The 115,343-nt window shown below is 50.0% G+C and carries 113 protein-coding genes and 1 tRNA gene (1 of these 114 only partly in view); 39 read left to right on the top strand and 75 right to left on the bottom strand.

The window, feature by feature from the left end:
* Together EOE65_RS02410 and EOE65_RS02405 are read left to right on the top strand one after the other, a co-directional pair.
* Positions 1-1,445 carry the 3' portion of an NAD-dependent succinate-semialdehyde dehydrogenase gene (locus EOE65_RS02410; RefSeq protein ID WP_127692693.1) on the top strand. 4 nt of this gene lie to the left of the window's left edge, so the window shows 1,445 of its 1,449 coding nt (coding positions 5-1,449); its start codon lies off the left edge, out of view; its stop codon occupies positions 1,443-1,445.
* Positions 1,446-1,468: 23 nt separating this feature from the next.
* Positions 1,469-2,419: a PDR/VanB family oxidoreductase gene (locus EOE65_RS02405; protein ID WP_127692692.1), complete on the top strand. Its 951-nt coding sequence runs from the start codon at positions 1,469-1,471 to the stop codon at positions 2,417-2,419.
* Here EOE65_RS02405 and EOE65_RS02400 read toward each other — a convergent pair whose 3' ends face one another.
* Both EOE65_RS02400 and EOE65_RS02395 read right to left on the bottom strand, forming a co-directional pair.
* On the bottom strand, positions 2,420-3,307 hold the full coding sequence (locus EOE65_RS02400; RefSeq protein WP_127692691.1) for a helix-turn-helix domain-containing protein: 888 nt from the start codon (positions 3,305-3,307) through the stop codon (positions 2,420-2,422).
* Between the two features lie 13 nt (positions 3,308-3,320).
* Positions 3,321-4,232, bottom strand: a complete 912-nt coding sequence (locus tag EOE65_RS02395) for a LysR substrate-binding domain-containing protein (protein ID WP_127692690.1) — start codon at positions 4,230-4,232, stop codon at positions 3,321-3,323.
* A gap of 99 nt (positions 4,233-4,331) precedes the next feature.
* On the opposite strand from EOE65_RS02395, the gene EOE65_RS02390 reads away from it, so the two are divergent.
* Positions 4,332-5,399 carry a tartrate dehydrogenase gene (locus EOE65_RS02390; protein WP_127692689.1) on the top strand — a complete coding sequence of 356 codons (1,068 nt, stop codon included), beginning with the start codon at positions 4,332-4,334 and terminating at the stop codon, positions 5,397-5,399.
* Between the two features lie 44 nt (positions 5,400-5,443).
* On the opposite strand, the gene kdsB is transcribed toward EOE65_RS02390, so the two are convergent.
* Genes kdsB through EOE65_RS02360 form a run of 6 tightly spaced genes read right to left on the bottom strand, consistent with a single transcriptional unit; the run spans position 5,444 to position 10,750 of the window.
* Positions 5,444-6,202 carry a 3-deoxy-manno-octulosonate cytidylyltransferase gene (gene kdsB / locus EOE65_RS02385; RefSeq protein ID WP_127692688.1) on the bottom strand — a complete coding sequence of 253 codons (759 nt, stop codon included), beginning with the start codon at positions 6,200-6,202 and terminating at the stop codon, positions 5,444-5,446.
* A gap of 1 nt (position 6,203) precedes the next feature.
* Positions 6,204-6,401: a Trm112 family protein gene (locus EOE65_RS02380; protein ID WP_127692687.1), complete on the bottom strand. Its 198-nt coding sequence runs from the start codon at positions 6,399-6,401 to the stop codon at positions 6,204-6,206.
* Entirely contained in the window at positions 6,394-7,395 is a 1,002-nt protein-coding gene (gene lpxK, locus EOE65_RS02375) for a tetraacyldisaccharide 4'-kinase (RefSeq protein WP_127692686.1), read from the bottom strand. Before lpxK ends, EOE65_RS02380 begins: the two co-directional genes overlap by 8 nt.
* 3 nt (positions 7,396-7,398) lie before the next feature.
* Entirely contained in the window at positions 7,399-7,821 is a 423-nt protein-coding gene (locus EOE65_RS02370) for an ExbD/TolR family protein (protein WP_127692685.1), read from the bottom strand.
* Positions 7,822-7,833: 12 nt separating this feature from the next.
* On the bottom strand, positions 7,834-8,457 hold the full coding sequence (locus tag EOE65_RS02365; protein ID WP_127692684.1) for a MotA/TolQ/ExbB proton channel family protein: 624 nt from the start codon (positions 8,455-8,457) through the stop codon (positions 7,834-7,836).
* Between the two features lie 58 nt (positions 8,458-8,515).
* Positions 8,516-10,750: a DNA internalization-related competence protein ComEC/Rec2 gene (locus EOE65_RS02360; RefSeq protein WP_127692683.1), complete on the bottom strand. Its 2,235-nt coding sequence runs from the start codon at positions 10,748-10,750 to the stop codon at positions 8,516-8,518.
* Between the two features lie 73 nt (positions 10,751-10,823).
* Here EOE65_RS02360 and EOE65_RS02355 point away from each other — a divergent pair, with 73 nt between their 5' ends.
* A complete protein-coding gene (locus tag EOE65_RS02355; protein ID WP_127692682.1) occupies positions 10,824-11,327 on the top strand; it encodes a DUF2062 domain-containing protein in 504 nt (167 codons plus the stop codon).
* A gap of 2 nt (positions 11,328-11,329) precedes the next feature.
* On the opposite strand, the gene lolD is transcribed toward EOE65_RS02355, so the two are convergent.
* Together lolD and EOE65_RS02345 are read right to left on the bottom strand one after the other, a co-directional pair.
* Complete coding sequence (lolD, locus tag EOE65_RS02350; protein ID WP_127692681.1) at positions 11,330-12,016, bottom strand: lipoprotein-releasing ABC transporter ATP-binding protein LolD; 687 nt, start codon at positions 12,014-12,016, stop codon at positions 11,330-11,332.
* Entirely contained in the window at positions 12,009-13,253 is a 1,245-nt protein-coding gene (locus EOE65_RS02345) for a lipoprotein-releasing ABC transporter permease subunit (protein ID WP_127692680.1), read from the bottom strand. Before EOE65_RS02345 ends, lolD begins: the two co-directional genes overlap by 8 nt.
* 228 nt (positions 13,254-13,481) lie before the next feature.
* On the opposite strand from EOE65_RS02345, the gene EOE65_RS02340 reads away from it, so the two are divergent.
* Entirely contained in the window at positions 13,482-14,315 is an 834-nt protein-coding gene (locus tag EOE65_RS02340; RefSeq protein WP_127692679.1) for a DNA replication terminus site-binding protein, read from the top strand.
* Positions 14,316-14,347: 32 nt separating this feature from the next.
* Positions 14,348-14,626, top strand: coding sequence for a hypothetical protein (locus EOE65_RS02335; RefSeq protein ID WP_127692678.1), 279 nt, complete (start codon positions 14,348-14,350; stop codon positions 14,624-14,626).
* A 56-nt stretch (positions 14,627-14,682) separates the two neighbouring features.
* On the opposite strand, the gene sthA is transcribed toward EOE65_RS02335, so the two are convergent.
* The 10 genes from sthA to EOE65_RS02285 form a co-directional block, all read right to left on the bottom strand.
* Positions 14,683-16,083, bottom strand: a complete 1,401-nt coding sequence (gene sthA, locus EOE65_RS02330; protein ID WP_127692677.1) for a Si-specific NAD(P)(+) transhydrogenase — start codon at positions 16,081-16,083, stop codon at positions 14,683-14,685.
* Positions 16,084-16,141: 58 nt separating this feature from the next.
* Positions 16,142-16,381 (bottom strand): (Na+)-NQR maturation NqrM, encoded by a 240-nt coding sequence (nqrM, locus tag EOE65_RS02325; protein WP_127692676.1) that lies wholly within the window; start codon positions 16,379-16,381, stop codon positions 16,142-16,144.
* Positions 16,382-16,388: 7 nt separating this feature from the next.
* Positions 16,389-17,414, bottom strand: a complete 1,026-nt coding sequence (locus tag EOE65_RS02320; RefSeq protein WP_127692675.1) for an FAD:protein FMN transferase — start codon at positions 17,412-17,414, stop codon at positions 16,389-16,391.
* 6 nt (positions 17,415-17,420) lie between these two features.
* The gene (nqrF, locus tag EOE65_RS02315; protein WP_127692674.1) at positions 17,421-18,647 is read right to left on the bottom strand and encodes an NADH:ubiquinone reductase (Na(+)-transporting) subunit F; all 1,227 of its coding nucleotides are present in this window, start codon (positions 18,645-18,647) and stop codon (positions 17,421-17,423) included.
* A 35-nt stretch (positions 18,648-18,682) separates the two neighbouring features.
* Complete coding sequence (gene nqrE / locus EOE65_RS02310) at positions 18,683-19,291, bottom strand: NADH:ubiquinone reductase (Na(+)-transporting) subunit E (RefSeq protein ID WP_127692673.1); 609 nt, start codon at positions 19,289-19,291, stop codon at positions 18,683-18,685.
* Positions 19,291-19,950 (bottom strand): NADH:ubiquinone reductase (Na(+)-transporting) subunit D, encoded by a 660-nt coding sequence (locus EOE65_RS02305; RefSeq protein ID WP_127692672.1) that lies wholly within the window; start codon positions 19,948-19,950, stop codon positions 19,291-19,293. Before EOE65_RS02305 ends, nqrE begins: the two co-directional genes overlap by 1 nt.
* Positions 19,951-19,952: 2 nt before the next feature.
* The gene (locus tag EOE65_RS02300) at positions 19,953-20,732 is read right to left on the bottom strand and encodes a Na(+)-translocating NADH-quinone reductase subunit C (protein ID WP_127692671.1); all 780 of its coding nucleotides are present in this window, start codon (positions 20,730-20,732) and stop codon (positions 19,953-19,955) included.
* Positions 20,722-21,930, bottom strand: a complete 1,209-nt coding sequence (locus tag EOE65_RS02295) for an NADH:ubiquinone reductase (Na(+)-transporting) subunit B (RefSeq protein ID WP_127692670.1) — start codon at positions 21,928-21,930, stop codon at positions 20,722-20,724. The genes EOE65_RS02300 and EOE65_RS02295 overlap by 11 nt, the downstream gene beginning before the upstream one ends.
* Before the next feature lie 10 nt (positions 21,931-21,940).
* On the bottom strand, positions 21,941-23,284 hold the full coding sequence (locus EOE65_RS02290) for a Na(+)-translocating NADH-quinone reductase subunit A (RefSeq protein ID WP_127692669.1): 1,344 nt from the start codon (positions 23,282-23,284) through the stop codon (positions 21,941-21,943).
* A 333-nt stretch (positions 23,285-23,617) separates the two neighbouring features.
* Complete coding sequence (locus tag EOE65_RS02285; RefSeq protein WP_127692668.1) at positions 23,618-25,060, bottom strand: glyceraldehyde-3-phosphate dehydrogenase; 1,443 nt, start codon at positions 25,058-25,060, stop codon at positions 23,618-23,620.
* A gap of 178 nt (positions 25,061-25,238) precedes the next feature.
* On the opposite strand from EOE65_RS02285, the gene mfd reads away from it, so the two are divergent.
* Entirely contained in the window at positions 25,239-28,694 is a 3,456-nt protein-coding gene (gene mfd / locus EOE65_RS02280) for a transcription-repair coupling factor (protein WP_127692667.1), read from the top strand.
* Entirely contained in the window at positions 28,691-29,257 is a 567-nt protein-coding gene (locus EOE65_RS02275) for a CsiV family protein (RefSeq protein ID WP_127692666.1), read from the top strand. The genes mfd and EOE65_RS02275 overlap by 4 nt, the downstream gene beginning before the upstream one ends.
* 47 nt (positions 29,258-29,304) lie before the next feature.
* On the opposite strand, the gene EOE65_RS02270 is transcribed toward EOE65_RS02275, so the two are convergent.
* From EOE65_RS02270 to sohB, 5 genes are all read right to left on the bottom strand, one after another.
* Positions 29,305-30,453, bottom strand: a complete 1,149-nt coding sequence (locus EOE65_RS02270) for a mechanosensitive ion channel family protein (RefSeq protein ID WP_127692665.1) — start codon at positions 30,451-30,453, stop codon at positions 29,305-29,307.
* A 33-nt stretch (positions 30,454-30,486) separates the two neighbouring features.
* Positions 30,487-31,497, bottom strand: coding sequence for a beta-N-acetylhexosaminidase (gene nagZ, locus EOE65_RS02265; RefSeq protein ID WP_127692664.1), 1,011 nt, complete (start codon positions 31,495-31,497; stop codon positions 30,487-30,489).
* 2 nt (positions 31,498-31,499) lie between these two features.
* Entirely contained in the window at positions 31,500-31,976 is a 477-nt protein-coding gene (locus tag EOE65_RS02260; RefSeq protein ID WP_127692663.1) for a L,D-transpeptidase, read from the bottom strand.
* Entirely contained in the window at positions 31,976-32,635 is a 660-nt protein-coding gene (locus EOE65_RS02255) for a TetR/AcrR family transcriptional regulator (protein ID WP_127692662.1), read from the bottom strand. The genes EOE65_RS02260 and EOE65_RS02255 overlap by 1 nt, the downstream gene beginning before the upstream one ends.
* A 95-nt stretch (positions 32,636-32,730) precedes the next feature.
* A complete protein-coding gene (gene sohB / locus EOE65_RS02250; RefSeq protein WP_127692661.1) occupies positions 32,731-33,801 on the bottom strand; it encodes a protease SohB in 1,071 nt (356 codons plus the stop codon).
* Positions 33,802-33,893: 92 nt separating this feature from the next.
* Here sohB and EOE65_RS02245 point away from each other — a divergent pair, with 92 nt between their 5' ends.
* Positions 33,894-34,214 (top strand): SCP2 sterol-binding domain-containing protein, encoded by a 321-nt coding sequence (locus EOE65_RS02245; protein ID WP_206052587.1) that lies wholly within the window; start codon positions 33,894-33,896, stop codon positions 34,212-34,214.
* A 1-nt stretch (position 34,215) separates the two neighbouring features.
* On the opposite strand, the gene nudC is transcribed toward EOE65_RS02245, so the two are convergent.
* On the bottom strand, positions 34,216-34,971 hold the full coding sequence (gene nudC, locus EOE65_RS02240; protein ID WP_127692660.1) for an NAD(+) diphosphatase: 756 nt from the start codon (positions 34,969-34,971) through the stop codon (positions 34,216-34,218).
* A gap of 238 nt (positions 34,972-35,209) precedes the next feature.
* Between nudC and nhaB the strand changes: the two genes are divergently transcribed.
* Positions 35,210-36,718, top strand: a complete 1,509-nt coding sequence (gene nhaB, locus EOE65_RS02235) for a sodium/proton antiporter NhaB (protein ID WP_127692659.1) — start codon at positions 35,210-35,212, stop codon at positions 36,716-36,718.
* 68 nt (positions 36,719-36,786) lie between these two features.
* Here nhaB and EOE65_RS02230 read toward each other — a convergent pair whose 3' ends face one another.
* The 5 genes from EOE65_RS02230 to EOE65_RS02210 all read right to left on the bottom strand — a co-directional run bounded on the left by EOE65_RS02230 (position 36,787) and on the right by EOE65_RS02210 (position 41,958).
* Positions 36,787-37,578 (bottom strand): TIGR00266 family protein, encoded by a 792-nt coding sequence (locus EOE65_RS02230; protein ID WP_127692658.1) that lies wholly within the window; start codon positions 37,576-37,578, stop codon positions 36,787-36,789.
* 42 nt (positions 37,579-37,620) lie between these two features.
* Positions 37,621-38,085 carry an outer membrane lipoprotein gene (locus EOE65_RS02225; RefSeq protein ID WP_127692657.1) on the bottom strand — a complete coding sequence of 155 codons (465 nt, stop codon included), beginning with the start codon at positions 38,083-38,085 and terminating at the stop codon, positions 37,621-37,623.
* 51 nt (positions 38,086-38,136) lie between these two features.
* Entirely contained in the window at positions 38,137-39,924 is a 1,788-nt protein-coding gene (locus tag EOE65_RS02220; protein WP_127692656.1) for an ABC transporter ATP-binding protein, read from the bottom strand.
* Between the two features lie 120 nt (positions 39,925-40,044).
* Positions 40,045-40,287, bottom strand: a complete 243-nt coding sequence (locus tag EOE65_RS02215) for an HP1242/YdcH family protein (RefSeq protein ID WP_127692655.1) — start codon at positions 40,285-40,287, stop codon at positions 40,045-40,047.
* Between the two features lie 114 nt (positions 40,288-40,401).
* Entirely contained in the window at positions 40,402-41,958 is a 1,557-nt protein-coding gene (locus tag EOE65_RS02210) for a methyl-accepting chemotaxis protein (RefSeq protein WP_127692654.1), read from the bottom strand.
* A 246-nt stretch (positions 41,959-42,204) separates the two neighbouring features.
* On the opposite strand from EOE65_RS02210, the gene aroA reads away from it, so the two are divergent.
* A complete protein-coding gene (gene aroA / locus EOE65_RS02205) occupies positions 42,205-43,488 on the top strand; it encodes a 3-phosphoshikimate 1-carboxyvinyltransferase (protein ID WP_127692653.1) in 1,284 nt (427 codons plus the stop codon).
* A gap of 109 nt (positions 43,489-43,597) precedes the next feature.
* Here the strand turns inward: aroA and EOE65_RS02200 are convergent, their stop codons facing one another.
* Positions 43,598-44,617 carry a YeiH family protein gene (locus tag EOE65_RS02200; protein ID WP_127692652.1) on the bottom strand — a complete coding sequence of 340 codons (1,020 nt, stop codon included), beginning with the start codon at positions 44,615-44,617 and terminating at the stop codon, positions 43,598-43,600.
* 113 nt (positions 44,618-44,730) lie between these two features.
* Here EOE65_RS02200 and EOE65_RS02195 point away from each other — a divergent pair, with 113 nt between their 5' ends.
* Entirely contained in the window at positions 44,731-45,615 is an 885-nt protein-coding gene (locus tag EOE65_RS02195) for a LysR family transcriptional regulator (RefSeq protein WP_127692651.1), read from the top strand.
* Between the two features lie 65 nt (positions 45,616-45,680).
* Here EOE65_RS02195 and EOE65_RS02190 read toward each other — a convergent pair whose 3' ends face one another.
* The 3 genes from EOE65_RS02190 to EOE65_RS02180 are packed head-to-tail and all read right to left on the bottom strand — an operon-like array spanning position 45,681 to position 47,728.
* On the bottom strand, positions 45,681-45,998 hold the full coding sequence (locus tag EOE65_RS02190) for a BolA family protein (protein ID WP_127692650.1): 318 nt from the start codon (positions 45,996-45,998) through the stop codon (positions 45,681-45,683).
* Positions 45,995-47,344 carry a DUF3422 family protein gene (locus EOE65_RS02185; RefSeq protein WP_127692649.1) on the bottom strand — a complete coding sequence of 450 codons (1,350 nt, stop codon included), beginning with the start codon at positions 47,342-47,344 and terminating at the stop codon, positions 45,995-45,997. Before EOE65_RS02185 ends, EOE65_RS02190 begins: the two co-directional genes overlap by 4 nt.
* 15 nt (positions 47,345-47,359) lie before the next feature.
* Positions 47,360-47,728 (bottom strand): hypothetical protein, encoded by a 369-nt coding sequence (locus EOE65_RS02180; RefSeq protein WP_127692648.1) that lies wholly within the window; start codon positions 47,726-47,728, stop codon positions 47,360-47,362.
* Positions 47,729-47,872: 144 nt separating this feature from the next.
* Here EOE65_RS02180 and EOE65_RS02175 point away from each other — a divergent pair, with 144 nt between their 5' ends.
* Both EOE65_RS02175 and EOE65_RS02170 read left to right on the top strand, forming a co-directional pair.
* On the top strand, positions 47,873-48,436 hold the full coding sequence (locus EOE65_RS02175) for a hypothetical protein (protein WP_127692647.1): 564 nt from the start codon (positions 47,873-47,875) through the stop codon (positions 48,434-48,436).
* A 369-nt stretch (positions 48,437-48,805) separates the two neighbouring features.
* A complete protein-coding gene (locus EOE65_RS02170; RefSeq protein ID WP_127692646.1) occupies positions 48,806-49,420 on the top strand; it encodes a hypothetical protein in 615 nt (204 codons plus the stop codon).
* Between the two features lie 86 nt (positions 49,421-49,506).
* Here EOE65_RS02170 and EOE65_RS02165 read toward each other — a convergent pair whose 3' ends face one another.
* The 5 genes from EOE65_RS02165 to rlmKL all read right to left on the bottom strand — a co-directional run bounded on the left by EOE65_RS02165 (position 49,507) and on the right by rlmKL (position 58,796).
* A complete protein-coding gene (locus EOE65_RS02165) occupies positions 49,507-52,938 on the bottom strand; it encodes an SbcC/MukB-like Walker B domain-containing protein (protein WP_127692645.1) in 3,432 nt (1,143 codons plus the stop codon).
* A complete protein-coding gene (locus tag EOE65_RS02160; protein ID WP_127692644.1) occupies positions 52,925-53,578 on the bottom strand; it encodes a DUF4194 domain-containing protein in 654 nt (217 codons plus the stop codon). The genes EOE65_RS02165 and EOE65_RS02160 overlap by 14 nt, the downstream gene beginning before the upstream one ends.
* Positions 53,578-54,966, bottom strand: a complete 1,389-nt coding sequence (locus tag EOE65_RS02155) for a Wadjet anti-phage system protein JetA family protein (protein ID WP_127692643.1) — start codon at positions 54,964-54,966, stop codon at positions 53,578-53,580. The genes EOE65_RS02160 and EOE65_RS02155 overlap by 1 nt, the downstream gene beginning before the upstream one ends.
* A gap of 203 nt (positions 54,967-55,169) precedes the next feature.
* Positions 55,170-56,378: an ammonium transporter gene (locus EOE65_RS02150; protein WP_127692642.1), complete on the bottom strand. Its 1,209-nt coding sequence runs from the start codon at positions 56,376-56,378 to the stop codon at positions 55,170-55,172.
* A 279-nt stretch (positions 56,379-56,657) separates the two neighbouring features.
* On the bottom strand, positions 56,658-58,796 hold the full coding sequence (rlmKL, locus tag EOE65_RS02145; RefSeq protein WP_127692641.1) for a bifunctional 23S rRNA (guanine(2069)-N(7))-methyltransferase RlmK/23S rRNA (guanine(2445)-N(2))-methyltransferase RlmL: 2,139 nt from the start codon (positions 58,794-58,796) through the stop codon (positions 56,658-56,660).
* Between the two features lie 338 nt (positions 58,797-59,134).
* On the opposite strand from rlmKL, the gene rmf reads away from it, so the two are divergent.
* Entirely contained in the window at positions 59,135-59,341 is a 207-nt protein-coding gene (gene rmf / locus EOE65_RS02140) for a ribosome modulation factor (RefSeq protein ID WP_127692640.1), read from the top strand.
* A 53-nt stretch (positions 59,342-59,394) separates the two neighbouring features.
* Here the strand turns inward: rmf and EOE65_RS02135 are convergent, their stop codons facing one another.
* The gene (locus EOE65_RS02135; RefSeq protein ID WP_127692639.1) at positions 59,395-60,420 is read right to left on the bottom strand and encodes a quinone-dependent dihydroorotate dehydrogenase; all 1,026 of its coding nucleotides are present in this window, start codon (positions 60,418-60,420) and stop codon (positions 59,395-59,397) included.
* Positions 60,421-60,499: 79 nt separating this feature from the next.
* The gene (locus EOE65_RS02130) at positions 60,500-60,721 is read right to left on the bottom strand and encodes a DUF2835 domain-containing protein (protein ID WP_127692638.1); all 222 of its coding nucleotides are present in this window, start codon (positions 60,719-60,721) and stop codon (positions 60,500-60,502) included.
* A 165-nt stretch (positions 60,722-60,886) separates the two neighbouring features.
* Between EOE65_RS02130 and EOE65_RS02125 the strand changes: the two genes are divergently transcribed.
* A complete protein-coding gene (locus EOE65_RS02125) occupies positions 60,887-62,632 on the top strand; it encodes a BatD family protein (RefSeq protein ID WP_127692637.1) in 1,746 nt (581 codons plus the stop codon).
* Positions 62,629-63,450, top strand: a complete 822-nt coding sequence (locus EOE65_RS02120) for an ion channel (RefSeq protein WP_127692636.1) — start codon at positions 62,629-62,631, stop codon at positions 63,448-63,450. Before EOE65_RS02125 ends, EOE65_RS02120 begins: the two co-directional genes overlap by 4 nt.
* A gap of 13 nt (positions 63,451-63,463) precedes the next feature.
* Here EOE65_RS02120 and EOE65_RS02115 read toward each other — a convergent pair whose 3' ends face one another.
* Positions 63,464-64,363 carry a TIGR01777 family oxidoreductase gene (locus EOE65_RS02115; RefSeq protein WP_127692635.1) on the bottom strand — a complete coding sequence of 300 codons (900 nt, stop codon included), beginning with the start codon at positions 64,361-64,363 and terminating at the stop codon, positions 63,464-63,466.
* An 89-nt stretch (positions 64,364-64,452) separates the two neighbouring features.
* On the opposite strand from EOE65_RS02115, the gene EOE65_RS02110 reads away from it, so the two are divergent.
* The 3 genes from EOE65_RS02110 to EOE65_RS02100 all read left to right on the top strand — a co-directional run bounded on the left by EOE65_RS02110 (position 64,453) and on the right by EOE65_RS02100 (position 67,166).
* Positions 64,453-65,073 (top strand): riboflavin synthase subunit alpha, encoded by a 621-nt coding sequence (locus EOE65_RS02110; protein ID WP_127692634.1) that lies wholly within the window; start codon positions 64,453-64,455, stop codon positions 65,071-65,073.
* Positions 65,074-65,091: 18 nt separating this feature from the next.
* Positions 65,092-65,817, top strand: coding sequence for a YciC family protein (locus EOE65_RS02105; protein ID WP_127692633.1), 726 nt, complete (start codon positions 65,092-65,094; stop codon positions 65,815-65,817).
* Positions 65,818-65,900: 83 nt separating this feature from the next.
* The gene (locus tag EOE65_RS02100) at positions 65,901-67,166 is read left to right on the top strand and encodes an HDOD domain-containing protein (RefSeq protein ID WP_127692632.1); all 1,266 of its coding nucleotides are present in this window, start codon (positions 65,901-65,903) and stop codon (positions 67,164-67,166) included.
* 37 nt (positions 67,167-67,203) lie between these two features.
* Here the strand turns inward: EOE65_RS02100 and ypfJ are convergent, their stop codons facing one another.
* Entirely contained in the window at positions 67,204-68,112 is a 909-nt protein-coding gene (gene ypfJ / locus EOE65_RS02095) for a KPN_02809 family neutral zinc metallopeptidase (RefSeq protein WP_127692631.1), read from the bottom strand.
* 193 nt (positions 68,113-68,305) lie between these two features.
* Between ypfJ and olsF the strand changes: the two genes are divergently transcribed.
* Together olsF and EOE65_RS02085 are read left to right on the top strand one after the other, a co-directional pair.
* The gene (gene olsF / locus EOE65_RS02090) at positions 68,306-70,051 is read left to right on the top strand and encodes a bifunctional ornithine lipid synthase OlsF (protein WP_127692630.1); all 1,746 of its coding nucleotides are present in this window, start codon (positions 68,306-68,308) and stop codon (positions 70,049-70,051) included.
* A gap of 58 nt (positions 70,052-70,109) precedes the next feature.
* Positions 70,110-70,574 (top strand): J domain-containing protein, encoded by a 465-nt coding sequence (locus EOE65_RS02085; protein WP_127692629.1) that lies wholly within the window; start codon positions 70,110-70,112, stop codon positions 70,572-70,574.
* A 6-nt stretch (positions 70,575-70,580) separates the two neighbouring features.
* Here the strand turns inward: EOE65_RS02085 and EOE65_RS02080 are convergent, their stop codons facing one another.
* A complete protein-coding gene (locus EOE65_RS02080; RefSeq protein WP_127692628.1) occupies positions 70,581-71,468 on the bottom strand; it encodes a hypothetical protein in 888 nt (295 codons plus the stop codon).
* Positions 71,469-71,603: 135 nt separating this feature from the next.
* Between EOE65_RS02080 and EOE65_RS02075 the strand changes: the two genes are divergently transcribed.
* The 5 genes from EOE65_RS02075 (at position 71,604) to EOE65_RS02055 (ending at position 76,032) form a co-directional block, all read left to right on the top strand.
* On the top strand, positions 71,604-72,218 hold the full coding sequence (locus EOE65_RS02075; RefSeq protein WP_127692627.1) for a TetR/AcrR family transcriptional regulator: 615 nt from the start codon (positions 71,604-71,606) through the stop codon (positions 72,216-72,218).
* A 184-nt stretch (positions 72,219-72,402) separates the two neighbouring features.
* Positions 72,403-72,714 (top strand): EF-hand domain-containing protein, encoded by a 312-nt coding sequence (locus EOE65_RS02070; RefSeq protein ID WP_127692626.1) that lies wholly within the window; start codon positions 72,403-72,405, stop codon positions 72,712-72,714.
* A 67-nt stretch (positions 72,715-72,781) separates the two neighbouring features.
* Positions 72,782-74,164: a sensor histidine kinase gene (locus EOE65_RS02065; RefSeq protein WP_127692625.1), complete on the top strand. Its 1,383-nt coding sequence runs from the start codon at positions 72,782-72,784 to the stop codon at positions 74,162-74,164.
* Positions 74,161-74,667 (top strand): hypothetical protein, encoded by a 507-nt coding sequence (locus EOE65_RS02060; protein ID WP_127692624.1) that lies wholly within the window; start codon positions 74,161-74,163, stop codon positions 74,665-74,667. The genes EOE65_RS02065 and EOE65_RS02060 overlap by 4 nt, the downstream gene beginning before the upstream one ends.
* Positions 74,668-74,670: 3 nt before the next feature.
* Positions 74,671-76,032 (top strand): sigma 54-interacting transcriptional regulator, encoded by a 1,362-nt coding sequence (locus EOE65_RS02055; RefSeq protein ID WP_127692623.1) that lies wholly within the window; start codon positions 74,671-74,673, stop codon positions 76,030-76,032.
* A 50-nt stretch (positions 76,033-76,082) separates the two neighbouring features.
* Here the strand turns inward: EOE65_RS02055 and ybaK are convergent, their stop codons facing one another.
* Positions 76,083-76,559, bottom strand: a complete 477-nt coding sequence (gene ybaK, locus EOE65_RS02050; RefSeq protein ID WP_127692622.1) for a Cys-tRNA(Pro) deacylase — start codon at positions 76,557-76,559, stop codon at positions 76,083-76,085.
* 2 nt (positions 76,560-76,561) lie between these two features.
* On the bottom strand, positions 76,562-76,789 hold the full coding sequence (locus EOE65_RS02045; RefSeq protein ID WP_127692621.1) for a DUF3820 family protein: 228 nt from the start codon (positions 76,787-76,789) through the stop codon (positions 76,562-76,564).
* 63 nt (positions 76,790-76,852) lie between these two features.
* Between EOE65_RS02045 and EOE65_RS02040 the strand changes: the two genes are divergently transcribed.
* On the top strand, positions 76,853-78,229 hold the full coding sequence (locus EOE65_RS02040; RefSeq protein WP_127692620.1) for a tetratricopeptide repeat protein: 1,377 nt from the start codon (positions 76,853-76,855) through the stop codon (positions 78,227-78,229).
* On the opposite strand, the gene EOE65_RS02035 is transcribed toward EOE65_RS02040, so the two are convergent.
* From EOE65_RS02035 to smrA, 4 genes are all read right to left on the bottom strand, one after another.
* Positions 78,204-80,309, bottom strand: coding sequence for a tRNA(Met) cytidine acetyltransferase TmcA (locus tag EOE65_RS02035; protein ID WP_127692619.1), 2,106 nt, complete (start codon positions 80,307-80,309; stop codon positions 78,204-78,206). The two genes, EOE65_RS02040 and EOE65_RS02035, sit on opposite strands and share 26 nt — an antisense overlap.
* 2 nt (positions 80,310-80,311) lie before the next feature.
* On the bottom strand, positions 80,312-81,016 hold the full coding sequence (locus tag EOE65_RS02030) for a GGDEF domain-containing protein (RefSeq protein ID WP_127692618.1): 705 nt from the start codon (positions 81,014-81,016) through the stop codon (positions 80,312-80,314).
* A 100-nt stretch (positions 81,017-81,116) separates the two neighbouring features.
* Positions 81,117-81,722 carry a DUF924 family protein gene (locus EOE65_RS02025; RefSeq protein ID WP_127692617.1) on the bottom strand — a complete coding sequence of 202 codons (606 nt, stop codon included), beginning with the start codon at positions 81,720-81,722 and terminating at the stop codon, positions 81,117-81,119.
* Between the two features lie 37 nt (positions 81,723-81,759).
* Complete coding sequence (gene smrA, locus EOE65_RS02020; protein WP_127692616.1) at positions 81,760-82,335, bottom strand: DNA endonuclease SmrA; 576 nt, start codon at positions 82,333-82,335, stop codon at positions 81,760-81,762.
* Positions 82,336-82,441: 106 nt separating this feature from the next.
* On the opposite strand from smrA, the gene EOE65_RS02015 reads away from it, so the two are divergent.
* From EOE65_RS02015 to EOE65_RS02005, 3 genes are read left to right on the top strand one after another with little or no spacing between them, the layout of a single operon-like run.
* Positions 82,442-83,323: a hypothetical protein gene (locus EOE65_RS02015; protein WP_127692615.1), complete on the top strand. Its 882-nt coding sequence runs from the start codon at positions 82,442-82,444 to the stop codon at positions 83,321-83,323.
* Position 83,324: 1 nt separating this feature from the next.
* A complete protein-coding gene (locus EOE65_RS02010; RefSeq protein ID WP_127692614.1) occupies positions 83,325-83,945 on the top strand; it encodes a glutathione S-transferase N-terminal domain-containing protein in 621 nt (206 codons plus the stop codon).
* A 10-nt stretch (positions 83,946-83,955) separates the two neighbouring features.
* Complete coding sequence (locus EOE65_RS02005; protein WP_127692613.1) at positions 83,956-84,405, top strand: YaiI/YqxD family protein; 450 nt, start codon at positions 83,956-83,958, stop codon at positions 84,403-84,405.
* On the opposite strand, the gene EOE65_RS02000 is transcribed toward EOE65_RS02005, so the two are convergent.
* Positions 84,395-84,970, bottom strand: coding sequence for a DUF1285 domain-containing protein (locus tag EOE65_RS02000; protein WP_127692612.1), 576 nt, complete (start codon positions 84,968-84,970; stop codon positions 84,395-84,397). The two genes, EOE65_RS02005 and EOE65_RS02000, sit on opposite strands and share 11 nt — an antisense overlap.
* A gap of 152 nt (positions 84,971-85,122) precedes the next feature.
* Between EOE65_RS02000 and EOE65_RS01995 the strand changes: the two genes are divergently transcribed.
* Entirely contained in the window at positions 85,123-86,085 is a 963-nt protein-coding gene (locus tag EOE65_RS01995; protein WP_127692611.1) for a methylenetetrahydrofolate reductase, read from the top strand.
* A 67-nt stretch (positions 86,086-86,152) separates the two neighbouring features.
* On the opposite strand, the gene EOE65_RS01990 is transcribed toward EOE65_RS01995, so the two are convergent.
* From EOE65_RS01990 to EOE65_RS01965, 6 genes are all read right to left on the bottom strand, one after another.
* Complete coding sequence (locus tag EOE65_RS01990; RefSeq protein ID WP_127692610.1) at positions 86,153-86,932, bottom strand: retropepsin-like aspartic protease family protein; 780 nt, start codon at positions 86,930-86,932, stop codon at positions 86,153-86,155.
* An 8-nt stretch (positions 86,933-86,940) separates the two neighbouring features.
* Positions 86,941-87,315, bottom strand: a complete 375-nt coding sequence (locus EOE65_RS01985) for a translation initiation factor Sui1 (protein ID WP_127692609.1) — start codon at positions 87,313-87,315, stop codon at positions 86,941-86,943.
* On the bottom strand, positions 87,316-88,656 hold the full coding sequence (locus EOE65_RS01980; RefSeq protein ID WP_206052586.1) for a deoxyguanosinetriphosphate triphosphohydrolase: 1,341 nt from the start codon (positions 88,654-88,656) through the stop codon (positions 87,316-87,318). It abuts the gene before it with no gap.
* Between the two features lie 94 nt (positions 88,657-88,750).
* A complete protein-coding gene (locus EOE65_RS01975) occupies positions 88,751-90,439 on the bottom strand; it encodes a methyl-accepting chemotaxis protein (protein WP_127692607.1) in 1,689 nt (562 codons plus the stop codon).
* A 408-nt stretch (positions 90,440-90,847) separates the two neighbouring features.
* Positions 90,848-91,252: a phnA protein gene (locus EOE65_RS01970; protein ID WP_127692606.1), complete on the bottom strand. Its 405-nt coding sequence runs from the start codon at positions 91,250-91,252 to the stop codon at positions 90,848-90,850.
* Between the two features lie 311 nt (positions 91,253-91,563).
* Complete coding sequence (locus tag EOE65_RS01965; protein WP_127692605.1) at positions 91,564-91,767, bottom strand: bacterioferritin-associated ferredoxin; 204 nt, start codon at positions 91,765-91,767, stop codon at positions 91,564-91,566.
* 170 nt (positions 91,768-91,937) lie between these two features.
* Here EOE65_RS01965 and bfr (EOE65_RS01960) point away from each other — a divergent pair, with 170 nt between their 5' ends.
* Both bfr (EOE65_RS01960) and bfr (EOE65_RS01955) read left to right on the top strand, forming a co-directional pair.
* On the top strand, positions 91,938-92,402 hold the full coding sequence (gene bfr, locus EOE65_RS01960) for a bacterioferritin (RefSeq protein WP_127692604.1): 465 nt from the start codon (positions 91,938-91,940) through the stop codon (positions 92,400-92,402).
* Between the two features lie 14 nt (positions 92,403-92,416).
* The gene (gene bfr / locus EOE65_RS01955) at positions 92,417-92,884 is read left to right on the top strand and encodes a bacterioferritin (protein ID WP_127692603.1); all 468 of its coding nucleotides are present in this window, start codon (positions 92,417-92,419) and stop codon (positions 92,882-92,884) included.
* Positions 92,885-92,931: 47 nt separating this feature from the next.
* On the opposite strand, the gene pyrC is transcribed toward bfr (EOE65_RS01955), so the two are convergent.
* Positions 92,932-93,966 carry a dihydroorotase gene (gene pyrC / locus EOE65_RS01950; protein ID WP_127692602.1) on the bottom strand — a complete coding sequence of 345 codons (1,035 nt, stop codon included), beginning with the start codon at positions 93,964-93,966 and terminating at the stop codon, positions 92,932-92,934.
* 223 nt (positions 93,967-94,189) lie between these two features.
* On the opposite strand from pyrC, the gene EOE65_RS01945 reads away from it, so the two are divergent.
* Positions 94,190-95,290, top strand: a complete 1,101-nt coding sequence (locus tag EOE65_RS01945; protein WP_127692601.1) for an HD-GYP domain-containing protein — start codon at positions 94,190-94,192, stop codon at positions 95,288-95,290.
* A gap of 230 nt (positions 95,291-95,520) precedes the next feature.
* Positions 95,521-97,743, top strand: a complete 2,223-nt coding sequence (locus tag EOE65_RS01940) for an NADP-dependent isocitrate dehydrogenase (RefSeq protein ID WP_127692600.1) — start codon at positions 95,521-95,523, stop codon at positions 97,741-97,743.
* A 92-nt stretch (positions 97,744-97,835) separates the two neighbouring features.
* Here EOE65_RS01940 and EOE65_RS01935 read toward each other — a convergent pair whose 3' ends face one another.
* From EOE65_RS01935 to EOE65_RS01920, 4 genes are all read right to left on the bottom strand, one after another.
* The gene (locus EOE65_RS01935; protein WP_127692599.1) at positions 97,836-99,020 is read right to left on the bottom strand and encodes a M20 aminoacylase family protein; all 1,185 of its coding nucleotides are present in this window, start codon (positions 99,018-99,020) and stop codon (positions 97,836-97,838) included.
* An 8-nt stretch (positions 99,021-99,028) separates the two neighbouring features.
* A complete protein-coding gene (locus EOE65_RS01930) occupies positions 99,029-99,643 on the bottom strand; it encodes a flavin reductase family protein (RefSeq protein ID WP_127692598.1) in 615 nt (204 codons plus the stop codon).
* A gap of 143 nt (positions 99,644-99,786) precedes the next feature.
* Positions 99,787-100,716 carry an electron transfer flavoprotein subunit alpha/FixB family protein gene (locus EOE65_RS01925; RefSeq protein WP_127692597.1) on the bottom strand — a complete coding sequence of 310 codons (930 nt, stop codon included), beginning with the start codon at positions 100,714-100,716 and terminating at the stop codon, positions 99,787-99,789.
* Positions 100,716-101,465, bottom strand: a complete 750-nt coding sequence (locus tag EOE65_RS01920; RefSeq protein ID WP_127692596.1) for an electron transfer flavoprotein subunit beta/FixA family protein — start codon at positions 101,463-101,465, stop codon at positions 100,716-100,718. Before EOE65_RS01920 ends, EOE65_RS01925 begins: the two co-directional genes overlap by 1 nt.
* Before the next feature lie 287 nt (positions 101,466-101,752).
* On the opposite strand from EOE65_RS01920, the gene EOE65_RS01915 reads away from it, so the two are divergent.
* From EOE65_RS01915 to EOE65_RS01905, 3 genes are all read left to right on the top strand, one after another.
* Positions 101,753-103,390, top strand: a complete 1,638-nt coding sequence (locus tag EOE65_RS01915) for an electron transfer flavoprotein-ubiquinone oxidoreductase (protein WP_206052611.1) — start codon at positions 101,753-101,755, stop codon at positions 103,388-103,390.
* Positions 103,391-103,483: 93 nt separating this feature from the next.
* On the top strand, positions 103,484-103,840 hold the full coding sequence (locus tag EOE65_RS01910; RefSeq protein WP_240656898.1) for an MGMT family protein: 357 nt from the start codon (positions 103,484-103,486) through the stop codon (positions 103,838-103,840).
* 52 nt (positions 103,841-103,892) lie between these two features.
* Positions 103,893-104,999, top strand: a complete 1,107-nt coding sequence (locus tag EOE65_RS01905) for a GGDEF domain-containing protein (protein WP_127692594.1) — start codon at positions 103,893-103,895, stop codon at positions 104,997-104,999.
* On the opposite strand, the gene EOE65_RS01900 is transcribed toward EOE65_RS01905, so the two are convergent.
* The 12 genes from EOE65_RS01900 to EOE65_RS01845 form a co-directional block, all read right to left on the bottom strand.
* Positions 104,996-105,550 (bottom strand): hemerythrin domain-containing protein, encoded by a 555-nt coding sequence (locus EOE65_RS01900; RefSeq protein ID WP_127692593.1) that lies wholly within the window; start codon positions 105,548-105,550, stop codon positions 104,996-104,998. The two genes, EOE65_RS01905 and EOE65_RS01900, sit on opposite strands and share 4 nt — an antisense overlap.
* Before the next feature lie 105 nt (positions 105,551-105,655).
* Positions 105,656-106,258 carry an HAD family hydrolase gene (locus EOE65_RS01895; protein ID WP_127692592.1) on the bottom strand — a complete coding sequence of 201 codons (603 nt, stop codon included), beginning with the start codon at positions 106,256-106,258 and terminating at the stop codon, positions 105,656-105,658.
* Positions 106,255-107,058: an AlbA family DNA-binding domain-containing protein gene (locus EOE65_RS01890; protein WP_240656897.1), complete on the bottom strand. Its 804-nt coding sequence runs from the start codon at positions 107,056-107,058 to the stop codon at positions 106,255-106,257. The genes EOE65_RS01895 and EOE65_RS01890 overlap by 4 nt, the downstream gene beginning before the upstream one ends.
* Positions 107,059-107,190: 132 nt before the next feature.
* Positions 107,191-107,577, bottom strand: a complete 387-nt coding sequence (locus tag EOE65_RS01885; RefSeq protein ID WP_127692591.1) for a hypothetical protein — start codon at positions 107,575-107,577, stop codon at positions 107,191-107,193.
* An 86-nt stretch (positions 107,578-107,663) separates the two neighbouring features.
* Positions 107,664-110,291: an aminopeptidase N gene (gene pepN, locus EOE65_RS01880; protein ID WP_127692590.1), complete on the bottom strand. Its 2,628-nt coding sequence runs from the start codon at positions 110,289-110,291 to the stop codon at positions 107,664-107,666.
* Positions 110,292-110,303: 12 nt separating this feature from the next.
* The gene (locus EOE65_RS01875) at positions 110,304-111,134 is read right to left on the bottom strand and encodes a DUF2797 domain-containing protein (protein WP_127692589.1); all 831 of its coding nucleotides are present in this window, start codon (positions 111,132-111,134) and stop codon (positions 110,304-110,306) included.
* A gap of 9 nt (positions 111,135-111,143) precedes the next feature.
* The gene (locus EOE65_RS01870; protein ID WP_127692588.1) at positions 111,144-111,410 is read right to left on the bottom strand and encodes a YeaC family protein; all 267 of its coding nucleotides are present in this window, start codon (positions 111,408-111,410) and stop codon (positions 111,144-111,146) included.
* 46 nt (positions 111,411-111,456) lie between these two features.
* Positions 111,457-112,296 carry a rhomboid family intramembrane serine protease gene (locus EOE65_RS01865; RefSeq protein WP_127692587.1) on the bottom strand — a complete coding sequence of 280 codons (840 nt, stop codon included), beginning with the start codon at positions 112,294-112,296 and terminating at the stop codon, positions 111,457-111,459.
* Between the two features lie 18 nt (positions 112,297-112,314).
* Positions 112,315-113,298 carry a metallophosphoesterase gene (locus EOE65_RS01860; RefSeq protein WP_127692586.1) on the bottom strand — a complete coding sequence of 328 codons (984 nt, stop codon included), beginning with the start codon at positions 113,296-113,298 and terminating at the stop codon, positions 112,315-112,317.
* A gap of 1 nt (position 113,299) precedes the next feature.
* Positions 113,300-114,181, bottom strand: a complete 882-nt coding sequence (locus tag EOE65_RS01855; protein WP_127692585.1) for an NAD(+) kinase — start codon at positions 114,179-114,181, stop codon at positions 113,300-113,302.
* A gap of 63 nt (positions 114,182-114,244) precedes the next feature.
* Positions 114,245-115,144: a 1-aminocyclopropane-1-carboxylate deaminase/D-cysteine desulfhydrase gene (locus EOE65_RS01850; protein WP_164846991.1), complete on the bottom strand. Its 900-nt coding sequence runs from the start codon at positions 115,142-115,144 to the stop codon at positions 114,245-114,247.
* 95 nt (positions 115,145-115,239) lie between these two features.
* Positions 115,240-115,315, bottom strand: a tRNA-Val gene (locus EOE65_RS01845).
* Positions 115,316-115,343 lie beyond the last annotated feature (28 nt).

The following is a 115,343-nucleotide window of genomic DNA, read 5'->3' as shown; positions in this document are numbered from 1 at the left end:
ATCAATTGAAATCCCCCTCCCTCTTTCGTCAGTCTTGCTATATAAACGGCCAATGGGTCTCTGCCGAGGAGACCATCAATGTTGCCAATCCGGCAAATCAAGCCGTGTTAGGACAGATTCCGGCACTGCCGACAGATGCAGTTAATTTAGCCGTCGAACACGCTCACGATGCGATGGATGCATGGCGCGCACAAACCGGTAAGCAGCGTGCTGCCATACTGCGCCGCTGGTTTAACTTAATTGAAGAAAATGCCGATGATCTAGCGCTAATCATGACCCTAGAGCAAGGCAAGCCGCTACATGAAGCCAAAGGCGAGATCCTATATGCAGCGTCTTTCATCGAGTGGTTTGCTGAAGAAGGTAAGCGTATTTACGGTGATACTATCCCGCAAACGGTAGCAAGCACGCGGATCACAACGCTTAAACAGCCAATCGGTGTATGTAGTGCGATCACACCATGGAACTTCCCTGCGGCCATGATCACACGAAAAGCGGCACCGGCACTAGCAGCAGGCTGCACCATTGTGGTCAAACCTGCCACTGAAACGCCATTCACAGCACTCGCGCTGGCTGAGCTTGCCGATCAAGCGGGTATTCCTGCCGGTGTATTTAACGTGGTAACGGGTGATTCCCGTGCCATTGGTGGAGTACTAACCTCCCACCCGCTCATCAGCAAATTCTCATTCACAGGTTCCACACCCGTGGGACGTTTACTTGCCGAGCAGTGCGCTTCCACCATCAAGAAAACCTCGCTTGAGCTGGGCGGTAACGCACCTTTCATCGTCTTTGATGATGCTGATGTCGACAAGGCAGTTGCTAGCGGTATCGCAGCAAAGTTTCGTAACGGTGGCCAAACATGCGTATGCGTAAACCGCTTCTATATTCACAGCGATGTTTACGATGAGTTCTTAACAAAGTTCACTGCCAAAGTCGCGCAACTTAACGTTGGTAATGGTGCAGAAGCGGGCACCGATATTGGCCCGATGATCACATCAAAAGCGGTTCAGGATATGCAAGCGCTAGTCGATGACGCACTCGAGCGCGGCGCCAAGCAGATCCCCCTTGGTAACGAGATTGAGGAACACGGCAACTTCTTCAATCCCAAGGTGTTGGTTGACGTTGATCACTCGATGCGTATCGCAAACGAGGAGATCTTTGGCCCCGTAGCGACGCTGATCCGGTTCGATAGCGAAGAGGAAGTGCTCAAGATGGCTAACGACACGATCTACGGCTTGGCATCTTACTTCTTCTCGAACGATATTCGTCGCGTGACACGGGTTGCGGAACGTATTGAGAGCGGCATGGTGGGTATCAACACGGGCATCATCTCCAACGAGGTTGCACCCTTTGGTGGCGTCAAGCAATCAGGCCTTGGGAGAGAAGGCTCTAAATACGGTATCGAAGACTACCTAGAACTGAAGTATCTCTGTCTCGACGTAGACTGAGCGCAATAAAGAGGACACCTGCAATGTCACACAAAAAAGTGGCCGTCGAAGTTAGTCGCATCGAGCAACTTACCCCGACCATCAAGTTGTTTGAGTTCACGCCCATTGGCGCTGAGCCACTACCTCCGTTTAGTGCAGGTAGTCATATTACAGTGGATATGAGCGACGAGCTTAGCCGTTCATATTCACTGATCAATGCGCCCATGTCGCCTAAGACTTACGAGATCGCTGTGCTTCTTGATGTGCAGTCGAAAGGTGGCTCCGCTTATATGCATAGTGGGATCACCGTGGGAACACAGCTAACCGTCTCAGAGGCAGCTAACTTTTTCCCGCTAGCACAAGAGCAGGACAGCAAGCATATCCTGATCGCAGGCGGCATCGGTATCACACCATTCATGTCTTACCTCTATGAGTTGGAGTTGCTTGGTGCCGATTTCGAGCTGCATTACTGTTTTCGTGATGCAGCCAATGCAGCCTTCATTGATGAACTAAAAGCACGAATTGGCGATAAGCTCTTTACATACGAACAGTCGGCTGACCAACGTTTGGATGTTGCGGGCCTGATTGCTAAAAACGCTGGCAATAGCCACGTCTATGTGTGCGGCCCACAGCCATTGATCGATGATGTGGTTGCCAACGGCAATAATGTTCTGGGTGAAGAACGTACTCACTACGAGCTGTTTGGCGAAGCACAGAGTAGCGGCGGTGCTTTCGAAGTGCACTTCCAACGCTCCGGCTTTAGTTTGGACGTTGGCGAAAACATGTCGATACTGCAAGCGATTGAGGCGGACAGCCGCATCAAAGTCGAGTGCCTATGCCGCAATGGCGTCTGCGGCACTTGCGAGACAACCATCTTAGAAGGTGAAGCGGACCACCGTGATAGCTATCTCGATGACGAGGAGCAGGAGGCGCAAGAGACGATGATGGTTTGCGTATCTCGCGCCAAAGGCAAGCGTATTGTGCTTGATCTGTAGTTAATCGATTTCGAGCATAAGATAGGACTTTCCATCGTCATGCATATGGCGATGGATCGTCATCTCAATCCCTTCAAACGACAGCATCGCAGGCTGCTGCGCGGTTTCACCAAACAGATCGGGATACTGCATCACCGCTTTGTAGATCAGTGACTGTAGCTCTAAAAACGAGAACGTTTGGTGGCTATCTGCTAAGTTAGTCTCGATGATCTCTCCGGCTTGATCCGTGAATAGCACCAGCGAAGACATCCGCGACAACAGCAGCTTTAAGAAACCACGATCACGCTTGAGTGCTAATTCAGCGAGCTTACGCTCCGTATTGTCGATGCTAATACCCACAAGGCGAGTAATCTTTCCGTTCTCACCTTTTACGCCAGCAGCACGCGAGGTAATCCAGCGGCGTTGCCCACCCACTTGCAGCGCAAAGTCCATTTCATGAGCACCTCCCTCTTGAATGATCTTCTGGTATCCGGCGTTAAGCTTCTCTCTAGCTTGCTCGCCCATCAGTTGCCAATAGTCTTGGTTACTGTCGATGCGAATTCCGTATACGCGCTCAACATTATCGGAGTAAACCACACGATCAGTCAGTAGATCCCACTCCCAAAAAACGATCTCTGCCGAATCTTGAAGGTGCACTTCATTTATGCCTTCATGACTTGCTGAAAATACAGGAGTGTTACTCTCTTGCTGGCCATACTTTAGCCAGATCATATCCACGTCGAGAAACTCAGCCAGCCGCTCCAGATTGGTATCATCAATCATACCGCCCTTGGTCCACTTATTGACGGCTGTGCGCGATAACCCCAATTCGCTAGCAACACGTGTTTGGCTAATTTTTTTCTTTTTAATCAGTTTAAGCAGGCGATCACTAAAGCCTGTATCTTGCATATATCCTCCCTGGTTAGGAACGTTGACACGGTAGACGCTGCTGCAGGAACGTCGCTAAGCTCTCGATAATCAGCTTGAGTCCAGTATTGGCTCTCGCTTCATTGGCATACACCGCAAAAATATCAGCCGGCTGCGACCACTCTGGCATTACCTGCACCAGCTCACCCTGCTGGAGCTCCTCAAACACATTCCAAATAGAACGAAGCATGACCCCTTCACCACTGAGGCACCACTCTTTTGCAACGTAACCATGGTTAACAACGAGTTTACCGCTGGGCTCTACGGCAACTACCTCATCACCGCGGTGAAGCTCCCAAACCACACGGCTATGCTGGCGTTCACGAATCGCAATGCAGGTATGGGCAGCCTCAAGCTCTTTAGGTGACTGCGGCAAACCGTGCGAAGAGATATAACTCGGGGCCGCGCACAAAACTCGTGTGTTTACGCCAATCCGCCGCGCGATATGGTTATCCGGCAAAGGGCCACCGATGGCGATATCGAGATCGATGCCTTCAGTAACGATATCTATGGCCCGATCGATCAAGACCAGATCAATACTCAGATTGGGGTATTGTTCCCGCAGCGCTAGTACAAACTGGTTGAGATAAGTCATGCCGAATCCGCTGCTACAACTGATTCGATATCTACCCTCGGGTGCCACTTCATTCACCGCACCTTGCATAGCGAGCGCAGTATCGAGCAGCGCTTCGGCATGAACGACTGCAGCTCTCCCCTCTCGCGTTAGGCTTACAGCACGCGCTGCACGATGAAAAAGATGGCAGTCTAGCTGCTCTTCGAGCACCTTAATCCGCTTTGAGATATAAGCTGGGGACACTTCCAGTAGATCCGCCGCTTTTTTAAAGCTCAGTTGACGAGCACACACCGTAAACACACGTATGTCCTCAAGAGCAGGCAATCGATTCACGATTCGTAAACTCTGAGATTACACTTAGAGTCTCCATCATAACAGACGGATAATTAAACTAAAGCACATCACATAGTGGCATCGACAAAAGGATCAAAAATGCGCGAGTTCAATATTGCTGTGATACCGGGTGACGGTATTGGCAAAGAGGTTATCCCTGAGGGAATTAAAGCACTTGAAGCAGCCACCGCTGCCTTTGGTATCCAGCTAACCTTCACATGGTTCGACTGGTCTTGCGAAACCTATCACCAGACCGGCAAGATGATGCCAGACAATGGCTTGGAAATTCTCAAAACCTTCGATGCGATCTACTTAGGGGCAGTAGGTTTCCCCGGCGTTCCAGACCACATCTCGCTATGGGGACTACTCTTACCGATACGTCGCGAGTTTGATCAGTACGTTAATTTACGCCCCGTACGCTTATTCGAAGGTCTTGCATCGCCACTGGCCAATAAAGCGCCTGGAGATATCGACTTCTATGTTGTGCGCGAAAATGTTGAGGGAGAGTATTCCAATATTGGCGGCGTACAGTACCCGGGAAGCGACAATGAAGTTGTGGTTCAGCAGAGTGTTTTCACTCGTAAGGGGACTGACCGTATCATCAAGTACGCATTCGAGCTTGCCCAACAGCGTGATAAGCATTTGAGCTCCGCTACAAAATCGAATGGTTTGTATCACTCAATGCCTTACTGGGATAGCCGCGTGGAAGCCATCTCTGCCGACTACCCTGAGGTAAATGTTGATCATTTTCATATTGATATCTTTTGTGCCAACCTCGTACGTATGCCAGAGTTCTACGATGTCATTGTTGGCTCAAATCTGTTTGGGGATATCCTCTCTGACCTTGGGCCCGCGTGCACCGGAACCATCGCAATCGCGCCCTCGGCCAACATCAACCCAGATAAAACGTTCCCATCTATGTTCGAGCCGGTGCACGGTTCCGCGCCCGACATTGCAGGGCAAAATATCGCAAACCCAATCGGTACCGTTTGGGCTGGCGCAATGATGCTGCAACATCTCGGTTGCGATGATGTGCACGATGTAATGATGGCAGCCATCGAGGAAGTGATTCAGCGCCAAGAGTCTCTCACCAGAGACATGGGTGGCATAGCCTCTACGCAAGAGCTAGGTGACGCCATCGTAGCGGCCATCGGAAATCATCGCTAAGCCCAGGCAGATATCAAAAAAAACGCCCGATAACGGGCGTTTTTCTATTTTTTCAGCAGCGCTCGTAAACGCTCTAAATCCTCCGGAGTGTCCACTCCCGGCGGCGGCAATTCATCAGCCACAGCAACATGAATACGCTGACCGTTCCACATAGCGCGCAATTGCTCTAGTGACTCGGTGGTCTCAATGGGAGCGGGCTGCCAACGCACAAACTCGTTTAGCATTTTCACACGATATGCATAGATTCCGATGTGACGCTGCCAGTTAAAGCCATCCGGCATTTCGGTCTTAGACTGGGCAAACGCATCACGCGGCCACGGGATCGGCGCGCGACTAAAATAGAGCGCCATACCGCGCGCATCCGCGACGACTTTCACCACATTCGGATTCAACAGCGTATCAATATCTTCGATCGGCTCTGACAGCGTTGCTATCGATGCCTCGGGTTCAGCTTTCAAGTTGTGGGCAACTTGGTTAATAACCCGTGGCGGGATCAGTGGCTCATCGCCCTGCACATTCACTACAATATCATCAGCATAGTAGCCAAGCTTCGCGACCACCTCCTGAAGGCGGTCCGTACCAGAGGGGTGACCCTCTCGAGTCATGCACACTTCAGCGCCAAAACTATCGGCAACGTCTGCAATACGCTGATCATCGGTCGCGACAATCACCCTTTCCGCTTCGCTTTGGCACGCGCGATTATAAACGTGCTGAATCATAGGTTGACCGTTAATATCCGCGAGCGGCTTACCCGGAAAACGCGTGGACGCGAAACGTGCAGGAATAATGACACTGAAGCCCATATTAGCTTTCCTTATCTTCTTTTAAGCGCTCTTCCGTCGTTAAAGTACGCGCTTCAGACTCCAACATAACAGGGATATCATCACGAATGGGGTATGCCAGACCACTGGTGCGGCAAATCAACTCATTTGTCTGTGCATTATATTCCACTGGTGCTTTAGACACCGGGCAAGCCAGTATATCTAATAGCTTTTTATCCATGGTTTGCTCTCTCGCTTATCTTCTGTGTTAGCCGTTTAAGCAGATGCGCTTCAAAGCCGTTATCAAACTGCGCATCCACTGGCAAATAGTAGGTCGACTCGGGTAGTTTAAGCGCCCGACACTTGACCGCATCTTTTTCTGTCATGATAACAGGAAGTCCATCATTAAACGCTATATCTTCATCGCGGTAAGGGTGATGATCAGGGAAGCTATGGCGGATAACTTTCAACCCAAGCGCCTCAAGAGCCAAAAAAAAGCGCTCTGGATTACCGATCCCGGCAACGCCATGTACCGACTTTCCCGCCCACTCAGCAACACTAACAGGTAACAGCTCTGCTTGGAGCGGAGCGAGCTTTGAAGCCACGAGCACCATACGGGCAGCCTCAGGATAGTTAAAAGCTCCCTGTCCATTAATGATGATAAAGTCACACTCCGCTAACCGCTGTGCAGGCTCACGCAGTGGGCCAACGGGCAGACAGTGCTGATTACCAAGCCCGCGCTGGCTATCGACAACAGCAATCTCAATATCACGCTGCAACGCGTAATGCTGGAGTCCATCATCACTGATGATCACATCGCACTGAGCTGACTCTAACAGTGCGCGGCACGCAGCGGGACGATCAGGGTCGATAATAAGGGGAACATCGGTGCGCTGGACAATCATAGTAGGCTCATCGCCCCCGACTTGTGCTGTGCAATCGGCTGTGACCCGATAGGGGACATACGGAGGTTTCGCACCATAACCCCGGCTGACAACGCCAGGGTTATAACCGGCTTGGCGCAGCATTGTAATCAGCGCAACCACAACAGGGGTTTTGCCAGTACCGCCCACCGAAATGTTACCCACAACGATCACTGGAACAGGCGCTTGCCAAGCCTTAGCCTGCTTCTTAGCGCGCTGACGCTTGGCCAGCGTAACAAAGAGGTACTCAAGCGGAAGTAACACCCGCGGCCAGCATGCTCCGCTGTACCACGCGCGCTCTAAAACCCGCATCGCTTACTCGCTCGCTTGTGTCGTGGTGATACTGAGCTTTTCAAAACCAAGCTGGCCAGAAATATCCATTGCAGTCACCACTGACTGGTGAGGCGTTTTAGCATCCGCAGTAATAACAAGCGGTGGTAACTCACCCTCGGTGGTAATGAACTCTTTAATCGCCAGTCGTAGGGTCTCTGCTTGCGTATTCACTAACGGCTTTTCATTGACGCTGTAGTTACCATCGGCGCTAATGACCACCTCGATCGTCTGCGGCTCGACTTCTGTAGAGGGCTCTTCCGAGGATTCAGGCAGGTCTATCTCAAGATGGCTCTCTTTAGTAAAGGTGGTCGAAACCATAAAGAAGATCAGTAGCAAAAACACCACATCAATTAGGGGAGTGAGGTTAACACTAACCTCTTCGCGGCGCTGTCTTTGGAACTTCACAGGCGCTCTCCGCTACTTGCCATTATCAACTTCGCGCTCACCATGCACAGCTTCCACCAGCTTAACGGCTTGCTGCTCCATCTCAACCACAAGAGAGTCAACACGGCGAGAAAAGTGGCGGTGAAAAATCAGCGTTGGTATCGCGACAGCTAACCCGGAAGCGGTGGTAATCAACGCCTCTGAGATACCACCCGCTAAAACCGAAGCGTTACCGGTACCTTGGATCATGATTTCAGTAAAAACTTTAATCATCCCTATGACGGTTCCGAGCAAGCCAAGCAGCGGTGTAATCGCAGCAATCGTACCTAGGGCTGTTAGAAAGCGCTCCATTTCATGGATAACTTGAGTGGCGGCTTCTTGGATACTCTCTTTCATAACCTCGCGGCCATGGCGAGCGTTAGCAAGCCCTGCAGCGATAATGCGGCCGAGTGGGCTACCATCTTTGACTTCACGCAGCTTCTCAGGCGTCATGGCACCGCTCTTCAACAGCGTCCAAACTTCTTTGGTAAGGTGGGGCGGAGTAATATTCTTAGCCCGTAACTCCCATAGGCGCTCCATGCATATCGCTAACGACAAAACCGAACAGCCGATAATTGGAAACATCAGCCAGCCACCAGAGACAATCAACTCAAACACGTTCTAACCTCCCTTCAAGATGCGTAACTTTAGCACAGCAAGTGGAATAGTGAAGGAATTAGAATGAGATAGACCAATAACGTGGCCAGCTCTCACGCCAACTGCTGGCAAGACACCCATCAACACCGTTATCACGCAGAGTAATCATGCCGTGGTGATCCGTTCGCCATACCTGAATCTCACGCTGTGTCACTCGCTGCATCACCGATGGATGTGGATGATGATAGGGGTTCATATATCCCGCACTGACGATCGCTGCCACGGGCTTGAGCTGATCTAGTAACGCATTGCTCGTGGAGGTTTTACTGCCATGATGCCCGAGGAGCAACCAATCGGAGGGATAGAGCTCGTTTATCAATGAACGCTCGACCGCTTGACCCGCATCCCCGGTCAATAATAGCGAGCAGGTGTCACTGCGCACTTCCAAAATACAAGACCGATCATTGTTATTATCTAGCGAAGCACTAGACACCAGATAGCGAAACTGCACCCCATTCCATTGCCATGGTTGAACATGATGGCAAGACACAGCCGCCACACCAATATCGCCTGGCATACCACTCTCGATTTTCGCGACAGAGATACTATCGAGAACATGCTGCGCGCCACCGGCATGATCATTATCCGCATGACTAATAACCAACTTATCAAGTGATTGCGTGCCACCGGCTTGTAGCCCGGGTAATACCGCGCGCAAGAAGGCCGAACTGCCACTCTTGTAACTACGTCCGGTGTCATACAATAAAGCATGGTCTGATGTTGTGATGAGAACTGATGTGCCCTGCCCCACATCGAAGACCTTTGCTGTGAAGCGCTCAACGGGAGCAGGTTTGCTTGGCTGCAGTGCTAAAAACCAGAAGATCACACCGATAAACCGCGTCTGCGAGGCAAGCGGGAGCAGCAATAAGGCGGACCCAAACAGCGCTAATGCCACATCGAATTTAGACAGGTAAATCCCTTCAAACTGCAGTTTTTCGCCCTGTATTGCAGCCCAGTGAAGCGCTTGCCAAAACAATCCCAGCCCACTCGCTACAAAATCCAGAGGCGATGGAAAATCGGCAATTAGCGCTAAAAAGGTACTTAGAAAGAGAGCAGGGAGAAGCAGCATCATAAAAGGAATGGCCGCTAAGTTAACAATAGGGCTCAGTAACGTAAGAGCCCCAAATAGGTGCAGTAGAAACGGAGTGATCACAAGAAAAATAGCGACTTGACTTCTCCATGCCATCGCAAGCCATCGAGAACGACTTTCGTAACGCTGCTCGGATAGATAGATCAATATTGCGACAGCGGAAAACGATAGCCAAAAACCTGCTTCCCAAAAGGCTAACGGCTGTATCGAGAGCACCACCGCCATAGATGCCCAAAAACGCCGCCAAAGTGTCGAGCCCCAACTTAACAGCCATCCTCCTAGAAAAACGGCTGCCATTGCCCATGCCCTTATCGTTGGAATGCTGAAGCCTGCCAAAGCGACATAAAGGCCACTAACCAAAAGCGCTGTAACAGCCGGCAGTTTATAAAAGCGCCGCACCCCCAGCACAATAAGCAGACTCTGCACTGCTCGGCCCAACCACCACCCGACTGCAACACAGATCCCGATATGCAAACCACTCACGACAACGAGATGCACGGTGCCAGTTGCTCGCATCACTTGCCAAGTGGCCTCATTGAAATACTGTTTATCGCCAATGAGTAGGGCTATAACCGTTGCCGAGACCTGTGAAGCCTCTCCATAGCGCTGCTGCAGCAAACCGGTGATCGCTTGACGAATCCAGACCAAAGGCGCTGCTTGTTGTTCTATGACCGAATCGACATTGCGTAGATAGCCGACGCCATCAATACCGTTGACTAGCGCCCACCGCTCGAAATCAAACCCACCCGGATTTGCAAAGCCATGCGGCGGCTTGATGGACACTTCCCCTGCTATGATGTCGTTTTGAGTAATCGACCTATCTGGCTGATACCAGCTCAGCATCAATTTGCGGCTCGCTAAGCTAGGCGTGCTATGTGACCGCAAGACCTCTAGGTTAAAGCGAACCACACCGGCTTTATTCACCACAGGTGAAGACACCTTCCCCATCACGTGATGCTTACCCGCCTCTAACTCTGTAATACGGCTATCCAGCTGCGTATTTCCAAACCACACAGCAACCGCAATCCCCAGCAATAGCGGCAGGAGTTTAGGATAGTAGTTCCAGATAAGGTATGAGGCAGGCAGAAGTAAAAGAAGCGTCGCGGTCGGTACCAGAGTCGGCATTAACCCAACCAGAAAAATCCCTACAATATATGCGATCATCCTTGATCCTATGTTGGCTATCTAACTGGCGGTGTGCATAATACCCCTATTAATTTTTCCAAAGTATGGAATCATGCCCCGCAAGCTTATAAAAAAGTACCTGCCGGATGAGTCTTCTCTCCGTGAAAACAAGCATCTCAGCTGGTTAGGTTCTAGTCTGCACGACCCTAGCCTTTGGCATTTGACACGCAAGTCAGTTTCGCGCGCTTTTTTGGTGGGCATCTTTTGTGCGTTTCTACCCGTACCTTTCCAAATGATTATTGCTGCAGTCTTGGCACTGGTGATAAGGAGCAATATTCCGATCTCAGTCGGACTCGTGTGGCTAACAAATCCCCTAACAATGCCACCTATCTTTTACTTTACCTATTTGGTGGGCTCATATCTCCTGAATACCCCCCCCATGAATATCGACTTTGATTTGGAGAAGTTGCACCACATACTTGAGCAGATCTGGTGGCCACTTCTGACAGGTTCCGTGTTTTGTGGCGTCGTGTTTGGCGTTATCAGCTACTTTGTCACCAGCTATTTTTGGGTCTGGCATGTGCGGCGCACTTGGTCGCGCCGACGCCTGAAATAGCGTTATTGCGGCGAAAATAGCCCGCCATCTCGCAACTCTAATGTCTTATCCATCGTTTTAGCTAACTCTAAGTCATGCGTCACAATGATGAACGAGATGCCTCTCTCAGCATTCAGCTGTTTAATCAACGCTTGTATATCTTGAGCGGTATGGCGATCAAGGTTTCCTGTGGGCTCATCCATCAACACACAAGCAGGCTGTGTAACTAGTGCTCGTGCTATGGCCACACGCTGGCGCTCTCCGCCGCTAAGCTGTGCAGGCTTATGTTTTACCCGCTCGCTTAACCCAACGGCATTCAGGATTTCGCGCGCAGCGCCTTCTACATCAGTTAAGCCTGTCTGGCGCAGCAGCAAGGGCATGGCAACATTCTCAAGCGCTGTGAATTCAGGTAGCAGATGATGGAACTGATAAACGAATCCTAGCTGCCGATTACGAATACGGGCTCGCTCATGCTCATTCGTTGTGTAGAGGTCTTCGCCACCTACCGTAACGCGTCCTGTAGTGGGGGCTTCTAAACCACCCAAGATATTCAGAAAGGTACTCTTTCCCGCTCCTGAGCTACCGATAATAGCGATGCGCTGCCCTTTTTCGACCGAGAACTCGATATTCGCCAGAACTTCCAGTGAAGTACCGGCGTCATGATAGGTTTTACCCACCGCCGAACACGTTAAAACCGGTGAATTACTCATAACGTAGCGCCTCCGCAGGTTGAGTCTTTGAGGCTCGCCACGCAGGATAGAGCGTTGCCACGAAACTAATGATTAACGCCGCCGATGCGATCATACCCACATCCGGCCAGTTGAGCTGAGACGGCAGATAGTTGATGAAGTACACATCAGCCGACAGAAACTCGATGCCCAAAAGCTGTTCGACCCATGCAACTAAGTCACTCACGGTCAGTGCAAGCACCACACCCAATAGCGTACCGAGCAATGTGCCGATAAGACCTATCAAAATACCTTGCACCATAAAAATGCGCATAATCAAACCGGGTGTCGCGCCCAATGTGCGCAGAATAGCAATATCAGATTTCTTATCGGTCACCACCATCACCAACGTAGAAACGATATTAAAAGCGGCCACGAAGACGATCAAAAATAGCAGTAAGCCGATCATCTTCTTCTCCATCTGAATCGCTTGGAATAGGTTCCCATGGGTTCGAGTCCAGTCGGAGATCAGGTAGTAGCCATCAAGGTTTTGTGCAATCTCGCGCACCGCGTGGGGCGCATCGAATAGATTCTCAAAGGAGACGCGAATCCCCTCAACGCCCGCGGGAATTCTTTTCAAACGCGCCGCATCTTTGATGTTGATATAACCAATCGAAGCGTCGAGCTCAGCACCAACGGAGAAAAGCCCAACCACCGTAAAACGCTTTAAACGCGGGTTCACGCCCGCCACACTCACTGATGCTTCGGGCAAAACTAGGGTGACTTTATCTCCGACCTGTACGCCTAAAAAGCGAGCTAACAGATCCCCCATCACGATGCCAAAACGCTGCTCCCCTAGTGCCTCCCAGCTACCTACCACCATATTCTCGGCAACGATGGAGATGTTGGCCTCTGCTTGCGGGTCTACCCCCTGAACGAGCACACCACGCACCTGCCCCGCGTGCGTCAGCATCCCCTGTGCATGAATAAACGGCGCCGTACCGATGACTCGGCCATCTTGTTTGACGCGCTCAGAAGCGGTCTGCCAATCCTCTATCGGCTCGTTGTAGCCGGTAATGGTTGCATGAGGCACCATGCCGAGTATGCGGCCACGCAGTTCACGATCAAAACCATTCATCACTGAAAGCACCACGATTAAGGCGGCTACACCTAGCATCAAACCCAGTGTTGATACGAGAGAGATAAATGAGATGAAGTTGTTGCTTCGCTTGGCAGCGGTATAGCGTAAACCAACGAATAAAGAAAATGGTTTGAACATAATGTGAGGGCTTAAGTAGGCACCTGAGGTTCGCTCTATCAATTACCCCGAAACAACCTCGGAATTTCTCGGGCAACGTAAGTGGATCGCAGCTTAATGACAACCAGTATAACGTCTGCTGAACCAAACAGAAAACAACTCTGTAGAGATTAGCTTACCCATGGATTGAGTATTAAAAAGCGAAATGGTTCAATGAAGTCAATAGGATAGCGATCTTGGGCAAACTTCATGTATAGCGATGTTATTGAGTCTTGCGAGCGCATGACGAGCGACCTACAGCGCTTCGCAAGCGCATTTAACACTGAAAAACCTGTCACCAAACTGCTTTGGGAGCCCGTCGCACCTCCTAAAATCGCACTCACCGCCTATACCAACCTATGGCACGAGGCGCACGGCGATGGCAGAGCAACGGAGCGCCTATATGGTGTCGTTGGGTGCTCACCGGACTTACTAGCACTAGCAAAGCAGGTAAACATGTCCAAGACCTTGTTTCAGCAATCCGTCAAAGCCACACGAGAGCAACAACGCGCCGAAGTGCTCGGCCACTTGAGCGCCATCGAGAATCCCATTCGCACGGCGCTCAACTACAACGGGCTGGGACGCCTGCATTTAAAACAGTGCTATCGCTTGCTCCCTATTCTCGATGAGCGACCAGACTCCATTCGCTTTAGTTGGTACACGAGCGGGCGCAGCATCAAAAAGATCACCGCAACCCAATGCTTGGAGCTGCTGTGCCGCTTTGATCAGAGCCAACCACACATCCAACGGCAACTTGATCTGCTTAAAGCGCTCAGCGACAGTGACGACCTGGCACAAGTGCAGGAACAAAAGCCATTAGTGAGGGCAAACTTCGCATGGCGAGTGTCAGAAAACACGTGGCGCCGATCAGCACGCAATTGCCCTCTGCCTATTTTATTACCGCTAGACCACGGCCAGGCGCTCCCAGAGCTGAAAGAGCCAACGCCTGAACCACCCGAGAGAAGCCGCTCGGTCCGCTCTGACCGAATCATCGAGGATACTGCATTCCTGCCAAGTATACGCGTGCACCGCTATATCGGTTAGACTCTCTCCAGCACATACCTTGGAGAAACAACATGAAACATCAAAAACTCCTACACCATGTCGCCACGGGTGCAGGTTTCGCTTTTCTAATTGGCTGGTTTTACGTAGGCAAACTACTCGGCTTTTTAGACTGGTGCATAACGCTCGCACCCGCCGAGTATGAGGGCGCAGCTCTGATGGTAGGTATCTGTGCACTAATGGCACCGGGATTCTTTATTTGGAATGCATATACCCGTCTTATCGAACGCAAACTCGATATCAAAGGGCAGTATTACGAAGACGCATACTACAACTCAGACGAGAAGAAGTAGCTAGAGCGTAGAAGAGAGGCCGCTGTATTGATAACCAACGGCCTTATAATCCAGTGTTACAGATTAGAGATACGGTTTAATCCTGCAATAGCAGCAACACGATAAGCTTCAGCCATTGTCGGGTAGTTAAACGTTGTGTTCACAAAATACTCGATCGTATTTGCGCTACCCTCTTGGCGCATAATCGCCTGTCCAATGTGCACAATCTCAGATGCTTGGTCACCAAAGCAGTGGATGCCCAGAATCTGCAGAGTTTCACGATGGAACAGCAGCTTCAACATACCCACTGGCTGGCCAGAAATTTGCGCACGCGCCGTATCTTTGAAGAACGCCTGTCCTACTTCATAGGGCACACATTCCCGCGTTAGCTCCTCTTCCGTCTTACCGATAGAGCTAATCTCAGGGATCGTATAGATGCCTGTTGGTACCTCATTGATATAACGGAATGTAGGCGATTTCACTAAATCCGCTGCAGCGGAGCGGCCTTGATCGAGTGCCGCTGACGCCAAACTTGGCCATCCAATCACGTCACCTACCGCGTAGATATGGTCAACTTCGGTCTTGTACGTTTGATCGACTGCCAACTGGCCCCGTCCGTTTGGCGTAAGACCAGAGGCCTCAATATTCAAGTTATCCGTGTTACCGGTACGGCCATTACACCAAAGGAAAGCATCCGCGCGAATGCGCTTACCAGACTTCAGGTTCAGTACTACGCCGTGATCATCGCCCACGACACTTTCGTACTCTTCGTTGTGGCGAATCTTAACAGCGGTATTACGCAGGTGATAGCTCAATGCATCTGAGATTTCACCATCAAGGAAAGAGAGCAAACGGCTTTGCGTATCGATAAGATCAACTTTCACGCCAAGACCACTGAAGATCGAGCAGTACTCACTACCGATAACACCCGCCCCGTAAATAATGAGTGTTCGCGGGGTATGGTTAAGCTTCAGAATCGTATCTGAGTTGTAGATGCGAGGGTGAGAGAAATCGATATCAGCCGGACAGTATGGTCGGGAACCTGTTGCGACTACAATGTTTTCCGCACGCAGAACTTCCTCACCATTTGATGTACCTGATACCACAATCGTTTTCGGGTCCTGGAACTTTGCATTGCCGAAGTAAACATCAACGCGGTTGCGTGCATAGAAGTTCGTACGCAGCATCACCTGATTCGACATCACCTTTTCAGCACGTTTTAGTACTTTAGGGAAAGAGAACCAGCGCGGCTCGCCGATATCTCGGAACATCGGGTTCGTATTGAACTCAATAATCTGCTTGACCGAATGCCTCAGCGCCTTAGAGGGGATCGTGCCTTTATGAGTACAGTTACCGCCAACGGTATCTTGCTCTTCCACAACGGCGACTCGTTTCCCATGCTTCACCGCATTCATAGCGGCACCTTCTCCAGCTGGTCCAGAGCCTATTACAACGACATCATAGTCATAAACAGCCATTCATTTCCCCTTATGTGAGCACTAAATTTTTCTTATATCGTGTTACTGCAAACGCCTATTACTTCAGCTCGTAGCTGAGCTCGTCGGCTTTTTTTATCTCTTCAATACGACGCGCTTTCTCATCTTCATCGTCGCAAATAGTCTTATCACCGCCACAAATATCACAGGCTGTGTCCATTCCGAGCGATGCCATACCGCCGCATGAGCCAGCAATCGGCTTACGCCCCATCAAAACACCAACAGACATCGCGACAATAATCAGAAGTAGAAAAGCGAAAACTAGAACAAAGGTTTCCATAAATACCTCACTGTGCCAGACGCGCTTTGAAGCCTGGCGTCATTAACTCTTCAAAACCGGAGTCGGTTTTGGCAATAAAATATGCGTCTATATCATTAGCAAGAGCGAACGCGTAAGCGCGCTGCTCCCCCATCACCGAAAATGCAGTAGCTAAAGCATCCGCTTCTGCGCATGTTGGCCTCAGAACTGTGACCGATGCCAGCTTGTGGTTAATGGGCTTACCTGTCGCCGGATCAATAGTGTGAGAGTATCTCACACCCGCCTCTTCAAAGTAATTGCGGTAGTCCCCCGATGTGGCGATCGCTACATCGGTGGCCATCAAGATCTGCTGCACTTGGCGCGAACCCGCCGTAGGGCTTTCGACGGCAACTTTCCAAGGAACATTGTTCGGCTTCATACCTTTTGCACGAAGCTCTCCCCCTATCTCAACTAGATAGCTAGCAACGCCTTTTTTATCGAGCAACTCTGCTACTTTATCGACTGCATAACCTTTCGCAATTGCCGAAAGGTCAACATATAGGCCACTTTCCTTGCGAATAGCACCTTCTAATATCTGGAGCTTTTGGTAGCCTATATTCGCACGCAACGCTGATATTGCTTCATCAGATGGTGCAGAGATAACACGCCCGTCGGGGCCGAACCCCCAAAGATTAACCAACGGTCCAACGGTAACATCGAAAGCCCCATCCGTTCGTGAGCTAATATCCTGCGCCAGCTTAAGCACATCTAAAAGAGCATTGGATACCGGAACGGGCTCATCTTGCTCGAAACGGTTAAACCGCGATAACTCAGAGTCCGCAATGTAGGTAGACATCGCCTGATTAATATCGATGAGCAATTGATCCACTTCACTCTGTAGCTGAGCGGCTTGATTCGCATCATACGCTAACCACTTAACCGAGTATGTGGTGCCCATCGTCGGGCCTGCGATAGACTGAATAGATTCTTTTGTCTCGCTTGAGCAGCCAAACAGAAACAAAAAGGCCAGCAGCAAAGCTGCCGGCCGATTTGGGATACGCAAAAAAGCATCCATCAGCGATTAACCACCGAAGTCATCCAAGAAGATGTTTTCACGCTCAACACCAAGGTCGAGCAACATCTGGATTACCGCGGCGTTCATCATTGGCGGTCCACACATGTAATACTCACAATCTTCGGGCGCTTCGTGGTCCTTCAGATACTGCTCGTACAATACATTGTGGATAAAGCCTGTTAGACCATCCCAGTTATCTTCTGGTTGAGGGTCTGAAAGCGCTAAATGCCACTGGAAGTTATCATTCTCATCCGCCAACATATCGTACTCGTCATTGTAGAAGCACTCACGCAGGGAGCGGGCACCATACCAGAACGAGATCTTACGCTTAGACTTAAGACGCTTAAGCTGATCAAAGATGTGAGAACGCATTGGCGCCATACCAGCACCACCACCGATAAATACCATCTCATTATCCGTATCTTTAGCGAAGAACTCACCAAACGGACCGTAAACGGTAATCGTGTCGCCTGGTTTCAGGTTAAACACGTATGAAGACATTTGACCCGGAGGCAGGTCATCTTTACCTGGAGGCGGAGAAGCAATACGGATATTGAATTTAACAATACCCTTCTCTTCAGGGTAGTTTGCCATTGAGTATGCTCGGATAACCGGCTCATCAACTTTGGATACAAACTTCCAAAGATCGAACTTATCCCAGTCGCCACGGTACTCTTCTTCGATATCGAAGTCTTTATAGTTAACGACGTGCGCTGGGGCTTCTAGTTGAACATAACCACCTGCACGGAAGTCAACGTTCTCGCCTTCTGGCAAGCGTAGTGTCAGCTCTTTAATGAAAGTAGCAACGTTAGGGTTAGACTCAACCGTACATTCCCACTTCTTAACACCAAAGATCTCTTCTTCAAGCTCGATATTCATGTCCTGCTTTACAGCAACTTGACATGATAAACGCCAGCCTTCTTTCGCTTCACGCATTGTGAAGTGGGACTCTTCTGTTGGCAGCATTGAACCACCACCATCAAGTACCTGACACTTACACTGTGCACAAGTACCGCCACCACCACATGCAGAGGGTACGAAGATACCTGCGCCAGCCAGTGTCTGAAGCAACTTACCACCAGCAGGTACTGTGATCGCTTTCTCAGGATCATCATTAATGCTGATCGTCACCTCACCTGAGCTGACCAGCTTAGAACGAGCCGCCAAAATTACTGCTACCAGTGCAAGCACCACCACAGTAAACATGACAACTCCAAGAATGATCGTATTCATATTATCAATCCTTCCTTTAAACCATCATGTTTGGCTTACAGCTGTACGCCAGAGAATGACATGAAACCAAGAGACATCAGACCAACAGTAATGAAGGTAATGCCTAGGCCACGCAAACCCGCTGGCACATCGCTGTACTTGAGTTTTTCACGGATACCCGCCAACGCAGCAATTGCAAGCGCCCAACCGAATCCAGCACCCACGCCATATACGACGCTCTCGCCAAATGTGTAGTCACGCTCAACCATAAATAGTGCTGCCCCCATAATTGCACAGTTAACTGTGATCAAAGGCAGGAATACACCCAGTGCGTTGTAAAGTGCTGGAAAGAACTTATCCAAGACCATCTCTAGAATCTGCACAATCGCTGCGATTACACCGATATAAGAGATATAACCTAGGAAGCTCAGATCTGCTTCAGGGAAGCCAGCCCAAGCCAGTGCGCCTTCGCGCAACAAACCGTTATAGATCAGGTTGTTGACCGGTGTAGTGATCGCCAAAACGACAATAACAGCGATACCCAAACCGATAGCGGTTTGTACTTTTTTGGAGATTGCCAAAAATGTGCACATTCCCAAGAAGAATGCCAACGCCATGTTTTCGACAAAAATCGCCTTAATAGCAAGACTGATATACTGTTCCATTACACAGCCTCCTTCTTGGTATTTGGAGCCATTTCGAACTCAGGTGCTTCCACCTGCTTTTTATCGTAAGTACGGATAATCCAGATGAAGATACCGATCAAGAAGAACGCACTTGGCGGTAGCAACATCAGGCCGTTAGCAGGATACCAGCCGCCATCTGTAATCAGTGGCAGTATTTCGTAACCAAACAGTTTTCCAGAGCCGAAAAGTTCGCGGAAGAATCCAACAAAGATCAAAACCGCACCATAACCCAGACCATTACCAAGACCGTCCATGAAGGAGATACCTGGAGGGTTCTTCATCGCAAACGCTTCGGCACGGCCCATAACGATACAGTTAGTAATGATCAAACCTACGAATACAGAAAGCTGTTTCGAAACGTCATACGCTACCGCTTTCAATATCTGGTCAACAACAATTACCAACGACGCGATAATCGTCATCTGACAGATGATTCGAATGTTGTTTGGAATATGGTTGCGAATCAAAGATACGAACATGTTAGAAAACGCAGTAACGGCCATTACCGCAAGTGTCATAACAAGTGCTGTATTCAGGTTCGACGTAACCGCTAGCGCCGAGCAGACACCAAGGATCTGCAAGGCGATCGGGTTATTTTTTACAACCGGTGTGGTTAAAACTTCTTTAGCTGCAGACATGATTACACCCCTCCTGCCTTCAGATTAGCTAGGAACGGAGCATAGCCGTTCTCGCCCATCCAAAACTCGATCAGACGTGTAACACCATTACTCGTCAGCGTAGCGCCAGCTAGACCATCGATCTGATGCTCAGCGTTCGGCGAACTAGGATCAACCTTGCCTTTCACAAGACCAAGTACAGGCGCGGTAGAGCCTTCATCATAGACTTTCTTACCCGGCCACTGAGCCTTCCAGATAGGATTATCTACTTCACCACCTAGTCCCGGTGTTTCAGCATGTGAATAGAAGCCTAAACCAACAACTGTGTTCAAGTCGCCCTCTAGTGCTAGGAAGCCATAAAGCGTAGACCACAGACCGTAACCATGAACAGGAAGGATAACCTTCTCGATTTTCCCTTCTTTTTCAACAAGATAAACAGTTTGGTAGTTCGCTTGGCGCTTGATAGATGCGATATCTTTGTCACGTGGTAGTGCTTCAGATAGCTGCGGATCTTTTGCAGCTTTACGCGCATCATATGTTTGAGGATCAACAGCATCCGTGTACTTGCCTGTCTCGAGATCAACTACCTTGGTAGTGATCTGTTCGAAAGACTCATCAACAGACTTGCTCGGATCCAGCAGACCAGCCGCAGCCAAAATATTGGTGCGCTTGTCTAATAGTTTGTTCGCCTCTTGTTGTGGCTTTAACAGCACAGCAGCCGCAGATACGACAACGGAGCAGATCACACACAAAAGGACAGTAACGGTAATCGTTTTACCGATAGTATCGTTATTAGCCGACATTTCGTGCCATCCTCCGCTTGATATTTGCCTGTACGACAAAATTATCGATCAACGGTGCGAATAGGTTTGCGAACAGAATCGCTAGCATCATACCTTCAGGGAAGGCAGGGTTAACTACACGAATCAATACAACCATTACACCAATCAGCGCACCGAAGTACCACTTACCCTTGTTCGTCATCGAAGCTGACACAGGGTCAGTCGCCATGAAGAACATGCCGAATGCGAAACCACCAAGCACTAAGTGCCAGTAGAACGGCATTGCGAACATTGGGTTAGTATCAGAGCCGATAATATTGAACAGCACACTGGTTGCGACCATGCCTAAGAAGACACCTGCAACGATGCGCCAAGCAGCAATCTTAGCGATTAACAGCACTGCACCACCGATAGCGATAGCAAGGGTAGACACTTCACCAACGGAACCTTGGATCGTACCGACAAAGGCATCCATCCACGTCAAGTTCTGCGCGAGGATTGCATCGATACCGCCAGCAGCTGCCAGACCAAGTGGTGTCGCACCCGCGAAGCCATCCACCGCAGTCCAGATTGCGTCACCAGACATCTGCGCAGGGTAAGCGAAGAACAGGAACGCACGGCCAGTCAAAGCTGGGTTGAGGAAGTTCTTACCTGTACCACCGAATACCTCTTTACCAATAACAACACCGAAGCTGATACCTAGTGCTACCTGCCATAGAGGAATCGTTGGCGGAAGGATCAATGAAAACAGGATAGAGGTTACGAAGAAACCTTCGTTAACTTCGTGACCACGCTTCATCGCAAAAAGCACTTCCCAGAAGCCACCCACTACGAATGTTACTGCGTAGATAGGTAACCAGTAGGTCGCGCCATGGATGAAGTTATCCCAAATACTGGATGCATCATAACCTGCTAATGCAGTGATGATAGCACCACGCCAGCCTTCAGCTTCTGCCAAGCCCATCTGAGCCATAGCAGTATTTGCTTGAAAACCAACGTTATACAAACCCGCGAAAACAGCTGGGAACGTACACATCCACACCATGATCATCATGCGCTTGAGGTCGATACCGTCACGCACGTGTGCAGACGCTTTTGTCACGCTGCCAGGTGTATAGAAAATGGTATCAACCGCTTCGTAAAGCGCATACCAATTTTCGTACTTGCCGCCTTTGTGGAAATGCGGCTCCATCTTGTCAAGAATATTTCTGATGCTCATATGGCGCCTCTTAGGCCTCTTTTTCGATGCGCGTCAGATTGTCACGAAGGATCGGACCGTACTCGTACTTGCCTGGGCAAGCGAACGTGCAAAGTGCCAGATCTTCTTCATCCAACTCCAAACAACCCAGTTGCATCGCAGTGACGATATCGCCAGTAACTAGCGCGCGCAGCAATTGAGTTGGCAGAATGTCTAGCGGCATGACCTCTTCAAACTGACCCACCGGTACCATCGCACGCTCAGATCCGTTGGTTGTCGTTGTGAAGTTAAATGTCTTGCTAGATGACATAGACGACGTAAAGATATTGAGGATCGAGAACTTGTTGGCGCCAGGTGTCAACCAACCCATAAATTCGCGCTTATCACCCTCTTCCAACACAGACACCTGTGTTGAATAACGGCCTAGGTACGCTAATGCACCCGCCGCTTTACGACCATTCCAAACGGATCCGCTGATAACACGGTTGTTATCACCTTTCAATAAACCACTGGTAAGATCATCTAAACTCGCACCTAAACGAGTTTTTAAGATAGCTGGCTTATCTACTTGCGGGCCGGCAACAGCAACAAAGCGTTCAGTAAAGATACGACCTTCTGTGAACAGCTTGCCGAACGCTACAACATCTTGGTAACCAATTGTCCAAACAGTCTTAGCTTGAGACACTGGATCCAAGTAATGAATGTGCGTTCCAGCGTTACCTGCAGGGTGCTTACCCTCAAACTCCTCAACTGTCACACCTTCAACAGAAGGGATATCAGCATTTGGTGCTTTACACAGGTAAACAGCCTTATCTGTCAACTTAGTCAGTAACCGCAGACCATTCTTAAAGTCTTCAGAATACGCAGCAACAAATAGTGCTGGATCACCCGCTAGAGGGTTTGTATCAATAGCAGTTACAAAAATAGAAGACGGCGTGTTATCGGTAGCAGGCACTCTGCTAAAAGGACGCGTACGTAACGCTGCCCACAGGCCTGACTCGCTAAGTTGTGCTACAACCTGCTCGCGCTCTAAAGCGTCCAGCTGCGCTGCATCCACTTTAGCAAACTCAACAGCCTCTTCCTCTGCGTCCAGTTCAATAACAACGGACAGCAGACGACGACGTTCGCCACGATTAATTTCTTTGACAATACCAGCGCCCGGTGCCGTATAGTGAACACCTTCGGTTTTCTTGTCGGAAAAGATCACTTGACCGAGTTTTACTCGATCACCCACCTTAACGGCCATTGTCGGCTTACAGCCAACATAGTCTGGTCCGCATACGGCAACCGATCGAACTACCGAAGTTGCAGCAGAAACCGCTTGCTCCGGAGCACCCGTTATCGGTAGATCCAGACCTTTTTTGATCTTGATCATACACCTCACCCAATCACGATTAAACTTGTTCGAGATTTGGTTCTCACCACCACCAGATTATGGATCACAGGAACACTGTGCCTGCCACCCTTCTGATTTTGTTATTCGGAAAACCTTAAACCCCACCAAAAAACTTTGTAAGTATACCTGAGCCGCAAGCCTCGAATCCACTCAGTGTTACCTTAAAATTGTTGCGACATTGTGATTAGCGCGCTTTTTTTATTTTTTTGGGGAAGTATCAGCTTCGTACTTGATGAGAATATGACCAATAGCCTAGAGATAGCCCACAAAAAAGGGCTGCATTATGCAGCCCTTTTCTTTTAAAACAGCAAGTTAGCCATTCTTTTTCGCTTTCGGGAACGCCGGTAGAGTCACGTTCGCCATTTTTTGCGCCATGCGAATAACCTGGCAGCTATAACCGAACTCGTTATCGTACCAAACGTACAATACACAACGATTTCCGTTCACGATTGTTGCTAGCGCATCAACAACACCTGCTGCACGCGAACCAACGAAATCAGAAGAAACTGCTTCTGGAGAGTTGCTGTAGTCGATCTGCTTTTGCAATGGAGAGTGTAGGGCAACTTCGCGCAGGTACTCGTTTAGCTCTTCTTTGTTTGTCTCTTTTTCAAGATTCAGGTTAAGAATCGCCATAGAAACGTTTGGCGTTGGTACACGGATTGCGTTACCCGTCAGTTTACCTTCCATTGCTGGAAGTGCTTTAGAAACCGCCTTCGCAGCACCCGTTTCCGTCAGAACCATGTTCAAGCCAGCAGCACGACCACGGCGATCACCTTTATGGTAGTTATCGATCAAGTTCTGGTCGTTAGTGTATGCGTGAACGGTCTCAACGTGGCCGTTAGCCACACCAAAACGCTCATTGACTGCCTTAAGAACCGGCGTAATTGCGTTTGTTGTGCAAGAAGCGGCAGATAGCACGCGATCTTCATCATCGAAATCGTGATGGTTTACGCCCATAACGATATTCTTCATACCCTTACCAGGAGCTGTCAGCAATGCGCGCGCAACACCCTTAGATTTCAGGTGAAGAGACAAGCCTTCTTGGTCACGCCAGATACCCGTGTTATCGATGACGAGCGCGTTGGAGATACCGTATGCTTCGTAGTCAACCTGATCAGGACCATCAGAGAAGATAACCTGAATTGGGTTGCCGTTTACGATCAGCAAATTACGCTCTTCATCGACTTGGATAGTACCCTTGAAAGAACCGTGCACTGAATCACGACGCAGCAAGCTAGCACGCTTCTCAAGATCGTTCGCCGCTTTACCCTTACGTACTACGATAGCACGCAGACGCAATGACTGACCGCCACCTGTACGTTCGATCAACAAACGCGCCAGCAAGCGACCGATGCGACCGAAACCGTAAAGTACAACATCAGTACCTTCACGAGAGCCTGTACCAATAACTGGAGCCAACTCTTCAGCCAAAAACTCTTCCATTGAGCGGCCATTCGCCTCTTTGGAATATTTAACAGCTAATTTACCGATATCAACGTGAGCTGTGTTTACGTCTAGCTTCTGCAGCGCTTCAAGAACTGGGTAAGTATCTTTTACAGTCAGCTCTTGTGCTTCAACTTGACGCGCAAAGCGGTGTGCTTTTAGTACGTCAATAACAGAACGCTTAACGATGAGCCTACCGTAAACGGATGTCTCAATATTGCGGTCACGGTAAAGGCTGCCGATCATAGGAATCATTGCTTCAGCGGTTGCTTCGCGGTCTTTCCAATCAGCGAATACTTGGTCTTGGCTCACGGTTATCTCCAACATTTACGTCAGTATAAAAAACTGCGGCGTATTATCCTCTTTTCTGACTCTCCGGGCAAATCGGGGCCTTCTAGACTTTAGCAGTGTCAGAAATCAGCGACTTATATCTCTTTGACGCCACAACAGGTAACATACGCAGCCGCTGATAACTGTGATGAAAAGGAGTATGTCCGTGACGCAACTCAACTTTCCCTTACCGCAAAAAGCAGGGGATACGAAATGGGTCGGTCAAGTTCACGATAGCGCCATAGGCTTATTGGTCGCGCAAGCTACAAGCGAGCACGCCGCCCCGACGCTGGTAATCACACAAAATAGTGAATCAGCCGCGTTGCTAGAGGCCGAGATCCGCTTCTACGCTGGGGAATCGCTTGAAATTCTGCCCTTCCCCGACTGGGAAACGCTGCCATACGACACCTTCTCCCCACACCAAGACATCACATCGGCTCGCATTAGCACTCTGCATCGATTACAGCAGCTCAAGCAGGGCATAGTTATTGTCCCAGTGAGCACCCTGCTGCACCGCATCGCGCCCAGCGAGTTTCTGGCTGGCCACACACTCATGCTGGATACTGGCCAGCAACTAGACATAGAAGCACTACGAACTTCGTTAAGCAACGCCGGCTACCGCGCCGTAGAGACTGTTTTCGAGCACGGCGAATTCGCGATCCGCGGCTCGATCATCGACCTTTTCCCGATGGGTTCAGAGACGCCCTATCGTATCGACCTATTTGATGATGAGATCGATACACTGCGCACCTTCGACCCTGAATCGCAGCGCTCGATAGACAAGATAGACAACATCCGCTTACTGCCTGCGCGTGAGTTTCCGCTGACACCTGCCGCGATCTCTCGCTTTAAACAAGCTTGGCGCGAGGCGTTTGATGTGGATCATCGCCGCTGCCCAACATACAGCGATGTCAACAACGGCTTTGCTCCTCCGGGTATCGAATACTACCTGCCGCTTTTCTTCAGCAGCACTGCAACACTCTTCGACTATTTACCGAACAATAGTCTTGTGATTAGCGAAGGCAACTTAGAAACATCACTGAAGACATTTTGGGCGGATGCCGAGAGCCGATATGAAGACCGCCGTCACGATATCGAGCGCCCAATACTGGCACCACTGGAGATCTTCTTACCACAAGAGGAGTTTTTCAGTGCACTGAAGCAGTTTTTCCGCCTACAAACATTTCAAGACGCACAACCGGACACTGCCGGACACACCAACCTCGCCTGCAAGAAGTCGGAAGAGCTGTCAGTTAATGCACAATCCGCCACGCCACTGGCGGCATTGGAGGCAAACCTTAAGCACAATCAAGGCGAGAAAGTGATTTTCTGCGCCGAGTCCGCCGGGCGCCGGGAAGCGTTGCTTGAGCTACTCAAGCGCGCTGATATCACACCGACCGTGTGCGAGTCATGGCAAGCGTGCCAAGAGAGCGACCAATCGCCGCTTCTAACTGTTTTCCCTCTCAGCCGGGGGCTACACCTGCCGGGTATCGTGCAGGTGATTGTCGAACCCCAGCTATTCGGTCAGCAAGTCTTCCAAAGCCGCCGCCGAACCCGAGAAAAAGACCAATCAGATCTGGTTGTTCGTAACCTTGCCGAACTTGCAGTTGGCGCGCCGGTAGTCCACGTCGATCACGGTGTTGGGCGTTACATCGGCTTACAAACGATCGAGCTAGACGGCCAAGCTAACGAGTTTGTTGCACTCTCTTATGCGAATGATTCGAAACTTTATGTACCGGTTTCGTCACTACACCTTATCAGCCGCTACTCGGGCGCAACGGACGAGCTTGCACCGCTACACAAACTTGGCACTGAGCAATGGAGCAAAGCTCGCCAAAAAGCGGCTGAGAAGATTCGTGATACGGCAGCCGAACTGCTCGACATCTATGCTCGCCGAGCTGCGCGAAAGGGCTTCAGCTTTGCTGATCCAGACCAAAGTTATGCCCAGTTTGCGGCTGGCTTCCCGTTCGAAGAAACACCGGATCAAGACCTTGCCATTCAAGCCGTATTACGCGACATGACCTCTGCACAGCCGATGGATCGCCTTGTCTGTGGCGATGTCGGTTTCGGCAAAACCGAAGTGGCAATGCGTGCAGCGTTTATGGCGGCAGCCTCCAATAAACAAGTAGCTGTGCTTGTTCCAACAACACTGCTTGCCCAGCAACATTTCGAGAACTTCCGCGACCGCTTTGCTGATTGGCCCGTAAACGTTGAGCTTATTTCACGCTTTAGAACCGCTAAGCAGCAAGATGCCGTTATCCAAAAACTGCATGATGGTCAGATCGACATTATTGTGGGCACCCACAAGCTACTCCAATCGAGCGTCCAGTTTAAAAACCTGGGCTTAGTGATCATTGATGAGGAACACCGATTTGGTGTCCAACAGAAGGAGCGCTTAAAGTCGCTGCGCTCGGAGGTTGATATCCTCACAATGACCGCCACCCCTATCCCACGCACGCTAAACATGGCCATGTCTGGTATGCGCGATCTCTCGATTATCGCCACACCGCCTGCCCGACGCTTAGCCGTTAAGACGTTTGTCCGCGAGAGCGACCCCGCCATCGTGAAAGAAGCCATCTTGCGTGAACTGCTGCGCGGCGGGCAGGTTTACTACCTTCACAACGAGGTCAAATCGATCGAGAAAACCGCTGAAACCCTGCGTGAGCTTGTCCCCGAAGCGCGCATTGGCGTTGGTCACGGCCAGATGCGTGAGCGCGAGCTTGAACAAGTGATGTCAGACTTCTATCACAAGCGGCACAATATTTTATTGTGCACCACGATCATTGAAACCGGGATCGATGTCCCTAACGCCAACACCATTATCATTGATCGCGCCGACAAGTTTGGCTTAGCACAACTGCATCAGCTGCGCGGCCGCGTGGGGCGCTCCCACCACCAAGCCTATGCTTACATGCTGACACCACACCCGAAAAGTATCTCCAGCGATGCAAAAAAACGCCTTGAAGCGATCGCACAAGCAGAAGATCTCGGTGCAGGCTTCACACTGGCAACACATGACCTTGAGATCCGCGGCGCAGGCGAACTGCTTGGTGAAGAGCAAAGCGGCCAGATTCAAGGCATCGGCTTTACGCTTTACATGGAGATGCTAGAGGACGCCATCCAGTCGATCAAAGAGGGCAAAACACCCAATATGGATAAGCCTCTGCAGCATGGCTCAGAGGTTAATTTACAACTTCCGGCATTGATTCCCGACGATTATCTCCCGGATGTTCACAACCGCCTAATCATGTATAAACGGATCGCCAGCGCAGCAACCGATGCTGAGCTGAAAGAGCTACAGATCGAGATGATCGACCGCTTTGGAATGCTCCCTAATGCAACTAAGAACCTGTTCAGGCTAACTTCGTTAAAACTCTTGGCGGATGCATTGGGCATCATTAAACTGGAAGCTGGCTCAAAGAGCGGCAGAATCGAGTTCGACAGTGACCCCAAAGTGGATCCGTTCACGCTCGTCACTCTGGTGCAAAAACAACCACAAAAATATAAGCTCGAAGGCGCTAGCCAACTGCGCTTCTCGCTCGATATGGATGACTCAGAACAGCGCTTCGCAGCCGTTGAGTCGTTACTTAAGGAACTCGGCAAGGTAAACGGATGAGAACTCTAATTCACAGCATTACGGTTGCACTACTTCTCTTAGCTAGCGCAACCGCCAGCGCGGCAACATACTACGGCATTGAAGTGATCATTTTCAGCCGCGACAGTAGCATGACTGATGAGCTGTGGCCGGCACCACAGCAAACACCTGCGTCGGGATTTAGTCTTGCAGAGAGCGGCTACCGCGAGCGCTCACCTGCTAGCTTCTTTCTAAAATCCACCAGTCGACGTATCGAAAACGCTGCCGGGCATCGCATCCTGTACCACGGTTCATGGTCTCAACCGGTGCTTAAAAGCCGCAACTCCAAGCCGGTTGCCATTCGAGCAGGCTCGGTAATGCCAGATGGATTCTATGAAGTAGAAGGCGCTATCACTGTGGATCGCGGCCGCTATCTTCACTTCAAACCTAACCTTCAACTGCGTCGAAATGTTGTGATGGCAGATGGGTCAACACAAATGATCACGACCACGTTAGATCTTCCGCGTCGTATGCGCTCCAAAGAAGCCCACTATATCGATCACCCGTTATTTGGCATGGTTGTATACGCCGTACCGCTAAACTGAGTTGAACATCAGACACAAAAAAGCCAGCGAATTCGCTGGCTTTTTTATTACTGCTGGATATCAGCCCGCTCTAACGATAATGCCTGAGCCTGCGAAATCCCCTCAACATGTAGCGTTTGTGTTGGGAATGCAACTTCAGCGTCGTGCCCTTCAACAATCGCCATAATTTGTAACAGTACATCCTGCTTTACCTCGTGGTACTTCACCCAGTTTGTGGTTTTCGTGAACGTGTAAACGAAGAAGTCCAGTGATGAAGGGGAAAACTGATTGAGGTTGACGATCAGAGTCTGGCGCGTATCGATCTCGGGATGGTTCTGTAACATCGTCTTTACATCAGACACGATGGCCTGAATCCGCGTAACATCACAATAGCGCACGCCAACTGTCTCGTAGATGCGGCGGTTTTTCATTCGCGATGGGTTTTCCACAGAGATACTTGTGAAGGTAGCGTTAGGCACATAGAGCGGCCGCTGATCAAAGGTTCTGATTCGTGTGAGGCGCCAACCAATATCTTCAACGGTACCCTCGATATTTTGGTCGGGCGAACGCACCCAGTCTCCTACTTTGAATGGCCGATCGAGATAGATCATCAAACCGCCAAAGAAGTTTGCCAGCAGATCCTTTGCTGCAAAACCTACCGCCAAACCGCCAATACCACCAAATGCCAAGACGCCAGAAATACTATATCCGAAGCTCTGCAACACCACTAATGCGATTGTGACCACCAGCGCCAGGCGAATAAGCTTACCAATCGCGGAAACCGTGGTTTCATCCATCGAGGTATCGATACCCTGAGGGTCAATCAATGCAGTTTCTGCGCGCTTAACGAAACGCACCAAGAACCAGCCGATCAGTACGATAACCGCCACTTTACGTAGCGGGTCGATAATATCGAGCAGTACCGTACCCGTTTTAGCATCGATGATATCAATGGCCCAGCTACCGCCTAACACCCAGATCAACGTCACTGCAGGGCGGCGTGCAGCCTCCACTAGCAAGTCATCCCACACATTGCGGGTTCTCAGGAGTTGTTGGGCAAGCTTAAAGAAGAACTTTTTAACAAAGAGCGCGACAATCGCCGTGGTCAAAATGACGACAAACACACTCAAAACCCAACTATTTTCCTGTCCAAGCGCTAGGTTATCGACTAACCAAGTGGTCACAGTGTTCAGTATCGCTTTTGCATCAGCATCCATGTTTCACTCCTTTGCAAACAGAAAATCTCGCGATCAACCCAATAGGCTTGCCGCTATCGCCTTGGCGCGTCTATAACGGCTCTCATCTTTTACTGCCAACGCAGGCTGGTAACGCATACGAGCAATACGGCTGGCAGGGCTAGCGTCTGGGTTGTCCTGCAGGTAATCAAGCACCTCGACTGCAGCTTCCGGGTTGTTACATACCAATACCATGTCACAACCCGCCTCTAGTGCAGCTTTGGCACGGGATGGATAATCACCAGCAACGCGCGCGCCCTCCATTGTGAGATCATCGCTGAAGATCACACCATCAAAACCCATCTCACCCCTGAGCACCTCTTGCAGCCAAAACTGCGAGAATCCAGCAGTGTTCTGATCTACCTGCTCGTAGATCACATGAGCAGGCATGACAGCTTCCATACCTGCATCCACTAATGCACCAAACGGAATAAGATCGGCACCGCGCAACTGCTCGAGTGAGCGTTCATCGCGCGGGATATCTAAATGCGAGTCGGCCACAACCCAGCCATGTCCCGGGAAATGCTTGCCTGTAGAAGCCATACCCGCTTCCTTCATACCCGCTATAAACGCAGTAGTTAACGCAATGACCTGCTCAGGGTTATCACCAAACGCGCGATCACCAATAATTTCACTGCGCCCCCAATCCAGATCAAGCACTGGCGCAAAGCTGATATCGATATCAAGCTGGGTTAGTTCAATCGCCATCAGCCAAGCCAGCTCTTTTGCGGCGGCACACCCTGCCGCTTGATCTTGCTGCCATAAGCGCGCGATAGCAGCCATTGGCGGAATCCGCACAAATCCGTCGCGAAAACGCTGCACGCGCCCACCTTCATGGTCAACCGCGATCAATATATCGGGAGCAATGCTGCGGATGTCATCAACCAAAGCCTTAAGCTGCGCTTGGCTCGAATAGTTACGCGTAAACAGAATTAAGCCGCCGACTTCGGGGTGAGCTAAGAGCTCACGTTCGCGGGGTGCGATCTCTGTACCAACGAGATCCAACATTAAACGTCCGGCAGGCATAGTTACTCCTCAATAAAGACTTCAGTACCTACGGGCACCAAGTCAAAAAGTGTGATGATATCGGCGTTGCGCATCCTAATACAGCCATGAGATAGCGGCACACCCATCGGCTCGCTGTCTGGCGTGCCATGCAGGTATATGTAACGGCGCATCGTGTCGCAGTTTTGCAAACGGTTGAAGCCAACCTCGGTGCCACTTAGCCATAAAATCCGCGTTAGAATCCAATCTCGCTTTGGGAACTGCTCAGCCAGCGCGTCAGAATACACCTCTTCGGTAAAACGGCGACCTACGAAAACCGCTCCCTCTGGCATTTGCGCACCGATTTTAGCCCGAATAATGTGTGCGCCGCGCGGCGTGCAACCACTACCATTTTGCTCGCCTGCACCATTTAGGGCCGTCGAGACAGGAAACGTTAAAACCGAACGCTCATCTTGCACCAGCGTTAGCGTTTGGGTAGGGATCGAAATTCGGATATACATTAGATACGACTAACAAACGTGCTCTCTGGCCGCGCGAGGAATCCAGCCGTTAAGACAGGGATCATACGATGTAAGACGCGTTCAACTTCAATGTCTTCATCATCTTTTGAGCCACCGAGGCCGGCTAAAACTCGGTAGTTATTCAAAGTAAAGATCATGGAGCCTAATAAGAAGTGGATCCGCCAGAAGAACTCGTCATCATGCATCGGTGCGGCGTCTTGGCGAAGCAGTAGAATAAAGTCGTCCAAGCTCTCGCGGTACTTTGAGGTAAGAAACACTCGAAACTCATCCTGACCAGGCACATAGGAAAGGTCAAGCAGCCTAGAGAAGATAGCTAAGGCATGGCCGTTAGTTTGGTGCACTTTGAGCAGCGCACGCATGAGCATCTCGAGCAGCTCTTCAGTAGCAACCGTGGTGCCTTGGTGGGTGTAGCGCGTTGTGCAAACAGCGTCTTGCAAGTGACCCACAAACGGCGCCACGTATTTATCAGCCACCGACTCGATCAACCCCTGCTTTGAGCCAAAGTGGTAGTTCACAGCTGCCAAATTTACTTTCGCAGCTGTGGTGATCTGCCGCATTGTTGTTTCACTGAACCCCTGTTCGGCAAATAATGCTTCTGCGGCCTTCTGTATTTGCCGAGCCGTTTTCGATTGCTGCAACCCTCGCCTCCTTTCGAACGTGTTTGAAACATCACTATTAGAAAGGAATTAATCCAAGCAAGCAACTATTAATAGATTTCCTGTGAATTCAATAGCTAGCGAGAGATAAAACGACTGTTAGCAAGACGCGACAATGCTTTAGTAAAAAGACCGTCTGCTGTTTTAATCGTCATGTCACTGATGCGCTCTTGCAACGTCTTTTTGACCTCGTAACGTACACGGTATACATCAGATTCTTCGCACGCTTTCATCAGGTAATCGTCACTCGTTGTTAGCTCATCCACCAACTGCTCAGCCAGAGCACGCTTGCCAAACCACACTTCACCCGTGGCGACTTTTTCGATATCTAGTTGCGGACGGTACTGGCTTACAAACTCTTTAAACAGCGCGTGCGTATCTTCAAGCTCTTCGATGAACTTTTCTTTGCCCTTTTCGGTGTTTTCACCAAACATCGTGACTGTGCGCTTGTACTCACCTGCAGTGAACATCTCATAGTCAACATCATGTTTTTGTAATAGACGGTGGAAATTAGGTAGCTGCGCCACAACGCCAATCGAGCCGACAATGGCAAACGGAGCCGCCAGCAGCTTATCTGCCAAGCACGCCATCATATAGCCACCACTAGCTGCAACCTCATCAACACAAACAGTCAGTGGAATGTTACGCGCTTTAATGCGCTCTAACTGGGATGCAGCCAAGCCATAGGTGTGCACCAAGCCACCGCCACTTTCAAGGCGAATCACCACTTCATCTTCAGGGCGCGCAAACGTTAGCACCGCCGAAATCTCCTCACGCAGCGGATCCACTTCAGATGCTTTGATGTCACCATCAAAATCCAAAACATAAACACGCTTACGCTCCGCCGACTCAGGCATACTGCCTTGCTTCAGCGTCTTTTTACGTTTCTTGCTCTCTTCTTTATCCTTCTTTTTCTGCTCTTTGGCGAGCTGCTTGTAAGCCTCACGATCAAGCACGGCAGCTTCGATGGCGTCCTTCATATCATCAAACTGATCGTTCAATGATGTCAGCTCTACCTCACCTTCTGATGCATCGCGCTTATTACGACCACCCAGCACGCCAACACCTACAACGATCAGCAGAATAGTGATTAGAACAGTGATCGCCTTCGCTAAAAAAAGGCCATATTCAAAGAAAAAGTCGGACAAGTTATTTCTCCAGAAAGAGTTCTCAGCTTGAAGCGAGCTAATGTAACATAATACGCCTACTCAGCAACCGCCTAAGGACCCCAAGAGACCCCATGAGCGATATCACTGTAGATAAAGTCATCGAGAAGTTGCCGCATCGCTTTCAAGCCGATGCAGCTCAAGATCTAGAGACTGTTTTTCAATTTATGCTGGATGACAGCACCGACTTTTATATCGAGATAGGAGATGGTCAGTGCCGCACAGAAAAAGGCGAGCATCCTGACCCAAACGTTACCTTGATTACGGACGCAGACACTTTTATTCGCGTTGTAAACGGTGAGCAAGACGGTATGGGTGCCTTTTTGAAAGGCCAGCTTCGTGCCGAGGGCAATGTTATGTTAGCCACGAAGCTTGGCAAACTATTCCGGCGCTAGGCTACACCTCTCCTTTGATGAACCGCTCGATCAGTTTATACGAGATAGCGAATGAAGGAGGCAGGTCAGGTAGCGTTTCACGCGTGAACCAATGCGCCTCCTCAATTTCGACACCATCCGGCGCCAACTCACCTGAATCGTAGTCAGCGATAAAGCCGAGCATCAGTGAGTGTGGAAACGGCCAAGATTGGCTTTCCATGTAGCGGACATTCTTAACTTCAATCCCAACCTCTTCTCGCACTTCACGGTGTACCGCCGCTTCAGCCGATTCACCAGCTTCAATAAAACCTGCCAGTGTACTTAAACGCCCCGGCGGAAAGTGCGGAGAGCGGGCCAGCAAGCACCGCTCACCATCAACCACTAATACGATAATGCATGGCGAAATACGCGGGTAATGGACGAGTTTACAAACAGGGCAATGCTTCGCGAGATCCTTCACATGGTGCTCAGTCTTGGTGCCGCAGCGTCCACAGAATTGATGGTGACTATGCCAAGTGACTAACTGCACAGCCCTCGAGAGCAACATGTACTCTGTCTGATCCTGAGCTTGTGCTAATACTTGACGCATCTGAATGGGTTGATAAGCCTCAGGTAAAGGGTCGCTAACAATAGCGAGAGTGACCGCAACTCCATCGCGTCCACCAACCGGATAGCTCGCTTCAATTTGCTGATTGGCCAAGCCACTATCATCAAGATAAGGCCGGTTTTCAATACCGATAAGTGCACCACGATAACCAACCAGCACGAAATTTTTCACACAATTCCCCTACAAAAGATACTATAATAAGTTTTCAGAAATTAATGAAACTACCTACTTTAGAGCAAAAACTTAGTAAAATAGACCATACAAAGCACACAAATCATCACTTATTGTTTATTATGCTGCCGAAAACAACGCTTAATAATAAAATTTCGTTTTCCCGCATTTTGCATTATCCACTGCTGAGTACCCTGACCCCATAAGCGAGGGGAGGTCAGATAAAGGAATACAACCAATGACAATCTCTTTCCCGCAGGCAATTATGCAGAATTTCCTCGGAAATTCTCCTGTTTGGTATAAGCAGGCCATAATTGGCTTCCTCATCCTCAACCCTATCTTGCTGTTTGTTGCAGGCCCAGCTGTTACCGGCTGGATTCTCATTTTTGAGTTTATCTTCACCCTCGCTTTGGCACTCAAGTGCTACCCTCTGCAACCTGGTGGCCTACTCGCCATCGAGGCCGTAGCGATCGGCCTTGCATCACCTGAGTCGGTTTATCATGAAGTCAGCGGCAACCTCGAGGTTCTTCTGCTCCTGATGTTTATGGTAGCAGGCATCTACTTTATGAAGAGCATGCTGCTTTGGATTTTTACTAAGATCCTACTCAAAGTTCGCTCCAAGTCGTTACTATCTTTGCTCTTTTCACTATCTGCGGCGGTTTTATCAGCTTTCTTAGATGCGCTAACTGTGACCGCGGTTCTTATTAGTGTTTGCGTCGGTTTTTATGCGGTATACCACCGAGTAGCCTCAGGCAAAAAGAATAGCTCCGAACACGACCATGCGAATGACGATGGCGTCGAGGTTGATAAACGCAAAGACTTAGAGGACTTTCGCGCGTTCCTACGCAGCTTGCTGATGCACGGTGCTGTCGGTACTGCGTTGGGTGGTGTGTGTACACTCGTAGGAGAGCCACAGAACCTGTTGATCGCACAAAAAGCGGGCTGGGATTTCGTCGAGTTCTTTGTCTTGATGGCACCCATTACAATGCCTGTATTGGTGGCAGGCTTAGTGACGTGCTTTATGCTCGAGAAGCTGAAGCTTTTCGGCTACGGTTCTCAACTTCCTGATAGCGTGCGCTATATCCTCGAAGACTTCGCAGCAGAGGAAGATCGTAAGCGCAGTACGCGTGATAAGGCTCAGTTAGCTGTGCAAGTTGTCGTTGCGGTGTTTCTTGTTGTCGCGTTGGCGATGCACCTCGCGGCTGTTGGTTTGATCGGGCTTGTCATTATCGTGTTTTTAACGGCTTTCAACGGTATTGTTGAGGAGCATCAAATCGGTAAAGCCTTTGAAGAGGCCCTGCCTTTCACAGCGCTACTAGTTGTATTCTTCGCGGTGGTATCGGTGATCCACGAGCAGCACCTTTTCCAGCCTATTATTGCGGCGGTCTTAGCGATGGACGAAGCGTCTCAGCCAGGTCTCTTCTTCGTGGCAAATGGTGTGCTATCAGCCATCAGTGACAACGTATTCGTAGCAACGGTCTATATCAATGAGGTTGTTGATGCGCTAAACGCAGGCACAATCACGCGTGAACACTTTGACGCTCTTGCTATTGCGATCAATACAGGAACAAATATCCCAAGCGTCGCAACACCTAACGGGCAAGCGGCATTCTTGTTCTTGTTAACGTCGGCTCTGGCACCGCTTATTCGCCTCTCCTATGGGCGTATGGTCATTATGGCATTCCCATATACCATCGTGATGAGTCTAGTCGGCTACGTTTGCGTCAACTTAGCTTTAGGTGGCTAAAAAGTAGCGCTCAACAAAAAAACCTCGCCTAGGCGAGGTTTTTTATTATTAAAGCGGCAAGATAGCGCTTATCGGTCGCCATCAAGCATACGGCCAATCCCGCCTAATACCGAGCCTTCACCTTGGCTGCTACCACCTGCTGATGGTGCATGAGCCAAGATACGGTCCGCCATGCGTGAGAATGGCAAGCTTTGCAACCACACAGTACCTGTACCAGACAATGTCGCCAAGAAAAGGCCTTCACCACCGAACACCATTGACTTGAGGCTACCGGCACGCTCGATGTCATAATCAATTTGGCCGGAAAAGCCCACCAAACAGCCTGTATCTACACGCAATGTCTCGTTATTTAGCTCTTTACGAATCACGGTGCCGCCTGCTTGGATAAACGCCATGCCATCGCCTTCGAGCGTTTGCAAAATAAAGCCCTCACCACCAAATAGACCACTTCCCAAACGGCGGTTGAAAGTGATGTCTATCTTAGTCCCTAGCGCTGCGCACAAGAACGCATCTTTTTGGCAAGTGACACGGCCCCCGATCTGCGCCATATCGAGCGGCACAATGTTGCCGGGGTAGGGCGCAGAGAAGGATACCCGGCGCTTTCCTACACCATTATTGGTAAAGTGCGTCGTAAAGACAGATTCGCCTGTTACCATACGCTTACCCGCTGAAAACAGCTTACCCATTAAGCCTTGATCAGGCTCCGAGCCATCACCCATACGGGTTTCAAAACCAATGCCCTCTTCCATGTAAGTCATTGCCCCCGCTTCGGCAACAACCGTTTCACCCGGATCTAGTTCAACCTCAACCAGTTGCATCTCCGCACCAAGTATCTCGTAATCAACCTCATGACAACGCATGAAATCTTCTCCCTCTGTCTGACTGCTTAAACCTTAACAATACTAATATACAACACGGCTGACACTGCCGCGTTTTAGTATGCGGACGTTATCGCCCGAGCGGAAATAACCGCTCTCACCCACCTCTTGAACAACAGACACAACATCACCGCTACGCAAGCGTAACGTGATCTCTTGTCCTTGCTTGCGAGTCGCATCCTTCTGCACTTTTTCGCCGATGATACCACCTGCCACCGATCCAATAACCGTTGCCAAAGCTCGACCACTACCACCACCGACGGTGCTACCTGCAATACCACCCACAGCAGCACCCGTTAAAGTGCCTACTGCCCCCTCTTTACCTTCAATCACAACCGGCGTTACCGACATCACCGTAGCATAGCGTACCCGCTGCTCGCGCTGAGCTTCGCCATAGCTGTAGGTATCTCCTGTCAAACGTTGCGAGGAACAACCCGTTGCAACCACCAGCACCGAGACTGCGAGTAATACCGCTTTTATTTGCTTCATCTTCTTATCCACCCATCTAATACCTGCAGATTAAGACTACTAAACCACCGTTTAAATTCCCTGATGCTGACCATAAAGTCGCGCATAAAGACCATCCGAGTCGATCAACTCATCGTGCCCACCCTCTTCTGCGATGAGTCCGTCCTCAAACACATACACATGATCAGCCTGCTTCACGGCACTCAATCGATGGGCAACGATAATCGTGGTTCTACCGGCTAAAAATGCCTCTAGTGCTTTATGTAATGCACGCTCGGTTTCGGTATCAAGTGCCGATGTCGCCTCATCCAAGATCACGAGCTTTGGATCCGACAGCACCATACGAGCAATCGCCAAGCGCTGGCGCTGACCTCCGGACAGACGCACCCCTTGACGCCCAACTACCGCGTCCAGTCCGCCATCAAGCCCATCGATAAATTCAGCCAACTGCGCAACGGTTAGTGCCTCCCAAAGCTGGGTATCAGTGTAACTTTCACCCATGCACAGATTGCTGCGCACCGTACCGTTAAATAAGGCAGGGTGCTGCAAAACGGTGGCTACGTTATCGCGAATGAGCGGCAGACCAATCTCTTGCGTTGCGACACCATTAAATTGGATCTCACCACGAGTTGGCGTATACAGCCCCAACAACACTTGCACCAACGTCGACTTACCACCGCCACTTGCTCCCACCAACGCTATTTTCTGGCCCGCAGCGATGGAGAGGTTGATACCACGCAGTACTTCAGTGCCATCTCCATAGCTGAAGTGGACATCCCGCATGGAGACCCCAACAGTCGGCTGATCTGTGAACGGGTTGGTGGTTGCGGGGTAATCTGGCTCTTGACCAAGCTCGATTAAGCGGTTTAAACGCGTTAGCGCGGCTTTTGCACCATAGAAGGAATACTGAATCCCGAGTACCTCTTGGACGGGCCCCATCATAAACCATAGGTAGCCGAAGACCGCCATCATCTCGCCAACCGACAGGTCAGAGAAGACCACCATCAGCATCGATACCGCACGGAACAGATCAAATCCAACCAAGAAAACCAAGAAGCTAAAACGGCTCGCTGCATCGCTTTTCCACTCAAACGCACAGGAATCATCGCGCACTTGGCGTGCTTTACTCACCAGACCCGTTAGATAATGTCGCTCGCGATTACCGGCACGAATCTGCTGGATCGCATCCAATGTCTCGGTTAAAGCCCCCTGAAAAACCTCGTAAGCTTTGTTTTCATGCTTCTTGAGCTCTTTAACGCGCTTCCCGATCACCGTTGTAAAGTAGATAACTACCGGGTTCAAAAACATGATGAAGAGCGCTAGCTGCCAATGCATCCATAGCAAGATGATCGCGGTACCAAGAATAGATAAAGTGGCTACCAACAAGCGGCTAACCGAACTTCCGACAAAGCGGTCGACGGTATCCAAGTCAGTCACAAAATGGGAACTGACGGCACCACTGCCCAGCGTTTCGTACTCCGACATTGAGATACGGCCCAAACGCTTCAGCAAAGTGCTGCGCATACGGAAAATAATATCTTTCGAGATAATGGTGAACTGTCGCCCCTGCCATACGTTAAGCGCCAGTGCGATCACCCTTAGAACGACCGTGATAAAGAAGATGGCAAAGATATATAAAATCGGGCCGTGCCAACTTTCTGGGAACCATGGATTAATTGTGGCAATCAAGGTTCCGGGCGTATCAAGCAACACTTCATCAACAAGCAGAGGCATTAGCAACGGAAGTGGTACCGAAAAAATCGTCGCTAATATCGCAACAAGGTTGGCATAAGCCAGCTCACGCTTGTGTTGTTTTGCAATAGAAAAAATATACTGCCAACTGAACTTTGGGCTTTGCATAACACCTCATAAATCATAATGAGAAACATTCCCAAAAATACCATATATACGGCCCATTTGTCTGGACTGAAAACAAAAACACCCGCATTTAGCGGGTGTTTGATCTCGTGTATTTAAAGGCTATTTTGCGGCACGTAACATCGCGTAAAGCTGATCTTTCAAGTGCAAGCGTTTCACCTTGAGCTCTTCCTCTACCTTCGTTGCTACAGGCTCGATCTCCGCTTCCATTTTCTCAACCTGTTTAGTCACGACATGGTACTCGTCGAACAGCTTAGAGAAGTGAGCATCGCTCATTTTTAGTTGGTGAATCTCTTCGCGAAACTCAGGTAGCTCATGAACTAGATCGTGATGTTCGATAGACATATTGTGTTCCTTCTCGGTAACGGACTCTTAATTTCTTTAGTTTCAGTATCTACCTGAGTCCGATAAGAGACATTGATACTTATCAACTAATTAACCGGGAATCGTAAGAATCGATCAGACGTTCACACTCTGAATCAGCTCTTTTGATGTATCCGCCAACTCTTGGCTGGCAGCCCCGGCTTCTCTGGCCGCAGCCAACGCCACGTCAGCCGACGCCTTAGCCCGGTTGATCTCTGTATTTAACGACTCAGCAGAGCTACTTTGTTGCTCAAATACACCCGCGATCGACGTATTCAGCTCCGCTATATTTGACACACTGTGCGCAATTGCCTCTAGAGCGCTGCCCGCATTATGGGCCTGCTCCACACAAGCTTGCGCTTGCTCGCCACCCTGCTTCATTTTGCTGATGGCTTGCGAAGATTCGGACCCAAGGCGTTTGATCGCCGCATCGATATCACGGGTGGATTGCTGCGTGCGTTGTGCTAACGCTCTTACCTCGTCTGCTACCACTGCAAAGCCCCGGCCCTGCTCACCCGCACGCGCCGCTTCAATCGCCGCATTCAAAGCCAACAAGTTAGTTTGATCAGCAATATCGCTAATCACCTCAGTGGCGTTAGTGATATCTTGAGTGGCGGCTTGTAGGTTATCTAGCTGCTCAGATGCCGCCGACACCTGCTGCGCCATATCTCCAATCGCATCGATCGTATCCGCAACCGCTGCCTGCCCAAAACATGCTTTCTCTAACGCATCGTGGGTGTTCTCTGAAGCATTACGCGCAGAGCTTGCCGCTTCCTCGATTGAGCTAGACAACATACCCACACGCCCAACAATCGCATCGAGTTCAGCAACTTGCTCAGTAATCGCTTGCTCGGCAGAACGCGCGATTCCAATCGTATGGTGGCCTTTTTGCTCTAGGGTAGCGGCTGAATCGCCAACCCTAACGTTAGCCGAGCGTATACGTGCTTTGTTGGTGAGTGCGGCTAGATAAATCGCTCCGGCTTCAGAGCGCGAGTTTCCGTATACCTCTTCCAGTAGCTTACTTTTGATCACCTTATGGGAGCGCTGCTCAAGCATCTTGATCGGTTTAAAGCTGTAAGCGGCTAACCAGCTGAAAAACACCGCAGACACCAAAGCAGAAGCAATGATCCACGTTGCCGACCACCCAGTCACTGCGCCAATTAACAGAGGAACTATTGCGCTTAAAGCGGGTATCAACGCTGTTTTCTTGGCAATTTGGATATCGTGAAACGACATACGCTTTCGCCCATTATTGATGCGCGTAAATACATCTTCCGCGCGGGCAACCTGCGCTTTAGTTGGGCGCGTACGTACAGACTGATAACCAATCGTCGTACCGTTATCTAAGATTGGCGTGACATACGCATTCACCCAATAGTAGCCGCCATCTTTACAACGGTTTTTAACCACCCCAATCCACGGTTTGTTCGCTTTTAATTTTTCCCACATATCGCCGAACGCAGCTGCTGGCATGTCAGGGTGACGCACAAGGTTGTGAGGCTTGCCGATCAGCTCTTCTTGCGTAAAGCCAGAGATTTCGATAAATGCATCATTCACGGAAGTAATAATGCCTTTAAGGTCAGTCGTAGAAACTAACGGGGTGTTCTCGCTAAACGTTCGTTCAGTGTTGTTTACGGGCAGGTTCTTCTTCATTAAAACATCCGTCCCTACTGCAATTTATTATTGTCTTCAGCCCTAAGATTTGAGGTGTTTATTACGTTTTTAATAACCACTTAAACACTAAGTTTATAACAAGATTTAATCAGCGGATGTGAATATATAAAAAAGAGCAAAATTTAATCAAAAGGGATAGATTTTTCGCGGATAACTCGACCTGAGCAGCAACTCAGGCTACCTTATAGCCCCCGCATTCATAAGCTGATATTGAGTACGTAATTGATGGATAGTTTAACGCTGCAACCGATCCACTCTGTTGCTGGAGAAGTACAGATTCCAGGCTCCAAAAGCCTGTCAAATCGCATTCTACTGCTAGCTGCGCTGGCTGAAGGTACCACGACAATCACGAACCTTCTCGACAGTGATGACGTTCGCCATATGCTGGCGGCGCTCAGCAAGCTAGGAATCCGCTATGAACTATCCGACGACAAACGTACCTGCAAAGTCACTGGCGCAGCCGGCGCGTTAGGCACCAGCGATCTGCCGCTTTTCTTAGGCAATGCTGGCACCGCTATGCGCCCATTAACTGCGGCCCTATGTCTCGGCCAAGGCGAATACGAACTCACCGGTGAGCCGCGTATGTACGAACGCCCCATCGGCGACCTTGTCGATGCGCTGCGTGCGCTGGGTGCTGACATCGAATATCTCGGCGATGAGAACTACCCACCACTCAAGATACGCGCAAATGGCTTGGGCGGCGGTGCTGTGAAGATCAAGGGCAACATCTCAAGCCAGTTTCTGACAGCACTACTCATGGCAGCACCACTGGCAAAAGAAGACCTCACTATCACAGTGGATGGTGAGCTGGTCTCCAAGCCCTACATCGATATCACACTGCATGTGATGTCGCTATTTGGCGTTGATGTTAAAAATAATGATTACCAAAGCTTTGAGATCGCCGGACAACAAACCTACCAGAGCCCAGACAGCATTATGGTTGAGGGCGATGCTTCGTCAGCATCTTACTTCTTAGCATCCGCCGCGATTGCAGGAGGTACAGTCCGCGTTTATGGCGTTGGCGCAGATAGCGTACAAGGCGACAAGCGTTTTGCCGAAGTCTTGGAAAAAATGGGCGCGCAGGTAACCTATGGCCCCACCTATATTGAGGTCACCCGCGGCGAGCAACCCCTAAAAGCGGTGGATCTTGATCTTAACCATATCCCCGATGCTGCGATGACCATTGCCACAACCGCATTGTTCGCCGAAGGCACAACCGCGATCCGCAATATCTACAACTGGCGAGTAAAAGAGACCGACCGCCTAAGCGCGATGGCAACAGAGCTGCGCAAAGTGGGGGCCGATGTTGTTGAGGGCGAAGACTTTATCAAAGTCACGCCACCACAACAGCTGCAACACGCCGCAATCGATACCTATGATGACCACCGCATGGCAATGTGCTTCTCATTGGTAGCCCTGAGCGATACGCCCGTAACAATTAACGACCCGGGCTGTACGGCAAAAACGTTCCCCGAGTACTTTGATCTGTTCGCCACAATCGCGAAGTAACAGCCCTATAGACCCAAACCACAGCACCTCGTGGTTTGGGATGACTCTTGGTTTCACGCACAAAAAAAAGCGCCGACAGGCGCTTTTTTATTTCAGGTTGATTGAAGCGTTAGCCGCCAATCAGCCAAATATTCAAGAAGTAGCCACCGAAGATCAGCAGTATGAACAGAATCAGTGCAAGTAGGATTGGCTTAACACCGGCTTGTCGCATTGTCTTCCATTGGGTTTGCGTGCCTAAAGCTGCCATCGCGATGGCCAGTAGTAGCTGGCTTGCAAGTTGAAGGCCGGTCAGCGTAACCTCAGGAATCGCAATAACACTGTTGATCCCTGCCGCAGCCAAGAAGCCAAACACGAACCAAGGGATCGTAATTTTACCCTTCTCCGCATCACCCGTTGCTAAGCGCATCATTGCGGCACTCAAGATCACGATAAAGGGCGCCAGCATCATCACGCGGATAAGCTTCACCACAACAGCGTTCTCAAGAGCGGTAATGCCCGTGGTATCGCCTGAAGCTAACGCTTGCTGTGCCACGGTATCACCAGCAGCCACCGCTTGAGCCACCTCATGAACCGTACTACCGATATAGATACCGAAGGCTTCTGGTGACATGCTAGAAAGCTGGAAGATAAACGGGTAGCTGAACATCGCGATAGTGCCGAATAACACCACGGTACCCACGGCTATCGTGACGCTTTGCTGGCGTGCTTTTAGCGCTGATTCAGTTGCAAGTACGGCAGCTGCGCCACAAATCGCACTCCCTGCAGATGTCAGGATGGCCACTTCGCGGTCAAGCTTGAACACCTTGATACCTAAGTATGCGCCAACGCAGAACACCGTTGTGATAACAATCGCATCCAAGATTACCGCTTCCCAGCCGACTGCTAAAATCTGCTGAAAGCTTAAGCTAAAGCCAAAGAGGATGATCCCGCCGCGCAGCAACTTCTGCTGACAGAACTTAGTGAACTTCATCTCTTTGTCTGTCGCGGTGCGACGCGAGATATGTCCCCAAGTGATACCGATAATAATTGCTAGCGGCAGCGCGCTAAGGCCAACTTGAGCGATCTCTGGCACACGCGAAAGGAGCAGAGCCGAGATTGCGATAATAGGTAGTGCGATGATAAGAGACATGATTGCCCCCGAAGTTTCTTATTAGTTAATGAATGGGCCTATGATCTTCTCCTACCATTTGTTAGTAAAATGGATTATTTTTAAGTAAAACATAAGTAAAACCGAACAATAAAATGAGCTTAAATCTACGCCAGTTAAAACTCTTTGAAGCCACAGCGCGGCTTGGCCGCCTGACCCATGCAGCAGATGAGCAAGCGATCAGCCAATCTGCAGCTAGCCAAGCGATTAAGGAGCTTGAATCACACCTCGGTTACCCGCTCTTTCAGCGTGTAGGTCGCGAGCTGAATATGACGCCCGCCGCGCATGACGTATTGCCGCGTGTGATTCAGATCATCGAGTTAACAGATAGCCTCAAAGCACCCGAGGCCAAAAGCTTGTCAGGCATCCTGCGCATCGCAGCCAGTGTGACGATCGCCAACTACCTGCTGCCAGAGCTGGTTGCAGAGTTCCTAGCAGATCATCCGCTCGTGACGCCCGACATCGCCATTGCTAACACCTATGGCGTGATTGAAGCCGTAGAGCGCGGGCAAGCGCATCTGGGCTTAATTGAAGGCCCAGCGCTGCATCGTCAACTCGCCATTACCCATTGGCGTGATGACGCCTTACAGGTGTTTTGCACCCCTGATCACCCGCTGGCATCACAAGGCCGCATCGATGCCGATGAGGTGGCCACACAGCGCTGGATTCTGCGCGAAGACGGCTCGGGCACACGGTTGATTTTTGATGCTGCGGTACAGCAGATTAAACAACAGGTAAAAGTGGCTTTTGCACTCAACCGCCAAGAGGCGATTAAACGCTCGGTGCGCGCGGGCTTGGGAATTGGTTGTTTATCGCGGTTATCAATTGCCGAAGAGGTTGAGCGCGGTGAACTGGTAGTGATAGAAACGCCGCTTGAGCTATCACGGCGCCTCTCGATTGTCGCGCAGCCTAGCGCCTCGACTAACCCATTGGTGGAAACCTTCGAGGCGTTTATTCAGCGCAGCAGCTCAGATCTGTAAAAGCCTAGCTCTAGACAAGCTCAGTACGTTAAAAACGTAGATCTGTGCAAACGTAGCAAAAAGAGTTACTGGTCGGCTTTCGAGCCGCCCAAACAGTTAGGCGATGGCATCACTTCAGCATTGCGCGCTTGCCACTCCTCTGCGGTGTAAAGGTGCATCGCTAACGCGTGTACTGGCCCTGCCAACTCATCGGCAAGCACACGGTAGATAAGCTGATGGCGCTGCACCAACCGCTTGCCCGCAAAACCTTCTGACACCACCACCAATTTGAAGTGGCTGTCGGTTGCAGGGCCAGAGTGCATATGGCTTTCGTTCTCGAGTTGTAGATGCGCCACCGCCAACTCCGCACGCAATTTATTTTCGATTGTTTCCGCAATTGTCATTTTTTCTTCGCCTTATTACGCGCCATCTCGTCTGCTAAATCGGCGCTACGTTGCTCTTTCGCCAATGCGAGAAAGTGCTTATGGATCTTACGTGTTGCTAACCACACACCGGCGATCACCACCGGTACCGAGATGCCCACCGCAAGATTTTTATCAAATTCAACGCCCGCATCATACAGGGCTTCAAGGACAAGTTTAATCAGGCCAACACTGTAGTAACTGATCGCCGCGACTGAGAGGCCCTCCACAGTGTGCTGCATCATCAGTTGTATTTTCGAGCGCCGATCCATTGAGGCCAATAGCTGCTGGTTTTGCGCCTGAATCGACAGCTCTACCCGCGTACGCATCATATCCGAGACACGGTCGATACGCTTCGACATATCTTCCAAACGCTCACCCACCGACTGACAGGTTCGAACAGCCGGTGTTAAGCGGCGCGTAAGAAATTCGGTGAGGGTTAAGTGGCCTGAAACCTCATCTTCGCGCAGCTCTGCTAAGCGCTTCAATACAAGATCATGATAGGCGCGTGTGGCTGAAAATCGGAACGTGGTGTGCGCCCGATAGTCTTCAACACGAGCCGCCATATCGGTTAATTCTGCAAGGATCGCCGGCTCATCCAAGCCCCCGCCTTTAGAGAGGCGTGCAGTTAGGTCTGCCAGTTGCCCATCCATCTCGCTAAGCGCCGGTGCGCAGTGTTTCGCATCTGGTAGCGCGATCAGCGCCATTAAACGGTAGGTCTCGATCTCCATTAAACGCTGGCACAAGCGGCCAATCTGGCTATCACTCATGCGGCGATTACAGATCAGAAAACGTCCAAAGCCATCATCGTGCAGCTGGAATGAGGTCCAAACCCGTGCATCGCCCTGTTGCGGGCTACTGCCGACTAAACGCATCCCCTCGAAGTGGCGTTTAACTTCGGGGATCATAAGTTCATCGGATTCATCACTGCGCTTGACCGAGAGGTGGATCGCCGTAACGAGCTGCCCCGGCAAACCGCGTAGCCACCCATCTGGCAGCGGTGTGACTCCCGTGGTTGCAAACGGGTTTTCGTCGTCTGTTGCTGAAAAGTCGATGAAGGTATAGGTCGTAAACTCAAGGTGCTTTTCGCGGCGCACTCGAAAACTGCCAATGTCCTCTTGGATACAGACATCATCGATCACCGGCGGAGCCACGCCCAACGCCGTAAACAACTGCTGAAAATGATGGAACTGCTCATCGTGCCCGCCAGAGCTATTCAACACACTGATATGGCTGATACGAGCAGGGCTGGTGATCACCTGAAACGGCCGCGAGTGCATCTCTTGATAAAGTGCATCGCGTAACGGGTGGAAAGCTAACTGCGTCATGGATTACCTCAACACTTAAAGCGCATCCGACAGCGGTGCAACCAGCAATGTATCGTCGGCTAAATCGAATGCCATAAGCTGAGGCTTCACCTCAAACCACTCGGCAAACAGTTCGGCGCTTAGTGGGCTGGGCCAGGCATCACCAAATTCATCCCACGCCGCAAGCTCGTTCTCAAAGATCGTTTGCCAACGCTGACCAATCGCTGCTGTTAGGTCTGCTTCATCCTCAACTTCATCGATAAGATAAACATTACCCTCTGCGAGTAAGCTCTCTCGCGACACAGGGCCTAGTGGCGCGTCTTCATCTGCGGGCAGCTGGAGCACCCAGTCAGCGAAAGGCGCTTTGGCGTGAATGGCCAGCGCGGAACGATTCAAGAGTTTCATGATACGGGCTCAACCTTTATACTCGGGTGAAATTTACTTCATACTATAATGATGCATATTCCCGTTATAAATCAATTAGAAACACGTGAGGAATGGGTGCGTTTTCTGCGCCGAGAGCGCTCTTACGCGTATATTAGCGCGCCTTTGTGTCTAATAGATTTACAAACGACCTACCTACAGATCACCCTACTAGACGAAACCATGCTCGATGGCCGCCAAGCGATTAAGTACAGCTTGGGATCCAGTGAAACGCTAGAACCAGCATGGCAGCTGATCAAAGGGTGTGAATGGCGCTTATCGCGCATTATTGCAGGCCTTGAAACACTAGACTTCAACACAAACGCACGCGATAACGACTTCGCGAATCAACTAAGCGCCCTATCGGTGCGTAAGTTCTATGCCAAAGATAAACGCCTACTGGCCCCCTCTTTGATCGGCGGCTTAGCGCCACTCACCAAGGTACCTGAGCAGTGGAGTATTACCGCAGCTATTGCCTTGTTAAGTAATGAGCAGTTTGAGCAGCCCCACTACCTAGCTCGGCCCGATAAACGCGCCCCCACTGAGCAACTCCTGCTGCAGATGCTTGACTCGCCGGAAGGGTGGGATATCACCGCAAACGGCGAAACCATCACCCTGTTCTACCACCAAAGCCCGGTGTTTAGTTGCCGCATAAAGCTGGACAACTACACGCCAAGGTTAAAGCGCTAGTGGTTTGGTGTGTTTAGGCAATAGAAAAGCAGTCGCCAGACTCTTATTAGATGAATACAAACCATTGATACCAAAACCCGCTCTTAATCAGCACACTATTAGATCAGAGAAAGCTTTGACCTCGTGTATATAAATAGCGTCTAGCTCAGAACAAACTGGTGAAGCTACATCTAGCCTTTTACTGCTTGAAGGAAAACTAAGAATAGTTCTGAGATAGTCGTATTTGATGGCTTGTATGAAACAACTTTGCATAGAAAAGCAAAACCAGTTCCCATATTCTCTGTCACGTCAATTGAAGATCAAAACCAACAAGTGGTTTATGTTGTTATTTTCAGGGCAAGATGCTCTATTCACTGTCAAGGAGGCTACGTGCAAGACTTCAGGTCAATTATCTATCTAGATAAAGAGTTCATTTCAGAGCAGTATGCGTACTCAAAAGATGTTTTTCCACAAACTAAAATAACAAAATCAGAGAGTATAAACACAGGTATCAAAGCCTTATTCGTCAGTGCAGGTACAAGCTCAATAGAAAGTAAGACTTTTGAACACACTACGACCCAGATGTTACATGAGCTAAGTAATGAACTCGCCGATTATGACGCCTTTAACAGCAAATTACATCAAGTAGGTTCAAGCTCAAAGTATGCTTGGGTTGACGGAGGCATGTTTCCCAGCGTTGTAACCGTCACGCGCAAGAAAAGCACAATACTCGGTAAGGCTCCTGCACTAAACTCCGAAGATCAGGAAAAACTGATTGCAGAAGAACCATATTTCTCCATACACGATCAAAATAGTAATAAGTTTGCGCTTATCACTAGCAGTGACTATTTTTCTTCTGGTATCGAGCCGTTACTCACTCTGCGAGAGTCAGTTGTAGGCGAGGTTGAGCTTAAAGTTAGAGCTCTACTTCGAGTCCTGCCAGCTAAGAGCTCGTTTAATGAGTGGTTGGCTATACCTCTTGTGGTTCTAGAACAAAGCGACTAACAAGCAGCTCGCACTGCTCTAGATAAAAAAGCCCCGATCTCTCGATCAGGGCTTTTTAGCGGTCTTTATGTTATCACACAGTTACTTTACACCAGCGCTTCCATATCCGCTTCTTCAAGACCGGCTTCCGCCATTAGCTTGCGCGGGTTATCGGAGTTAAGCAGCTCTTTGCCCTTTTCTGTGGGGAACTCCACATCAATATCCACCACACGGCCGTCGCGGCATACGTTGATAATGGTGTCCATACAGGATGAGAGGAGCGAGTACTTCTCGTCCGGTGCAGCGATGATGGTTTGCAGGCCAAGATCGGTCATAAAACCGAGCGATGTCACGGTGTTTTCAGAATCCAGCTTGTTAAACGCCTCATCAAAGACTGACAAGCTCATTCCACCCACCGGTTTGCCATCGACGCCCTCTTTCAAGCGGTATGCCGCACCCATCGCTGCCGCCATAGCAACATAGAAAGGCACTTGGTGCTCACCACCAGAACCGGTCTTAATCCGCTGAGACAGCGTGGTTTTACGGTTGCCGTTTAGGTCTTTCACCACCAGCTCAAAGTTGTAGAAGTTACGGTAGTCCTGCAGCAGGCTGCTCTCGCCTTCATCTTTGAGTACATCGTGAATCTTCGCCAATGCGTCTTGGTGCGGACGGTTTTCGTCATACTTCATATCGAATAACGACCCCACATTCGCTTGGTCTAGGCGTGTGTAGGCTTCTACCAGTTCCAGAATATCTTTCAGCTCTGGGTTTGGCATCATCTCAAAGGCGTACATTTCCCGATGGAATGGACGATGTTTGAGGTGGTTGTTCAGCTCGCGAATAAGATCTTTGATCTTGTTGATCTGATCATTCAGGTGCGCGACAAAGTCCGAACGGAACGCGGTTTCCGCCTCTAAACGGGCGCGTTCAGCTTTCTGCGTGTACTCCGCAAGCTCTGAATCACGCAGTGCTTGGAGCGTCTCATGTACGTACTGTTCCAGCTGATCGTGGCTTGAGTCTGGGCCAATACGGTCTAGCTCTTGATGGCTCAAACCACCGCCGTGGAATTTCGCTTTGTAGTTGGCAACGGCATCACGCACGGAGTATTTCTTCTTCTCGTGTAGCGATAGCTCAGACTGCGCTTTTTTAGCCGCTTCAAAGATGATGCGCTCTAGCTCACCGGCGCAGCTTTCATCAAGATAGTCACGCTTCTCTTGAGCTGATTGAGCATCAAATACGGCGTTATCTTCGCACTTGGCACGCGCTTGAGCGTGCTCTGCCATCTCTTGCGTCAACACTTCTAGCGCTGCGTTATCTTTGATCATGTTGGTACGCGCGCGCTGTAGCTTATCCATCAAGACGCGGTTTTTCTCTTCAGCCGCTTTTTGCTGCTCGGCCAACTCAGCAATGCGCTGCTGAATACCTGTGTCGTCGTGGTTGCGTAGATCGGTGATCGCTTGGCGATAACCGTCAATCTCGGTATTTAGCTGTGTACGCTGGTGCGATAATTCAAAGACGCTCTCAGTCGCGCCCGCTAGGCTCGTGGTTAGGTTGATCAAGTTGTCGCGCAGCTTTTCGAGCGCTTCATGGCGTTTACCCAACTCGGTAAACTCAGCCATCATCTCGTCCACTTGCTTGCCTTTGCTGGCCAACTGATCATCACGGCGGCGGATGCCCATAATCGGCGATTGTTCGTTAATCGCGGTGGTGGAGCCTTCCGATTGCAACATGCAGTCGTAAGTCAACGCACGCTCTTGGCGCAGTAGCTCGGCTTCAGTTTCCACGGCAATAACGCCGCCCAATGCACGGTTCATGTAACCTAGCGCATGGCGATCATCTGTTTCGATAAACTGCGCCAGTGAGTTGTGTTTCGCACGGTCGATCCAGTCACTGGTGCGCGCCGTGTTGACGATACGGCAGCCTTTCAGGTGGCGGCCTTTGCGGCGATACAGAGTGACCGCCTCTTTCACACGGTCTGGGTCAACAATCAATGCTTCACGGCGGGCGCCAAGGAAGGATTCAATCGCGATACGCCATTTGTCATCATTGATATCCACCAGCTCACAGATCGGTGTGGACTCGATGCCATAATCAGCAAGCAGCTCCATCAACTCACGAGTATTGTGGCGCACTGGCGCGCGGCCTTGCTTGAGCTGCTCCACCGCGCCTTTATGGCTCTGGATATTGGTGCGCAGCTCGTTGATACGAATCACCGACTCTTCAAACTTGCGGCCAATATCACGGCGTACAGAGTCCACACTCTCTTTAAGCTCATCCAGCGTGTTGTCTACCTCAACCGGCTCAGGCGGCCATACATCCGCCATCATATCTTCACCGGTACGCCATAGATCAACCGACTTTTTCACCAGCGGCACAAAGGTGTCTGGCAGTAGGTTTTCATAATGAGAAAAGCCCACGGTGGTGCGGAATAGGTTATAAACGTTTTGGATCTTATCTTTTACAACGCTCTCTTCATGCTGTTTGCCCGCAATCGAGTTTTCTAGCGCTTTGATTTGGTGAGCCGTATCGGAGTTATTCAACTGTGCCCGCGCATCGGCCAACGCTTGCATGACGCCGCTCATCTCAGTGGCGTGTGCTTCAATCGCGGTTTGTACCTCGTGCTCTTTTTCGCGGTTGGTTTCTAGGCGCTCTTGGGCATCTTCTTTCTTGAGGTCTGCGTTTTCAAAGCGTGTCTCGTGTACCACCCACTCATATTCGGCGGCGTTTTTCACATTACGATGGATCCCTTTACAGAGATCTTCAATACGCTCTAGCTCCTCAATACGATGCGAAACCTCCTGCATTTTGGTTTCCATCGCGCGGTATTCATCAAGCGATTTACGAAACGCACCCACGTGAACGATATTCTCGTCGAGTACAAAGTCACGTACGAACTTAGTTGGGCTATCAATGGGTACAAAACGCAGAGCATTCTTGAAGTTTTTAATAAACTTCTCATCGTCATTTGGCATTTGCGGGTCGTGGCTGAGCGTCGTCACAACCTCGCGCACAAAGCGTGCTGCCCGCTTTTCTAGCAGCATATCGGGGCACTGCTGCATCAGTTCAGCGCGCACCGTGTTCCAAGGCTTGGGTAGACGGCCATCGCCTTCACGTACCGAGAAGTCATCTAACCCAACGGAGAAATTAGGCAGAATAAAGCGCCCTAGCACCTCCTCATCAGGGGATGCTGTTGAGGCAGCAATCGCTACGCCAATACAGGTTTCCTGTGCTGTTTCGGTATCAAAGAAGCTCAAGGCCATATAGCTGATGCTATCTTCACGCGCCGTGGCTTTCTTCGCGCCATCATCCAAGTAACCTAAGCAGTAGGTACGCAACGAGCGCTCGCTCTTTTGCCCTGCCGAGGCATTGAAGCTCAAGTGGCGTTTGTGGCCACCCATTAATACGGTTTGGATGGCGTCCAATAACGATGATTTACCCGAGCCGTTCGGGCCTACAATGGCAACATTGCCCTTAATTGGCACCTCAACAGCGCCCAGTACGTACCAGTTAACCAGAACGATGCGGTTAAGCTGTTTCATTGTCTGTCTCCTGCTCCTCGGCTTGCTCTTCTGTTTCGTTCAGCGCATCTCGGCTATTTTCGGTATCACACAGCGCTTCTAGCTGGCCGATATAGTCCTCTACAACGACCTGACGGATCGTTGGCAAAATCGCGAACAGGATATTTTTCGGTTCCGTCTCATTTGGCTTCCCGCGCTCAATCACTCCGTGGCGGGCAAACAACGCCAAAATCTCTTTAAGACGCGTCTCGTTGGGAATCTCTTTGCCGGTTAGGTTCTCGTATAACGAGAGCAGCGCATTACTCGAGGTGAATGCACGGCCACTATCAACCTCAAAGTTTTCCAGCTTCTCTTCATATTGTTGGCGCAAACAGAGCAGCAACAAGGATTCGTCAAGGCGCAGTTTCAAGTTGCGCTCTTCACCTTGCGGCAAGATGCCAAGGTAGGCTTCATCAGGCTGATAGATCACCGACCAGCCAATCGCCTCAAAGAGGTTTTTGAAGTAATCGATATGCGATGCGATCAGAAAATAGCTATCGCGATGCGAAGGCCGATCTGCATGCAGGAACTGGTGAGTCAGCAGCAGGTTAGCCGCGTGTGTGAAATCACCAGCAGCGTATTTGTCACTGCGGCTTATAATTTTTTGCAGGTCCCCAAGCATTAGCTTTTCCTATAAATCACAAAGTCTCGACACTCAACCATTTCGGCGACTTGAGTGTACTCATCGTTAAACTGAATATTGAACTGCTGCGCCGTTTTTTTCGCTTGCTTACCCAGCGATGCCAAGTGGCGAATGTAACTAAAGCAGATGTAGTCCTCGATTGTTTCGATAGAGAACTCACTGGCTTTTACTTCGTCGCGGCCCTCAAAGTGACGATTTAAGTATGCATCGATCCGGTCAATTTTAACCTCACGACGCTCCTTAAACTCTTTGAATAGCTCGCGCATCTGGATAACACGCGGGTCGATCACTTGTTGGCGAATCACCTTCGGCTCTGCTTGAATACGGCGTCTGACCGGCGAACGAATACTCGATGGCGAGATAAAGCCCACCTCCTCAAGAGAGTCTGGTAGCGGCAAGTCATCACGCTGGGCCACCTCAGCGATCACCCGTGACAGGCGTGATGCCAGCCCCGGCGTGGTTTTATCCATGTAACGCACGGTATCGGCAACGCGCTTCTCAAGGCGATAACGGAAATCGTCGATAATATCTAAGCGCTGATCCACCGACTCAAAGATGCGGATAATACGGTTAATGTGGGTATGCACCATCGCTTCGGCATCTTCATAACTGCACTCAAACTGCTCTTGATAGTGCTTTATCAAGCTATCGAGCTTGACGGTGTCGAACTGAAGATCACGCAGCAAGCTGAGTATCTGGCGACGGAAACGGAACGGGTTATTTTTGGTTTTGAGCGTTTTGTAATCAGATACCAAGATATGCTCAACAAAACGATCAAAGAACCCTCTTACCACCTCTTGCGGGCTGCTCGACTTTGCCAAGCTGATCTTCAGCTCACGCAAGCCAAGCATCATATCGGTTAGGTGGGCACTGAATTCTGCCGCCGTCGTTGCAGCCTCCGATAGCGTAATGCCACGCCCCACAGGATCATTGACCGCCGACTCTAACGAGCTCAGCACGTTAAGCACCGCGCCACCGTAGGAGCGCTTCTCCAGATTCGAAATCGATACTAACGAGCGCAGCAGAAAGCTGATCGAAGGCGAGATCAACACGAAGGTTCGGTAGATCCGCTGCTCCTCTTCCAACCAGCCCGTCACGACTAAACGTCGATAGATACGGTTGGTATATTCAGCCGCTGAGCGCGGTGCATCTTCTTCGCCCTCCTCTTCGGGCTCCCAACGGCGTACACCTAAGCGCACCACCGCCTCTTCAATGGAAGAGCGCACCAAATCTTTAGGTACGAAAGGGTCGATAAGGTCTTCATCGAAGAAGAGATCTGCTAGTTTCAGCAGAACGGCTTGGTAGATATGGCGGTTCTTTCCCGATAGGGGTAAGAAGAGATCATCCGGTAGCTTATTGAAAAGCATTAAACACCCAGTCCTAGCCTGTGCCGCCCCGTCTCGTGCGGCGAGCAGTTAGTGAAGTAAACGATGAATTTTAGCCTAGCTAGACAGAGGGATAAAGGCAGGATGCAGCTAACTTGTATTTAGCGTGCAATTGTTTGTTTTTACAGCACGTTTAACGCAAAACGGGGAGTCTAGCTCCCCGTTGTTCGGTATGACTGGCGCGTTTAGTCGATAGACGTTGATTCGATTTTATGGATACTCAAATCAGCACCGTTAAACTCTTCCTCTTCATCGAGGCGAATACCACTAATGGCTCGGATACCACCATAAACAATACCCGCACCCACGACAGCAATCACAATACCCGCAACCGTGCCAATAAGCTGAGCCATGAACGATACGCCACCCAAGCCACCCAGCGCTTCAGAGCCGAAAATACCCGCAGCAAGACCGCCCCAAACACCACACAAACCGTGTAAAGGCCACACACCTAGCACATCATCGATACGCCATTTGTTTTGCGCCAACGTAAAGACGTAAACGAAGATGGCACCCGCAATACCGCCAATAAACAATGCACCGATCGGGTGCACCACATCAGAGCCTGCACAGATCGCAACTAAGCCTGCCAACGGGCCGTTATGGATAAAGCCTGGGTCATTTTTACCAAAAATAAGCGCGGTAATAATGCCGCCAACCATCGCCATCAAAGAGTTCACAGCCACCAGACCAGAGATGCCATCAAGTGTTTGCGCACTCATGACATTAAAACCGAACCAGCCGATACACAGAATCCACGCACCTAACGCCAGAAACGGAATGTTCGAAGGCGGGAAAGCCATCAAACGACCATTACGATAGCGACCTTTACGTACACCTAGCAGCAACACCGCAACCAAGCCGATCCAACCGCCCACGCCGTGCACAACAACAGAGCCCGCGAAATCGTGGAAGCCCGCACCAAACGTGGTCTCAAGCCAGCTCTGGAAACCAAAGTTACCATTCCAGATAATGCCCTCGAACAATGGATATACCAGCGCCACACACAAAGAGGATGCAACCAAAATGGGCCAAAACTTGGCGCGCTCGGCAATACCACCTGAAACAATCGCTGGGATTGCCGCAGCAAAGGTCATTAAGAAGAAGAACTTAACCAGCTCATAACCGTTGCCTTCGGCCAGCGTCGCCGCATCGCTAAAGAAGGTGATGTCGTACGCCACCCAGTACCCGATAAAGAAGTATGCCACGGCTGAAAAGCCAAAGTCGGTCATAATCTTAACCAGCGCATTCACTTGGTTTTTATGCCGTACGGTACCGACTTCGAGGAAGGCGAAGCCTGCATGCATAGCGAACACCATAATGGCGCCCATCAGAATAAAAAGGGTATTCGAGCTTTGAATCAGTGTTTCAACGGCACTGTTAACTGTATCCACGCAGTGGTCCTCCCCTGGTGCGACGCAAGATCGCACTTGTTTGGTGCATTTTTGTAGTTATTGGAACCAAGTCGGTGCGCAAAAAGCGCGGCACCGAAACAGTGCGAAGGCTATCTCATAGCAAAAATATCGTAAGCTATTGATATCAATGAAATAGTTTTTAGCACTCTTGGAAATACCTCGAATCGATCTATCAAAAAACCAATTCACTCACCAAAGAGAAGCACAGGACGTGCCAAAGTAGTGCCACGCACTACTTTGGTGTAACAGAGAGGAAAATTAAGGCCAGCGCACCTCAAATGCACTGTGGATTCGCGTGTTACGTTTAAAGTCTGGATCAATTGTCTGGGCGGAGATTTCGGTCACATCAAACATCGCCAGCGCCTCATAATCCATCTTGAAACGGCGATAGTTATTGGAAAAGATCAACTTACCTTCTGGGCGCAGCAGACGCATCGCTAACCGGATCAGCTCAACATGATCACGCTGAACATCGAGTACATCTTGCATACGTTTAGAGTTCGAGAAGGTCGGCGGATCCATAAAGATCAGATCGAACTGCGGCTTACGCTGCTTTTTCAACCAAACGAGACAGTCAGACTGAATAAAGTGCTGATGCTTATCACTAAAGCCATTGGCCGCCATATTCTTCATCGCCCACTGCAAATAGGTCGCCGACATATCCACGCTAGTGGTGGTTTTGGCTCCACCAACGGCTGCATGGACACTCGCGGTCGCGGTGTAACAGAACAGGTTGAGAAAATCCTTACCTGCCGCTTCCTGCTGGATCATGCGGCGAACAGGGCGGTGATCAAGGAAAACTCCGGTATCCAAGTAGTCGTGCAGATTGACGCGTAAACGACAGCCCGCCTCCCCTACTTCAAAAAACTTGCCCTTAGCACCCTGTTTCTCATACTGATTGGTGCCTGTTTGGCGCTTGCGCTGCTTCAAGACAACGCGGCTAAGGGGAACCTCCAGTACCTCAGGAATGGCCGCCATCACATCTTTAATGCGGTCAAATGCACGCACTTTGTCGACCGATTTTGGCGGTGCGTACTCCTGAACGTGCACCCAGTCCCCATAAAGATCAACCGCTACAGCGAACTCAGGAATATCGGCGTCGTATAGGCGATAGCAATCGATATCGTTCTGCTTCACCCATTTACGCATCGCCTTTAAGTTCTTCTTTAAACGGTTCGCGAACATCTGGGCTTGTTCCGATAGCTCTTGGCTCTCTGATTCTTCAGCTTGCGCCAACTGCTCAGCGCTTTTGCGGTACAGCGTATACAGGAACAGCTGGCTATCGATGGGGCCGTTCTTCAGCTTATAAACACGATCTGTTTTGAGGCCAACCGCTTGGCAAAGGTCGGGGTTACCGGTAAAAATTGCCGCACGCCAGCCGCCAAAGCGCGACTTGAGCGCATCACCGATGCCACGATAAAGAAACATCAGTGCCGACGATTCACCTAAACGTTCGCCGTATGGCGGGTTCGTAACCAATAAGCCACCTGCCTCGTTAGGCGGTGCCATATCCTTCACATCACGACGCTCAAAGGTAATGAACGCACTTAAACCCGCTCGCTCCGCGTTAGCACGAGCCATGTTCAATACTTTCGTGTCGATGTCCGAACCAAAAAACACCGGCTCTAACGAAGCTAATCCCGCCTCTCTGCGCTGCTGTGCATTATCGAGCAGAGTTTGCCAAAGCTGCGCATCATGTTGCTTCCAGCGCTCAAAACCGTGTTCAGACCGCAACAGCCCCGGTGCAACATCAGCCTTCATCAACGCAGCTTCTATCAAAATTGTGCCCGAGCCGCACATAGGGTCCAGTACCGAGGGGTATTCAGTTGCGCATTTGGGCCACTGAGCACGATACAACAGCGCCGCAGCTAGGTTCTCTTTAATCGGTGCCGCACCAGATTCAGTACGATAGTCACGTCGGTGCAGACTCTCGCCCGATAGATCAATAGACACCACCAAGCGACCACGATAGATATGCGCATGAACACGTAAGTCCGGCTGGTCACGGTCCACACTCGGGCGGCAGTTAAAACGATCACGGAACTGGTCAACAATCGCATCCTTAACTTTGAGCGACGCAAAATGTGTATGGTTGATCGATTTTGTCGAGCCGGTGAAGTTAACGCTGAGCGAGCCTGACTGATCCAGATGCTCTGACCAATCCACCTCTTGCACCGCCGCATATAGCTGCTCTGCCGTTTCTACTACTGCCTCAGTCACCGGCATCAGCACGCGGTTTGCCAAGCGCGACCACAAACAAGCGGCATATGCGCTTTCAAGCGAACCGCTAAACTCAGCGCCCGATGCGGTTTGCTTCACCTCTTCTGCACCAAGTGCCGTTAACTCATCGACTAGGAGAGGTTCAAGCCCTTTTGGGCAGGTCGCAAGAAATTTCATTGAGAGTCCACATTAAATTAGCTGTTATAAGGTGAGAGCATAGCCGACTCACCGTTCGATAGCGAAACTGCACTTCTTTACCATTCTATGAAATTATTTCACACAGCCTTTTCACTTGAAGAAGCAAGGATAACTACATGAAAAATTCATCTTTTTGCATCCGCTAACAATTAAAAGTTAAAGTTTGATTACTTTTTTAAATTACAAACTCTATTTTTTTTTCGATATGAATGGGGTCTGTGATGAGCCACAAGGACGAGTCACAGCATTCTTGGAGAATATCCGGTCTCAGATATTCACTCACGTCTTTAAACCAACGTACGAGAGGCGATTTTTTTATGAAGAGACAGAAACGAGATAAAGCTTCAACTCTTTTCAATCGCGGATTCCAAGCAGGTATCGATGGCAAATCGCGCGACACATGCCCAGTTACCGTCACGGAGCTGCGCAGCCACTGGATGAGTGGCTGGCGCCAAGGACGAGAAGCCCATTGGGGCGGTATGACCGGCGTGTCTGCGATTCAGGCTCATCCGGCATTACACTAGAACGTGTTCCCCTTTTTACAACAATCCATGCTCCCCACTTCGTGGGGAGTTTTTTATTTTGGCAGTGCCTGAATCGCGCGAACTGAATCAGTTACCAGCGATGGGCCGCGGTAGATGAAACCCGAATAAACTTGTACCAAGCTTGCACCCGCCTCGATTTTCTCAGCGGCGTCAAAGCCCTCGGTAATCCCGCCTACACCGATAATAGGTAGCGCGCCATCCAAGGCTTGCGAAAGGGTGCGAATCACTTTAGTTGACTTATTACGCACCGGCGCACCGCTTAAGCCACCCGCTTCATCTTTGAGAGGAGAGCTCTCTACCCCTTCACGAGACAGCGTTGTATTCGTTGCGATCACACCATCCATCTCGTAAGTTTTGAGAGCATTGGCAACCATATAGGTCTCTTCTTCGTTCATATCTGGCGCGATCTTCACCGCGATAGGTACGTAACGGTCGTGCAGATGAACCTGCTTAGCCTGCTCATTTTTGAGCGCCTCTAGCAAGGTATTGAGAGATTCACCGAACTGCAATGTCCGTAGCCCTGGCGTGTTTGGTGACGATACATTCACCGTGATGTAGCTCGCACGTGAGTAAACTTTACGCAGGCAGTAGATGTAGTCATCATTCGCTTGCTCGTTCGGCGTATCTTTGTTCTTACCAATATTGATACCCAAAACACCGTTGAAACGCGCTTTATCAACATTGGCTAGCAAGGCGTCTACACCCGCATTATTGAAACCCATACGGTTGATAATAGCGTTGTGCTCAGGGATACGGAAAAGACGCGGTTTCGGGTTACCCGCTTGCGGGCGTGGTGTTACGGTGCCGACTTCGATAAAGCCAAAGCCCATCGCCGCCAAACCGTCGATAGCTGAGCCATTTTTATCAAGGCCAGCCGCCAAACCCACACGGTTGGGGAAACGAATCCCCATCACCTCGACCGGATCTTCTAGTGTTTGCGCCCCCATCAAGCTCGGCAAGCCCAACGCGGCCGCTGCATTCATGCCACCTAATGCAAGATTGTGAGAACGCTCTGCGTCCATTTGAAACATCAAAGATCGAGCGAGATTGTAAAACATAGGTGGCTCCTGCTAAAAAGTTGCGGGCATTATATCCACCTGCTCACTTTTTTACAGCCAGTATCTGCACCGCTCCTGTCTATACAACGCGCCGAATGCCGGAAAACTTACCCGCAGCATCAAACTCAATACAAAAGGTGCCACGAATACCACTATGTAACAGAAAGGGTTTGAGGATATTGGCAGGAAACTGCACCCGGCGACCATCTCGCGCACGCGTGTTCACCACACAACCGGGACGTTGGTATTGGCGAACGTACTGATCAGGAGAGATATTTAAGTCAATTAGGATTTTGTTCATTCTTAACACACTGTAAAAACCACCACTGCCGCACCCGACCACACCGAAAACACATGCATCAGCAGCGCTTACTAAAACTCATGCGCCTTGCTCGACAAGTCGTTGATATCAATAGTAGCTTGCTCAATAATGTGCTGACTAGTCTGTCCCTTTACAGGAAATGGAATGCGCTCCTATTTGTTCTTGCTGATTAGCCTATTGGCGCCACTTTGCCACGCAGAGGTAAACACTTACCTAAGCCGGTACACCATTGCACAGCAAGAAACAGTCCGCCTCACCATTGAAGTTACGCATCAAGAAGCGATCTCTCGTCCGGACCTAAGCGGTCTTGGCAATGATTTTGTCGTGGTGGGTAGTAAGAAAGTCACTATCTCCAACCGCCTGCGCAGCGGCAGCCAAGCCACAACTCGCTGGCAAATTCTCTTGCGACCACGTAAAAGCGGCGAGATCACCATCGCTCCAATCGCCGTGCACGGAGAGTCATCTCTGCCGCTCACACTCAAGGTGATTGGCCCAAGAGTTAGTATTCGCCGTAACAGCTCGCTGCCTGCACCCGAACCTGAGCAAACTGCACCTGCGGCACTGATGCAAACCGAGGTGGAGCACCGCCAAGGGTATGAGGGCAGCGAGTTTCATTATATCGCCAAGTTTTTGCATCAAGCGCCTCTTTCAAACGATCAACTGCTGCGCGCGCCCTATCTCGATAAGGCTCTCATCCTCGAAAATGGTACACCGCAAGAGGAGCAGGTGATCTACCGTGGCCAGCCCTACTACCAAACTCTCTATCGCTATCTGATCTACCCAGATAGCGCAGAGGAGAACCGTATTGAGCCTCCGCGCTTCACCGGAACGTCCACCGACGGTACATTTTACGATGCCCGTGGCGAGACCATTAAGTTAGATGTGCTACCACGGCCACAGAACAACTCCCGTGGTTACTGGTTGCCCGCAGATCGCTTAGAGCTATCCGATTCGTTTCAGCAACCCGAACGCTTAGAGCCGGGCAGCACGCTTATTCGCACACTCACCTTGCAAGCCTTTGGCCTTCCCGCGGAGCGGCTGCCTTCACTGGCACCGTTGCAAAACGAACTTGCCGAACTCACTCTGTTGGATACCGACCTATCAGAGACATTTACGCCAGAGGGGCTTATCAGCACCCGTGTCGAACGCGTACAAATTACGGTGAAAGAGCGCGGTGAAGTCACACTTCCGCCCATCGATATCTACTGGTGGGATACGTATGAAGACCGTGGAAAAGTTGCCTCACTGGCGCCTGTAATTCTGCGTGTAGCGCCATCCTCAGGTGACGCACCGCCACAGGTCTCGTCTACGTTGACCAATACGAACTCGGAAGCAATAGCGACCGGTACATCAAGTACAACTGCTCCTCAAAGCGCACCAGCGCCCGAGAGCGCTGATACAGAGGCCAACACAAGCGAAGATCGTTCCAGCTTAATGCCGTTGGTCAGTATTTTGGTATTGATCAGTATTATCTCCTCTTTAGGCTGGCTCTATACCTTCAACCGCCTTAAAAATCGCGCACCTAAGACAGATGACGAGCACTCACCGCGCCCTGCGCCTGAAGAAACCCGCCGCCGCTCGCTCAAGCTCGCTGAGCACAATGCCTATAGCGCTCTGGCGCAAGCGTGCCAAAACAACCAAGTGGACTTAGCTAAAATCCGCTTGATCGACTGGGCCCAACGTTTTTGGCCAGAAGCTCAGATCAATAATTGCGAAGGCATTAGCAAAGCAGCTAAGAACCAAACGCTGGACTTTCTTATCATCGACCTTGAGCAACACTTTTACCGTGATGATAAAACCCAGTGGCAAGGTGACCTGCTGTTGCAAGCGATCGAAACGCTAAGACGCCGACGCAAGCGCCAAATGGATACGGGCGAGGAGCGCGTATGACAAGTCCAGCCATAGACAGGCACTCCGCGTTTTTAAGCCGCATCGGCTTGGGTGGGGTGGCCGATGACGAGAACAAGCGAGCCAAAAAGTGTGCGCGCCTGCTGGAAGTGCCCATGATACTGGTGGCGCTGTGGATCATCATCGACTGGTATCTTGAGGCAAAGGGCTACCCGGTTGACGCGCTTGAAGGTCTCACCGATTGGATCACGTGGCTCAGTTTTACCGCCGAGGCGGCGCTACTGCTTACCCTCGTTGATGACCGTTGGCGCTATATCAAGCAGAACTGGCTCAACTTGATGATCGTAGCGATGGGGCTACCGATCATTTGGGGCGTTGAAGTGTTCTATGCCGCGGGCCTGCGTACGCTACGCATGTTCATTATGCTGAGCATTTTCGTCCGACTCTCAACCGATGTGCGGCGCGTATTATCCAAGCACCACCTCGGCCTTACCTTGTTTATCTGCTTCTGGATCATGGTCTTTTCAGGGCTGCTTATCTCCGGTATCGACCCGGCTTTCGAGAGCGCCTCTGATGGTATTTGGTGGGCGTGGGTAACGGTCACTACCGTAGGTTATGGGGATCTTGTTCCCAGTACACCGGAGGGCCGCATCTTTGGCGCGCTGCTTATCTTGATGGGTATCGGCCTGTTCTCAATGCTCACAGCAAGCTTCTCGGTGCTGTTTATCACTCAAGATGAGAAAAAACTACACAAAGAGCAGCTGAATAGCATCCGCCGCGTTGCCGATATCGAAAAGCGTCTCGAACGCATCGAACAAAAACTTGAACAGACACTCGATAGGCTCGACAGAGGGCCCTAGCTCAGTTTATCAACTAAACCGATGCAGCCAGCGCCTCTTTGAGCTCAGGGTATTTAAAGGTAAAGCCCGCTTCCAACAAACGGGCCGGGAAGACTCGTTGTCCTTGGGTTAACAGCTCACTGGCTTCACCCAGCATTAACTCCATCACTACCGCGGGCATCCGCAGTTTGGCAGGACGATTCACGGCGCGCCCCAGTGCGTGACTGAAGGTCTCATTGGTCACCGCACCCGGTGCGGTCAGATTGAATGGCCCTTGCAGCGTGTCATGCGCCACCAAGAACTGAATGGCAGCCACCTCGTCGTCAAGATGAACCCACGACATCCATTGCAAGCCATGCCCTATTGGGCCACCCAGCCCAAGCTTAAAAGGCGTTATCATTTTCTTGAGTGCACCGCCATTAGGCCCGACAACAACACCCGTTCTGAGCGTACACACTCGGCTGCCCAGTTTGGTCTGCGCGTTTTGCGCAGCATTTTCCCAGTCACGACACAAGTCATGAGTAAACCCCGGTGCAACCGAGCCCTGTTCATCCAAGGGCGAGCCGCCCGAGTGGCTGCCGTAGAAACCGATTGCCGAGCCACTAATAAAACAGTTTGGCTGTGCACCAATCGATTCTAAATCGTTGATAAGCTGCTCTGTAAAGGCGATTCGGCTATCACGCAACAGCGCTTTGCGGTGCTCACTCCAGCGCTTGTCAACGATCGGAGCCCCGGCCAAATTAACAACAACATCGATGTTTGCATCGAGCTCTTTGATATCGTCTGGGCTAACAGCGTGTACCTGCTGGCCCAGCAGCTTAGCCACCTTGTGAGGTTGTCGAGAAACAACGGTCACAGTGTTCCCTGATTTAATCAGCTCTTTAACAAGCTGCTGTCCAATAAACCCTGTTCCACCGGTCACCAGATAGTTCATCTTCACTCCTCGAGATGTGAGTATTTTTTCGTTTTATACGTTATCCTTTGCGCTTCAGATTTAAAGCGTTGGAGATAGAAAGACTGCCTATGTTTACAGGTATAGTGCAAGGTAAGGCGGAAGTCACTGCAATTGAGCACCGCGAGCAGTTTATGACGTTGCAAGTTAAACTCCCGATGGAGGCAGCGAACAACCTCCAGACCGGTGCGAGTATCGCTATTAACGGCACCTGCCTGACAATCACGGCGTTCAAAGACACGTTAGTCTCGTTTGATGTGATCTCAGAGACCCTTAGAGTCACCAACCTTGGCAAGCTGCAACTCAATGACGTGGTGAACTTTGAGCGCGCTGCGAAATTCGGTGACGAGATTGGTGGACATCTTCTGTCTGGACATGTCTCTGACCAAGCGGAGATCACAGCGATCGATCGGGATGACAATAACTGTATTCTGTGGCTAAAACCTGCCGCGGCTATGTTGCCTTATATATTGCCTAAAGGGTTTGTTGCTTTGAACGGCTGTAGCCTGACCATTGGCGAGGTTCGTGATCAGCAGTTCAATATCTATCTCATCCCTGAAACGCTGGCCGTTACAACGTTTGGAGAGGTAAAAGTTGGTGATAGGATCAACCTAGAGGTTGATCCCCAGACCCAAGCCGTTGTCGATACGGTTAATCGCTACCTTGAAGCCAATCCAATAGGATCCAAATAAAGGGACTCTCTCGATACTATGTCAGCGCTAAATACCCTTGACCTGCTCAAACAAACGTTCTTTTTCTTCCGCCGTAACCTAGCGGCGATAGCGGCGATCCAGTTGCCATTTTTGATCGCTTTGAACCTGCTCGCCTCTTGGATCGAGAGCAATGCGGGTGAATCAACCGACCTCAGCCAACAAATGGCCTATCTTGCCCTGCTGCGGCTAACACTTTTACCGATCTTCTGGGGCGCCACTATTCTCTACATTCAGTCTAAGGTCGATGGTAATGATTACTCGCCATCGCAAGCCGTGTTCGCAAGCTTGCGATTCTGGCGCAGCTTATTGCTCGTGTTCCTTCTCTCTGGCATGGCTATTTTTACTGGCTTGATGTTCTTCATCATCCCTGGCATCTACATCGGCGTGCGCCTAGCGTTTGCTGACTTCATCTGCGTCGTAGAGAGAAAACCCGTATTTGAGAGCCTAAAACAGAGCTGGGAAGACACCAAAGATTACTTTTGGCTGCTGCTACAAGGTTTACTTATTCTGTATCCGGGTTTGCAAATCGCCGAACTGTACTTTGCGCAAACCTTTGCTGGCGATGGCGGCTCCAATTGGCTGCTGGAACTGGTCATCTTTGTGACATTAGACCTATTGAGTGTGCTAGCGCTTATTTACGGTTTCCGGGTTTACTGCGTCATGCGTGATGAACAGCGGCCAGAAGACCGTATCAGCAACCCTGATAATGACTCAAATCAGTAACAGTTAGCATTGCCCGGCGCCATCAAAACATTTTATAGTGCGCGCACTATAATGTAAGCAGTACCCAATTTTCGGGAATATTGATGTCGAAAATAGCCTCACTTGGTAGCCGGGCCACAAAGATGATCCTGTTTGATCCTGAATCAGCACAGGTAAACTGGCCGCAAATGATCACCCGTGTCGGTAAAGCATGGGAGATCTCGCGCATCGACCATGTTGATCTGTTAATTGAACAGGTTGCGCACTCACAGGTCGATGCAGTGTTTGTATGTAAGTCTTTGAAGGGGTTGATCGAGATTGACCTTTTTCGCCGCCTTCAGGAGATCAGCCCGACCACTCTGAGATTCCAGCTGGGTACATCAATCGAGTCGCCGCGCTCACTCGCGCAAAAGCTTGAGTTGACTCACCGAATCTTTGAGCGTCCAGACGACGTGAGCCAAGTGGTCGGCACTGTCAACTATCTGCTCAAAATCAGCCGCTTAACAAGCCGCAGCAAGCTACGCCAGTTTCTGAGCAAAGAAAATGATATCGCATCGGCTCCCAAGGTATACCACGACCTGAATATTGAGCTGAACGCGGAGGCTACACATGCATCGCGTATCGCTGCGATTATCGAACAAGACCCCGCGCTAACTGCCAAAATTATCAAGGTCGCCAACTCGCCTTTCTTTGGATTGCCGCGCCCTATTAGCCAGATTCCCGAGGCGATCTCCATCATTGGTATTCGCAAGCTAAGAGCGTTAGTGGTTTCGAGCTATATCTATGGGCACTTTCCACCGCACCCAAAATGGGGCCACTTCTCGTTCGAGGATATGAACGCTCGCGCAATACTCGTTGCACGCTTAGCGATGGATATTGCCAAAGAAGCCCGAGCGCCAAAAATCATCGCCGAGCAAGCGTATCTGGCAGGGTTGCTGCACAATATTGGTATTATCATCATGGCTTCTCAAGCACCTGGGCTGTACCAGAAAGCCTTGCAGTTAGCGGCCCACGAAAACATGCCCTTACATGCTGCCGAACGCAAAGTTGCGGGGTTCTATCATGGTGAGATTGGCGCGACATTGATGGCTATGTGGAATATTCCACCACGTGCGGTTGAAGCGATATTGTTACATTCAATACCAAAGCTATCTGAGGAGCGCGGCTTCCAACCGCTCACTGCAGTACATGTCGCTGATGCGCTTATTCCCGCTAAAATGGGCAACACCAACCTGCCCATCAACTCCCAACTGTCAGAGGCGTATTTAGAACAAGCAGGTGTTAGACAAGATCTACACAGGTGGCGCCTGATGGCTGCTGACTACCGGCAAAAGATCCATACAGCAACCAGTGATCAGACCAACAGATAAACAGGGGCCCAATGGCCCCTGTTTTATGGACGGCTAATTAAATCGGTTGCTGAAAAGTATCGCAGGCAGCCATGTTGCCCTTCTCGAAACCACGCTTGAACCATTTAACGCGCTGCGCCGATGAGCCATGCGTGAAAGAGTCTGGGGTCACATAACCACGTGACTGTTTTTGTAATGTGTCGTCGCCAATAGCGCTTGCCGCTCTCAGGCCCTCTTCAAGGTCGCCAGGCTCAAGCATCTTACGCTCATGGTGAGCTTTGTTCGCCCACACACCGGCTAAGCAGTCTGCTTGTAGCTCTTGGCGCACAGAGAGCTGGTTAGCACGTGCTTTGTCGACACCGCGTTTCGCTTCATGAACCTTCGCTGAGATCCCTAGCAGCGTTTGAATATGATGGCCCACCTCATGCGCTAACACGTATGCTTGCGCAAAGTCACCTGGTGCTTTGAAGCGCTGGCTCAGCTCGGTATAAAAGCCAAGGTCGATATAGATCTGTTGATCGGCGGGGCAATAGAAAGGCCCGACGGCTGACTGCGCCGTACCGCAAGCCGACTTCACTGCATTGCGAAATAGTACTAAGCGCGGCTCTTTGTATTGCCGCCCACTCGCGGTAAAAATCTGCCCCCACGTATCTTCAGTATCCGCCAAAATAACCGATATAAACTCCGCGAGCTCTTGCTCCTGAGCAGTCTGCTGAACCGACTGAGGAGCGCTTTGCTGAGGCATCGGTTGCCCAGTCAAAACCGATAAAATCGTGCCAAGGTTGCCCGTCATCAAGCCATAGCCGCCAACAACAACAGCTAAAACAAGCGTCCCCTTAACACCTAAAAATTTAATAAGCATCGGTAGCAGCCTTAACGCGCCACCACCGCCAACCCCCATAGAGGGTGGTTGATCCCCTCGTCTATCCTCAACGTTTTCACTTGATCGATTGCCACGCCAGCGCATCACAGTGTCCTTTTTATCGGTTAGAGATAGTTAGCATACGCCTAACGCGCCAAATATTAACTGAATTATCACCACGCGCCACACCGCGCCCCAACCGACTTGATACGTCACAAAAGCGTCATCATTTGGTCAACTAGTGGTCATGTGATCGCCATACTCTGAAGTCTTATCTGTTTGTGAGTAGGTAATATTCGTGATCAACGTCGAAAAAGTGATAACCAGTAAATACCCTTCTTTCACCGCAAAGCCCACACCGGTCAAAAAATCAGCACTCTACTTCCTGCGCAAGCTTGTTCATGAAGATGAGATCAACAGCTTTTTGGAAAAGCATGATGGTGTATCAGGTTTTGAGTTTGTTGATCGCGTCCTCGAGTATTTCAATTTCAGCTACAGCCTCAGCCATAACGATCGGATGAACATTCCATCGTCTGGACGCGTTGTGATGGTCGCTAATCATCCTCTCGGTGCGCTCGATGGTCTCGCACTGCTCAAAATGGTGGGAGAGGTACGCCGCGATGTAAAAATCATCGCTAACGACGTGCTGAGCCATTTTGATCAGTTAGAGGGGCTCTTCCTGCCTGTCGACAACCTCGGTAAAAGTACGCGCAAGCGCGATATCGCCCGCATTGTTTCTGCACTCCAGAATGAAGCAGCCATTATCGTATTCCCCGCCGGTGAGGTCTCCCGCGCGGGCATGACCGGCATTAAAGACGGCAAGTGGAACTCAGGCTTTTTGCGCTTTGCAAAAAAAGCAAACGCTCCCATTTTGCCCATTTACGTCGGCGGTAAGAACTCATCGCTGTTTTATGGGTTGTCCTACCTGAATAAATCAGCTTCGGCGTTATTGCTTCCGCGCGAAATGTTTAATAAGCACTCTATCACATTGCCGATACGGGTAGGCGAAGCGATCCCTTTCAGCCATATCGATAACCTCCCTATCTCCACCGCAGAGAAAACCAAGCTGCTGCGCAAACACCTGTACCGAATCGCTAAACGCAAAAGTCCGCTCTTCGTTACCGAAAAAACCATCGCGCACCCGCAAGATCGCCGCGACCTCAAACAAGAGCTAAAAGCGGCTGAGTTACTTGGCGAAACAGGCGATGGTAAGAAAATCTATCTCTTCGATGCTAGTCCAAATTCGGCTGTGATGCAGGAGGTTGGGCGCCTGCGCGAAGTTTCGTTTCGTTGCGTCGGTGAGGGCACCGGTGAGAAGAAAGATCTCGATAAATATGACCAGTATTATCGTCATCTCATTCTTTGGGATGATGAGGATCTAGAGATCGCTGGCGCTTACCGACTAGCGGAAGTCCATAAGTTAATTCATGACCCCGATAGCCCTATCTACAGCAGTACACTATTTCAATTTTCAGCCAATATGCAAAGTTACTTCGCGCAAAGTATCGAACTCGGGCGAAGCTTCGTGCAGCCGCGCTATTGGGGTAAGCGCAGCCTCGATTACCTTTGGTATGGTATCGGCGCTTACTTACGTAAACACCCGGAAGTACGCTACATGTTCGGCCCCGTCAGCTTAAGCAATACCTACCCAGCACCTGCGAAAGATATGCTGGTTTGGTTCTACTCACACTATTTCAAAGATGAGCAAGCCAGAGCTGTCGCCAATGCTCCTTATAAGATATCTGTACAAAGCGAGTCACACCTGCGCCAAATATTCAGCGGCGACGACTACAAAGGCGACTTCCGCATCTTGAAAGAGCAGTTAGATTACATGGGCGTTTCCGTACCGACACTCTATAAGCAGTACAGCGAGCTTTGCCACCCTGGCGGTGTGCAGTTCCTAGACTTCGGCGTCGATGCTGATTTTAACTACTGTGTCGATGGGCTCGTTGTGGTAGACCTTGACTATGTAAAAGAGAAAAAATACCAACGCTACATGGGCATCGAAAAGCCGTTACGAGCAGCAGCGCCACTTAATAGTTAACCCCTTGGGGGGTTTTTGGGTACACTAGAACGCTGAAACGATTGTTTTCTGGAGTGCTATGAGCCCTTTTCTTCTTATCGTATTGGGTGCGTTGGTCATCGCCGGTTTTCTATGGTTCAACTCACAGCCTGCGGCGCGCAAAGGCGCCGCAGCCTTCAAACTGATCTTTCTCGCCGTTGTGGTCACACTCGTCGTCTTGACCGTTTCTGGACGTATCCATTGGTTAGGCGGCGCATTTGCCGCGCTGCTTATCCTGTTTAAAAAATATGGGTTTCTGATGCGCTTCGTGCCGGTGCTTAATCGTCTGTTTAAGGCTCGCAAAAGCCCACCAAGCAATACCACAGAGATGTCTCGCACCCAAGCGTTAGACATTCTTGGGCTTAAAGAACCCTGCAGTCGTGATGATATTATTCAGGCGCATCGCAAGCTGATGCAGCGTTTACATCCTGACCAAGGTGGAAATACTTACCTCGCTGCACAACTCAACGCCGCACGCGACTGCCTGTTAGAGGATCAAAGCTAGCTGCCCCTATTCAGAGCGGCTTAAACGCAGACTATCCCGGCCAAAGATGTCAGAGTAACCCGCCTGTACAAACTGCCCGCTGCGCCCGCGCTTAAGAATCAGAATCGCTTGCTCTGGCTGCTGATCGCGTTCTGAAAAGAATAGGTGCAAACGTCCATTGCCTTTTAGCTCCCAGCGGCCTTTCATCACACTAAGTGGTTCTCCGTTACGGTAATCCAGTAGCATTTGTACACGGCTGTCAGGCAACAAATCCATAACCACAAAGGTCATCGCATCGTCCAACTCATTTGAATAGCGGCCCTGTAAAGCCCGCTGCGACACATCACCTGCTCGTGCGCAGCCAGAAAACACTTCACCATCCAATGTCATTGTTGCACGCCACGGCGACCAAATGCCTTGCTCATCCGTACACCCCTGTGAGAGCAAGCTCAGTTGCAGGGAATGGCTTGCATCTGCGCCAGCCATGCGGCTATCCCACTCAAGCTGGATGCCATCCAACTGATCGATTGGAAACTTTAGAGTTTTTCGCTCTTTGGGGTAGCTCACCGTTATCTGCTCTTCACCAATATCTGCCAACCAGCGCGGCGACCACCCTTGCGCGCGATAGTGCACATGACGCAGGGCACGATCACAGGCATTGACGGTATCGCCAGCCAGCATAACTTTGGAGACTTGCCAGCTTAAATCAGACTGCGGTGCTCCCATAAGCTCCATATAGATAGGCAAACCGGGGGCGGGAGTATGCTCAAGATAACGAGCCTTTAGCGCGGAACTTGATCGCAGTTCACGCTGCTCTTTGCTAAAACAAGGCACCAGATAAAAGCGATCACCTTCACTGCGCACCGTGCCACGCATAAACTCCTCAGCTCCCGCATTCTCGCGCTGAACCGGCATACATCCAGCTATGAGAAAAGTCACTAGAAGCGTAACAAAACCTGACTTGAAACAGTGCCGCATAGTTGACGGAAAACCTCTTATGTACCATAACTAATTGATAAATAATGGCAGTGTCAGAGAGAGGATACAAGCATGGCCCGTCCTGCAGAATTTGACCGAAACGATGTACTAGACAAAGCCATGGCAGTCTTTTGGCGTACCGGATACTCCGCGACTTCCGTGACCGACTTAGTACGCGCAACCAACCTAAAACCGGGGTCTCTTTACGGTGCTTTCAATAGTAAGCGCGGACTCTTTATGGAGGTTATAGATACCTACGCGGAGCGTAGCTTAGCGCGCATTAACGATTGCATCGCAGAGGCGGAGTCACCACTTGAAGCGGTACATCGTTTTGTTTGGCGAATCGCCACCGAGGTGGGTAAGGATGAGATAGGCAAAGGTTGCTTAATGGTTAACACCCTGCTTGAGCTTGCCACAGAAGATGAAGAGATCCGTATCGTGGTGACCAGTTATCTGGCCAAAATCGAGGAGCGGTTGCGGCAGACGATCTGCCTAGCTCAAGAGAACGGTGAACTATGCGATGACGCCGATAGTGCAGCGCTCGCAAAACTTCTGATGACCGGTATCTGGGGACTGCGCGTAATGAGCACCACACGCCCAGACCCTGCCATCTATCCAAGTATTGTCACTCATATGCTTAGCGCCCTGCCGCAAACGTCGCAAAAAACATACACTCTAGGTCATTGATTTTATTTGTTTTGTACGTTTTCTAAAGACTCTTGTCCCCATTCAGTCTCACTTTGCTGACATGGGGACACTGAGTAAGATTCACGACTCAACAAAAAAACCATAACTACTTTATTTTTATATAAATTTTAAAAAATGAAACACTTTTTGCTCTAAGTACTCCCTCTGACATATGGAATGCTTTATGGCAACGCTAACTCAAAACCTCATCACGCTTTCAATCCTTACACCACTGACTCTCAGCGCAGCAACCGAGCTACCCGAACACTGGCATAGCCGGATGCCCGAGATCGTACTCGCCGCTCTAGATAAAAATGAAGACCAACTGATTAGCTTTTCTGAAGCGCTCAAACACCCTAGGCTCTCCGGGCGCTTTCTCGAGATCGATACAGATGGTGATGGATTTATCGCTCCAGATGAGCTCCATAAAGCGAAGTTATCTAATCCCGCTTTGCTACAAAATCTAATGTCTTTAGCACAGCTAAAATCAATCTAAGGTTTACCCGCTCACACAACTTGGGCCAGAATGAACTATCCAAAAGTATGAGAATCAACGTCCCGTGATGGCTACTCGCATCGGCTCCCTCAAGCAGCTTGTCTTCATTGCCTTCCTGCTCATCATCTCACCTATTGGTTTTCTGCTTTATAAAACCAGCGCCGTGCTAGATGAGCAGCTAAAACGCAGTTACGAGCAGACACAAACGGCCATCGAACTTGGCCAGCAGAACAACATTCTTGAGCGAATGGCAGAGGATATTGTGCGTACCGCTCAGCAGTATCGTATTGTCCAAAACTCGGCCATTTTAGAGCGGCTGCAAGATAACATTAACACCTACCGAAACCGTCTTGCGGTACATAAGTTCTTGGCCGAAACCAAACCGGACCATAACGTTATCAATGACTTGCTAACCATTATTGAGCGTGACCCAAAGGGTGCCGAGCTTTCGCCTCTACCCTTGCTAACCTACCAACTCACAAACCGCAGCCACGCTCAAATGCTCGCCGCTCTGGAAGAGCTGCAAAAAGAGGCTCGCGCCACCCGTACAGCACTATGGCAACAAGCGGCGTTGTTAATTGTTGCCACAGCCGTTTTAATGCTGCTGATGACCACACTCATATCACGCCCCATCGGACAGTTAGTGCGTCGTATTCGCAGTGTGGGTAAACGTGAGCCACTCTCTCATAAACCGCTGCGCGGCCCGCGAGAAATTGTGCAACTTCAGGATCAGATTATCTGGTTAGATGAGCACTTAAGTGAACTGGAGTCAGTGAAGGCTGAATTCTTTCGCCATATCTCACACGAGCTGAAAACACCACTCACCACACTACGAGAGGGAGCCGACCTGCTTGCAGAAGAGGTGCCGGGTCCGCTCAATGATCGCCAACACCACGTCGTTTCATTGATTCAAAACGGCAGCATCAGCCTGCAAAAATTGATCGAGCAGCTACTCGATTACAACCGCGTACAACAAGTACATCTGCTCTCTCTTGAGCCCGTTAATCTGGATGCCATTATCAGCGAAACCACTCATACGCACCAACTTCAGATCATTGAAAAATCACTCGAGATAACAACACCGAAAGAAAGCATGTCTGTAAAAACAGACATTGAAATGTTGAAGCGGGTGTTAAACAACCTGATCTCAAATGCCGTCTGCTACAGCGATACAGGAGGCGCCATTACGATAACAACAAAACGTACTAACCAGATGATGACAATCGACGTTAGCAATACTGGCTCAGCGATACCGGAGAACGAAGTCGGTAAAATATTCGAGCCTTTCTTCCAAGGTACGCGCAAACGTCATGGCCCGCTCAAAGGGTCGGGTATTGGCCTCAGTATTGCTCTTGAAGCCGCGTTGGCGCTCAATGGAAACCTCTGTATAGCCGAGAACATACAGGATAAAATAACGTTCCGCTTTATTATTCCCTTGGATCCATCATGAAAAAAATAGCAGGTATTATTGCTCTCGCCCTCTTCACATACGGCTGCCAACCCATGACGAAGCCTTCAATCGAGGTCGAACCTCTACCTCAGGATGAGCCTGCTTGTTTTCTAGACAACGATCTCTTACATCAACTCATGGCCGACGAGCACCTTTTCATCACGCTCAGTGAGGCAGATCAAAAGTTGATGCTTGAGAGAGTTCAAGAACCCACTCGACTTGCAAATTTACTCAGCATTTCAGGCAGTGATAAGGCAGCATTAAGCAAGGCCAAAGAGCTCTTTACTCAGCTATCACTCTTCCCTGAATCGCGCTGTCCGAGCGATCAATATCTTTATCTAAGGTTCAGACATGCTCAGGCAAACTTGGCGGCACTTAACAAGTTGGGATCAACCCAACAGGCAGTTCAAGAGCGCGACAGAACCATCGAAACTTTGCGGCAGCAGATTGAGGCGCTCACTCAAATTGAGCCTGCTATTACCCGTCAAAGAGAGGAACAGTAGACCATGACGCAGTACCCCCGAATTCTTCTAGTCGACGATGACGATAGCGTTTTGTCGTTGCTTTCGATGCGACTCGAGGCGTCCGGATACGAAGTGGTGACGGCATCCAGCGGACCGGAAGCGTTGAACGTTCTAAATAGCAACACAACGGACTTGGTGCTCACAGACCTGTGTATGGACGAAATGGACGGCATGGCGCTTTTTAAGCAGATTCAGCAAAGCTGGCCAGGCCTTCCCGTTGTTATTATCACGGCACACGGCACCATCCCAGAAGCCGTTGCAGCTACTCAACAAGGTGTATTTGGTTTCCTAACCAAACCAATCGACAAGGTACAGCTACTCGATACCGTAAGAGCAGCATTGGTTTCAGCTGAGCGTCGCCAAGATTCTGCATGGCGCGACGATATTATTACCAGCAGCCCGATTATGCAGCAGATGCTTGATCAAGCACACCGAGTAGCGGCATCCGATGTTAGTGTACTTATCACAGGCCCTAGCGGCAGTGGTAAAGAGCTGATGGCTAAGGCTATTCACCGTGCGAGCCGCCGTGCCGACAAGAAGTTCGTTGCGATAAACTGCGGCGCATTGCCAGAGCAGTTGCTCGAGTCAGAACTGTTTGGGCATATCAAAGGGTCGTTCACGGGCGCTACAGCCAACCACCAAGGCCTTTTCCAAGCAGCCGATGGCGGCACACTCTTCCTTGATGAGATAGGCGATATGCCGATGACTCTACAAGTGAAGCTGTTACGCGTCCTGCAAGAAAAAGTTGTACGCCCAGTGGGCTCAGTGGAAAGCAAGCCTGTTGATGTGCGTGTTATTTCAGCGACGCACCGCAACCTTGATCAAGCGATGCTCAGCGAAGAGTTCCGTGAAGATCTTTACTACCGATTAAACGTAGTAAACTTCGAACTTCCAGCACTGCGCGAACGAGCAGAGGATATACCACTGCTGGCACGCCACTTCCTAACTTCGGCCTCAAGACAACATAATCGCAAGGTGCGAAATATTTCGCCAGGAGCCCTGCACCTGCTTGCTCAAGCCGCATGGCCTGGCAATGTGCGCCAGTTACAAAACGTCATTGAGAAGGTGGTAGCACTGAGTACAAGCCCCGTAATTTCAGAGGGTTTGGTAGCGAATGCGTTATCTAATCAAGAGCTAGTCATTCCTTCGTTTAGCAATGCTCGTGCAGATTTCGAGAAACGCTATCTCATTAAGCTTATGCAGGTAACAGAAGGAAATGTGACTCATGCAGCCCGTATTGCTCAACGTAACCGCACTGACTTCTATAAGCTACTTAACAAACATGGCTTAGAGGCGTCTGAATATAAAGCACGCAAAGGCAGCGGCAAACTCAAGTCAGCATAATACTAAAATGACATAAGGGGCTTTAAGCCCCTTTTTATTGGATTACCCCGTTAATAACGCGCGATATTCGCGACTTTTGCCGCAGTTAGCGCAACTAAGTCTGCCGGGGTTAACTCGATCTCAAGACCTCTTCGCCCAGCACTTACAAACAGTGTTTCGTAGCTTTGAGCCGAATCACTCAGCACGGTGGGCAGACGCTTTTTTTGCCCCAAAGGGCTAATACCCCCTAATACATACCCGGTGATACGTTGCGCCGCATCCGCTTGCGCCATAGCAACTTTCTTGACACTTAGGGCCGCAGCTAGTGCTTTAAGGTCAAGCTGTGCATCAACGGGCACAACCGCAACAGCTAAACGCTTCTGATCTCCTTCTTGAGCAACCAGCAACGTTTTAAAAACGCGTCCCATAGGCAGACCTAGGGCCTCAGCCGCTTCCTCCCCATAGGATTGCGCACTTGGATCATGCTCATACTCATGCAAATTGAAGGTGATCTTTGCTTTTTTAGCGACATTAACAGCCGGAGTCATGACTAACGCTGCTCCCTTTTTAGCGGCCTTACAAGATCCTCTAGTCCATTCAGCTTAATCTCGTAAAGCACCTCTAACAGCACACCCAACGAGCCCTTCGGAAAGCCTTTACGGGCAAACCAGCATACATAAGGTTCAGGAAGATCAATTAGCAAGCAATTAGTATACTTTCCATACGGCATTCGAGTTGTTGCCAGTTGCTGCAGTAGTTCCGGTTTAAACGCATCCATGAGGCTTGCCTTATTAGTTAGGACAATTAAACTGCGCCATTTTACTGTGTAAAAGCCCAAGATATGAAGACTCATGACGCGTTAGTAGCAAAAGCCACTGCACTTTTTCAGCAAGGAAAAAGCGCGCTGGCGGCCGCCGTATGTAAAAAAATTTTACAGACCCGCCCAGAAAACTACCAAGCTAATATTATGTTAGGTGCTATAACGCTACACAGCGCTCCTGAGGAGGCTATTCCATCTCTAGAGCAGGCAAGCTTAAGTGCGACAACACCTGCACTGAAAGCACAAGCTCTGAGCAACCTTTCACTGGCATTTGGGCTGCTCTCTCGACATGAAGAGGCGCTCAATGCAATCAATCAGGCTGTTGACTGCGCTCCCCAACACCCTCTATTTCTGTGTAACCGCGCCAATACGCTTGAGCAACTGCGAAAGTGGTCACTGATGGAGCAAGACCTCCAAAAAGCGCTGCAAATTGATCCATCACTTCAAGATGCTCGCCTCAGCCTAGCAGTATCGCTTCGACATCAAACACGATGGCCTGAGGCACTCGCGCAGCTCGATCAGATCGATCGCAATGACTGGGCTGTATGCGCCGAAAAAGCTATCGTGTTATGGCTAAATGGCGAGCCAAATGCAGCGCTCAAACAGGCAGACACGCTACCTCTAGCATCACTTAGCAGCGCTGCAGACTATGCAGCAGAGCAAGGGGTCACCGAGCTAGCGATAGCATTATTTACGGATTATGTTGCTCAGTGCCCTAGCGATACTAGCAGCCAGTTCCAGCTTAACGCACTACAAGGTACCGCGATTGAGCAACCACCAGCGGATTACATTGAGAGCGTCTTTGATAGCTGCGCTGATAAGTTTGAGTCGCATCTTGTGAATACACTTTCCTACAGCGCTCATCAGCATGTTGCATCACTGACGACGCAGTTCTTATCATTACCACCTGTCGAGTTATTGGATTTAGGCTGCGGCACCGGTCTGGTAGGTAAAGAACTTCGTAAAGCCCTGCCAACATGCGCATTAGCCGGCGTTGATCTATCGGCGAACATGTTAACGCTGGCTGCGGAGCAAAGCATCTATAACAGGCTCATTCAGAGCGATATCGATAGCCTACTCAACGACACGCCGCCATTTAGCGGGATCACAGCAGCTGATACCGTCATCTACTTCGGTGCACTTGGACCGTTATTCGCTGGCATCAGTCGATCTCTGCTAGCGAAAGGCATATTCGTATTCAATACAGAAAAATTATCGGAAGAAGCCGCTAAATCTTGGCAGTTAACACCCTCAGGCCGTTATCAACACCATACGGCCTATATTAAAAACCTCGCAGCTAAGCACGACATGCAATTGCAGTTTAATGAAGATCGGATTATTCGGCACGAGAACGACCAAGCGGTCGTCGGCACTATATTTGTTCTTCAGAAACAATGAGTGGATACAAGTTTTTGGCTGCATTGCGCATTTGTGCAACAAAATCGCGTTTACCTCGCAGGCCAAATTTCTGAATTATCTGCTGCGACGTTTGTCGATTAGCACAGGCTTCGAGTAGCTGCCGAGTGCGCTCACTCAGCTGGATCAGTTGATCTGCGTTTCGGTCCACTAGCAACTTTATCGATGCAGCCACCGATTCATAGGTGCGATGATGAAAGCAAAACCCTTCAATATCGTTGTTACACCAACTAAGGTCAGGCTGCATAGCTTTAGGCAATAACGCAGTATCTATATACGCGGCTATGTTTTGCATCCATGTAGCTTGCCCATAAGCTAACTGAAACCCGACATGCCCCTCCCAACGAGCAGCCTCACTGTTGGCGTGTTCGTTAAGTGGCTTCAGCACTAGTAGCGCAAAGCTACCACTTGCGGTGTCCAGAGCTGTCCCTAACCGGGCACAGCGAAACGCTTGCGTTTGCCAGAAGCGTTGGAGCTGCGGACTGGCACCAAATGAAGCGGCAACAAAGTCGACATGACCCTTAACGGCTTGAGCTTCGATATGTTGCAACAACCCCGCTGCAATGCCCTGTCGGCGCATACTGTCTTGCACGGCAATACGTACAACACGCCAGTAACGATAGCGCCCAGCCTGCTGATGTCCGGCTTGTGCGATCAAAAGCTGCGGCGCAAGATGACCACGGGGACGGCGCCGACCGCGCCAAATATCCATAGCAAGCGGTTCAGGTAGCTCCCCCTCCTCTGCGATCAAACAAGCAGCGACAACATCATCTCCCACCCTGGCAAGCCAGATACTCATGTTGGGGCTATCAAGGAGAATCCTGAGATCGCCCGGTGTTGTTCGGTAATGGGCATCGATAAGCAGCCCAAACAGCTGTATTAAGGTGCTCTCATCGCAGCCCAGTGCTTGACGCGAAATACGCTGGTATGACACCGGACTCGGGGAGGTCAACTTAGTTTGTTGGCGCCGTGCTGATGCATCTAAAAGCAGTAGCTGATTAAAAAAATCCTCTAAAGGGTCACCTTCGGCCCACCGAATCGGCGCTGAGAGTGATAGCTGTGTGACTGACTCATGCTTATCACGCAACCACTGCATAAATCTTAGAGCAAAACCCTGCCCTGTTCCCTCATACCCTTGCGTTGTCGTCGCCAAGATTACATGGGGCGCGTGATCAACTAGCTGATGCAGGTAATAACTGGGAATTGCAGCGGCTTCATCGATCAAGAGAAGATCACACCTGGGCGCAGCCAGCATCTCGTGAGGAGGAAGGTAGACACCCTCATGCGAAATACCTGCAAACTTCAATACGCTGGTTACTGATCCGCGGTCCGGTGCTGTCAGCATCACAGACCGCCCGGCTTCCAGTGCCCGCTGAGCCACCAACCCCAGCGCTGCAGACTTTCCCCTACCTCGCTCAGCCGTCAGCGTAGCGATGCCCGGCTCGCGGTTAATACGTTGCCATAACGTTTCTACCACGCAACTCTGAGCCTTTAAGCCGCGCTCGTTAGGCCCGTTATTGCCGGTAGCAAAGCAGGTCTGGGAGACGACACCATCAGTTTGATCAATGCGCGATACCGCAGTATGCGTTTGCATAACATGCGCCATTCGCTGCAAAAAGCGATCTCCGACATCATTTTCGGTGTAGGGCTCAACGGTGAGTTTGGACTTTTCTGGATCTGCAAAAAATGCGGAGTTTTCTGGAGGCGAAGATAGCAAGATAAATCCGCCGCCACCTCGCACCATACCCGATAGCTGCCCTAGCGCGTCCGGATTAATGCCACAATTAGCATCATACAAAACTACGTCAAACTCCTGACCTAATAGCCGTTTTAACTGATTAGGACTCGCCACCACGGTGTGGTGCTGATGCTCAGTGTGAGCAATGGGAGAGATCGTGAGTGTATTGAGAGGGGCAAACACATTCTGCCTGATCTCATTCAGGCAGAATGTTAGAAAGGCGCGCTCACCTGTCAACCAGAGTGCAAAGCGCTGATTTCGAGACTGTGCTAAACGCCGTAAGCGGTCTAGCTCGCGCGTCAGTAAAGTACGCCCTTCAGGCATTACTAGTGGGTATAGATAACAGACGGGTCAACTTGTTTCTCTGCCGTTGCGTTAACACGATCGCCGCCTTCAGTTTGAGCTTGCTCTAGTAAGCCACCAACACGGCTAATCGCTTTCGCTGCGGTCAGCCCTGCTGCAGGCTGGAACGTACAGAGGCCAATCGAGATTATTTCGTCATTGTCTAACTTACGCAGGTCCTTAAGGCAGCGCTCTGCAAGTTCAACAGCACGCTCGTTTGTTGCTGGTAAGATCAACGCAAAACGTGTTTCGCTAATGCGAGATACCATATCGCCGGGGCGATAGACTGCTCGGATAAGCGTCTCTGCGATGTGAATAGCCGGCGTGCCAGCTAGCCTCTCGGACGATACACCCACCAGCATCACCGAAATTGGCGTAAATTCACGCAAACTACGGCGGCACTCCACGTCTAGACGTGCTAGGAACTCACTCTCATCTGGCAGGCCTGTCACAATATCTTTGCCTTTTTGAGCCAGTGCGAGGCGCTCTTGTAAGGCACTGTTTTGGTTCACATAGCGAACGATGTTACCAAACACTAATAGAGACATTAGCCCGCTGGCGAGCAGCAATATCATAACGGTTTGATACGGCACTTCGGCAAGCACCATCAACAGCACCGTGCCCAAAAGTACACAGGGCGCCGCTGCCGCCATTAAAACCGTAATTTTCTTCTCAAAGCCAGCACGCAATGAACCATCCTCCAGCGATAAAAGCAGTTAGTATAGCGCAGTTTATTAGCTCAAAGCTTAACCCAGCCTAAGGGAGAGGAAATTAGTCAACTTCCTTACCCTACTGTCCCCAGCCTTTCTGACCTTGATGAAGATAAGCCAGCTCTTTTTCTGTCGACTCTCTATTAAGCGCTTGATTCCGGTGAGGAAACCGACCGAACTGCTCGATCACGTCGCGGTGCTCTTTGGCGAAATTTACCGCATTAACGACTTTGTCCCGATTAGCATCATCCACACAGGTATAGAGTGCTTCCATCTTACTGACACATAGGTTTTGGTCCGCCATCGATTCTGAGTGCTCAAGGGGCATGTAAAAAAAGAGGCGCTCGCTCACCTCTAAGGCAAGATCATAGTCACGTTCGAGACTGCGCTTCACCAACGCACAAGCCTGCTCGTCACCGCTAAAAGCCTCGGCACTGCCGCGGTAGATATTACGTGTGAACTGATCAAGCAATATAACCAGCGCTAAGCGCCCTCGCGGCGTCTCTTCCCAGTCGGCTAAGCCACCCGCCAGCGCACGACGAACTTGCGGCCCAAACAGCGCCTCAACCTGTTGGTCAAGCGCTTCGCCGCCGCCCCACCAAAGTGCGCTACGGTCGGCAACAGGAAAGCCATCCTGTAGATCGCCAAACCAAAATTGAAGTACTTCGTCTATCTGCTCACGCATATGCAACACCTACTTACTCAGACCAATGCCATCGCGACTAACGCCTTTTTTGGTGGCGTTCTAGATTATCACGTCGCGCTTCGTCGCTTTTACGTAGCAACACATACACGCCCGCCCTTCCACCGTGCTGCGGTTTAGCCGTGTGAAACGCCATAACTTCGGGCAACTGGGGTAACCAAAGATTAAGATAACTTTTCAATTGGTTCCCTTTAGAGCGCACGGTATCGCCTTTACCTATATTGATCATGATAGTTCGGATACCGTAATTCATACACTCTTTCACAAAACTAAGCAGCTCAGACAGCGCCGCCGGGGCACTACTGCCCCGCAGATCAAGGCGTGCATCAACGTTGTACTTACCGAGACGAAGGTTACGATAAACACCAGCTTGAACACCATCATGGCACCACTCGATTGGGTCTAGAGGGTTTAGCCAGTTAAGAGGCCCCGTTGTGAGGCCCTCATCTTGTCCGGCCACAGCAGCCATTCGTCTGGCTTCTAGTGCTTGTTCATCTGCAGTACCGGAGCTCTTCACAGGTTTCTTCTCTTGGCTAAGCGGTACAACACCCTCCGCTGACATCAGTTGTGAAAAGTCTGCATCATGGTTATCCATCGGAACGGCTCCTTACTTATAATTCGTTGGTGCGCAGTGCTTTATTCGCAGAAGAAACTCCTTTAGAGTCAAGAGGTATTGGATAGGCAGACAAGGAGCTCTACTGATGTTAAGAACACTCGTACTCGTCGCAATTTTGATCGCGATTGGTGTGCTCTATTTTGCTATTCCTGACCCTTCAGATAGCGAAACACCGCCTACGTCCTCTGCTCTACCCTCTAACCCTGAGACACAACCGCCTGTCGAAAGTGCCCCGCAGTTAAAAACTGAGCTCACTCAACAGGCCGAAGCGCACATTGCCAAACTGACCGAAACACCTTCCACGGCAATTGATGCCAGAAAAGCGCGCCACTTCGTTACCGAATCGCAGCTTATTAACTTGCCCGAGCTGAAGGCTCAGCAGCACTCGGCAGTGCTTGAGCAAGTATCTGCTGATGGCTCAAGCAACGTGGCAGTGGATGACAGTAGCGCTCAATCATTTGGGGTGGCTGTCTCCACTTTCAACCCCTCATCCGCTAATGGGGCACAGCCATCTGTACAAACCACACTCTCCGCAGAGAACGTGCGCGCTCTTAGCCTCGCTAATCAAGTGCAATTAAAAGAGCTGATCGACCAGTCTGACAGCGCCGAAAAGCGGATCTTCTATATTCACGCAGTGAACCCTGATGATGAACAAGGGCTATGGGGTATTCTGCAATCGGGGCTCACCGAAACATTTGCAGCCGGTATCAAAGTTTCAAGCAACGCCGAGACACTAAAAGCCTATATCCCAGACGAAGCCGACGAAGTCCTCAACAACAGAAGCAGCTCATATCTGGGTAAGTTACTTCATGATAAGGCACAAACAACCTATATCTACAACTACGAGCAAGGCTTAATAGGGCAGAACCCCAATCTCATTAAACCTGGCCAGCAGCTCATTATCGTTACCTTTACGGAGCAAGAGCTGATGCAGATTTACGAGCACTTCCAAACCCAACGAGACTAACATGATTGACCTCTACACCTGGGCAACACCAAATGGCTGGAAAGTCTCTATCATGCTGGAAGCTGTTGGTGCTGAATATCGCGTGATTCCCGTTGATATCACTCAACAGGCCCAGTTCCAAAGCCACTTTTTAGCCATCAGCCCAAACAACAAAATTCCTGCCATCGTCGACCATGATTACGCAGATGGCACGCCGATATCACTGTTTGAAACTGGTGCGATTCTGATCTATCTCGCTGAGAAATACGGTAAATTTATGCCATCTTCTCCGCGTAAACGTTATGAAGTGCATGAATGGTTGATGTGGCAGATGGGTGGTTTCGGCCCGTTTTTAGGCCAAGCGCACCATTTCAACCGCTTTGCTCCTGAGGTCGTACCCTATGCCGTATCGCGATACAATAAAGAGGCACAGCGCCTCTGGGGAGTGCTGGATACACGTTTATCTGAACGCAGCTTTGTTGTAGATGAACTATCGATTGCCGATTTTGCCATCTACCCATGGGCCAAGCGCCACGCGTATCAAAAGATCGAGCCTGAGGACTTTGCCAACGTCTGGCGCTGGATGCAGCAAATGGAGACACTACCGGCGGTTCAGTCAGGTATGCTCGTACCATCAATTTAGGACACACTTCATGCAAATTTGGGTTGATGCAGATGCTTGCCCTCGCGTCATAAAAGAGATTATTTTTAAAGCCGCAACGCGTACCAAAACGCAGGTAACGCTAGTCGCTAACCAACTGATTAGTACGCCACCGTCGCCTTTTATCAAAAGTATTAGAGTTCCAGCAGGCTTCGATGTCGCTGACAACTATATCGTGCAACACTTGTGTGCGAACGATTTAGTTATTACAGCTGATATCCCTTTAGCAGCGGAGACGATCGATAACCATGCGTTAGCGCTGAACCCTCGCGGCGAACTCTATACAAAAGAGAATATCAGGCAGCGCTTATCAATGCGGGACTTTATGGAGACACTACGTAGCAGCGGCGTCGCCACCGATGGACCTAAACCGCTCTCCCAGCAAGACCGCCAGAGTTTTGCGAACCAATTAGACCGCCTATTAGCTCAAGTTAAGCGCTAGTACCCAATGAAAAAGTAGCGTCGCCACTATGCACTACAAAAGCAGGCTGGCCTTCAAATAGCATTTCACTCGCCTGCTCCACCAGCTGATAAAACACGTTACGGCTGATCAGAGCCTCCATACCAAAACGAATCATGATGTACGGGGACGGCTCACCGGTTTCTGGATCAGACACCACTCTGATGGGGTGCTTATCACCTGCGATAACCACATCTTCCGTTGTCGTGACGAACTGCAAGTAGGGCTTTCCATCTCTCGTGATCACATCTAAATGGTTAACGTGAAACGGGGCATCTTCCACTTGGATACCAATCTTCTCAACCGGCGTTTTCAGAAAGTAGTGCTCGCCCTCGCGCCAGAGCACACTCGAGAAAAGCTTAACCATCGCATGGCGACCAATCGGCGTGCCACAGTAAAACCAGCGCCCATCGCGTTTAATTTGCATATCAATATCGCCACAAAAATTAGGATTCCATCGATCAACCGGCGGTGTACCCGTCTCTGTGGCATCGCCAATCTGGCGGCTAATCTCTGCAAAATCAAACGTGACTTGAGGTGATGGCATAGGGTTTCTCCTTATCGCTAGTTAACGTTGTATCGCCTTCATTAAATAAACTCAACTTAAGTTCGAAAACTTTCATTTTTATAACTAATTACTTGAAAATATTTCACTGTTAGAATTATTCCATCTTAAACAACTAGACGCAGACCCTAATCATGAGCACGTTATTAAAAGACCGTTTCGCAGACCCATCACGTGGTGTCTACTTTGTTGGTACGACTCCACCAAAGGACAGCACGGATATGGAGCAGGTTAGCGAGATCGCCAATAAACTGCTCGAACGCTTAAGCGCCATCGACTACGACGGTCTGATCGTCTATGACATCCAAGACGAGAGCAGCCGTATCTCGGCTCCGCGCCCTTTCCCATTCATGCAGACGCACGACCCGAGAGCGTATTCGAAATTACTCTCTGAGAAGTCAAAACACCCAGTGATCACTTACAAAAGCGTTTCACAACGAGGCAAAGCAGAGTTTGACGAGTGGCTCACACAAGCACAGGACGTATATGGCGTGAAGGATATCGTGCTTGTCGGTAGCCCCTCTTCAGCAAAAGATGTGGCGTTACCCTTAGCTAAAGCTTACGACGCGTTGGCAGAACATCCGCGGGATTTTCACCTTGGCGGCGTCACGATTGCTGAGCGTCATGCTAAAAAAGCAGATGAGCACCAGCGGCTCATGCAGAAAACAGCGCAAGGCTGCTCTTACTTTATTTCGCAAGCGGTTTATAACCCCCAAGCGACCATCGACCTTATCAGCCGATACGCACGGGAGTGCCGCACTCAAGGCATCAAGCCAAAACGTATTATTCTCACCTTTGCTCCATGCGGTAGCGCGAAAACACTTGAGTTTATGGAGTGGTTGGGGATTTCTGTTCCAGAAGCTACCCGCTATCGCATTCTGGACGCAAGCAGCCCACTAGGTGAATCGATTCGAGTTTGCCGCAACAGCTTAGAGCAAATTCTCGATGCATGTATTCATCTTGGTGTGCCTCTTGGCCTTAATATCGAAAGCCTGACCAACCGGAAAGAGGAGATTGACGCCGCAGTACGTTTGTTCAAACTGCTCAAAGCAACAATGGATCTGCGACTTGCCGAAGAAGCGGTTGAGGCCATCTAAGGTAAACCAGATTGGCGCAGGCAATAAAAAAGTGAGCTAAAGCTCACTTTTTTATGTCTGAATTTTGCTACTCGTCTGACTGTCCCGCTGCAGCCTGCGGAGCCTCATCCGGTTCAGTTTTCTTTTTCAACTGCTCTTTCAAAGACTTGTGCTCTTTAGGATTCCAGATTAGTAAGCTGCGCTCTTTATCAATTTCGTAGGTTACGCGCTGCAAAAAATCCATCCCGAGCAAGCCATCATAGGAGACGTAGTTCTTATCCTCCATGATAACGGCATCAGCGCCTTTGATGGTATAAGGGCCAACTTTAACCGTATCCAGTGATGCGATTTGTGTTTTTACCACACCGCCGCCGGCGACTTGAGAAGCCCCCGAAGCTTTGGGCTGATAAGCAAGACCAGCGAGAGCCGATGTGTAGTAAACCGAGCGCGACGCCCCTGTATCTAGAATCATGCGCAGCGTTTTGCGGCCGCCGTTGTGCATCACCTCAACGGGTACAACGATCTGATTGTTCGCCAACTCGACACGCGTTTCTAGCTTACTAATCTGCGAACGCAAACGCGTGAGACCGTACTCCTCTCGGATACGGTTCGCGGCTTTCTCGTTAGACGATGAAAACGACGAGACATTACTCACCTCACCCGATGGCGTTCTCGCCACTGCACGATCACGGTACTTCTGTGGTACTTGACCTAAGTTACCCACAAAGACTTTCTTGCCACGATCATCAATATAGGTATAAACCTCCGCCCGCGACTGCCCCATCATGGTGAGAAGCAACACTGCCACCATCGTCACAAAAATAGCAACAACACGAATGCGCTGACACATCGCACATTTCTTAGCCATAAGGTTGTCTAGCCTCCTGCTAACTTGACTTGAAACCCTTTTGCTTCAAGTACATCTTTGATTTTAGCACGGTGATCTCCCTGTATTTCAATCACCCCATCCTTTAGTGCTCCGCCAGTGCCACACTGCTGTTTGAGCTGCTTGGCCAGTGTTTTTAGCTCCGCCGCTGTAACAGGGACACCACTGACCGTTGTGACGCCTTTGCCCTTGCGGCCAGAGACCTCGCGACGAATTCTCACGACACCATCTAATGCGCTTAAACGAGCTTGATCTTCAAGTTCTGCGCACTCACATGCATCCTTTGCTCGGCGACAACCTGGGCATTGGTCACCCGACTCCGTTGAATAAACAAGTTTGCTAAGTTGGTCTTGTAGTGATGCCATTTAATGTGTCCGATACTCAAATGAGAGTCCACTGATCTGTCTTGCAAGATAAGTGGCGTAGTTATCTGTCATTCCGCTAATGAAGTCTAATGCCCTCATATAGGCTTGGTAAAGCGGCCAGCTAGCATCTGGGGCATGAATTCCCATTAAACTGATGATTTTCTCACTGCGATAGCTCATTTCTCGGCACGCTGTCGCGCTTTGGTGCTCATAAACCGCTTGGCAAAACGCTTCCAGCAAAGTACCCAAACAACTATAAGCCCCCACTTCTAGCTCTGTTTTGCGAGTATCAGGGAAGACTTGATCCTTAGCCAGCTGTTTTGCTGCACAAATCCCGCGTGCGACATCGCTATCGCCATCTTGTAGCAGCTCCCCTTGATACTGACCTGCCATGATCGATGCATAGTGCTGCTTGAACGTATCGAATGCAGCACTCACCATGCTCTCAATCGCACGTCCTCTAAGTGCCGATATCTTGCGTCGCGCAGATGCAGCCGAATTCAATATCTGTTCCTCGTCCTGAGTATCGCCACCAATGCGCAACAAAATGGGTTTGATATCATCGAAGGTCAAAATATTTAGCTCAATCGCATCCTCAAGATCTAAGATCGCATAGCAAATGTCATCTGCAGCTTCTACAAGGTAAGCCAAAGGATGTCGGCACCAGCGGCCATCACTCTGCTTTATCAAACCGAGCTCCCCCCCCAAACGATCTAACATATCGCGCTCGGTTTGATAGCAACTAAACTTACCCTTTGCGGTTGCATGTTCAGCTGTCCATGGGTATTTCAGCAAGCTACCCAGCGTTGGATAGGTCAATCTAAGTCCACCGTCATAAAGATTATTCTCGATGCAGGTAACCACCCGAAAGCCTTGAGCATTACCCTCAAAGGTCTCTAAATCTAGCCGCTCTTGTGCTGTCAGCGGCTCCAAGAAATACCTATTAGCCGGTTGCTTAAACCAATCTCGAATTGCATATTCACCTGCGTGCCCAAACGGTGGGTTCCCAATATCATGAGCGAGACAGGCCGCTTGCACGATCATGCCGATGTCTCCGGGTGTAACCCACTGCGGCAATTCATCTTGCAGCCACTCTCCCACGCGGATACCCAAGCTCCTCCCCACGGAGCCCACTTCGATGGAGTGAGTTAAGCGTGTGTGGATATGGTCATTCAGCGCAAGCGGGTGCACTTGCGTTTTGCGCCCAAGTCGTCGAAACGCGCTAGAGAAAACAATACGATCATGATCCTTGTGAAAGTGGCTACGGCCAGATGTGCGCGTTTGCATCTCATCGTGACCATGTCGTTTGGGGGATAACAAAGTGTCCCACTGCATATCCATCAAAGCACTACCTTGTGAGTTTGGAGGTCTCTACAGACTGGCAAAAAAAAGCCGGTACTGTAAAGAGCACCGGCTAGGTTTGTTTTGAGCAAACTTATACTCTGAACTGCTTAACTAACGCCATCAAACGAGATTCAAGCGACGACATACCCTCAGTCGTTGCGGATAAGCCATCTGCGTTACGCGATGCACTTTCAGCAATCTCTGCCACTTGGTGCACGCTCTTACTTATCTCTTCAGCAACAAAGGTCTGCTCTTCTGCTGCACTTGCAATTGAGGTATTCATCTCGGAAATCGTGCCCACCGCTTGCGTGATTCGGCTTAACGATTCGCTCGCTTGTCCGGTTCTAGCAACCGCTTCCGAGCCTTGCACTCGGCTGGCTTCCATAACACCTACCGCTTCGCGTGCTCCGTTTTGTAGACGCAGAATCATATTCTGAATCTCTTCCGTGCTATGTTGCGTACGATTCGCCAACGTGCGCACCTCATCAGCAACAACCGCAAACCCCCGGCCATACTCACCGGCACGCGCAGCCTCAATCGCGGCGTTTAACGCAAGGAGGTTTGTCTGCTCCGCAATGTCTTTGATGACATTGATAACAGAGCCTATCTTATCTGCGTCACTATCAAGCGCTGCGATCACATCAGATGCTCGATTGACCTCATTTGATAAACCTTCAATTGCGACGATTGTCTCTTCAACAACCTTCTGCCCAGACTTAGACTCAACGTCCGCTTCACGCGCCGCGCTCGCAGCGCCTGCAGCGCTTCTTGATACCTCTTGGGCAGCTGCGGCCATCTGCTGAATCGCAGCAGCCGCCTGCTCCGTTTCTTGGCGCTGTTGCTGCACGTCGCTGTGTGTTTCAGATACAACACGGGTCATTTGACCGGTTGATGTCGACAAATCTTCGACACCGGTCTTAAGCTCCATAACAAGGCGCTGGATCTTGTCGGCAAAGTCATTAAAACCACGCGATACTTGGCCCACTTCATCGCTCGACTCAACACTCAAACGGCGGGTTAAATCACCATCACCTTGGCTGATATCAGTCAGCGCAACGGCTGTGTTGGCCAATGGACGCGTCACACGGGAAGTCACCAACGATGCGATGGTGGCACAGATAGCGATTAAAATCAGACCTGCGCCAGCAATCGATAGCTGCGTTTCCGTCAGTTGCTCGGCTACTCGCTGTTCAGCAGCTGCCACAGCATCATCAATATCGTCGATGTAAAAACCGGTACCAATCATCCAGCCATATTTAGGAATGGCGAGCGCGTAGCTGAGCTTATCCACTTCAGCATCTTTTGACGGCTTATTCCAACGATACTGAACATAACCACCACCACGCTTAGCCTCCGCAATCAGGTCGGCGATGATACGAACACCATTGGAGTCTTGCAGGCCAGCCATATTTTTGCCCTCAAGGCTAGGCTTCGGGCGCATGGCAACCGCAGTGCCGCTGTAGTCATACACGAACACATAGCCATCGCCTTTTTCGCCATATTTGACGGAGCGCAGTAGATCTGCCACGCGCGCCACCCCTGCAGCATCGTCAGCCGCGGTTTGTTCTACAACCGGCTGTACCGTTGTGAGTACCATCTGCATGTAGTTTTTTAATGTTTCCTGCTTAGCACGAAACATCTGATCTCGTGTGTTATCGAGCTCCGCTTGCCCCAATGCTTCTAGGCGGCTGTTCACAATAAGCATGATAATGGCCGTTGCCACCAGCAACGGGGTGATTGTTAGCAGAAGAATCTTATTCTTCAGAGATAGCTTAGACATAGTTATTGCACCGCCTCCACGGTCTACAGGCTTACAAAAGTTCGCGGATAAATGTCTTCAATGAGCCTTGTATGCGCTTTCCAAGGCATATAAAAGCGTCTGCTCTCAATGTGCCGCCGCCAGTGTCATTGCTTTGATTTGCAAAGGTTTCCAACGCCGAACATTTGATAGAGAAACACCTAGGTCTCGTCCCAAAGTCTAGTCTAGGTTTTTATAAACGCACGGAGGGTAACTAAAATTAGTGACAATTTTCGCCTAAAGGCTAATCAAGGAAGGTGTAGTTAATTAAACACAGTATTTAATGCGTCTTAAATTCAGTATTTAAGGCGTATGCGTTGAAAAGAGATAAACAATCAATTATTCGAAGACCAAAGAAGAAGCCCATAAAGCGACTAACAAAAACCATCACTAAATAAGCTTCCACGCATCTACCCACTCCTCTTCACTCGGGGAAAGGTATGCTATTTCTAGGAGTTCCTGCGCCCAGCTCTCCGTCTGCTCCAATTGCTTTAGTAGCACAATGGCGGTCACTTTCGCAGCCTCCACTTCACTCCACATGGTTTGATTTAAGCAGCGCCAATGGTCAGCATTTAGGCGTTTTGGTTTCTCGATTTGCCCCTTACATTCAGCGCAAATCATAAGACAATGTGAAAAATCAGGATCTGCAGGAACCGGCGGCACTTCAAAGATCTCGAGCGGCCTACCACTGCTATTGCAAAGCTCACAATGTGCAGCACAACGGCGTACTAAATCCTTCCCATAAAGCGATAGCCCGTGATGCCTCTCTTGATGCTTATCTCTACCTTTTGCCATATCTCTCACCCGGTAAGCTGAGCGCGCGCGGATAGTTTCGACACGCCTTATGCTTAATTGTAGCCTGTAATGGATCAAAAGGGAGACTTATCAAAGTTGAACCGGAGAGGCCCTAGGGCCTCTCCGAGAGGGCCGAAATGATTTCGGCTAAGATCCCATGATGGGAAACGGAGATACTCTAACCGTGATAACACTGCGGTGACATCAACCAGTAATTTGTGCGCTCTTGTCTGAGTATAGATCAAAAAAAACACAGCGGGTGCTGCGTTTTTTATGGGAACACGATATATGCGTGAATTATTTTAATAGCGTTAACAGGCTTCGTACGCGAGTTGATAGGCACTCTCTGACAAACTCTGATGCTCTCGCAAAACATCACGAGCCGTTCTTGTGCACTTACCACAACAGTTACCAACACCTAACTCGCGGTGTAGATCTCGTACACTTGTAGCACCCTCCGATAGCGCTTGACGAATATCACCATCAGTAATGCCATTACAGATACATACAAACATATTAAAAGACCTAGTTAAGATATTTGATGCTAATGATAACAGTTATCATAAAGATTATCTACAATTGCTATATCCTTGTTTCAAATGCCTTTTTTTCAACTCGATAAAACTATGCTTAAATACAGCATCTCAAGTATCGCTATGAACTCGTTAACTAAGGGGACCTTCACATGCAAGGGGAAAAGCAAGTTATAGTTGCGCTGAATAAAGTGCTAACAGCTGAGTTAACATCGATTAACCAGTTCTTTTTGCACGCGCGAATGTATAAAAACTGGGGCCTCAACAAGCTCAATGAAAAAGCCTATAAAAAGTCGATCAAAGACATGAAGCAGGCGGATGCACTTATCGAGCGTGTGCTTTTCCTAGAAGGGCTACCTAACCTCCAACACCTAGACCGCCTGCGTATCGGTGAGCACACTGAAGAGATGCTGCAAAGCGATCTAGATTTCGAACTTGCTGAACTACCTGTGTTGCGTGATGCTATCGCCACCTGCGAAAACGTAGGTGACTACGTCAGCCGCGATATTCTTGTCGATATTCTTGAGTATGAAGAAGAGTATGTGGACTGGATTGAAGCACAGCAGTACTTGATTGAGCAGACCAGCATCGAAAATTACCTACAGTCACAAATGTAAAAGGGAGATTGAACATGAAAGGCAATCAACGCGTTATCGAAGGTCTAAACTCCCTTCTTGCGCTCGAGCTCACAGCAATGGACCAGTACTTTATCCACTCTCGCATGTATGACGATTGGGGCTTCAGCAAGCTGTTTGAACGCATCGATCATGAATTTGACGATGAAAAAGGTCATGCAGCCGCCCTAATCGAGCGCATTCTGTTCTTGGAAGGCACTCCAGATATGGTCACACGAGAAGGGCTTAATATCGGTAAAGATGTGCCAGAGATGCTACAAAGCGACCTAGATATCGAGTACACCGTAGGCAAGCGTTTGAAAGAAGTCATTGCCATCTGCGAAGAGGAGCAGGATTACCAATCACGCGCTATCTTGCAGCAGCTTCTAGAAGACACAGAAGTCGATCATGCTCACTGGTTGGAGCAACAACTGGGGCTAATCAAAAAGATTGGCTTGCAGAACTACCAGCAATCGCAAATGTAATTCGATCGCTAGAAAAAAGGCTCTGTTTTCACAGAGCCTTTTTTGTTTTAGCTAGCTAGTTTCCAGTGCACGACATGCCCAGCATGGAATGGCACAATTGGGCGGCCATCTGGCAAGATAATCTCATCCGGAATCGTCCACTCTTCACGCACTAACGTAATCGTATCTTTATTACGCGCAAGCCCATAGAAGTCAGGTCCGTGAGTACTCGCAAAACCCTCTAATTTGTCCAGTGCATCGAGTTCTTCAAACACCTGTGCATACAACTCAATCGCTCCCCACGCGCTGTAACATCCAGCACAGCCGCAGGCATTCTCTTTTGCTTCTTTTGCATGAGGTGCAGAATCAGTACCTAAGAAAAACTTGGGCGAGCCACTTTTAACGGCTTGGCGCAGTGCCTCTTGGTGGGTGTTACGCTTCAGCACCGGCAAGCAGAAGTTATGTGGCCGCACGCCCCCAACTAGCAGATCATTTCGGTTAAGCATGAGGTGCTGCGGCGTGATCGTAGCAGCAACATTGTCCGATGCTTCAGCCACAAACGCGGCAGCATCGCCGGTAGTGATATGTTCAAACACGACTTTCAGTTCCGGGAAGCGGGACACAATAGCCGTAAGTTTTTGATCAATGAAAACTTTTTCGCGATCAAAAATATCGACATGGTGGTCGGTGACTTCACCATGTACCAATAACAGCATCCCCTCCTGAGCCATCTTTTCAAAGACGGGATACATCGCTTCCAACTCTTTTACCGCAGCAGAGGAGTTTGTAGTCGCACCTGCAGGGTAAAGCTTGGCAGCAGGAATACCCGCAGCTTTGGCGTCCACTATATCCTGCTCTGTTGTGTCGTTAGTAAGGTATAAGGTCATCAGTGGATCAAAAGAGTGCCCAGCAGGTACTGCATCAAGAATACGACCTTTGTACTCCAACGCCATCTTGGCGTTAACGACAGGAGGCACCAAATTTGGCATCACGATAGCGCGTTCAAAACAACGAGCCGTTGCTGGAACTGTCTCCCTCAGCATGTCACCGTCGCGAAAGTGCAGGTGCCAATCATCAGGTTTTATAATCGTGATACTCGTCATAGGTTGCTCCACCGTCCAGCGTTCTTGTCGTGTTTTTTAACGCGGCGATTATAACCCAATCAGGATTTTTTTACGTGCTAGATACTTTAATCTTATGAAAATGGGGATAAGATCAAGGTATTGTTCATCTTGTTTCGCAACAAAAGCGCAGCATGGTCAAAAATGATAGAGTCGCCGCGCCATTTCTAACTGCTGGTTAATGGAACAACACCACTAGGCTATTATGAAATCGATCGCGATCATCAGCTCTGAGTTTCCACAGGTTCAACCACTTACGGATATTCTCAGCCACGACTACTTGATTAAACACAGCCAACTCGAGCGCTTTCATGCCGACTCACACCTGCGCGCAATACTGATTGATGCAGTAATCGCTGCCAATGCTCCAACCCAACTTGCACAGCTTCAACGCACTAACCTGCCGATCATTGTTCTGTGCCAACATGAAGCCCAATACCCAACCGTCGCGGACATTGCCACAGACTACCTAGTTCAGCCTTGGCACACCTCGACTGTCATGGCGAAGATCAATACCCACGTACATATTGCGGAAATTGTTCAAGGCTCTTTCAATAGTGATATTGAAAACACACCCCGGTTATCAGACCGCGAACAACTCAATGCCGCCCAAGAGGCCGCTATTTTATGCCTAGCATCCGTGGCCCGTATTCGTGATCACGCCACCGGTAACCATATTTTGCGTACCCAACATTATGTGAAAGCACTCGCCGAATACCTACGTTACCACCCTGACTACCAAGCAGACCTCGACAACAATGCGACGATCGAACTGTTTTACAAAACAGCGTCTCTTCACGATATCGGCAAAGTCGCGATACCTGATGCCATTCTGCAGAAAGAGGGAGAGCTAACGCCAGATGAATACGAGATTATGAAGAAGCACACCTGCCTCGGCTTCGACGCCATTCATTCGGCCCAGAAATTACTTCCTCATGAGGCACGCAATAGCGCTGGCAGCTTCCTGCGCTATGCACAGCAAGTGACGTTAAGTCATCACGAACGCTGGGATGGCTCCGGCTACCCGCAAGGTATCGCAGGTGATGAGATCCCGGTGGTTGCTAGACTCATGGCGGTTGCCGATGTTTACGATGCCATCATCTCGAGGCGCCCCTATAAACATGCCATGTCACATGAAGCGGCGGCCAACATCATACTGCAAGGAAGCGGTTCGCTATTTGATCCGCGTGTGGTCGCCGCATTCTGCGACCTGCAGGAGACGTTCCGTAAAGTCTCAATCATTTTGGAAGAGTATTTTCCCTCGCTTGCTGACCCCAACGAGAGCTTTTACTGCGAATTACCTTAATTCAACAGAATTCCATCAGCTTTACACCAACCAGCATTGTAGATTTTTTACAAAATGTTGCGCTTATTAGCCATAAGTGGATAGGTCAAACGTATAACCTCAGACACGATTCAGCTATAATCTCGTCCGCATTACATACTGAAAGGGCTTGATATCGTGGAGTTAGGCAGCTAAAAGCCGCTTAAAATCAAGTCTTTGGCGACACAGCTAAAAATTTTCGGGGATGAAAAATGACTACAAAACAAACGATTTACTACACGCTAACAGATGAAGCGCCATCTCTAGCGACCTGTTCTTTACTACCTATCGTACGTGCGTTCACATCGGCTGCGGATATCGATATCAAAATCACTGATATCTCTTTGGCTGGACGTATCCTTGCCAGCTTCCCCGATAACCTAAACGATGACCAGAAAGTTGAAGACGGTCTAGCGTTCCTTGGCAACCTCACTCAGGATCCAGATGCGAACATCATCAAACTGCCAAACATCAGTGCATCTGTACCGCAGTTGAAGGCTTGTATCGCAGAATTGCAATCTCAAGGTTACGACATCCCTGACTTCCCAGAAGATCCTCAAAGCGAAGCAGACAAAGAGATCCAAGCGCGCTACTCCAAGATCTTAGGTTCTGCAGTAAACCCAGTTCTACGTGAAGGTAACTCTGACCGCCGTGCACCGGGTGCTGTAAAAGCATACGCTCGCAAGTTCCCACACTCGATGGGCAAGTGGAGCCAAGCATCGCAAACGCACGCTGATTACATGCGTAACGGCGACTTCTTCTCTAGCGAGCAATCAATCACCATGAGCGATGCAGGCTCTGTTCGCATTGAGTACGTTGACCCACAAGGCAACGTTGAAGTGAAGAAAGAACTGCCGCTTGAGAAAGGTGAAGTACTAGACAGCATGCGCATGAGCTGCAAAGAGCTGCGTGATTTCTTCGAAGCCTCTATGCAAGATGCAAAAGATACGGGTGTTATGTGGTCCCTACACGTGAAAGCGACCATGATGAAGGTCTCTCACCCGATCGTATTTGGTCACGCTGTGACTGTTTTCTACAAAGAGCTGTTCGAAAAACACGGCGAACTCTTTGAAGAACTGGGTGTGAACCCGAACAATGGTATCGGTAGCGTATACGACAAAATCGCATCATTACCACGCTCTAAGCGTGAAGAGATCGAAGAGGATATCCACGCGTGCTACGAGCACCGTCCAAAGCTTGCAATGGTAGATTCTGCGAAAGGTATCACTAACTTGCACGTACCTTCTGACGTGATCGTCGATGCTTCTATGCCAGCGATGATTCGTAACGGCGGTAAGATGTGGGATGCTAATGGCCAAACAGCAGATACCAAAGCTGTTATGCCTGAATCAACTTACGCTCGCATCTACCAAGAGATGATTAACTTCTGCAAAACAAATGGCGCATTCGACCCAACAACGATGGGTACTGTACCAAACGTTGGTTTGATGGCGAAAAAAGCAGAAGAGTACGGTTCACACGACAAAACGTACGAGTGCAAAGCAGGCACAATGCGCGTTGTAGCTCAGGACGGTACAGTTCTGATGTCTCACGAAGTGGCTGATGGCGATATCTGGCGTGCTTGCCAAACGAAAGATGAGCCTGTCCGTGACTGGGTGAAACTTGCCGTGACTCGTTCGCGCCTATCTAATACGCCAGCTATTTTCTGGTTAGATTCAGAGCGTGCGCATGATATGGAACTGAAAAAGAAAGTCGAGGCGTGCTTGCAAGAACACGATACTGACGGTCTTGATATCCACATCATGTCATACAATGAAGCGATCCGTTTCTCTATGGAACGCCAGATCCGTGGCCTAGATACAATTTCTGTTACCGGTAACGTTCTGCGTGACTACCTGACTGACCTGTTCCCAATTATGGAACTAGGTACATCAGCGAAAATGCTATCTATCGTGCCTATGCTGAAAGGCGGCGGTATGTACGAAACTGGCGCAGGCGGTTCTGCTCCGAAGCACGTACAGCAGGTAGAAGAGGAAAACCACCTGCGTTGGGATTCTTTAGGTGAATTCCTAGCTCTGGCGGTATCTCTTGAAGATGTAGGCATCAAAAAAGACAACCAGAAGGCCGCAATCCTGGCGAAGACTTTGGATGCAGCAACAGGCAAATTGCTGGAAAACAACAAGTCTCCTTCTCGCAAAACGGGTGAACTAGACAACCGTGGTAGCCACTTCTACCTAGGTCTGTACTGGGCACAAGAAGTTGCAGCTCAAACAGAAGACGAAGAACTTGCTGCACACTTTGCAACCCTTGCGAAGACTCTGGCTGACAACGAAGAGAAGATCGTTGCTGAACTAGCGGACTGCCAAGGCAAGCCTGCTGAGCTAGACGGCTACTATCATGCTAATCGTGAAACAGTGAAGCGTGTAATGCGTCCATCCGCGACATTGAATGCAGCACTGGCGGCTATCGCCTAAGGCGTCTCATATAAACGGCAGCACATGTGTGCTGCCAAATAAAAAGCCCAAGCCATATAGCTTGGGCTTTTTTGTACCCACAACATATCAACTCAGCGTGATAGCAACTGATCTATCAGCGCAACCCAGTAACTGGCGCCTAACGCCAGCACATCATCATTAAAATCATAATAGGGGTTATGTAAGCCTCGAAAGCCCTCCTGATCGCCGTTGCCAATCCATATGTATGCCCCCGGACGCTCTTGCAGCATAAACGCGAAGTCTTCCGCCCCCATACTCGGTGGCATATCAGTCAAAACCTGATCTGGCGAAACAAGGCTTAAGCACGCGGTCTCAGCCACGGTCGCCTCTTGTGCTGTGTTCACCGTCGCGGGGTAACCGGCCCGATATGTCACCGTTGCTTTAGCACCAAACGCTTCGCAAATATGATGTGCCTGCTTCTGAATTAGTCTCTCTAACTGATGCTTTACTTCAGGGCAGAACGAGCGACAGGTGCCCGTCAACGTGACAGATTCAGGAATGACGTTATACGCTTCACCGCCGCGCATTGTCGTTACACTTAATACCGCCGACTTCAGTGGATCGGTTTGTCGGGACACCGCCGTTTGAAGCGCAATGATAACTTGAGCGGCAACCACCACTGGATCAACCCCCAAGTGCGGCATCGCCGCATGTCCGCCCTGCCCCTCAATAACAATATCAAACGAGTCGGTTGATGCCATCACAGCGCCACTGTGCACCGCGAAAGCACCTGCTGCCAAACCAGGCCAGTTATGCATACCAAACACTTGGGTGGCTGGAAAGCGCTCAAAGAGCCCATCGCGTATCATGGCACGGGCACCAGCCTTGCCCTCTTCAGCAGGTTGAAAAATAAAACAGACCTTACCCGTAAATGTGGGATTTTCAGCGAGGTGCTTTGCGGCACCTAAGAGCATCGCGGTATGGCCGTCATGACCACAAGCATGCATCTTTCCGTCACGACAAGAGCGATGCTCAAACTCATTTAGCTCACATAAATCCAGTGCATCCATATCGGCACGCAACGCTATCATCTCATCACCACCGCGCTCACCTTGAAGCACAGCAACAACGCCAGTCCGACCCAAACCACAGGTAACATCGAGCCCAAAACTGGTTAATAGTTGAGCAATACGCTCACTGGTTCTCACCTCTTCATAAGCTGTTTCTGGGTGTCGATGAATATCTCGCCGCCACGAGATCATCTCTTGGTGCAGCGCAGAACCTTGCTTGATCGCCCATGATTGCTGAGTATCCATAACCACTCCTACTTAGGGCGCGCAACCGATAGCGTGTTGCCAAAGATTTGATATTCAGAGCCACCCAAGCGGCCCAGCGGTTTAAGTTGGTCAGCCATGACCTTCATCCGGCCTTGTGCGTCTTCTGCAAGAACGTGATCATCAATCCAGATCGACTCAATCTGACCAAAAATTAAGTTCTGATCCAACGCCCCCATCGTCTGTGTGTTATGTAGTTTGCAAGCCATGGCGATTTTTGGACCGACGAGACGCGGCAAAGCAAAACCCGCTTCGCTCACTGTTTGTAAGCCACATAAGTCAACCTCTGATTGGTCCCGCGGTAACGTTTTTGAGCTAAGCGTAACCGCTTCAGCAAGCTGCTCATCAGCGATATGAATCACAAACTGCTTCTGTTCGATAATGTTCAGAAATGTATCCTTCTCTTCACCCGACGGTTTTTTACCAACCGAGATCATTATCAGCGGTGGATCACTGCAAACAGCTGTAAAGTATGAGAAAGGCGCAAGGTTCAAAGCGCCTTGGACTGACTCAGATAGCACCCACGCAATCGGCCTTGGCACGAGCGTTTGCGTCATCGTGTGATAGACCGAGGCTTTATCCATCTCGTTAAGGTCAAGAATCACGTGTACATCTCCTTGGTGGTTCGTTGAGGTACCATCCTAGCGAATTCGCACCATAAAAAAAGCCCGGCAAAGCCGGGCTACAAGCAAGAAAATGGTGCATCACACACCAAAGGCAAAAGCCATGTTTTAATCGATCATTCCGATTAAAGCTGTTTCTCCAACTCAGGGAGAACATCAAACAGATCAGCAACCAAGCCGTAATCAGCAACTTGGAAGATTGGTGCTTCTTCATCCTTGTTGATAGCAACAATGATCTTTGAATCTTTCATACCCGCAAGGTGCTGGATAGCGCCCGAGATACCTACCGCAACATACAGTTCTGGTGCAACGATCTTACCAGTTTGACCTACTTGCATATCGTTCGGTACAAAGCCTGCATCAACCGCTGCACGCGAGGCACCTACTGCAGCACCAAGCTTGTCTGCAACCGCGTCAATAAGAGCGAAGTTTTCACCGCTACCCATACCACGGCCACCAGAGACAACGACTTTAGCAGCGGTCAGCTCTGGGCGATCAGATACAGCCATCTCTTCGCCTACAAAGCTAGAAACACCCGCATCGTGCGTAGAACCAACAGCCTCAACCGCAGCGCTACCACCTTCTGCAGCAGCGGCATCAAAGCCAGTCGTACGTACTGTGATAACTTTGATCGCGTCTAAAGATTGAACAGTTGCAATAGCGTTGCCCGCATAAATTGGACGATCAAACGTATCTGCAGATTCAACACGCGTAATATCAGACACTTGAGCTACATCTAGCAGTGCAGCAACACGTGGCATGAAGTTCTTACCCGACGTTGTTGCAGGTGCAACCACATGGCTGTAGTCCTTACCCAATTCAGCAACAAGCAAAGAAACGTTCTCAGCTAATTGGTGTGCATACGCTGCGCTGTCTGCAACCAATACTTTGTCAACGCCTGCGACTTTTGCAGCTTGATCCGCTGCTGCTTGGCAACCTTCACCTGCAACTAAGACGTGGATATCGCCACCCATCTGTGTCGCCGCTGTAACAGTATTTAACGTTGCACCTTTCAGTGATGCATTGTCATGTTCTGCAATTACTAAGATAGCCATTAGATCACCTTCGCTTCGTTCTTCAGTTTGTCGACCAGCTCTTCAACAGACGCTACTTTGATACCCGCTTGGCGCTCAGCCGGCGGTGTTACTTTCAGTACTTTCGTGTGGGAAGTAACTTCAACGCCTAGATCCGCTGGTGTCTTAACATCCAATGGTTTCTTCTTCGCTTTCATGATGTTAGGCAGTGATGCATAACGCGGCTCATTCAAGCGTAAATCTGTTGTTACAATCGCTGGCAGTGCCAGTTCAACTGTCTGCAAACCGCCATCAACTTCACGTGTTACCTGCGCTTTGCCACCTTCCACTTTCACTTCTGAAGCGAAAGTACCTTGGCCGTAACCTGTTAATGCAGCAAGCATCTGGCCAGTCTGGTTATTATCTGTATCGATCGCCTGCTTACCCATCACGATGAGGTCAGGCTGCTCTTCTTCAACTACCTTTTTAAGCAGCTTAGCCACGGTGAGTGACTCAAGTACTTCGTCAGATTCCACGTGGATCGCACGATCGGCACCGAGTGCTAATGCTGTGCGGAGCTGCTCTTGGCAGTTCTTTGCTCCGAGAGACACAGCAACCACTTCCGTTGCCACGCCAGCTTCTTTTAGGCGAACCGCTTCTTCTACCGCGATCTCACAGAACGGGTTCATCGCCATTTTAACGTTGCTCAAATCAACGTCGCTGTTATCGGACTTCACACGCACTTTTACGTTGTAGTCGATGACGCGTTTGACTGTTACCAGCACTTTCATTGCGTTTACCTTTCTTTCTTATTCGGCGTTATTTTGGAATCCTGCGCGAGCACAGAAATAAGTAATTTCCCTTATATTACGTATTCAGCTTCGATATTCAAGCATTTAGCGCTATCCGAAAGTTGTATTTTGACTCAGACCCATTTCAATAAATAAGGGAATTCACTTATAATCAAATCCAAGTCATTGATCGAATAACAAAAAGTCACAGCTTTTCCTATCGCACTAGTGACGATATCAAAGCAACAGACAAGAGCAAGGGGAGATTGATTGTGGAACGTGAATCGATGGAGTTTGATGTTGTCATCGTCGGTGCAGGGCCTGCGGGCCTCTCGGCAGCTTGCCGACTCATGCAACAAGCTAATGCAGCTGAACAAGAGCTGACCGTTTGTGTCGTAGAAAAAGGCTCAGAAGTGGGCGCACATATCTTATCGGGTGCGGTGATTGAATCACGCGCCCTAGATGAACTCTTCCCCGATTGGAAAGAGCGCGGTGCCCCTCTAAATACCCCGGTCACCGAAGATGAACTCTACCTGCTAAAAGACGGGGAAAGCGCAAAGAAACTGCCCAATGCACTGATTCCCAAAACCATGCACAACGAAGGTAACTATATTGTTAGCTTAGGGAATGTGACACGCTGGTTGGGTGAGCAGGCTGAATCCCTCGGTGTTGAGATCTTCCCAGGCTTTGCCGCATCGGAAGTGCTATACCACGACGATGGCAGCGTTAAGGGGATCGCGACCGGTGATATGGGCATTGGTGCGGATGGCAGCGAGAAAGACAGCTACATGCCCGGCATGGAGCTGCATGCCAAGTACACCTTGTTTGCTGAGGGCTGTCGTGGCCACTTGGGTAAACAGCTCTACAGCCAATTCGAATTGGATAAAGACGCCGATGCACAACACTATGGCATCGGTATTAAAGAACTATGGGATATCGATCCTGCTAAGCACAAGCCGGGTTTAGTCGTGCACGGCTCTGGCTGGCCGTTATCAGGGGGCACCAGCGGTGGTTTCTTCCTCTATCATACGGATGATAACCAAGTGGTGGTGGGGCTGATTGTGGATCTGAACTATGCCAACCCATACATCAGTCCGTTTGATGAGTTCCAGCGCCTTAAGCATCACCCGGTACTAAAGCAACACCTTGAGGGCGGCAAGCGCGTCTCTTACGGTGCGCGTGCAATCGCGAAAGGCGGTTTCAATGCGTTACCTGAGATGGTCTTCCCCGGCGGTCTGCTGATCGGTTGTAATGCCGGTACGCTGAACTTTGCCAAGATCAAAGGGACGCACACCGCGATGAAGTCTGGCATGTTAGCCGCCGAGAGCGTCTTTGCCGCGCTGCAAGCCGGTTGCACCGGTGGTAAGAAACTCGACAGCTTCAACACGGCATTCAAAGACTCGTGGTTGTATGAAGAGCTATACCGCACACGTAACTTTGGACCGGCGATGCATAAGTTTGGGCCGTTCTTGGGCGGTGCGTTCAACTTTATCGACCAAAATATCTTTGGCGGCAAGCTACCGATCACTTTGCGTGATAACCACGAAGACTACGCGCAGATGCGCCCGGCATCGGAATTTACACCCATCGCGTACCCCAAACCGGATGGCGTCTTGAGCTTTGATAAGCTCAGCTCGGTTTTCCTCTCCAACACGAACCATGAAGAGGACCAACCGTGCCACTTGACACTAAAAGACCCGAGCGTTCCGTTGGCGAAAAATCTGCCAACTTACGCGGAACCGGCACAACGTTACTGCCCAGCGGGTGTGTATGAAGTGGTAGAGGATGACGCCGGCCAACCGAGCTTCCAGATCAATGCTCAGAACTGCGTCCACTGCAAAACCTGTGACATCAAAGACCCAGCACAGAATATTGTTTGGGTGACCCCTGAGGGCACAGGCGGACCTAACTATCCGAATATGTAACCTCTATTAAGGCCCCTCTGGGGCCTTTTTTATTTATACCGATTTATTGATCCAAATAACTAAGCGTTACTACACACACTTCACGTCAATCTCATGTATATTGGTATCAGTAGCAGCCAGCATACTTACATTTACACAATGACTGAGCCAACACGCCAAGAAGCGATTTACACTGCCATTGCCCATATCCCAGAGGGCAAAGTAGCCACTTATGGACAGATAGCTAAGCTTGCTGGTTTTCCCAGAGGCGCAAGATTGGTTGGTCAAGCGTTAAGGCAGCTCCCGGCCAAAAGCACGATTCCATGGCACCGCGTGATCAATGCACAGGGACAACTATCCTTTCCTAAAGCATCGGCGAAGTATCACGAGCAATATGCTCGCCTTCAAGCAGAAGATGTTGCCTTCAACGGAGGGAAGATCAATTTGACCCAGTTTCAATGGGATATCTAGTAGATGATCACAAAACCAGATGACCGTTGCGCCAGCCGACTAGGTAAACATGATGGATAGGAAGCTACTCGAATTAGAGAATGCTGAGCTCAAACGCCAGCGACGCATTGACCTGATCCAAGCAGAGCAAAACGAGACACTGCTCAATCAGTTTTTTGAGGTTGAGCTCGAGCTACTGGCCTGCAACCGCCTCTGTGAGCTAGTCGATATCCTGCTCAATAAGTTTCGTGACACCTTCCGGCTATCGTCCGTTACGCTGTTTCTCTTCGATCCAGAGCATATCGCGGCAGACCTACTCAGCGAGCTAGGGCATCAAGAGCGAAAGCGGGTGTACTTTCAGCCCGACCTGCGTTTATTGCGCCAACTTCATCCACATGAACAATTAGCCTTCGGCGAAGTCGACAACGATATTCGTAAAATCGTTTTTCCTGACCACCCTTACATTCTTAGTGCAGCTCGCATGCCGCTGGTACGGCAGAACTGCTTGATCGGCTGCTTGAACCTTGGCTCACAGGATATTGCTAGGTACACAGCAGATATTCGCTACACGTACCTGTCTCACCTGATGTCGGTTATCGCGGTGTGTATCGAAAACTGCATGACACGCGAGCACCTGCATCGTATCAGCATCATCGATATGCTCACTAGCGTGCACAATCGCAGAGCCTTTGATAAGGAAATCTTGCGAGAAGTTGCCCGCGCCAACCGAGTTGGCGAGCCACTTAGTTGTTTATTTATCGATATTGATCATTTTAAGAAGATCAACGACGTATATGGCCATCAAACCGGTGACAGAGTCCTGCGTACACTAGGGAAGCTGTTAAAAGGAACGCTACGAAAAACAGATTTCGTTGCACGCTATGGTGGCGAAGAGTTTTCCATCTTGCTTCCCAGCTGTGCTGAAGAGCAAGCGATGATGGTGGCAGAAAACCTGCGTACGCAACTTGCCAAGGAGATCCTGCGCAGCGTAGAGGGCGCGCCATTTCGTATTACCGCCTCAATCGGGTGCGCCAGCTACCAGCCGCTCATGACACTAAGCCAAAAAGACCACCAGCAACACGCGCATGTTTTGCTGCGTACTGCTGATGAAGCCTTATATCAAGCGAAGCATGCGGGCCGAAACCGCACACAAAGCAAACCCCTGCCTGCTGCAAATTAAGCGCTTTGCTCAATGTCATCCAGCAACTGCTGATAGAGATCTCGATACTCGTCCGCTAACCGTGCGCCGAATAGCGGGTCATTAACCGCAGGTGCGAGCGCACTCGCGTGCTCCCAATCAGGATCTGTGGCCACATCGCGTATCAGCGGAAATACCGCAATCTCTTCCATACGCATGTGGGACTTTTCGTTTTCAACAAATAACTCCAAGTGGGCAATAAATTCATCCATCGGAATCACAGCGTCGTTTAAAATATCATCAATAACACTGAGCAGTTTCTCAGCATTACCTCTTAACTCAACATGCTGAGCCTCGCACTCTAACAAAGCTTGATCAAGTTGCTCGTCCCGGCCTTTGAAGTGCGCGTAAATCTTGTCTTCTCGTGGATGGTGGTGTTCTTCTGCGTAGTTTGCGATGTAGTCAATCACATCAGCCATCAGGTTGAAGTTAGGATGATGACCACTTTTGAGCTTGATGATCTTGCGATCCAATATCTCTAGTAAGCGCCCCAGATTGACGTGGTCCCGCTGTAGCTCGTCGATAACTGTCATATCGATGCCTCCGCACTGTTTTAAGACCTTTGGTAGGTGCCTATTCACCTACCCTGCTAATGCAGACTTACGCTGGGCCCCATTCACCGTAAGCTTCACAACAGCTTACACACTCAGCGACAACTCATGGAGTGACCTAAATCTATAATCTGTCACTTTAGGCCAGTTTCGGCTGGTATCTGCATCAACGTGAATCGTTCTACATTCGGCTGCTCGCCCAGCGTTAAGATCATGGATAAAATCACCAACCATGAGCACATCCCCAGCGCCAACTCGCCACGCTTGTAATATCTTTTGAATGCCTTCTGGACTGGGTTTTGGCGCAGCCTCATTACGTCCTAAGACCATTTCTGGCGCAAAGAGATCCCCAATACCGATAGAATCTAGCGACATCAACGCAAAGTCACGCGTATTACGGGTGAGTATCGCAAACATACAATCACGCTCCGCTAGCCGTGAAAATAGCGCTTCTAGCCCCTCGGCCGGTGCCGCTTGCAGCGCATAAAAGTGCTCTAACTCATCTAGTCGCTTGGACTTTTCGATCCGCTCTGCCGACGGTAACCCGTCGATATAATCCAAAATATCTTCGCTCTCAGGTATCGCTAACTCACGACGAATATGGTCAAAATCATGGACAGCTTTTGTCAGCGTGCCATCAAGATCAAAGATCCAATGGCTACAGCGACGTAAAAAATCAGGTTGGCTCATTCAGCATTCTCGCGAATTATCGTTAACAACTGGTCGACTTTATGCTCAAGACTTATGAGGCGCTCGTCACGCTGATGTGTAAACGAGTCCTCTAAAAGAAAGCGTTCAAGCTTATCGAGACTGTCTTGGCTATCTTTTAGGGTTTGCAGCAGATTGCGTGAGCGCTTTTTGGTGCTATCCGTTAGGCCCTGCAATCTTCCTAGAGTACGCTGGAGCTGATCATCCAGATCATGTATGTGATCTGCGACTGCCATAATATCGCCGCTCAGGGACTGGTTGATTCCGCCCACTTGCGCCTCCAACTCTGCGACAGCATGCCGAAAACGCGATAGAAATTTGTCGCCCTCTCGATCCATAAAGATCAGCAGCAACTCTTCAGGAAATAGCGCCCGATTACGGCCGTCAGCTCTAATCGAATACATACCTCGTGGCGAGGCATAGGGTTTTAAACGCCCGGAAGGGACTTCAACACGGAAGATAGGCTTTGCCTTGAGGTTCTCGATATAGATTTGGACATCGATATTAGGGGAGCAATCGGTGGCTTTGTTGATTAGCATTAAGCGGGCATTATCATCGACCGAACACCCCACTACCTTACCACGCTGCAAACCATCTTTTGATGTGTACTCATCGACACCAATAAGAATCGTTCCGCCATGCTCGGCGTTCGCAAATGCCACCAGATCGATACTCTTAACACCAGATGCGTCGCGCTTAAAGTCGAGATTATCCGCCTCAGCCGTCGCAAGCATCATACGCGTGCGTTTAGTGAGACCTTGGTACTCTTTTTTTATCGGCACAAATACGTCCTCCTACCTGACGTGAGACGCACGTAGACATTCATAGTACCAATATCAAAGAAGCAAACAAACGGAGCGAGCTTTCGCCCTAGAAAGAAAGAGCCAGCATATTAGCTGGCTCAGGAGACATACTTATTTGTATACCGCGTCATCGAACGGGTCGATTGGGTTATCTAGCATCTGATCATCGCGGAAATAGAGCACGCGCCCCTCAAGCTTGAGACCTTTTGTGGCAAACCAGCGCTGCGTATCCTCTTTGCCCTCTTCAGCGTTACCAAACTTCATAGACGCCGAAACGATACGATAAAAATATAAACCAAATAGCGCTGCTGCAGCGCCCAAGAAGAAGTCAGACGCAAGCGCAAAAAATAGCGCGATAACGCCAACGATCCAAACACGGCTCGACTTAGCAGCTTTTACTACCTCATTCGTACCATCATACTGATCTTGAAACTTAAGATAGCGACGAAAATTTTGCTGGATATTAAACTTGTCTTCAGATGAAAGCTTACGGTCCATCAGCACACCTTTAATTAACATTATTATTGATCAAACACTTATAGCGATCTGTAAGACTAACAGATCGCTGTTAAAGTTCTAACTTACTAAATACTCTTACTCACTACTTCATATACATCGCGCGAGAGTTCCGCGCTATCCATAATTCGTTGTAGCTGGTCACGCATCAGCTGCTGGCGTGTCTCATCATAACGCTTCCACTTGGTCAGTGGGGCCACTAAGCGAGACGCAATTTGCGGATTAAGTTCATTCAATGCGACCACTTGATCGGCCAAGAAGCGATACCCACTGCCATCTTTCGCATGAAAATTAACCGGGTTCTGTCCACAAAAAGCCCCAATCAGACTGCGTACTTTGTTGGGGTTTTTCATGTTGAAAGCTTCATGCTGCATCAATGCTTCAACTTGGCTAAGCGCACCCGGACACGGATTGCTTGCCTGTACTGCCAGCCAGCTGTTTACCACTAAAGATTCTTGGCTCCAACGGCTGTAAAATTGGCTTAACATCGCTGGCGCAGCGTCTTGATAGTTAGAATGAACAACGAGCGCCAACGCCGCCTGCTCGTCCGTCATATTATCAGCATCTGAGAACTGCTGCTGAGCCAGCGCCAAATATTCTGGTTTTCCAGCCCTTAGCAGGTAGCTCAGGCATAGATTTTTCAGCATCCGTTGCGCAACTTGCTCAGCACTCGGTTGGTAAGCGACATCAATCAGACAGCGCTTATACGCTTGGCTAAACTCCGCTTCTAGTGCGCAGGCCAGTGCATTCATAGCGAACTCACGCGCCGCATGAATAGCATCCACGTCGATCTGCGTAGAGAGCTCACCAAGATAAGCTTGCGATGGCAAAGTTAACACTTTGGCAACCATCGCCGGATCAAGCGTAGTATCGTTCAATACCGCGCGGTAAGCCCCAACTAATGCGTCAGATAGGATGAGCTCTCTTCCTGCCTGATAGTCAGCAATTAGCGCCTGTAAGATGATAACCCCAAGCTTTTGTGCCGCTTCCCAACGGTTAAAGCCATCGCTATCGTGCTGCATTAAAAACACAAGCTCCGCTTGGCTGTATGCGTAATTGAGTTTTACGGGCGCCGAAAAACCTCGCAACAGAGACGGCACTGGCTTTTGGGGAATACCTGTAAAGGTGAAAGTCTGCTCAGACTCCGTAAGCTCAAGCGTCACGGTCGTTGCACCGTTTTCAAGCGGCATATCCGTGCCTTCGGGAGACAATAACCCCACTTGCAGCGGGATATGGAAAGGAGCCTTCTCGCTTGCTTCTGGCGTTGGAGGGCAAGACTGCTTAACACGCAAACGGTAAACAGATTCGCTTGGATCGTACTCATCAGTGATATCAAGAACCGGTGTGCCAGCTTGGCTATACCAGCGCTTGAACTGCGTGAGATCCCGCCCAGACGCCGCTTCCATCGCCGCTACAAAATCGTCCGTTGTCACCGCTTGACCGTCATGACGCTCAAAATACAGATCACTGCCCGCTCGGAACTGATCAGGGCCCAGCAGGGTATGTATCATCCGCACAACTTCAGCGCCCTTCTCGTAAACCGTCATGGTGTAGAAGTTGGAGATCTCGATAAACGAAGCGGGCCTTACGGGATGGGCCATTGGGCCAGCATCTTCCGAAAACTGTGCAGTACGCAGTAGCTGAACATCTTCGACGCGCTTAACCGTGCGCGAGTTCATATCAGCTGAGAACTCCGCATCGCGAAAAACGGTAAAGCCCTCTTTCAAACTGAGCTGAAACCAATCGCGGCAAGTGACGCGGTTACCTGACCAGTTATGGAAGTACTCATGCGCAACCACGGCTTCAACACGTTGAAAGCCCGCATCGGTCGTTGTTTTCTGACTCGCTAGAACACAGGAGGTGTTAAAAACATTCAACCCCTTGTTTTCCATCGCCCCCATGTTGAAGAAGTCGACCGCAACGATCATATAGATCTCAAGGTCGTATTCACGGCCATACACCTGCTCATCCCAGCGCATTGACGCTTTCAGCGATGTCATCGCATGGTCGAGCTTGTCTAAGTCCTTCTCTTCAGCAAACAGGCGCAACGCTACTTGTTTGCCGCTGGCCGTCGTGAAAGTATCTTCAATGTGCTTGAGATCACCCGCGACGAGGGCAAACAGATACGCAGGCTTGGGAAATGGATCCTCCCACGTAACCCAATGGCGGCCGTCTGAATCATCTCCTTCAGCGACAGGGTTGCCGTTAGAGAGCAATACCGGAAAGCGTGCTTTATCCGCCACAACGGTTGTTGTAAAAACAGACATAACGTCTGGGCGGTCTAAATAATAGGTAATACGGCGAAAGCCCTCTGCTTCGCATTGCGTACAGTAGACGCCATCCGATAGGTACAGCCCTTCTAACGCAGTGTTTTTTGCTGGGTCAATTTCAACAACCGACTCCAAGATAAACTGATCAGGAACTTCCGCAATCGTCAACGTGCCAGCGTCGATGCTGTAATCTTTTGCCGTTAAAACTTGCCCATCAACTGCAAGACGACAAAGTCGCAGGGACTCATCACCGTGCATCAACAAACCACGCGGTTTGACTTGGCACTCGGGGTTACGCGTCAGGCGCAACTCAGCTTTTACGAGTGTGCGATCATCTTCTAGCTCGAAACGTAGTTGTGTCGACTCAATTAAAAAAGGTGGTACTTGATAGTCTTTTAGATAGATAACAGATGGAGTGGTAGACATGAAAAGCGACCCTTAATCTGCGCTCAGCTCAACGTGATAGGCGGTGAATTTACGAATATTGATAACACCGGTATCGAGAATAAGATACTGCCCCTTGATACCTAATAATGTGCCCTCAGCGACTGGCGTTTTGTCTAAATTATGCGTTACGACTTTAGTAGGATACTGAACCACCGGGTAAGTAATGTCCAGTACTTCACCATCCTTAAGTGGTTGAACTTGATCCTCCCCCGACTCACTACGCACCGCTTGCAGTGCATCAGCGGCAGCATCAAACAGCTGGTCACGCACCTCGGTTAGCGAAACAGGCTCAACGGCGCCCTTGAGCATATTGCGCCAATTGGTACGGTCAGTGATGTGCTCACGCAAAGCCGCCTCGATCAACCCAGACTGACGGCGCGTTGCCACATGGAAGATGGGTAGTGCTTGAATCGCACCTTGATCAATCCAACGCGTGGGTACCTGCGTGCCGCGTGTAATGCCAACTTTGGCACCGGAAGAGTTGGACAGATAAACAACATGGGGCACAAAGCAGTGCTGCTCTCCCCATCCTGAGTCACGACACGTTCCTGCTGCAAAATGGCACTTTTCAGGGCTCATGATACAGACATCACATTGCGGGAGTTTTTTAAAGCAGGGGTAGCAGAAACCCTGGCTGAAGCTCTTCTTTGTCTTGCGACCGCAGTGAGTGCAGTTGATCTCACCGAGATAGCTTAACTTGATACGCTTATCTAGCAGCGTGTTCATATCAATAATCGCGCCACCCAGCTCCAACTGGTAACGCACGGGCGTATCAAGCTGGGTGCGCATTTTACTCAGCGCACCCTGTCCAAGTATTGGCATGACCTGCCCTTAGTTGTCAGTGATGATTTTTAAAACGTCCGGCTCGAGAGGATCTCGGCCATGCTGGGTACCATCCGGACGAGTACGATCGATGTAACCGGTACGCTCGGCTTCTGGAAGGTTTTGCTGATCATAAGCGATAACAGCACGTAAGCAGATACCACGCTGCTCTTCGCTCAGTTTTTCGCCATTGGGCCACTTACCGAGTTCCACTGCTGTGCGTAACGCTCGATGCATCTCAGGCGTCATCGCTTTTAACATCTCTTCGTAAGTCAAAGCTATGCTCCTCAATTAAACTGGACGCTCATTCTAACAGAATAATCTAGCGCCACTTAGCAAAACGGCGCACCACCGGCACCGCGAGCAAACCTGCAACTAAGCCCACCAGATGAGCGGTATTCGCGATCGAACCAAAGCCAATTGCCGAAAGCAGCCCCGTGTAACCTAGCACTAACCAAAACGCCATAAAAATCATGATCGCAGGAGGAAAGCCAAAATACCGTTCTCCGGCGAGCTTGTCCCACAACCATGTGTAGGCAAATACCGCGAATACAACCCCCGACATCCCGCCAAACATCGGCCCAGATACCCAAAATTGGGCAATGTTCGAGATGATGCTAGCAAACAGGAAGATGAACCCAAGTGCCCAAGGGCCTTGGAGCCGCTCGATGCGCCTGCCAACAACCCATATCCATAATGAGTTAAACAAAATATGAGGCAGGTTAAAGTGCATGAAAGCAGGGGTAACAAGCCGCCACCACTCCAAGCTAAACAGCGTTTCGGACAACGGGGCAAATAAGATGGCGGTTCTCGTGATTTGGAACTCTGTAATTGTGAGCCAGTGCATTAACGCATAGCGCTGGCCAAAGTCGATACCCAGTGTGATCAGAGCGCTTAGGGCGATCAAGCTGATACTGAGCGGGTAGTCGAGTAGGTTAATACGGTGCCTTAACGGCTGGCGTACCTTGACCTCAGACAGATCAACTCCACGACGCCACTGCTCGAATATATAACGCACCTGCTCAACTTGGCTGGCATTAGGGACCCAGAGCACCTGTCGCTCACCATCATAAGTGATTCGGTGTGGGATTTCGTTATCCCATAAAAATGCTGCAAAGTCAGTCAGATCAATCGCGCCTGACGCTTCAAAAACTCGTATCACAAATACATCCTATGGAGCCTAGATTGGGCTGCGCACTTCCGCACTCACATCAACCCAGATAAATTTATCTGCGCTCAACTGCGCTTCAAAGTCATAACGATAGGCGACGAGCTTGCCGTATTTAACAGCGCTGTAGTCGAGACAAGCGATATTTGGCGTAAGTGGCTTAGGTTCACCCTCGCACCAATAGTGGCCAATAAATAACGTCTTTTCACCGCGTCCATAATAGATCAGATCACGTTTGTTTTGTTCCGTGAGCGGCATACGAGCAACATGCTCAGGCAGTGGATCGGGCTGGAAAACAACATCAATATAACGCGACGGCTGATTAGCCCAAAATTTTGTGCGGAAAAACTTACGCTTAAAGCCATCGCGGCTAATCATGACCTCATCGTTGGGCAAGCGCAGGTGTGTACCGCGCAAAATCCGATCCATAAACACCCACTCAAAGGAGTCTGGCACGGCGGCGCGGTGCAGAATTTCATCATTCATTCGGTTGTCATCGTAGCGCGCTTTAAACTCGTCAATTAGCTCTTGATGCCAACACGCATGGACCACTCGAAATTGCTCAAACTCAAGAAATAGCGGCATCTGCTTGATCCAATCAAGGTATGCGCTTTTATCGGCTGGATAAGGATCGAGCTGTTGTAGCGATTCTTGCAAGATTCGGCGATGGCGCTGTGTATGCGCCCGCAGGTAAGACTTACCATCGCTAATGTTACGGCTCGGTGTACAGTAGCTAAGCAAGTTAAACTCATGATTTCCCATAACAATATGAGCGTATCCCGCTTGAACCATATCATGAGCTATCTCTAATACTTCGCGCACATAGGGCCCGCGATCAACGAGATCACCAATAAAGATAACCTTCCTGCGTGGGTGTTGATAAACACCGTTACGCTTACTGTAGCCCAACCGAGAGAGCAGCATACGCAGACTAACACCGCAGCCATGCACATCGCCTATCAGATCGTAACCCTCTACCGACTCTCTAACAATCACACTACTCTCCTAGCTTTGTACCCCAGCCTAATTTCTCTCGACAAGTGCTGTAAAAGTCATAATCAAGAGGGTGGAGAAGTTTCAGCTTATGCGGTTTCTTGTGGATCGTGATCACATCGCCAGGGGCTAAGCTAAAATCGATCTGACCATCGCAAGAGACGGTTGGGTAGGTCTTGTTATCCTCTGATATCACCAACTTAAGCTCACTATTCCCATCTACCACGATCGGTCGACTTGTCAGCGTATGAGGAAACATTGGTACCAGAACAATAGCATCTAGCTTAGGATGCATAATCGGGCCACCACCTGACAGCGCATATGCGGTCGAACCCGTTGGTGTTGATACGATCAAACCATCTGACTTTTGTTTGTATACGAACTGGCCTTCAATATAGAGCTCAAACTGAATCATACGAGTCGCTTTACCGGGGTGAAGCACGCAATCATTTAAGGCAGTTCCCTCACCGAGTGGCTCGCCACCACGGCGCACCGTAAGATCCAGCAGAAAGCGAGTTTCCACCATATACTTGCCTTCTAGCACCTCAGCCACACGCGTTTCAATTTCGTGTGGTGCGATGTCGGTTAAGAAACCTAGGTTACCGCGGTTAACACCCAGCACAGGCACATGATTTTTCGCCAGTGAGCGCGCAGCACCCAGCAAGCTACCATCTCCACCCACAACGATAACCAGATCACACATTTCACCCATCGACTTTTGGCGGCAAACTTGCTGCCCATGACCCGGCATCAGCTCGGCGATGCTTTCATCGAGAATCGTATGAATGTCTCGATCATGCAGAAAGCGGATGAGAGTTTTCAAAGTGTCGATAACCGCCTTACTGCCCAAGCGACCAATAAGTCCAACATTGCGAAAATGATCCATGATCTGTCCTGTCTTTATTCTTTAATGCCGAGAGACTACATCATTGCATGATAATGAAACTTTTCAAGGACTTAGCTCAAATGAGCGTGCCCCTTGTAAGCCACCCGTGTGCAACAACAAAATTTTTGACTGCGGGAGGTAACACCCCGCTTCGACTCTTTCCAGAAAGCGACGCAGCATTTTCGAGGTATAGATCGGATCTAATGGAGTGGCAAAGCGCTCCTCCAACTCCCGCCACAAAGCCAAGTGCTCCGACGAGACTTTTCCGTAGCCTCCATAATGCGCTTCTAAATCCAACTCCCAGCTTGATAAGCCTGAGATACTGGGTAATAGCCGTTTGATATCATCCCGAAGAAAGCTGGCACCCTTCAAAACAGGATAACCCTCTACGCGTACTGAAGGTCCTGCCCCAGCAATAACACCAGCGATAGTTCCTCCGGTGCCTGTGGCCACACAGATTACATCGGGAGACTGCCTATCCATGGTTAATGTCGGCACAACCTCTGCAACACCTTGAACAGCGAGCGTATTCGAGCCACCCTCTGGAATGACCGTCGCTCCAAACCGCTCTGATAACCGCTGACAATACTCAGCCGAATAACGCTCTCGATACTCTTTTCGGTTAACGAACACCAACTGCATGCCCCACTTGGCAGCATCGGACAGGGTATGGTTACTCACCGGCTCACCACGGATAACACCTACGGTCTCGATACCCAGCTGCCTTCCCGTCCAAGCCAGTGCATGAATGTGGTTTGAAAACGGCCCACCAAAGCTGACTACTCGGTTAACGCCATGCCGCTGAGCGTGAATTAGATTGTACTTCAGTTTAAACCACTTATTGCCACTCACCTCGGGGTGCACTAGATCTAAACGTGCCATTCTGACATCGAGACAATGCTTGCGGAATAAAGAGTCCTGTAGAGGAGTGATGGGTATTTCGGGTGTGGACGTAGCAAACAAAGGCAGATCTCCGGCAACATTTCACCATCGTAGCAGACAAAACAATCTGAAGAGTAAGTGGATAGTGTGGAGATAGTATTTTAGGAGAGGCATTGTGGTGGGCGTGGAGAGGTTCGAACTCCCGACATTCGCCTTGTAAGGGCGACGCTCTCCCAACTGAGCTACACGCCCACAATGCAGTGGCTTATTTTTTATCCTG

It is taken from the genome of Neptunomonas marina (assembly GCF_004005935.1).
Classification (GTDB): Bacteria; Pseudomonadota; Gammaproteobacteria; order Pseudomonadales; family Balneatricaceae; genus Neptunomonas; species Neptunomonas marina.
Note: the sequence above shows the minus strand (reverse complement) of the source record. Positions and strands in the feature narration are given on the sequence as shown.

What these genes read in the sequence shown, in the direction of transcription:
- EOE65_RS02225 (WP_127692657.1), bottom strand. Translation starts at nt 38,085, where the DNA reads ATGAAGCAAATAAAAGCGGTATTACTCGCAGTCTCGGTGCTGGTGGTT.
- EOE65_RS01940 (WP_127692600.1), top strand. Translation starts at nt 95,521, where the DNA reads ATGACTACAAAACAAACGATTTACTACACGCTAACAGATGAAGCGCCA.
- EOE65_RS01915 (WP_206052611.1), top strand. Translation starts at nt 101,753, where the DNA reads ATGGAGTTTGATGTTGTCATCGTCGGTGCAGGGCCTGCGGGCCTCTCG.
- EOE65_RS02040 (WP_127692620.1), top strand. Translation starts at nt 76,853, where the DNA reads ATGAAGACTCATGACGCGTTAGTAGCAAAAGCCACTGCACTTTTTCAG.
- rmf (WP_127692640.1), top strand. Translation starts at nt 59,135, where the DNA reads ATGAAGAGACAGAAACGAGATAAAGCTTCAACTCTTTTCAATCGCGGA.
- EOE65_RS02290 (WP_127692669.1), bottom strand. Translation starts at nt 23,284, where the DNA reads ATGATCAAGATCAAAAAAGGTCTGGATCTACCGATAACGGGTGCTCCG.
- EOE65_RS02230 (WP_127692658.1), bottom strand. Translation starts at nt 37,578, where the DNA reads ATGCGTTGTCATGAGGTTGATTACGAGATACTTGGTGCGGAGATGCAA.
- EOE65_RS02125 (WP_127692637.1), top strand. Translation starts at nt 60,887, where the DNA reads ATGCGCTCCTATTTGTTCTTGCTGATTAGCCTATTGGCGCCACTTTGC.
- pyrC (WP_127692602.1), bottom strand. Translation starts at nt 93,966, where the DNA reads ATGACGAGTATCACGATTATAAAACCTGATGATTGGCACCTGCACTTT.
- EOE65_RS02355 (WP_127692682.1), top strand. Translation starts at nt 10,824, where the DNA reads ATGCCCCGCAAGCTTATAAAAAAGTACCTGCCGGATGAGTCTTCTCTC.
- nqrM (WP_127692676.1), bottom strand. Translation starts at nt 16,381, where the DNA reads ATGGAAACCTTTGTTCTAGTTTTCGCTTTTCTACTTCTGATTATTGTC.
- EOE65_RS02115 (WP_127692635.1), bottom strand. Translation starts at nt 64,363, where the DNA reads ATGAACTATCTGGTGACCGGTGGAACAGGGTTTATTGGACAGCAGCTT.
- EOE65_RS02320 (WP_127692675.1), bottom strand. Translation starts at nt 17,414, where the DNA reads ATGGATGCTTTTTTGCGTATCCCAAATCGGCCGGCAGCTTTGCTGCTG.
- EOE65_RS01965 (WP_127692605.1), bottom strand. Translation starts at nt 91,767, where the DNA reads ATGTTTGTATGTATCTGTAATGGCATTACTGATGGTGATATTCGTCAA.
- mfd (WP_127692667.1), top strand. Translation starts at nt 25,239, where the DNA reads ATGTCCGTGACGCAACTCAACTTTCCCTTACCGCAAAAAGCAGGGGAT.
- EOE65_RS02300 (WP_127692671.1), bottom strand. Translation starts at nt 20,732, where the DNA reads ATGTCGGCTAATAACGATACTATCGGTAAAACGATTACCGTTACTGTC.
- lpxK (WP_127692686.1), bottom strand. Translation starts at nt 7,395, where the DNA reads ATGCGGGTTTTAGAGCGCGCGTGGTACAGCGGAGCATGCTGGCCGCGG.
- EOE65_RS01910 (WP_240656898.1), top strand. Translation starts at nt 103,484, where the DNA reads ATGTATATTGGTATCAGTAGCAGCCAGCATACTTACATTTACACAATG.
- EOE65_RS02130 (WP_127692638.1), bottom strand. Translation starts at nt 60,721, where the DNA reads ATGAACAAAATCCTAATTGACTTAAATATCTCTCCTGATCAGTACGTT.
- smrA (WP_127692616.1), bottom strand. Translation starts at nt 82,335, where the DNA reads ATGGATAACCATGATGCAGACTTTTCACAACTGATGTCAGCGGAGGGT.
- EOE65_RS01900 (WP_127692593.1), bottom strand. Translation starts at nt 105,550, where the DNA reads ATGACAGTTATCGACGAGCTACAGCGGGACCACGTCAATCTGGGGCGC.
- EOE65_RS01975 (WP_127692607.1), bottom strand. Translation starts at nt 90,439, where the DNA reads ATGTCTAAGCTATCTCTGAAGAATAAGATTCTTCTGCTAACAATCACC.
- EOE65_RS02335 (WP_127692678.1), top strand. Translation starts at nt 14,348, where the DNA reads ATGAAACATCAAAAACTCCTACACCATGTCGCCACGGGTGCAGGTTTC.
- aroA (WP_127692653.1), top strand. Translation starts at nt 42,205, where the DNA reads ATGGATAGTTTAACGCTGCAACCGATCCACTCTGTTGCTGGAGAAGTA.
- EOE65_RS02295 (WP_127692670.1), bottom strand. Translation starts at nt 21,930, where the DNA reads ATGAGCATCAGAAATATTCTTGACAAGATGGAGCCGCATTTCCACAAA.
- EOE65_RS01855 (WP_127692585.1), bottom strand. Translation starts at nt 114,181, where the DNA reads ATGGATCATTTTCGCAATGTTGGACTTATTGGTCGCTTGGGCAGTAAG.
- EOE65_RS01905 (WP_127692594.1), top strand. Translation starts at nt 103,893, where the DNA reads ATGGATAGGAAGCTACTCGAATTAGAGAATGCTGAGCTCAAACGCCAG.
- EOE65_RS02105 (WP_127692633.1), top strand. Translation starts at nt 65,092, where the DNA reads ATGTCAGCGCTAAATACCCTTGACCTGCTCAAACAAACGTTCTTTTTC.
- EOE65_RS02380 (WP_127692687.1), bottom strand. Translation starts at nt 6,401, where the DNA reads ATGGATAAAAAGCTATTAGATATACTGGCTTGCCCGGTGTCTAAAGCA.
- EOE65_RS02360 (WP_127692683.1), bottom strand. Translation starts at nt 10,750, where the DNA reads ATGATCGCATATATTGTAGGGATTTTTCTGGTTGGGTTAATGCCGACT.
- rlmKL (WP_127692641.1), bottom strand. Translation starts at nt 58,796, where the DNA reads ATGAAATTTCTTGCGACCTGCCCAAAAGGGCTTGAACCTCTCCTAGTC.
- EOE65_RS01990 (WP_127692610.1), bottom strand. Translation starts at nt 86,932, where the DNA reads ATGGCTAAGAAATGTGCGATGTGTCAGCGCATTCGTGTTGTTGCTATT.
- EOE65_RS02045 (WP_127692621.1), bottom strand. Translation starts at nt 76,789, where the DNA reads ATGGATGCGTTTAAACCGGAACTACTGCAGCAACTGGCAACAACTCGA.
- EOE65_RS01935 (WP_127692599.1), bottom strand. Translation starts at nt 99,020, where the DNA reads ATGGATACTCAGCAATCATGGGCGATCAAGCAAGGTTCTGCGCTGCAC.
- bfr (WP_127692603.1), top strand. Translation starts at nt 92,417, where the DNA reads ATGAAAGGCAATCAACGCGTTATCGAAGGTCTAAACTCCCTTCTTGCG.
- EOE65_RS02060 (WP_127692624.1), top strand. Translation starts at nt 74,161, where the DNA reads ATGAAAAAAATAGCAGGTATTATTGCTCTCGCCCTCTTCACATACGGC.
- nqrE (WP_127692673.1), bottom strand. Translation starts at nt 19,291, where the DNA reads ATGGAACAGTATATCAGTCTTGCTATTAAGGCGATTTTTGTCGAAAAC.
- EOE65_RS02165 (WP_127692645.1), bottom strand. Translation starts at nt 52,938, where the DNA reads ATGAAACAGCTTAACCGCATCGTTCTGGTTAACTGGTACGTACTGGGC.
- EOE65_RS01980 (WP_206052586.1), bottom strand. Translation starts at nt 88,656, where the DNA reads ATGGATATGCAGTGGGACACTTTGTTATCCCCCAAACGACATGGTCAC.
- EOE65_RS02135 (WP_127692639.1), bottom strand. Translation starts at nt 60,420, where the DNA reads ATGTTTTACAATCTCGCTCGATCTTTGATGTTTCAAATGGACGCAGAG.
- EOE65_RS02200 (WP_127692652.1), bottom strand. Translation starts at nt 44,617, where the DNA reads ATGTCTCTTATCATCGCACTACCTATTATCGCAATCTCGGCTCTGCTC.
- EOE65_RS02035 (WP_127692619.1), bottom strand. Translation starts at nt 80,309, where the DNA reads ATGCCTGAAGGGCGTACTTTACTGACGCGCGAGCTAGACCGCTTACGG.
- EOE65_RS02180 (WP_127692648.1), bottom strand. Translation starts at nt 47,728, where the DNA reads ATGAAACTCTTGAATCGTTCCGCGCTGGCCATTCACGCCAAAGCGCCT.
- EOE65_RS02270 (WP_127692665.1), bottom strand. Translation starts at nt 30,453, where the DNA reads ATGGATGCTGATGCAAAAGCGATACTGAACACTGTGACCACTTGGTTA.
- EOE65_RS02080 (WP_127692628.1), bottom strand. Translation starts at nt 71,468, where the DNA reads ATGCCGGTTCAGCGCGAGAATGCGGGAGCTGAGGAGTTTATGCGTGGC.
- bfr (WP_127692604.1), top strand. Translation starts at nt 91,938, where the DNA reads ATGCAAGGGGAAAAGCAAGTTATAGTTGCGCTGAATAAAGTGCTAACA.
- nagZ (WP_127692664.1), bottom strand. Translation starts at nt 31,497, where the DNA reads ATGCCTGCCGGACGTTTAATGTTGGATCTCGTTGGTACAGAGATCGCA.
- EOE65_RS02100 (WP_127692632.1), top strand. Translation starts at nt 65,901, where the DNA reads ATGTCGAAAATAGCCTCACTTGGTAGCCGGGCCACAAAGATGATCCTG.
- kdsB (WP_127692688.1), bottom strand. Translation starts at nt 6,202, where the DNA reads ATGGGCTTCAGTGTCATTATTCCTGCACGTTTCGCGTCCACGCGTTTT.
- ybaK (WP_127692622.1), bottom strand. Translation starts at nt 76,559, where the DNA reads ATGACTCCGGCTGTTAATGTCGCTAAAAAAGCAAAGATCACCTTCAAT.
- EOE65_RS02000 (WP_127692612.1), bottom strand. Translation starts at nt 84,970, where the DNA reads ATGCCATCACCTCAAGTCACGTTTGATTTTGCAGAGATTAGCCGCCAG.
- EOE65_RS02085 (WP_127692629.1), top strand. Translation starts at nt 70,110, where the DNA reads ATGAGCCCTTTTCTTCTTATCGTATTGGGTGCGTTGGTCATCGCCGGT.
- EOE65_RS02160 (WP_127692644.1), bottom strand. Translation starts at nt 53,578, where the DNA reads ATGCTTGGGGACCTGCAAAAAATTATAAGCCGCAGTGACAAATACGCT.
- EOE65_RS02210 (WP_127692654.1), bottom strand. Translation starts at nt 41,958, where the DNA reads ATGAAGAAGAACCTGCCCGTAAACAACACTGAACGAACGTTTAGCGAG.
- EOE65_RS02155 (WP_127692643.1), bottom strand. Translation starts at nt 54,966, where the DNA reads ATGCTTTTCAATAAGCTACCGGATGATCTCTTCTTACCCCTATCGGGA.
- EOE65_RS02025 (WP_127692617.1), bottom strand. Translation starts at nt 81,722, where the DNA reads ATGCGTGAGCAGATAGACGAAGTACTTCAATTTTGGTTTGGCGATCTA.
- EOE65_RS01895 (WP_127692592.1), bottom strand. Translation starts at nt 106,258, where the DNA reads ATGAGCCAACCTGATTTTTTACGTCGCTGTAGCCATTGGATCTTTGAT.
- EOE65_RS02340 (WP_127692679.1), top strand. Translation starts at nt 13,482, where the DNA reads ATGTATAGCGATGTTATTGAGTCTTGCGAGCGCATGACGAGCGACCTA.
- EOE65_RS02215 (WP_127692655.1), bottom strand. Translation starts at nt 40,287, where the DNA reads ATGTCTATCGAACATCACGATCTAGTTCATGAGCTACCTGAGTTTCGC.
- EOE65_RS02400 (WP_127692691.1), bottom strand. Translation starts at nt 3,307, where the DNA reads ATGCAAGATACAGGCTTTAGTGATCGCCTGCTTAAACTGATTAAAAAG.
- EOE65_RS02275 (WP_127692666.1), top strand. Translation starts at nt 28,691, where the DNA reads ATGAGAACTCTAATTCACAGCATTACGGTTGCACTACTTCTCTTAGCT.
- EOE65_RS02070 (WP_127692626.1), top strand. Translation starts at nt 72,403, where the DNA reads ATGGCAACGCTAACTCAAAACCTCATCACGCTTTCAATCCTTACACCA.
- EOE65_RS02005 (WP_127692613.1), top strand. Translation starts at nt 83,956, where the DNA reads ATGCAAATTTGGGTTGATGCAGATGCTTGCCCTCGCGTCATAAAAGAG.
- EOE65_RS02110 (WP_127692634.1), top strand. Translation starts at nt 64,453, where the DNA reads ATGTTTACAGGTATAGTGCAAGGTAAGGCGGAAGTCACTGCAATTGAG.
- ypfJ (WP_127692631.1), bottom strand. Translation starts at nt 68,112, where the DNA reads ATGCGCTGGCGTGGCAATCGATCAAGTGAAAACGTTGAGGATAGACGA.
- EOE65_RS02390 (WP_127692689.1), top strand. Translation starts at nt 4,332, where the DNA reads ATGCGCGAGTTCAATATTGCTGTGATACCGGGTGACGGTATTGGCAAA.
- EOE65_RS02010 (WP_127692614.1), top strand. Translation starts at nt 83,325, where the DNA reads ATGATTGACCTCTACACCTGGGCAACACCAAATGGCTGGAAAGTCTCT.
- EOE65_RS02345 (WP_127692680.1), bottom strand. Translation starts at nt 13,253, where the DNA reads ATGTTCAAACCATTTTCTTTATTCGTTGGTTTACGCTATACCGCTGCC.
- EOE65_RS02055 (WP_127692623.1), top strand. Translation starts at nt 74,671, where the DNA reads ATGACGCAGTACCCCCGAATTCTTCTAGTCGACGATGACGATAGCGTT.
- lolD (WP_127692681.1), bottom strand. Translation starts at nt 12,016, where the DNA reads ATGAGTAATTCACCGGTTTTAACGTGTTCGGCGGTGGGTAAAACCTAT.
- EOE65_RS02405 (WP_127692692.1), top strand. Translation starts at nt 1,469, where the DNA reads ATGTCACACAAAAAAGTGGCCGTCGAAGTTAGTCGCATCGAGCAACTT.
- EOE65_RS02220 (WP_127692656.1), bottom strand. Translation starts at nt 39,924, where the DNA reads ATGCAAAGCCCAAAGTTCAGTTGGCAGTATATTTTTTCTATTGCAAAA.
- EOE65_RS02305 (WP_127692672.1), bottom strand. Translation starts at nt 19,950, where the DNA reads ATGTCTGCAGCTAAAGAAGTTTTAACCACACCGGTTGTAAAAAATAAC.
- EOE65_RS01875 (WP_127692589.1), bottom strand. Translation starts at nt 111,134, where the DNA reads ATGCCAATACTTGGACAGGGTGCGCTGAGTAAAATGCGCACCCAGCTT.
- EOE65_RS01925 (WP_127692597.1), bottom strand. Translation starts at nt 100,716, where the DNA reads ATGGCTATCTTAGTAATTGCAGAACATGACAATGCATCACTGAAAGGT.
- nqrF (WP_127692674.1), bottom strand. Translation starts at nt 18,647, where the DNA reads ATGAATACGATCATTCTTGGAGTTGTCATGTTTACTGTGGTGGTGCTT.
- EOE65_RS02185 (WP_127692649.1), bottom strand. Translation starts at nt 47,344, where the DNA reads ATGACGCAGTTAGCTTTCCACCCGTTACGCGATGCACTTTATCAAGAG.
- EOE65_RS02120 (WP_127692636.1), top strand. Translation starts at nt 62,629, where the DNA reads ATGACAAGTCCAGCCATAGACAGGCACTCCGCGTTTTTAAGCCGCATC.
- EOE65_RS01995 (WP_127692611.1), top strand. Translation starts at nt 85,123, where the DNA reads ATGAGCACGTTATTAAAAGACCGTTTCGCAGACCCATCACGTGGTGTC.
- EOE65_RS01885 (WP_127692591.1), bottom strand. Translation starts at nt 107,577, where the DNA reads ATGGACCGTAAGCTTTCATCTGAAGACAAGTTTAATATCCAGCAAAAT.
- EOE65_RS01945 (WP_127692601.1), top strand. Translation starts at nt 94,190, where the DNA reads ATGAAATCGATCGCGATCATCAGCTCTGAGTTTCCACAGGTTCAACCA.
- EOE65_RS02245 (WP_206052587.1), top strand. Translation starts at nt 33,894, where the DNA reads ATGAGCGATATCACTGTAGATAAAGTCATCGAGAAGTTGCCGCATCGC.
- EOE65_RS02190 (WP_127692650.1), bottom strand. Translation starts at nt 45,998, where the DNA reads ATGACAATTGCGGAAACAATCGAAAATAAATTGCGTGCGGAGTTGGCG.
- EOE65_RS01985 (WP_127692609.1), bottom strand. Translation starts at nt 87,315, where the DNA reads ATGGCATCACTACAAGACCAACTTAGCAAACTTGTTTATTCAACGGAG.
- EOE65_RS02075 (WP_127692627.1), top strand. Translation starts at nt 71,604, where the DNA reads ATGGCCCGTCCTGCAGAATTTGACCGAAACGATGTACTAGACAAAGCC.
- EOE65_RS02015 (WP_127692615.1), top strand. Translation starts at nt 82,442, where the DNA reads ATGTTAAGAACACTCGTACTCGTCGCAATTTTGATCGCGATTGGTGTG.
- pepN (WP_127692590.1), bottom strand. Translation starts at nt 110,291, where the DNA reads ATGTCTACCACTCCATCTGTTATCTATCTAAAAGACTATCAAGTACCA.
- EOE65_RS01970 (WP_127692606.1), bottom strand. Translation starts at nt 91,252, where the DNA reads ATGGCAAAAGGTAGAGATAAGCATCAAGAGAGGCATCACGGGCTATCG.
- EOE65_RS02260 (WP_127692663.1), bottom strand. Translation starts at nt 31,976, where the DNA reads ATGTATATCCGAATTTCGATCCCTACCCAAACGCTAACGCTGGTGCAA.
- sthA (WP_127692677.1), bottom strand. Translation starts at nt 16,083, where the DNA reads ATGGCTGTTTATGACTATGATGTCGTTGTAATAGGCTCTGGACCAGCT.
- nhaB (WP_127692659.1), top strand. Translation starts at nt 35,210, where the DNA reads ATGACAATCTCTTTCCCGCAGGCAATTATGCAGAATTTCCTCGGAAAT.
- EOE65_RS02065 (WP_127692625.1), top strand. Translation starts at nt 72,782, where the DNA reads ATGGCTACTCGCATCGGCTCCCTCAAGCAGCTTGTCTTCATTGCCTTC.
- EOE65_RS02195 (WP_127692651.1), top strand. Translation starts at nt 44,731, where the DNA reads ATGAGCTTAAATCTACGCCAGTTAAAACTCTTTGAAGCCACAGCGCGG.
- EOE65_RS01920 (WP_127692596.1), bottom strand. Translation starts at nt 101,465, where the DNA reads ATGAAAGTGCTGGTAACAGTCAAACGCGTCATCGACTACAACGTAAAA.